Genomic DNA, 108,181 nt, shown 5'->3' on the forward strand with positions numbered 1-108,181 from the left:
GGCGGCGGACTTGCCGCACCATGTGCAGTGGCGGGCCCTGATCGCCGGCACGTATTGGTAGTCGTGCAGACCGAGGAGGTGGCGCAGCCGCCGCGTCCGCGTGTACAGCCAGAACCAGGCCGCATAACTGCGCGGCACCGGATCGTACTCGTCACCGGACCAGGGGCACGGGATCAGCAGCGCTGTCGGTGTGCGAGGCATCGTGACCCCCTTTCAGGCGGCGCGGCGGGCGCGCTGCGGCATCGGCCGGTAGGTGCGGGCCCGGGCCTGTATCTCGGGCAGGGCGTACATGGTCTTGTACTCGTGGCCTTGCCCGGTGAGCCGGCCGTCGCCCTCGAAGCGGCGGATCTTCCCGCGGCGCGCCCACTGCCGGATCACGGGGCCAGGGACGCCGGTCGCCGCGGTCGCCTCGTGCTCGTAGACGAGGTCGTCGGGGTACAGCTCGGTGACGTCCACAGCGGCCTCCCCGGGGCATGCGAAAGGCCCCCGGCAGCAGCTGGGGGCCTTGAGGATTGCGGGCATACGTGTCCTGCCCTGAGGGCACTGTGACATACCGGTGATCGGCAGGTCAAGCAAGACGCTTGCAGGCCTCCGTCACTCGCGCCTCCTACTCCTCGTCGTAGCCGGGGTAGTCGTCGGGGTTGTCGGCAATCCGGCAGTCTTCGCTGCAGTATGGGTAGCCGCCGGGGGCGCCGCAGAGTTGGCACTCGCGGGGCATGGTCAGTCCTGCGGCGCGTAATCGAGGGACCGGCCGAGGATGGCCATGGCCACGCGCTGGCGGTCCGAGCCGGCGCGGTCGCAGAGTTGGTTGGCGAGCGTGTCGTTGCCGGCGGCGAGCGCCTTGGCGGCGACGTCGATCTCTGCACCGGTGGCGATGACGGTCGGGGCGGGCTTGCGGCTGAACAGTCCCATGGTCACACCCCCTTGGCGAGGTGCTTGAACCGCTTCGGCAGCCGCTTGCCGGCGTCGATGACGGCCTGGTTGAGGCGCTGGTATTCGGGCGTCTCGTGGATGACGCCGGCGGCGGCTTCGCGGGCGGTGTGCTCGTACAGGTCGGCCTGTGCTCGCCGGTACGCGGCGATGCGCTCGTTCTCGTCGGCGTACACGTCGAGTTCGTGCTGGCTGGGCTTGGACATGAGGTTCTCCTTAGAGGTTGTGGTTGTGGGCGTGGTCGGCGGCGCGGCTGAGGGCGAGGAGCACGGGCCGCGGGCTGGTCTGTGCGTCGTTCCAGCTTGGAACGGTGTCGCCGCCGAACCCGCGGCGGACGATGTCGAGGAGGAGCGCGGACGCGTCGTCGGCCTGGCCGGGGCTGTCGGCCTCGGCCCGGATGGCGCCGATCGCGCACCGTCGGCCGTCCTCGTCGCGGCAGGCCCCGCGCGCCCACCCGTCGGTCTCGATCCGCACCCGGGCCCGGTGCAGGAGCGCGGCGAGCGGGGTCCGGTACGGGGTGGGGGCCGCGGCCGGCGGCAGCGGGATGGTGATCTGGGGCAGCGGATCGACCGGGATGTGGGCGGTGTTGACGTCGACGGCCAGGGCCGCGGTCGCGAGCCGGTCGTCCATGGCGAGGCTGGCGAGGGCGAGCCGCTCGTCGAGGGTGAGGGCGGGCGGCCGGGTTGCGGGCGCCGCGGTGGTCGTGGTCATGTGGGGCTGCTCTCTGCGCGGTGACGTGTGGATGGGTGGCGGGGCGCCCCTGGGTTGCTGGCAGGCGTCGAGGGGCGCCCCGGCGAAGTCAGTCGGCGATGTTGAACACCAGGCCATTGGGGTCGAGCGTGACGACGGCGCCACAGGCCCCGCACGTGTAGTCGAGGTAGCCCGCGCTGTGGTCCTGGCCGGTCATGTCGCTGTCACAGCAGACCGGGGTGTCGTCGCGGTCGGTGTGGTCTCCGATGGCCAGCGCGTGGCCGTAGCTGGTGGTCGGCATGTCAGTCCTCCAGGTAGGCGGTGAGGCCGCGGCGCTGTTCCCACTCGCGGATGCAGCTCTGCACGATCTGCTTGATGACCGGGTCGGCGCTGTTCTCGTGCTGCTCGATCGCGGTGGCCAGCTCGTCGTCGGTGAAGTCCGCGACCGGCTTGTTCGGCCAGTTCGGCATCGGTGGTCTCCAGTCGGTTCTGGTGGGTGGGACGTGCGGGGCTATCGGCGGTGGCTACGGCAGTGCTGGACGTCCTCGACCTGGAAGTCCTCGACGTACACGTGGCAGCCGCAGCGCTGGCACTCATAGATGCCGCTTTCGACACCCCGCATCGGCTGGCCGCAGCACTTCAGGTCGCCCGCAGGCTGGCCGGGTGCGGCGGTGTAGTAGGCGCTCATCGGTGATCTCCTTCTTGTTGGTGGTGGGTTTCAGCAGGTCCAGCGCCGGTGCTTCGGGTTGGGCAGGTCGGCGAGCTGCTTCTCTAAGCCGCGGAGTTCGGCCTCGTCGAGGAAGCCTTCGTAGTTGTCGCCGAGGGGTGCGCCGACGCTGGCAGCAACGTCGGCGATGTTGCGCATGCGGCGGGGCGGGGTGTCGTGGATGGGGCCGTGCCCGCGGAGGATGGTGGCAGCGTCGGAGCCGTACTCCGTGCAGGGGGTGTTGGTGAACGGCAGTCGGCTCGTGAAGCGGATCTCGGAGTAGAGCTCCGCGTCCTCCCACGGCGCCAGGTTCTGGGCGATCTTGTAGACGATGTAGTACGGCTTGCCGAGCTGGATGTCGCGGACGAAGCGTTTCTCGTCGCCCGGCTGCCAGGTCTTTGCCATGAGTGGTCTCCTTGTGGTCTGAGGTGGTTTGTTCAGTAGGAGCTGGCCATCGGCCACGCGGTGCGGACGGGCTGGCGTCGCTCGAACTTGGCGACCAGTGCGGATCGCAGGGCTTCGAGTCGGTAGCCGTTGCCCCGCGTACCGTCGACTGCCGGGACCTTGGTGACCTTCACGGAGACGCCTTCGGATCGCAGCGCAGCAGCAAGGCGTTTGCCGACGCGCGAGCGGTACTGCTCTTCGCTCTCGTCGCTGCCGCGCGTGAACTCGGGGTCGACCGTGGCGAGGTAGGCGAACGCCTCGGCGTTGGTTACTGCGCCACGTCCGGTTGCGGATGCCGCGTTGATCAGGTGCCCTACCACGTTGGGCGCGTCGGCGGTCAGCGTCGAGTGAACAACTTGCAGACGGCTCTCTGTGGATACGCGCTGGGGATGCGCGGGGCTACCCATGATCACCGCAGCGGTCGCTACGAGGGCAGCAGGGTTCTCATCTCCGAAGTCGAACCACTCCCCGTGGATGCGATACGGGGCGAAGTACTCATGGAGGCCGCTCTCCAGCGCCCTGCCTCCGCGTGTCTTCCAGATCAGGTGAAGCGGGACTGGGGAGCCGACGCGGAGGTCGTCGAGGCGCGCGGCGACGTTCTTCGTGACCCCGATCTTGACAGGCCTGGTGAGTGTTGACCCGATGAGGTACACCCATCGGCTCGCGGTGTCGTCCACTGTGTCCTTCTTCCTGTTCTGCTGGGGCCGCTCGGTCCGCTGCTTGCGCCGGAAGCGCACCTGGCAGGGTGGATATGTTCACTTCTGATACGTCTTGCCGGATGGATAGTCGATCTTCGAGGCTGGCTTCCAGCCGGATTCGATCCACCCGCCATCCGGCCCGCAAGACGCCGCAAATGCACACGTATCCACCCGACAAGACGTGACATAACGGGCGACTACTCGCCGAGCAGCAGGTCCAGCGCGTCCTTGATGTCATCTCGCCGGTAGCCGCGGACTTGGCCCTCACGACCCGGAATCGTGATCTTCACGGTGCCACCCGCGCCCGCCGCGCGCAGCAGCTCCCCGAGCCCGGTCTCGGTCATGCTGCCGCCGATGAGTTCGGCCATCTCCCGCAGCTGCGCCACGTCACGGCCGAGCGACTCCATCGCCTTCAGTGCGCCGCGGCAGGCCTCGATCTGCATGCGCTGCTCCGGCGTGCGGGCGATGACGCTGCGCCCCGGCGCACCGTCCCGCTTCGGGCCGCCGGCCGCCGACGACAACCCGGTGGCGTTGAGGAGGTGCCGCTCGATCGGGTCGTCCCACTGACCGGCCAGCCGCCCCGCCCGCTCGCGGATCTTCGCGGCCTTCTCCAGCAGCATGCTGATCTCACCACGCTCGTCCTCGTCCAGGTCGAAGCTCCGCGCGAGGTCGGTGACGCCGGCGAACGGGTTAACCAGCCAGCCGAACCCGGGGCGCGGCGGGTCGAACTTCGAGGCGTCGCGGCCCGCGCCGGCCTGGCCGGCGCCGAGGATAGCGTTCGACTGGGTGGCGTTCTCCACCCGCATCGCCCACCTGGCGCCGCAGTTCATCGCGAGCGCCTGCGGAATGACGTCGACTTCCGGGTACTGGGTGATGAGCACCATGAGGATGCCCGCGCCCGCGGCCACGGCTGACAGCTCGATCAGCGCCTCAAGGATCTCGTCCCGCAAAGGCTTGCCCGGGCGCGTGTAGGTGGCGACCTCGTCGATGACGAGGAGTTCCATGCCGCCGATCTGCTCGATGACGGCCGGGACCATCTTGCTCTTGCCGAGCTTGCCGAGGTCGCGCTCGCGCCGGTCCTTGTCAGCGAGGAGGGCCTTCAGGAGGGCGAGCAGGCGCTCCGGGCTGGGCTTGAAGTAGGTGCTGGCGGCCCCTGTCTTGGCGTATGGGTCCCACTCGCCGTTGTTCTTGCCGGCCACGATCCGCAGGTTGATGCGGGGGTCGAAGGCGACACCGACGGAGAGGTTGGAGGCGCCGACGCCCTTGCCGGACCGGGTCATCCCGGCGATCACATAGGACTGGTTGTTGATGGCCAGCCGGATGGTGATCCCCCGCTTGTTCCAGGCGACGGGCACCCCATCCTTCCACGCGTCAAGCTGAGTCGGCCGCTTGAGGAGCGGGGAAGGGCGGGTGTCGGCGAAGGCGTCCTTGTCGGCGAGCCACAGCGAGGTGCGGACCTCCGTGCCGGCTTTCTCGATGTCGACCATGGACACGTCGCGGCCGAGCGCGCCGGCCAGCTTGGGCAGCTTCTTCTTCAGCTCGGCGACGGTGGTCCGCGGCGGCAGGTCGAAGACGACCGTGGTGTTGCCGTCCGTATCGCGTTGCGGCACGGCCAGGATCTGGATCTTCTCCTCCCCGCGCACCTCGCCGATGGCGCGCAGCGCGGATTCGAGTTCTCCGACGGTGAGCGCGGGCGGCGGCGGGGCGTCAAACTCCCGCGGCTTCGGGGACGGTTCGGGCTTGGCCAGGTCGACCGTGTTCGTGTCCTGTACGGGGGTGGCCAGCGGCTGCACCGGCATCACTGCCTGCTCCGGCATGGTCGGGGCAGGTGCAGGCTGGCCGGCGACGAAAGGGCGTGACACGAGGTACCAGCCGTAGCCGGCCGCGGTGCCGAGCGCGGCGAGGACGATGGGCTGCCCGTGGGCGGTCATCTCGACCGCGGTCCCGAGCGCGGGCAGGGAGGCGAAGCCGCCGCCGAAGAGCGCCGCCGCCCGGCCGGCCTTCTTGGTCTGCCGCAAGCTGGCGATCTCCCGGTCATTCGGGGGCAGCACCGGCTCGGCCTGGATCGCCTCCAGTCGGGCCTCGGCTTCGGCGACCTGCCCGGCCAAGGCCGGGAGGCCGGCGACCTTGACGCCCTCCTCGCTCTGGGCCTTGGCCATGTGGAGACGCGCGTGCAGCTGGGCGACACGACGCTGCTGCTGGGCGATCCGCTCGGCCTGGCGGCGCTGCTTGCGGTCGGTGGCGGCCTGGATGACGTCGACCTGGTCCAGGTCGACGCCGGCCAGCCAGTCCTTCGTGCGGGCCGCGGCGTTGCGACGCTGCTCGGCGAACGCCGCCTTGATGCGGTCGCCGCGAGTGGGTTCGGCCGCCTCCTCGATGGCCTGCTGCTCTGTCTGCTCGGGCTCGGCTTCGGTTGCCACGGATGCGTTCCTTCCTGCTGTCGGCGCGGGGCCCGGTGTGGGCCCCGCGGGGTGGGATGGCTAGCCGAGACCGCCGAGCATCGTGCCGAGTGAACCGACGAGGCTGTTGGTGAGCTGGGAGCCCATGGCGCCGATGACCGTGCCGGACAGGGCGATCCCGAAGAGGCCCCCGAGGACCGCGTCGGCAACCTTCAACCCGCCGTGCTTGACCTTGTAGAACACGACGATCGCCAGAACGAGGATGGTGACGATGCCGACGCCGATCGCACCGCCCCCCGCGGCCTGCGTGGTGATCTGCTGGTTCACCCCGGCCGGCTGCTGCGGGGTGTTCATCGGGTTCTCCAACCGCGTCACTCCGTTGTCCGGGGTCACGCCGGTGGTGTAGTTCGGGCTGCCGTCCTCCCGGTAGGCGACCGCGGACACCGTGGTGATGTGGCCGGGCGTGGCGTCGTGGCCGTAGCCGCCCATACCGGTGACCCGCAGGGTGCGGCCGTCGGGCAGCCGCACGGGGGCGGTGACGGTGCGCTCGGCGATGTGCTGGGTGACGGCGGACGCGGGCTCCCCGGCGGCCACGGTGATCGCGGCGACGCCTCCGAGGAGGGCCACGGCCGCGCCGCCCGAGACGGCGATCTGACGGAAGCTGATGCTCATGTTCGGACTCCTCTTAGGCGTTGACTTCGGGGGTGTTCTTCACGTGGTTGCGGAGCCGGACGGCGTACTCGTTGGAACCGCCGCCGATCACCTCGCGGACCTTGCGGGCGGAGAGCCGGTCGACGTCTCCGAGGGCTTCGGCGAGCTTCCGGACCTTCTCGATGTGGGCCGGGTCGAGGGGCCGCTCGGGCGTCTTGGCCGAGGTGCGGCCAGAGGGCTGCTTCCCTTTACGCCCAAGGGGTTCCGGCCCCTCCGGAGCCTTCCGGGAGCGGGCCCGTGACCCTCCCCCTGTAGGCCCGTTGGAGCGGCCCTCAGCGGGCGCTCCGGACGATCCGTCGTCGCCTCGGTTCGGGTTGAACGTGTGCGCGAGGAACAGGTCCACGGCGACGCTCTCGGGGCTGCGGCCGGCGTCCGCGAGGAGGGTCTCGACCGCGGTCCGCGCAACCTCCCGGGCGGCCATACTTCCGGCCGTCACCGCGAGGGGAAGGGCATGCATCGTGTCCCACGCCCGCTCCCACGCGGCCTCCCGGCTGATGCCTCCCGTCGGGTACGCGGCCGTGACCCGCTCGAACTCTGCGAACACGTCGGGGAACAGCTTCCGCCGCCGCTCGTCCTCGCTCTTCTCGACCGCCTTGCGCTTCTCCTCGGCCCTCGCCTGCTCGCGGGCGGCACGCCTGTCACGCGCCCGCTGCTTCAGATCCCGGCCGTCCTCCGCGGCCTTCGACTCCAGGTACTGGCGGACCTCCGCCAGTAGCGGGCCGATCACCGAAGTAGCGGCGAGCGCCCACCCGGCGACTGGGCCGTACTCGGTGCGGCCGTGGGCCAGGTTGATGTAGCCGGCGATCGACCCCAGCGCCGCGGTGAGGATCCAGAACGGCCACCGGGGCAGGCCCTTACGGTGCGCCCACCGGGTGCCCATGACGCCGACCCAGGCCAGCAGTTCGAGGAAGAACGGGATCGGGGCGAGTGTCCAGGCCGGACCAGAGGTCGTGTCGCCGTTGCGGTGCAGGCTCAGGAAGTAGCTGATCTGCGCGGGAAGGGCGGCGAGCAGGCCGAGGGCCATCACGGCGTTGACGAGGATCTTGAAGGTGGTGCCGTTCTCGTCGCGCTGCTCGCGCCGACGGTCCCTACGCTCGGCCTGGTCGTCCTTGGCGGACTCGGTCACGGCCTTCAACTGGTTCGCCAGCTTGGCCTGCTTCACCTGCTCCGCGAGCAGTGTGGTCTGCGTCTGCGCGGCCCCGGCGACGGCGGCCTGCTTCACCTGCTCGGCCTCGGCCTTGGTCTTGTCGGCCTTGGCGCTGGTCAGTGCGGCGTCGGCGTCACGCTCCTTCCAGGAACGGTATTCGCTGCTCATAGCTGTCCTTCCAGGACTCGTGGGGGTGGTCACTGCGTGCTGCTGGTCGGATCTCCAGGGCCCGCGCCCAGTGGCGTGGGCCGAGGGCTACCGGCCGGCAGCTATTCGATGGGCGCGCAGTTCGGGCAGCTGGGGTCGTCGCAGAGTTCGATACGGCCGCAGCCGATCGCCTCCGACACCCGGTTCGCGACCCGGCCTCCGCGCTCACCGGCCACGGTGCGGCCGATCTGCTGGAGACGCCGGGCGGTCAGCTCTCGGGTGCTCATGACCTCGGCGGTTCGGTTACGTCGGGACATGACGGTCCTCTCAGGGTTGGCTGTGCAGTCGGTCAGCGTCGGGGGGCGGTTTGCCGGAGGATGGCCTCGGCCTCTCGCCTGTCGGCCGGGCTCAGCCGGGCGAGGTTGTCCTCCGCGGCTTTACGGGCCGCGGCCGAGTCGAGGACACCGGCTGACACCTGGCCGGCGAGCTGCTGGATCTGGTGCGCGACGATCTGTCCGAAGCCCATCAGCTCTCCTGGCCGTAGGTCTCGGACAAGGCGGCCGGCCCGTGGGCGCGGGCGAAGTCGGCGCCGGCCGCCAGCAGGTCCCGGACCTCGCCCCAGGTGCGGCCCCGGCGAACAACCCAGGCAGTGGCGATGGCGGAACTCGTGCCGGTGAGGCCCGCGACGAGCGCGTTCAACACCCGGTCGCCGACAGCGGCGGCACCCCCGGAATCCACCCTGAGCTGGGCGGTGATGAGGGTGAGCGGCCCGCGGTCCGGCCCCAGGGCCTCCCGGACGTACCGCCACGCGCTCACGATCATGGCCTTCAGCGACATGGACTCGTCGATCTCGGGGATCTCCGGGTCGTCCTGCTGGTAGGTGCGGGTCCACCCGTGCTGCTCCAGCAGCCCACGGAGGGCGTCCAGGTAGTCGGCGACCTCGGCGCCGGGGATGGTCTCCCCGGAGTAGCCGACCCAGAAGCGGTCGCGCCTCCGGGCCTCGGCCAGGGCCGCCTCGGTCACGGCGTCGGCGGCGAACGGGCTGGCGAGGGTGGGGGTGTCGATCATGACTGTCCTCTCGGAGTGGGGGGTCAGGCGGCGGCCGGCAGGTGCAGGCCGCGGATCTCGTCCATCAGCGGCGGCTCCCCGGGATTCGCCGCGTCGTACAAGGCGACCTCGTAGGCGATGTGCGCCCGGTCGATCAGGTTGGTGGCGGCCAGGTAGTCGGCGATGAACCCGGCCCGGACATCGGCGTGCGCGGCCTCGGTGAGCTGCTCGAACGGGTCGCCGGCGGAGATCAGGGTGAAGGTGGGCATGACAGTGCTCCTCAGGAAGTGTGGGATGGGACGGGTCAGGCGGTGGGGCGGGGCAGGGCACGGCACTTCTCGGCGTGGGCCTGGGCCCACCTGCGAGCGACGTCGATGTGGCTGGAGCCGTAGCCGTCGGTGTAGGGCGTGCCAGCGCATCCGCCACAGACACCCTTGGTGTCGTAGCCCTCCCCAGTGAGGTCGACGGTGGCGCCGACGACGGTGAGGTAGCGGGCGATGACGCCCTCCGGCCAGACGGTCGCGTGGTCGGTCTGGATGGAAGCGGGCATGACGAATCTCCTCAGCTGGTCAGGCAGGGAATGGGGCGGGGTGGGGGGCCGCGGCCGGCAAGGCGAGGGGATGGGTGCCGGCCGCGGCCGATCAGAGGCCCCTACTGGGGGCGGTTGTTGCTCCACCAGTTCCGGGCGTGGAGCTTCTTCAGCAAGGCGTCGCGCTCGGCGGCGCTCATCACACGGCCTGCGGGTGACCGCCGCGGGGGCGGGTCGGCAAGGCGTCCTTCGTGCGCTCGTGGCCGGCCATCACGCGTCGCCGTCCAGCGGCGGGTAGAGCGTCGCCCGGATCGCACCGAGCACACCGCCCTTCCCCGAGAACTGCGCGTACAGGTGAGTGACGCCGCTCGAGTCGACCCGCTCCGGGCTCACCCGGGCGCCCAGGTGCCGGGCCCACGCCTCGAACACCGCCCGCTGCTCCGACACGGGCGCCGTCATCAGCGAATCCACGGTCCCGACCAGCGCACCCGACACCGACAGCGTCCACGACACCGCCGGCAGATCCGCCGCCAGGAACTCACCCAGCGCCTCGAACGCGGCCCGCTGCCAACGACGCCTGTACTTCTGCGAGTCCACGGTCACCACCCCCGCAGCTGCATCACGCGGCGACGCTCGGCCGGCTCCGTGGGCAGCGGCGGCAGATCCGGTGTCGGCTCCACGGCGCGGACGAAGCTCGCCAGCTCGTGCGCGAGACGGTCGGCCTCGCTGAGGCCCGGCTGCGTCGGCGCCGGACGAGACTCGACGGGGGCAGTCACGCCGCACCCCCACGGGCCCGACGCAGCGCCTCGTCCATGTCCGGGTCGCTGTCGCCGACCGCCCCGTTGTGCGCCCGGGCGGTGGCCGCCAGGTCGCGCAACTGGAGGGCGAAGCGGATGAGGTCGTCGGCGAACCGGTCGGCCATCTCCGGCGTGTGATAATCCGGCAGGCCGTCCGTCTCGATCCCGATGTGCGCCCGGCGCAGCCGCGGGTCCGACGACGTCGGGTCCACCTGCAGCATCGCGTACATCAACAGCGAGCCGTCCTGCTTCAGGAAGGACGAGATGCCGACATTCTCGGACTTCGAGGTGTGGACGATGTCCTCGAACGGCATCGGCTCCTGGTCGTGCCGCTCGACACACCACGACGGGCACTCGATCGCGGTGACGTGCGCGGACTTCCGGGTGCCGATCAGCGCCGGGACCAGGCGGTGACCCGGCGCCGGGGCCGGGAGGGTGGTGGTGCTCTCGTGAGGTACGGTAAGGCTCACGGTTCGGTCTCCTTGCTAGGGAAGGGCGGACCCAGGCCCCGTTTTGGTGTTGGCGCACCTGACGGGGCTGCTTCGTTTTCCGAAGCGGCCTTGTGGCTACAAACATAGCGCCTCGTAGCCACAAAGCAAGCGGTCCGCCGAGATTTTTGTAGCCACGAACGTCTGTCTGGTTCCTTGCTGTTCGTAGCCACGAGCGTCTAACCTCGTGCTATGAGCCCCGATGCCGAGTACGACACCCCCAGACGCTTCCGGGCCTCGGATGACGAATGGAAGTCCTTCGAGGCGGCAGCACGGGCGGTGCACCCCGACGGACGGAGTCCTCGGGGGCAGGTGCTGCGCGAATTCATGCGCTGGTACATGCGACGGCCGGGGTCGAGACTGCCCGAGCGCCCTCCCGCCGGGCCGTGGTCAAGTCCGGCACCGGCGGCTGCGCAACCGCCGGACAAGTGACGGCTCCTAGGAGCCTCCTGTCGCTCTGAGCAGGTCGTCTTCATGTGCTCAAGTCAACGCAGGTTGAGGGCAACTAGCGACGATCCAGCAATGCAGGTGACAGGACAGCCGCAGTGCAAGTGCGCGCGAGAGGCCGGGGGCCGGTATGGACGTGATCGAGACATGGAAAGGCCAGCACGCGGTGGCGCTACAAGCCGCCATGCGGGCCACCAACGAGGAGTTCGCGCGCCAACTCGGTGTGGCTGTCCGAACCGTCGCGGCGTGGCACGCGACGCCAGCCACTGTGCCGCGCCGGGAGATGCAGCGTGCGCTCGACACCCTGCTTGACCGGGCAACTCCCGCTGAGCGCCGCCGGTTCGCCACCCTGCTTCACCCCGACGGCGCGGCTCAGGCGCAGGCTCTGCGCGTGGCCATCGCGGTGGTCGTCCGGGATCGTGAGGTGCTGCTGGTCTGTCGCCGCGGCGAGGACGCCCTGGCGTGGCAGTTTCCGGCTGGCGTGGTGAAGCCGGGCGGCAGCGCCAGTGCAGTTGCAGTGCAGGAGACCCTCGCCGAGACGGCAGTTCACTGCACCGTGCGGGAGCATCTTGGCACCCGGGTCCACCCCGTGACTGGGGTGCTGGCCAGCTACGAATTCTGTGAGTACTTGGCTGGCGAGGCACGGAACGTCGACACCGTCGAGAACCTCGACACAGCGTGGGTGCCGATCACCAGCTTGACCAAGTTCATTCCGACCGAGCGGATCTATCCGCCCGTCCTGAAAGCTCTGGAGGCTCTGGCATGACCGAGACGACGACGAAGCCGGGGATCTCCGCGGCGATCATCACGAGCGGGGACCGCGTGCTCATGGTCCGGCGCCGCGTGAAGGAAGGCGAGCTCAGCTGGCAGTTCCCGGCCGGCGGCATCGAGGAAGGCGAGACGCCCGAGGAGGCCGCAGTCCGCGAGACGCTGGAGGAGACCGGGCTCAAGGTCGAAGCCGTGTCGCTGATCGGCCAGCGCGTGCACCCGAAGACCGGCCGCGAGATGTCGTACACCGCGTGTCGGGTCATCGACGGTGAGGCCCACGTCGCGGACGAGGACGAGCTGGATTCCGTCGCCTGGGTGACGCTCGCCGAGATCCCGGGTCTGGTCCCCTACGGGCTGTACGAGCCCGTCCAGAAGTACCTCGACAGTGAACTCACCCACGCCAAGGAGGCGCATTGACCAAGCATTTGGAAGTCGTGCCCGATTTCCAGGACACCTTTGAGCGTCCAGCCTGGTGGCACAGGCAGCAGTGGCTCTCGTCGCGTCCCGCCGCTTCAGCACCCCGGCTGCCCATGAGCGAGAAGATGCGGCGGCGAGCATACGAGCGAGAAGGCATTCCGTACCCCGGGCCGGAGCGGTCCGGCACCGTGCAGTCGGATCCTCAGCCTGTCCGGTCCGCCACCCCTCCTCATCGATCACCAAAGTGGAAAGCCGCCAACGGCAAACCGCACACGTACTTGGTCACGGCCGAGGGCACGCATCTGGTGAAGATCGGCATCGCGAAGGATCCGAGGCGCAGGCTGAAGGAACTTCAGACGGGCCAGCCCATGGATCTCTTCCTGATGTGGGCCGTCGAGGGCGACTACGAGCAGGCCCTGCACGACCTGTTCGCCGCGTACCGCCACCGCGGCGAGTGGTTCGACCTGCGCGAGCTGGGCGACCCGGTGGCCGTCGTGACCGACGCCATGAACGAGATCAAGGGAAACGAGTAAACCGCCCGCCTCCGCCCCCGGCTTGCCGGGGGCTTTCCCGTGCGCCGCCTGGTGCCACTGTTACTGCCGATTTGTGGCGCGCGCCACAACCGGCGAGTACCGGTTGCTGGCCGACTCCCCGGGGCGCCACGCTGCCGTCAACTGGGCCTAGTACTGCGGAGGTTGCGTTGCTCGTCTGCCCGTCACCGAAGTGTGGTAGCCCGAACGTCGCGGATCTCCCGCACTACTGGGCGTCCTTGCCGGCGGAGTCGCCGTTGAAGGGCCGGTACGCCCCGCCGGCGAAGTTCGAGGCGACGTACTGGGCGGCGCTGGCGGCGGTGGTGTTGGGGATCGCGGTGACGGTGTCGGGCTCGTTGTTCGGGCTGCTCATCGCGGCGGGTGGGCTGGGCTGGGGTGCGGTGGTGCGCTCCCGGCTGGCGGAGGCGGAGGCTCGGTTGGCGGACTGGAATAGCTCGCGGGTGTGTCTGGCCTGCACTGGCACGTTCTGACAGGGCACGCGAGGAGGCCCCGCCCGGGTGCACTGGGCGGGGCCTTTGTCGTCATCGTCGGCCGGCGATGCGGTTGAGGTCGGCGTCGAGGACGGCGAGGTCGGGGTGGTTGCGGAGTTCCTGCTCTTGGGCCCAGGCGGCGAGGTCTTCCCGGTGGGCGGCGAGGACTTCGTCGATGGTGGTGTTGGTGAGGTCGGCGATTTCGGCTGCTTGTAGGTCGTCGAGGCCGTTGTACCGGTTGTCGGGGGCGCAGCTGATGGCGATGTCGTCGGCGTACTTGGCGCCGGCCTCTTTCAGTTTGCGGTAGATCCATAGCCGGAATGGGGTGTCGTTGTGTTTCCAGGCTGGGTCCCAGTTGTCGTATTCGCGGTCGTCGGGGCCTGGTCCGATGATGGGCATGGCGGTCTCGTTTCTGGTGCGGGTGGCATGCGAAAGGCCCCGCCCATCCGGGCGGGGCCTGCTGGTGTTCAGCGTCTGTACTCGATGTCGTAGATGCGTACCGTCTTCGCTTCTCGGTTGACGGTGAGGAGCACGGTGACGAGGGGTTTGACGATCTGCCGGTGGATGCCGTCGTCGATGCCCCAGGGCTCGGCGGCGTCGGGGTCATCGCAGACCTCGGCGAGGGCGAGGGTTAGCTGCTCGCTGGCGTCGTTGGGGAGAGAGTCCCAGACGACCATGAGGGTCGCGTCACAGAGGAGCCGGTACACGGCTCCACTTTGTCAGGTCAGGCGGCGCCTCGTGACCGGATTCGCTCAGCATCTCGGAGAACACGGTCGGTGACGTCGATCCACTGGCCGGGCGGTTCTTCGCCGCGGGCTTCGGCGGCTGCGGCCTCGCGGCCTCGCTGGACGGCGTCGAGGGTGCGTTGTGCGATGCCCTGCCACTTGGCGAAGATGGCGAGCAGTTCGTGTGCCGGCGCGCGGTTGATCTCGCCGAGGAAGCGTTGGGCGAGGGTGGGGTTGCCGAGGGCGTCACGGATGGACTCGATGGTCCATGTCTGTTCGCTCATCGCCGCCTCCGAGGGAGAAAATGTCACCACCGATTGCAGCGTATCGGCTCGGCGGTATCAGGCTGATACCGCCAGCCGAAATTCACCATCTGTGATTGCTCACGCACTCATTGGCATATGCCAGAGGCGACCTTACCGGCGACGGGGCGGCCCGTAGGGGGACTGCCATGCGGGCCTGTCGGTGCGGCGGCCGGGCGGGGTGGACGGACGTTGGACGGCCTGGGTGAGCGTCTCCATCGCGCGGCCCGCTTCTTGGGCGGCGGGGCGCATCGCCTCCATGGCTCGCCCGATCGCTGCCAGCGCCTCCCGGGCACGCCGAACCCGCTCAGCTTCCATGTGGGCGTACCACTGCCGCAGGTTGTCCCAGGTCACTGCGGGTTGGTGCACGATCCCGGCCGGGTCGATAGTGGCCGGGTCGATGGTCACGTCGAGGGCGTCGTTGAGCGCTACCCAGCCGCCAGAGTCGGGATCGTCAACGGTGGACATGATCCAAATCTTGGGTCCGACGTGCTGCTCGCCTTCGGCCGCGGGCCGGCTGCGCATGGCGTCGTCGCTGACGGTGTAGTCGTGGAGGGCGGTGTCGATCTGGTCGAGGATGTCGTCGCTGCGCACGGGCGGGGCTCCTTGGTTGGATCGGCCAACCTCATGGTGGCCCTGGCGGGGGGGTGTGGGTCGTTCAGTGAGTGAGCCACCACAGGAGGTCGGCGAGGAGGACGCCGGCCGCGTAACCGATGGGTGCGGCGACGAGGCAGAGGAAGAGAGTCATGGCGCTCACAGCCACCTCCACTGCTCCGGCTCCAGGCTGTCGTCGTCGTCAGCGTTGTCGAGCCAGGCGTCGAGGCAGTCTTGGCAGAGGAGGGTGGTGTAGCCGTGCCAGTGGGTCCAGCGGGCAACTGCGGGGCGTGTGCGCCGCCTCCCTTTCACGACGATCATCGTGCAGCACTGGCAGGTCATGCGGCGACCCTCCTTGCGGGTGTGAGCTTGAGCATTTCGGCGTGCCCGTATTCGGCTCGGCAGTGGCGGCATTCGATGCCGTCCATGTCGAGGGAGATGCGGAGTATCTGGCCGCAGCGGCAGGCGACGGGGACCTTCACCGGGGGCTTCTCTTCGCCGGCCGCGGTGCGGCAGCGGCGGGTGATGGTCCACAGTTCGTCGGCGAAGTCGGCGAAGGCGGGGTGCTGGCCGGCGGCCCAGGCGAGGTTGAACCGGAGGGTGCCGACGGCGTGGTCGAGGCGCTGTTGGAGGGTGCCGGCTTCGTCGACGGTGGCCCGCCCGTACTGCTCCCAGTCGCGGACCCAGCCTTCGAGGGGGCCGAGGACGGGGCCGCGCTCGGTCATGGCGTTGAGTACCTCCAGGCGGACCGGGAGGGGGGCTGTGCGGCTTCCGGAGACCGCGGGCCCGCCGGTGCGGCTGCCGGGGTGCAGTGAGGCGCTGAGGCGGGCGTACAGCCCTTCGGGTCCGGCGAGCGCGGTGAGGTTGGCGGCGACCCTCTCGGTGCAGGGCCGGCAGGTCTGCTGTTCGGTGTCGTACAGGCCGGTTGAGCAGACGGCGCAGACGGCGGAGTCCATGGCGTGCTCCTTGGTGCGGGCGTGCGGTGGGTCAGGCGGGGAGGTGCTGGCCGAGGTGGTCGAGGTAGGCGGCGAGTGCGCGGCCGATGAGGGTGCCCCAGCCGTCGGGGTCGGCGGGCCGGCCGGCGGTGTCCCATTCCTCGCCGAGGTCTTGGAGGACGTTCCAGTAGGCGCGGCAGGAGTCGCACCTGCTGGTGGACTCCTGCCGCTGCCAGGTCACTTGCCCTCCTTCTCCAGCGGCCAGCGCCGGTCGTTGGCTGCGCATTCGGGGACGGTCGGCCCGGCTGCGGGGTCGTCGGCGAGGGGGCAGTCCGGGTGGTGGCCGCGCTGCCGCATGAAGGAGCGCGGGCAGGTGCAGCTCGTTGCGGCGGGCTGCTCGTTCATGCGGTCCGTCCTTTCGGGAAGTGGTCGTCGAGGGCGTCGAGGGTGGGGCAGGGCCAGGGGGTGACGAGGCCGGTGCAGTGGCGGCCGTTCCAGCCGGAGCATTCGGCGCAGGCGGCGATGGAGCCGCGCTGGACGGGGTAGTGCAGGTCGGCGAGTTTCCGGCGGAGGGCGGCGGCCCGGGCACCCCAGGCGGCTGCGTGGTTGGTGCGACGCTGACTGAGGCGGGTGATGCCTTCGCGGAGGCGGGCGACTTCGACGGGGCGGAGGGGGCCGCGGTCTGCGCGGTCGGCGATGTTGAGGAGTTGGGCGACGGTCGGGCGGGTCACAGGTACCTCCGATCGGGGGTGATGGTCCGGATGCGCTGGAGCTGCACCGCGGTGAGTCCTTGTCCGCGGAGGTCGCGGGGCTGACGTTCGGCCGGCTCATACAACGCGTCGGCGCCGAGGTCGCAGAGTTGGTCGAGGGCGTCGGGGTCGTCGCGCCATGTCGGGCCGGTGGGCTGGTCACGCATCGGGCTGCTCCTGCGGGCCGGCCGGGGTCGCTGTCGCCGGCGCGGGCTGGTTGAGGGCGGCGTGGACCGCGTTGAGTGCGGCGTTCCATCCGGCCTGCATGCCCCGGCTGCGGTCACCGTGGACGGGCTTCTGGTAGGGCGGGACGGCGCGGACGCGTGCGATGGCGGCCTCGTAGTCGGCAAGCCGGTCCAGCTCGGGCTTGAGTGCGGCTAGGACGGCTTGGGCGATGGTTGCGGCTTCCTCGGTGGAGACGGGTTCGATGTAGGCGATGTCGTACTTGATCGGCACGAGGCGGACTGTGTCGGCGATGCGCTGCTGGAGCGGGTGGGTGTCGGTCACTGCTGCTCACCGCCGTGCTCTTCGGCAACGTGCCGGTCGCGGGCGCGCTCCGCGGACTGCTGGCTGCTGTGGTCGAGGGAGAGCCAGCCGTCGCAGGTGTCGGTGCCCCAGCAGCGGAACACCCAGGCGTGGTCGCCTCGGTCGGTGCGGTAGGGCTGGACGACGAGGTCGGTGGTGATGGCAGGGGTCGGGCTGTCGGTCACTGTCACTCCTGATGGAGGCCCGCCCGGGTGTGCCGGGCGGACGGCGGGCGGCGGGCTACGGCTGGGAGTTGAGGGCGCGGGCTACGGCGAGGGCCCACGGGTTGACCACGCCCTCGTCGTCGCCGTCGGCGAGGTCGTCAAGGAGATCGGCGAGGGCGAGACCGACGGTGGGGTCCATGGCGGCGGCGTAGTCGGCGTGCTGGCCGTGCATGTACGACGGCCGCTGGGGTGAGCCTCCACGGTTCAGGAGGGGCCAGGAGATGGTGCGGCCGTCGTCGCGGGTGAGGTGGTCGCCGTAGAGGTACCGGGGGCCGTTGCCGTCGTTGGGCCAGCAGGGCTTGGTGTGCCAGTGCGCGGTGGGGGTTCTGTCGGTGTCGGTGCTGGCGGCTGTGGCGAGGGTGCGGAGCCGCTGGGCGGCGGTGCGGATCTCTTCGGCGGGGGTCACGGGGTCTCCAGGGCGTATCCGGTGCGGCGGGGTTGGCCGTCGCGGGTGAGTGGGCTGGCGTGGAGTTGGGTGGTCTCGATGGCGCGCTGCCGGATGCCGCGTCCGTCGGAGAGGACGGTCTCGACCGTGGTCTTGGACCAGCCCCAAGCGGGGAAGCTGGGGCCGTCTCCGACGACGCGGATGCGGAGGCCGCTGCCGTCGCAGGTGCGGTAGGTCTGGCCGGGCTGGATGCGGTGGGTCATCGGGTCTCACCTCCGCTGATGTACCGGTAGCCGGTGCTGGTGGGGCGGAAGCGGTCGAGGCGGATGCGGGTGCGGCGGCCGGGACTGGCTGATGCGTGGTCGCGGCCGATCACCTGCTCGACGTGAGCGTGCGTCGCGTCGGTGGCGATGATGCGGATCCTGCGGCCGTAGCCGCGGGGGTCGTTGTCCTGCCAGATCTGGCCGGGGGCGGGAGTCGGAGTGTCGGTCACGGGTGTCTCCTCGGGGTGTGAGGCTCTGTGCGCCTGTCTGCGGCGCGTTGACGGTGTCGAGCGAAGCGAGGGGCAGGGCTGGCCTGTTAGTGGCTCACAGGCCCGTCCAGCCCCTCTGTGGGGGCCGCGTAGTCTCACGCGGCCCCAGCAGGCTCAGTCCGTCTCGGGCTGCCCGAACCTCGCCACGGCGGCGGGCTGCTCCAGCACGGTGGTCGCGGCGTCGGGCTCGGGGCACTCGTGATTGCTGCACGTGGGGTAGCCGCCGGTACCGAGGAACAGGCTGGCCCGGCGGCATGCGGGGCAGTTGCCCTTGACGAGTGGCAGCCCGGAGGCGAGCGGCGCGGTCGACGGCGGTACCGCCTCGTCGTCCTGTGTCGGGTCCTGCTGCGCCTCGCGGGCGAGTTCGGCGAGCCGGTCCCGGATGTAGACGGCGGCCTCGGCTGAGGGTGGCGTGGCGAGGACCCGCGCGTACTCGGCGGCCTCCCGCGCCTCGTCGCCCTGCGCCGGGTCGTGCGACGTCCGGTAGTCGTGGTGGGCTTCGTCCTCCGGGCAGAGCGTGCAGGTGCCGGGGGTGACCGGGTCGTCGCCCTCCTCGTGGCCGGCGGCAGGGTGGCCGCACTCCCCACACGGGGGCTGCTGCGCCTCGCGGGCGGGCTGGCCGTCGTCGAAGCATCGGCAGTCGGGTCCGCCCCAGCGGCCGGGGCAGGCGTGGAGGGTGTCGTCGGGCGCCTCGTCCTGCTGCGCCTCGCCAGCCAGACGACGCAGCCCGGTCGCCCGCTCGCCGTCCAACGCCTGAACCGTCGGGCACGGCCACGGGATCCAGCCGCCGCTGATCTGGTTGCAGTGCGCGCAGTAGTCGGTGGTGTCGTCACCGGCGAACCGGTACTGCTGGTGCAGGGCGCGCACCCGCGCGGCGGCGGTCTGCTGGTCGGGCGCGGGCAGCACGGCGGCCAGATGCTCGGCGATGGCCTGCCGGGTACCGGCCGGCAGGTGGTGCGGTCCGCCCTGGAGTCCGGCGAGAGCGTCGTAGATGACGGCCACGCGGGCGGCCCGGTCGGTGGCGGGCGTCGGGCCGGCAGGAGTGGCGGCGAGGACCTCGGCCCGGTCCGGACGGTTGGCCTGCTGCAACTCGGCATCGGCCAGCGCCACGGCGGCCTCCGCAGCTCGTGCGATCAGAGCCTGGAACGCAGGCTCCTGGTCCACGAGGGAGAGGTCGGTCTCCATCGCGTCGTGGATGGCGGTGGCGTACCGGTCGGCCCGGTCTGCGGGCGGTGACACGACGACGGCTTCGGCGGGCTGCTGCCCGGCTGCGCGCACAATCCCGGCCGCCAGCGTAGGCGCGTCACTGGCCCGGACGTGGACCGACTGCGGTTCGTCGCTGCCCTCGATGGTGATGGACAGCGTCTCGGTGACGCCACCGGTGTTGAGGTCGATCAGAAGCCGAGCGGACAGGCAAAAGCCGTCGCCGTCGACGTAGCGGTACAACTCGGGGTCGGGCTGGGTCACGGTCACTCCTGATGGCTGATACGGGCAGTCGGGGTGTGGGAGGCTGGAGCCGGCCCCGCGGTGGTACCGACACCGCGGGGCCGCCTTGCGTGCGGGATGGTCATGCGGCGCCGTCGAAGTCGAGGACACCTTGGGCGAACCGGTCCTTGGCGAGGTCGTGGTAGGCCGGGTTGAGGTCGATGCCGACGTACTTCCGGCCTAGCTGGCGTGCTGCGGCGCCCGTGGTACCCGAGCCGCTGAACGGGTCGAGGACGGTCCCGCCCGGGCGGCATCCGGCGTTGATGCAGCGCAGCGGCAGGTCGATCGGGAACACCGCGAAGTGCGCGGCCGGGTAGGGCCTCGTCGGTATGGCCCAGACGTCGCCGGGATTCCTCCCGAGCGGGTGACCGTCCACTCCGACCTCATTGCGCGTAGCCGTCGACCAGGTCTGCTTGGGCTGCCCCGGCCGGGGGATCTTGTCGACGGGACGCCCGGAGGGCCTGCGCTGGGGTCGCATCGCGTGCGGCTCGCGGATCGGGTCAAGGTCGAACCAGTACCGCTCCGCCTTGGAGAACAGGAACAGGTGCTCGTACCGGTTCGACAGCCGGTCGTTCACGGAGGACGGCATGGCGTTCGTCTTGTGCCACACGATCTTGTTGCGGAGGATCCAGCCGTCGTCCTGGAGCGCCATCGCTACCCGCTCGGGGATCATCAGCAGGTTCTTCGGCGGCAGGCCCGTCACGGCGCGGCGCGCGGCCGCCACCTCGGCGCCGTCACGACGACGGGACGGCCGACCCTTCTCCTGCTTTCGCTGGCCGCTGCTGCCCTCGCCGTGCCACCGCTCATTGAAGTCGGTGTTCAGCGCACCTTGGCCGCTGCTGTAGCTGTCACCGAGGTTCAGCCACAGCGTCCCGTCGTCGGCGAGCACACGCCGCGCCTCGGCGAACAGGGCGCGCATCGTCTCCACGTACTCGGCCGGCGTTGCCTCCAACCCGTACTGACCCTCGGCGCCGTAGTCGCGGAGCCCGTAGTAGGGCGGGCTGGTGACGATGCAGTCCACGGAGCTGTCAGGCAGGGTGCGCAGTTGGTCGAGCGCGTCACCGAGGAGCAGGGTGATCTGCTCGTCGCGGTAATAGGGCTGCCAGTCGTTCACGTGCTGCTCCTGGTGGTTGGTGTGGGTGTGGTCACGGCCGGGCGGCGCGCTGGTGCCCGATCTGGCCGGACGGTTCGAGGTAGGCGAGACCGTCGGTGGCGGTGAAGATCTCGCCGACGGCGCCGCAGTCGTTGCACTGGACGCGGCGGGCGAGTTCGGCACGGAGGCGGCGGATCTCGGCGGCCATGGCGTCGATGTCCTCACGGGCGTGCTTCACGAACTCCCGGTCGGCTTCGGCGTCCTCGCCGTCACCGAAGTTGAGGGTGCCGACACCGCGGAGGTACGGGCCGCCGAGGTAGGCGTAGAAGTGCGGGCCGTACTGCGGGTGCTCCTCCCACGGTCCGGGGGTGGCGGCGTTGGCGCGGGTTTCGATGGCGTCGAGGTCGAGGGGCTGCGGGTCGTGTGGCATCAGGTCTCCAGGGGTGATCGGTGGGCGGTCAGGCATCGTCGCGGGCCGGCTTGGGCCAGCGCTTCCGGCAGGCGGCCTTGTTCGCGCAAACGGTGATGCTGATGCGGTGCTCGGCGTTGGTGAAGGTGGTGAAGCCGCGGACTCCGAGGCGACCGCATTGGGCGCATCGCTGGAGTTCGGGTCCGTTGCCGGTGAAGGTGAGCGGGGGGCCTTCGAGGGCGTTCATATGACCGTTAGTAGTCATGTGGGTCTCCAAGGGTGTGAGGTGGGTGGTCAGGCGGTGGACTACTCGCTCCAGCCGATGAGGCGGAACTGGGTGCCCTCGGCCTCCATCTCCGCCTTCGAGCTGCACTGCTCCGAGGCCCAGACGAGGCGGAGGATGGCGTCGCCGTGGGAGGGCGGGCTGGTCTGGTACTCGCCCCAGAGCTGGCCATAGTTGTCGAGGAGGACGGCGTCGTGGTCGTCGGTGGGGCGTTCGGCGGACGGCGCGATGCCGGCGGCGATGGCGGCACGGAGCCAGGCGGCGGCCTCGCCGAGCATGATGCGCTGCGCTCCCTTGGACAGGCCCGCCCATTGCGGAACGGCACCGTTTGTGTTGCCGTGCGTCACCTGCTGGCGGGCTTCGGCGAGCTGCTGGATGCGCGGGTCGGGCGTGTGGTTCACGGCGTGCTCCTTGGTGGTTGGGGTTGCGGTGTGCGGGGGTTAGGCGGCGGTGCGGAGTGCGGCGAGGAGCCGCTCCCGGTTGGCCTGCTGTTGGGCGGGGCTGATCGGCATCCGCTCGGGCCGGTAGGCCTTGACGCGGCCGGTGGGTAGGGCTTCGGCGTAGAGCCGGCCGAGCTTGTCGGCGGGCGGCAGCCGGAGTGCGTGTCGGGCGCGGGCGACGGTGCTCGGGTCGCAGTGGAGGCGGCGGGCGATGGACGCGTTGGTGTGGCCCTCGCGGATGAGGTGGGCGATGTCGGCGCGGACCTTCATGCGGCGGTGGCCTCGGCTTCCTGGTAGCGGCGGTCGTGGACGGTGTGGCGTGCGCGGCCTTCCTCGTGGCACGGGGTGGTCGGCTCGACCTGGCACTGCGGGCAGCAGGCCACGGTTTGCGCCCAGTTCGACCGGCGCTGCGGGTGCGGGTCGGTGAGGATGCGGCGCTTCGAGGGGGTGGTGCAGGGGCGGTGCGGGAGGGCGCCGCAGTGGGGGCAGTCGACGGCGCGGGCCGGGTCCTTTTTGGCGCGGAGGATGTGGCGGATCGAGTCGGGCATCGGGGCGGCGGGCGGTCGGTTCATCGGGTCTCCTCGGGCGGGCAGTCGCCGCAGTCGCAGGGCTGGTCGGGTCGGTTGATCTCGTTGCTGTGGTGGCGGGTGGCTCGGCGCCAGACGTCGGCGGGGATGTCCCATTCGGGTGGGGGCCCGGGCGGGTGGGTGCCGACCGGCCAGGCGCCGGGCCGGTGGCCGGGGGGCTTGGGCGCGGCCGGCTTGGGCTTGTTGTCGCGCCGCTGTTTGCCGTTGGTGATCTGCTGGCGCATGTAGCGGCGCCAGCCGTCGGGGTCCTGGCTGCGCATCTCGGCGACGTCTTCGGGGTCGAGTTCGGGCCCGTTCACGCGGCACCTTCTTCGTCGACGATCTCGGCGTCGGGGATGTCTTCTGCCTTGGCCTTCAGGCGTGCCAGGTGCTGGGCGGACATCTCCCTGATCCGCCGTTCCTGCGCGGCGCGGTCTTCGGGGGTCTGCTCTGCCTGTCCGTTGGCGGCCCGCAGGCGGGCGCTGTGGGGCTTCTGGCGGGGCTTGCCGAGTGGCTGCTTGTCGGTGCCGCCCGGCGTCTTGCAGGGCTTGCCTATGGCCGCTCCGCAGGCGGGGCAGTCGACGCCGAGCGGCCCGGACCGACGGACGCTGTCGACGACATCGGCCTCGGGCTCGTCGACGGCGCGGTTGCCCTGCCAGCCGCGGGCCTCCAGCTCGGCCATGAACTCGCGGCTCGGGCCGCCCTCAAGCGCCAGCCGGCCGGTGGGGGCAGCGATGCGGCCGGAGGCGATGGCTTGGACTTGGCCGCGGTAGCGGGCGAGGTACTCGGCAGTGGTCTCGTTGGGGAGGGGCTCGTACTGGAAGTTCTCCAGCCGGGCCGACCGGATCTTCGAGCGGAGGGTGCGGACGTGGTGCGGGAGGATCCAGAGTTTCGCGTCGGGGTCCTTCGGCGGGGTCGTGTAGTAGGCGGCGACGGCGGACTTCGTGTCGGCGTCGAGGGGGATGTCGTGGAGTGCGGAGGCCCATGCGACGGCGGCGGCGACGGAGGGTTGGCGGTTGTCGAAGCCGGAGCAGTGGGCGAGGAGTTCGGCGGCTTCTTCGGCGTTCATGCTGAGTCTCCTTCCTGACGGAGTTGGGCGGCGATGGCCATCCAGCCGGCGACCTTGGCGTCGGTGCCGGTGAGAGGCTGACCGGGCAGGGCGATGACGTTGCTGGGGGGCTTGCGAAGTTCGGAGAACGCGAACTGGAGGGTTCCGGCGCTGACGGGCTTCGAGAGGGAGCCGAGGCGCTCAAGGGCGTTCCAGAGCTCGCCGGGTGCGGTGCCGTTGGCGAGAGCGTCAGCGATGACCTTGCGTACCTGTCGCTGGCTGTAGGCGTTGCCGGACCGGTAGCGGTCGAGGAAGGCGGCGGTCATCCGGTCTTCGATGGCCCTCTCGCCCGTCTGCACGACGGTGGGAGAGCTGGTCTCCGACGGGGGTTGGGGGGTTCCCTTCCCTTCCCTGTTCCCTTCCTTTCCCTTCCTTTCCATCAGTGAATGATTCAGTGAAGAAATTTCACTGTGTGTATCTGTCTCAGGCTCGAAGTTCACGTTTGCGTGAGATTCATTCACTGAATCGTTCACTGAACCGCTCCCTGAACGGTTCAGTGCGTCGTTCAGTGAATCCTCAAGTCCGGCGAGGCTGCGGGGCGGAACGAACTCCTCTCCGTCTGGGGTGGCGCGCCGGCTCTGGTTGCACGCCTGGTGCGCAGCCCGGACATTCGACGGGTGGTCGGTGCCACCCGCGGAGACCGGCCGCCTGTGGTCGATGGACAGGTTGTGCGCATCATTGGCCATCGGCAGCCGAGGGATCTCGTTGCCACACAGCTGGCAGATCCATCCGTCCCGGCGGGCGTACATCTCACGGACTTTGTAGTTGCCGAGGGAGGGCGGCGGCAGCTTGCTCTTCTGCGGCCGGTTGATCCGCTGGTGCTTGCGGAAGTTCACGACCACGGCCATCTGCTGCCGCGCCACTCCCCCGATGTAGGGGAAGACAAGGCCCGTGTCGGTGAGGCACTGCATGAGCTTTCCGACGCCAGCGATCGTCAGGTCGTCGTCATACATGAAGGCCTGGGCCTTGATGTAGGCCGGCGTCCACCGCAGCAGCCCCTCGTCGTCCGCCATGTTGAACGTGGCGATGAAGAGCAGCCGGGCGTCGCGCGGCATGACGCCGAGGAGTTCGTCCTCCCAGAACTCCGGTTTCACTGTGCGGATGCGAGGCATACGACGTTCTCATTCCTGGCTGTTGCGGATGGGTGGGGTGTGTGCCGGCTAGGGCCGGTCGCGCGGCCGGCGGCCCGCGGTCACGCGGCGAGCGCCTTCTCGGGCCTGGCATACCGGTCGATTTCCTCGCCGCTGATCGCCTCCACCAGGGCGGCGACGATGACCTCGGCGCAGTTCGGGGTGACGGCGTTGCCGTACTGGCGGACCCGCTCGCGCTTGCTGCCGAGGACGATGTACTGGTCGGCGAAGGACATCGCCCGGCCGATCTCGTGGGGTTCGAGCATCCGGAACCGGACGTCGTCGAGGTCGACCTCGCCCTGGACGAGGGCGTAGCGGTCGCGGGTGGAGAGAGTGCCGACCGGTTCCCGGACGGTGCGGGCGGTGCCGTTGCCGTAGTACGGCACCAGCAGGGACTCCCACGTGACGAGGGACTGATGGCCGGCGGCCGTGAGAGTGCGCGCCGGTTCACCGACCGGCGTGCACATCTGAGCCGGGTTGCCGCGCGCCGTGTTGTTCCGCATCACGAATGCGGGCAGATTCGGGGTGACGAGCCCGTGGTGGTTCCCGGACGCGGTGACCGTGGCGAGTGACTCGGTGGCCGACCGGGCGATACTGCCGCCACCGCGGAGTTCGGCGATGAACGGCAGCCATGCCAGGCCGGTCTCGTTGCGGGCGGTCTGGGTGCGCAGTGGCAGGTTCGCCGAGTTCGGTTCCTTGCCATCGCGGCCCTCGACGGGGATGAGGAGCGGCGGGATGGCGAGGCCGTCGTTCTCCCGTGTCGTCCTGGCCGGCAGCGCCTCGTCGACCGGGACCGCTTCCGTGCGCCAGGTACCGCCCGCGGGGACCATGACGGGCCGGGCGAACTTGTCGAGGCCGGCGCGGATCCGGGCGAGGGTCTTCTCGGCGAGCGGCTTGGTGCGGTCACCGATCCGCTGCCCGGGCAGGCTCCAGTCGATGGCCACGGCCGCGGGCAGGGTCTCCGGCTCGACGACCTGGTTGCGGCACTTCGCGTTCGGGCAGCGGTAGACGTACTGCTGGCGGTAACGGCCCATGTCGCGGCCCGGGTCCTTGAACCGCTGCACGGCCTGCACCCAGGTCTCGCAGCCCGAGCACCAGGCGCGCGGGCGGAGCCACTTGTCCCAGTCCGGCGTCCGGCCCAGGCTCTCGTGCCAGTAGGCGACGTACAGCCGGTCGCGGGACTGCGGGGCCTTGTGCACGGTGCGCGGGTCTGCGTGCATGCTGTTCAGGGCGATGACCCGGGTCTTGTAGCCGAGCTTGCGGATCTCGCCGATCCAGCGGTCCCACTGGTCCCAGGCGCGGACGTCGACGACGTTCTCGATGACGCCCGCCTTGACCAGGCCGCCGCGCTCCTGCACGCCGCGCAGGTACATGGGCACCTCTTCCATCAGCGCCCGTGACCGCTCGACCTCCTCGGACGGGCCGAAGCCGTCGAACAGGTCGCCCTGCATGGAGAGGTCGAAGTCACGCTTCTTCCCGCGGGCGTTCGACCACTGCGGGCACTCGGGGCTGGCCCAGAAGATGTCGGTGACGGGCCACTTTTCGACCGGGGCCTCGCGGATGTCGCCGCGGTAGTGGTCGACCTCGGGGAAGTTCGCGGCGTGGGACTCGATCGCCCGCTCCCAGTGGTTCGCGGCGCGGGCCATGCGGACGCCGGGCAGGGAGTGCATGCCCTGGGAGGATCCGCCGGCCCCGCAGAACCAGTCCATGACGGTCAGCTCGTTGTCGTGGCGGTACATCATGCGGCGATCTCCATCTCTTCGGCGCGGCGGCGGGCGCGGACGATGCTTCGCGGGTGGCAGCCGATCTCGGCGGCGATCTCCTCGGCGCTGCGGCCCTGCGCGGTGCGGGCGGTGACCAGCTCTAGGTCGATGACGGCCTTGTGGCGTCGCTCGCGGTCGACGCTCCCGACGGTCTCCGGCTCGCACGCGGGGTCGTCGATGGCGTCCCAGGCGAGCGGGCCGTGCCAGCCCTTCTTGCGCGCGTCCGTTGCCGCCCTTCGGCTGGGGCCAGGCGCCTGCACCAGCTCCCGGTAAAGCCGGGCGATCTGGCGGGCCTCGCCGGCCCGGACGACATCGACCACGCCGCGGGCGATGCAGCTGATGCGGTCGTCGGTCATGCCGACCCGCCGCCCCTGGTAGGTGAGGCTGTAGCCCATCCAGGCGAGGGCGCGGACCCGGCGGGTCGTTCCGGTGGCGTCGGACACCTTGGCCGGCTCGGCGGGCGCGGGCCCGATGGGGATGGACAGGATGGCGAGGACGTTGCGCTTGCTCGTCGTCTCCTGCCCGTTGACAATGACGGTGACCGTGGACTTGGCGATCCCCGCGGCGGCGGCGATCTGCCGGTGCTTCCAGCCGTGGGCCTTGAGCCGGTGGATGTGGACGCGAGCCTGGGTGGCGTCGGTCCTGCGGCTGTAGCCGTGCGCCTGTTCGTAGGCGAGCTGCTTGGCGTAGCGCCGGCCGGCCGTGAGGCAGCCGGACTCCTTGCAGCCGTGCTTGTAGCAGGAGACGGACGGTTCGTGAGTGGCGGCGGGCACGGCTTCTCCTTCCGGCTGCTGGCGGGTGGGGGTGTGGGGCATCACGCGGCCTGCCCCTGCTGCTTGGCGCGGGCGGCTCGGCGGGCGGCTATGGCCCGCCCCTTGTCGGTGAGGGCCCAGACAGCGATGCGGTGCGCGTGCGTGTTGGCCTGGGTGGACGGCACCATGCGGCCGGTGTGGGCGATGATTCCGCCGGTGCGGAGGGCGTTGATCGCGGCGCCGAGGTATCCGTGCCCCAGCTCGGGCAGCACGTCCCGGAGGTCGTTGCAGGAGAAGTCGTCGTAACGCTGGCCGAAGTGGAGGACGGCCTGCTCGACGAGAAACCGGTCCCACTCGGAGTGTTTGGCGATGTCGGCGAGGAGGGCGTCCTTCTCGATGGACGCAAGGCGCTCGGCGACAGACAGGCGACGGGTCATGGTGGTTTCCTTGGTGGGGTGTGGGGCCACCCGCAGTTGCGGTGCGGGTGGCTGTACACAGGGGTTATGGGGGAATCCGGCCCGGATGTTTGAGTCGCTAGTCGACGAGTTCACCCTCGACGGGCTCGTCGTAGTCGTCGTCGACCGTCCCGGGCGCGGGCGCGGGGACGCTGGCCGGCAGGGGTTCGGGCCGCTGCTCGCTGTCGACGACGGCCTGGGCCCGGAGCTGCTCGCGCATGTACTCGGCGGAGGTCGGGACCCACTTGGCGAGGCGGTGGGCTGCGGTCTTCAGCCACATGGCTTCCTCGTCGGTGTTCCACGGCGACCAGTCCTTGTCGGCGCTGTCCGACTTGGCGCGCGCCTTCGCGATGTGGCCGCGGTTGAGGACGACGACCTTTGAGGTGGCCCCGTCCTTCATGATCGCGTAGGCGTAGACGAGTCGGAGTTCGCCGCGATCGGCGGCGTCCCAGTCGATGTCGTGGACGGGACGCTCGTCGCGGCCGGGCCGGAACTGGAAGACGTCCTTGCTGTAGACGACTTCGACGATTACGGAGGACACGGCGCCAGCGCGGTACATCAGCTCGATCTCTCCCTGGTAGCCGCGGACACCGGTGACCTCGGTGCACTTCTTCTTGTTGTTCCAGCGCGGGACTAGGTAGTACTGCTCGGTGCCGGGCTCCAGGCCGAGGCGGCCGGCGTCCATGAGGACGGCGATGAACTGGCCGATGTCGTTCTGTGCGGCCTTCATCAGCTTCTCGTCGCGGCGCAGCAGGCCCTGCGTATTGCGGATCCAGGCGCCGACGCGCTGTTGAAGGTGGCTGGGCATGACGAGGGCGAGGGATTCGCGGTACTGCTCGACGACGGCGGCCGGCCCCTGGTCGCGCTTCTCGATGGCGTTGCTGATCTGGCTCATGCTGCGTCCTCGCGGATCGGGTACGGGTTGAGGGAGTGGGTGTGGCCGTCGCGGACGGTGCGGTAGGCGATGCGGCGGCCTTCGCAGACCGCGCGGCGGGCGTTGCCGATGAGGTCGAGGACTTCGCCGCGGATCTGGGTGAGGTCGGCGGAGGCGCGGGCGACGTCGGCGTAGGCGGCGTCCCAGCGGGCGACGAGCTCAGCGGGGATCTCGACGTCGCGGTCTTCGAGGCCGTCGGCCTGGACGCGGATGGTCTGGTAGGTGGCGGTGTCACCGTCGATGTCGGGCCGGATGCCGAGGCGGACGTCGTCGAGGAACCGCCAGGCTGCCTCGCGCAGGATCCGGGCCTCGTCCAGGTCGTACTCGACGGTGTACTCGCGGTAGTCGTGGCCCGAGATGAGAACGGCGAAGTGGGTGCGGTGCAGGCCAAGGGTGTCCATCTGCCACATGACCTGGCAGCGGTAGTGGATCGGCACCCCGTCGTCGGCGCCGGACGGACCCCACTCGTCGCCGAACGGGGACGTCTTCACCTCCAGCAGGGCAGTGGCCGTGTCGGGGATCTCGAACTCGTTGGCGGGCTGCGGGTAGATGAGCCGGTCGGGCGTGGCCCGCTGCCAGTGCCGCGTCCGGTGCCGCCACGTGCCGGCTGGGGCGGCGAGCAGGCCGGGGTGGTCGTCCTCCCACTTCTGCGCGACGGCATCTTCGAGCCGGTTGCCCCATTCGACGGCCGGGTTCATTTCGAACGGCGGGGTGGGCAGGCCGGCCTTCTTGTGCCACAGGCTGAACCGGGACTGCCAGGGGCTGAGGCCGACGACTGCGGCGATCTCGGTGGCGGTGATCGTGAGGCCGGTGCGGGCCTCCTCCCAGGCGGCGGTGCCCGGGGTGAGGTGGCCGATCAGGATCCCGTCGGGTGCGGGATACGGGTGGACGGTGTCCATCTGAGGCTCCTGGGGTGTGCTGGGGGTGGCGGCTGGCCCCGTACTGGGGGTGTGGGGCCAGCCGCCTCGGAGGCCGCGGAGCGCGAGGGGAGCGCTCGACACGGCGGGCTGGGGGGGCTGGGGTCAGGCGGTGGTCTCGGCGGGCTGCGGCTTGACGGCCTTCCACTCGTCGGACTCGGCGTCGTAGGTGACGAACGGGTTGTCCTCGACGCGGAAGTCGATCCCGGCGCTCTTTGCGTCGTTCAGGGCGAGCGCCAGCCGGACCGCCCACTTGCGGGGCTCCTCCGCCATCTGCTTTGCGAGACGCTCCTCGTGCTCCTCGTCCCACTTCTTCGGGTTGAACCCGGACTCCTTGGCCATGCCCCACGCCCACTCGCCCAGTTCACCGGAGTCCAGCTCCTCGGCAGTGTCGTTGACGACCTGCTGAGCGACCCGCGGGTCGACCTGGTGCAGGGCGTTGAGGAACCGGTAGGCCATCCAGTCCGAGACACCGGATCGGATGTGCGCGAACCAGGCATCGCGGTCACCGTCGAAGTCGCAGTTGAAGGCGTTCGACGTGGAGTCCAGGACGCCGCGGAGCAGGGTGGCGGCGGTCTCGCGGATGTCCCGGGGGGCTTCGAAGCGGGACGATTCCGGCTGCGGCAGGCTCTCCATGTCGACGTCCGCCGCGCCCGCGGCGAGGGTCCACAGCCACAGGTCGTGTGCCGACTCGAACGTCTGCTCCTTGGCCAGGCCGATGCCGCCACCGTTGGTGGGCATCTGGGCGCCGATGAAGTTTTCGCCGAAGAACAGGACGGCCTTGCGGTCGGCGGTGACGCGGACACGGAGGCTCTGCTGAATGGCAACCCACCGCGGCAGATAGCCGGTGTTGAGGGCCGGGAACGGCTCGCCTTCGACGGTCTGTGCGGCGATGGTGCGAAGCAGGCCCCGCCAGTCGGGGAACTCCAGCGCGGTGTTGGTGACCACGGTGAGGTCGGCGAGCGGTCCGTCGAAGACGAGCCGGTCCTTGGCGGTGCTGACGGTGATGTAGGTGGCGCCCTTCAGCGAGTCGACCCACTGGCGGAGTGAGGGGACGAAGTCGCCGGGGATGGTGCGCGCCCACGGCTCCTGGTTCTGGTCGCCGTCGGCGAGGCGGTAGCGGGCCGCAGCGAGGGTGAACCGGTCGGAGGCGACGGCGTACAGGTACTGGCTGTCGACGTCGAGCCGGATGCCGTGCAGCGCCTCGATGCCCTCGTGGCCCATGTGGTCGGCTGTCTGGTCGAGGAGCAGCTTCAGCTGGTGGGCGTTGATGGTGACGGACAAGGTGATCCCTCCGTGGGATGCTGGTGGTGGGTTCCCGGGCGATGCGAGCGCTCGGGGCTTCTGCTTGGGCGCCGGCCCGGCAGGGGCGGTCACCGCCGGGCCGGCGGGTCAGTGGCCGAACGGTGGTGGTTCGTCGCCGTAGAGGTCGGCGGGGATGTCGATGAGCCCGGCCGCGATGGACTCGATCAGGCTCGGGTCGGTGATCCAGGCGGGGATGCGGGGACGGGTGATGCCGAGGCCGGACAGCAGGCCGGGCAGTATCACCGGGTCGGCGTCGGCCGGCATCGGCGGCAGATCCAGCGGGGCCGTCACCGGGCCGGGTCCTTGGTGCCGAAGACCTCCGGGTGGTCGGCCTTCCATCGCTGCCACCGCGGCTTCGGCTCGTCGCCCCACGAGTGGATGCGGTCCATGACCTGCTCCAACGACAGCGGGCCCTGGCGGTCCGTGAAGCTGGGCGGCTCGGGAACGAACGTCGGTCCGTAGATCCACGAGCAGCGGCGGTAGCCCCAGTCGTTGGCGCCGTACTTGATGAACACGACGGTGTTCCAGCCGGGAGTCGACGTCGAGCGGGCGCTGGTCCATCTTGCGGGCGTAGCCGGTGTTGCCGAACCAGTAGTGCCGGTGCTCCTGCAGGTAGGAGACGAGCATCTGTGCTTCGGCGTCGGTGGGCCGGTCGACGCTGGCGAACGGCCAGGGCGGGTCGAAGGTGTTGCCGGTGTCGGCGCTGGTGCCGAGGTAGGCGGCGACGTAGCACCAGCTCGGGTTGAAGCTGGTCACGACCGGGATGCGCAGCTCGGTCAGCGGGTCGTCCTGGAGCGCCTCGGTGCCGAACGGCCAGCCCTGGGTGTCGGTCACGACGCCTCCCCGCACTGACAGGTCTCGGGGTGGGCGCAGGCCATGGCGTCGAAGACGCGCTCGTACCAGTCGTCGGGCTGCGGGGCCGAGGTGTGGCCGGCAGGCGGGGCGGCGAGCAGCTGCTGCAGCGTGACATCGGCCTCCACCACGGGCAGCGGCACGTCCAGACGGGACAGGTCCGTGGTCATCGGGACTCACCCGCCTTGTTCTCGGCGGGCGTCGGCGTGGCCAGCTTCTGCAGGCCGTACTTGCGGACCCGGTCGTAGCGGGCGATGCCCCACTGGATCGCGTAGCAGGCCCAGATGAACGAGGGCTCGTAGTCGTGGAAGTCCCACTCCCACACGTCCTTGAACTCGTAGCCCTGGTAGGCGAAGTCCTCCAGCACGTTGCGCGCGGTGTGCTCGTCGCTCAGATCTTCGTTCAGGACCCAGGTGCGCAGGTGCTTGCCGGTCCCGGCGGGCACTCCGCCCCACTTGGCGTCGTTTACGAACTGCTCCACGACTCGCTGCCGCAGCAGCTCCTCGGAGTACTCCTTCACGGACTGCCGTCCGCCGCCGAGCTTCTCGGCCCAGTAGTGCGGGTTGATGCCCCACGTGCGGTCGGCGCGGAAGAACTCGAACATGTCGGACATGCGGCTGAAGACGTAGTCGTCGCCGAGGTCACCGCACATGGCGAGCCGTCCGGGCCAGGTGACCAGGTCGAACCAGTACTCGCCATAGCCGCGCGGGTTGCTGGTGAACCGCAGGTGGCGGTACAGGCCGTCGTCGTGCAGGACGGTCATCTGGTGGCGGGCTGTGTTCCGGGCGAAGCGGGCGGCGATCTCGGGGTAGTCGCTCACGACAGCACCTCCGTCGCGGTCACGGGCCGCAGCGCGGTGGCGGCGAGGGTTTTGTCGGCGCGGTGCCACTGGGCGAGGACTGTCTCCCGGTCGCCCCAGTCCTCCACCGACAGCGGGTTCACGGGGCAGCCCAGGTACAGCTCGGCGCGGTCCGCGTTCGCCGCCGCCTCACGCACGTGCGCGGGCAGCTGGCGGGCGGAGAACAGGCGGACGGCGTCAGGGGTCGGGATGCGGGTGCTCATCGGGTCGCCTCCTCGGCGTCGTAGCCGGCGAGGACCCACCGCCGGGCGTCGCGGTCCCAGACCACGGACCAGGCGTTGTGGTCTGTGAGGGTGCCGTCGAGGTCGATGCCGACCGCCATGCCGCGCGCCTGGGCGGCGTTCAACGCGTCGGCGATGCCCTGCCAGATCGAGCGCTCCGTGCGGGGCATCGCCTTCCGCTGCTCGGCGTCCTCGCGGAGGACCTCGTTAGCGAAGGCGTTGATCTTCTGCTCGGCGCCCTCGTCGTCGATGGTCAGGGAGCAGATGATGTTGCGGAGTTCGGCGCGGGCACTGCCCGCCCTGGGGTTGCTGGATGAGACCATGTGGTGGTCCACCTCTCTGTTCAGCGGATGGTGTGGGTGGATCGCAGGGGCCGGTCGCAGGCTTGGGGTTTGCGGGCGGCCTCTTTGCGTGCCGCGTCAGGCGGCGGCGCGGGCCGACCGCTGGCGGCCGGAGCGGCGCGGGATGGTGACGATGCGGGTGGCCTCGTGATAGGCCTGCAGGTCGTCTCGGGAGACGGTGATAGTGCCGCCCTTCTGGGCCTGGCTGCAGGGCAGGAGGCCGGCAGCGATGCGGCGCCGCACGGTGTCGACGCTGACCCCGAGGAGCCACGCGACTTCGGGGATCTTGAAGAACGGGGCGTTGAGGTCCCTGGGCTGGGTGGGAGTCCGCGGGGACTGCTTGGTGGGCACGTCACTTCCTTTCTGGCGGGTTTGAGTTGGAGGCGAGGAGTTCGTCGTCGGTCGCTTGCAGGGCGGCTCTGAGCCGTATGTACGGCTTTGGGCTCATGTGTTTGCGGGCGCCGCGTTCGAGCTTTCGCAGGTAGTTCGGCGTGATGCCGACGAGGTCGGCGAGCTGGTTGACTTCCATCCCCGCTTGCATGCGCTTGGTGCAGATAGCCGTCCCGTCCACCTCGAAGGTGGTTGGGGTTTGTGCCATGCCGAGAACTTACCCATAGATGCCCACGCTGTCTAGGCATCTGTGCGCAACTGTGCGCCCTCAATGGGTAGCTGTTGCCGCTAGATGCCCATCTGCCTGCGTAAACGAGACGTAGAGATTGGGTCTAAATGCCCTCCAGTCCTGGCTGGTCCCCGCCAGTCCTGCCAAGATGAGCCCATGCCACCCACCCACGAACGTGACTACGAGCGCCTCGCGCAGCTCGCCAAACGGCGGCGCGCAGAGCTAGGGCTACCTCTGAACGACAAGAACGCCAGGGCCGGCGGTCTCAGCAACCGGACCTGGCAGCGCGTCGAGAAGGGTCTGGAGATCCGTGACACCAACTACTCGAAGATCGACGGCCTCCTGCAGTGGGCTCCGGGAAGCTGCCTGAGAATCCTCGAAGGAGCCGATCCCATCCCCGTGGCCGAGATGGGCGACACCACAGCAGCAGGCGTTCAGAAGTCGCCGCTCCCGCAGGAGGTCATCGACGAGAAGGTTCGGGACACGGTCCAGCTGGCCCTGATCGCGACCGCCAAAGGGACGACGGCCGAGGAGATCAGGGAGATGAGCGAGTACGTGGTGCGCGCCCTGCGTGACCGCGGCCTGATCTAGGCGAAACTCGGTCCATCGGCGTACAACCATTCGGACTTTGCCATTCCGTTGCCATATCTCCACACACCGGCGGTCCTTTGACGGGTCCGAAGATGCGCAGGTCATGGCAGAGTCGGGACACGTCCTCAGAGGCTTCCCTTCCCGGCGACACTCAGGGGGAGCCATGCAAAACGACGCGCTCATAGTCGACTACGGGCCAAAGTTCGACGGAACCGCAGTTCGTACCGACAACGGGATCGTCTGCGTGGTCCCCGTCCAGGCCCGCACCAGCCCCGAGATTCGGGCCTCGATGCGGGAACTGGTCAGGGACCTCGGTGGTGAATGTGGTCGCTGCGCGACCTGCCCCCTGGGGCAGGCGAGCTGAGATCATGTTGCACGCGGCGCCCGGCGGGACGGGACACCCGCCAGGCCGCCGCGCCACCGTAGTGGAGGGGCAGCATGGCCAGACGCGCGCGCGACGTCTATGTGGAATGGCGGGGCGGCACCTGCCGCGTGAAGTGGTGGTCGGGCGACTATCACGATGACGGCCGCAAGCGGTTCGAGTCCAAGGGTGGGTTCACCGACGAAGACGAGGCATACAACTACGGCCTCGACAAGATGGCGGAGATCCGACAAGGCACGCACGTGCCCAACCGTGACGGCCGCACCCTCATGAGCGACTGGCTCGACGAGTGGCTCTCCGCGTTGGACCACGCGCACCTCACCGAGAAGGGCTACAAGTCCAAGATCGAAGCCCATATTCGCCCGTACTTCAAACGCACAGCGGTCGGCGACATCGACGTCATCGCCTACCGCGCGTTCCGCAAGCACATCTACGGCAAAGTCGGTGAGGGCACAGCCAAGAACACCATGATGGTCCTCGGCATGATCCTCGACGATGCCGTCCCTCGCCTGATCAAGACGTCTCCGGTGGAACGCAAGCGTCGCCGCGGCAAGTACAAAAAGGCCACCCGTGAGCGGAAGCGCGATGTCCTGCCCGAGATCGTCGAGCAGTTGGCCCGGAACGCACAGACCTTGTTCGGCTACTCGGGCTACGTCTACGTGTGGACCATGGCGATGACCGGCATGCGGCCGGCCGAGCTGTACGGGCTGACGCGGGAGTACTGCTACCCGTCGTGGCCCGCGTCGGATCCCCGGACCGACCCGGACGAGGAAGAACGCTACGAAGAGGACGCTGAACGCTACGGCCCCGGCGATGGCAAGATGCCCGCGATCCGGGTGGAGCGGCAGGTGCAGCACAAGGACGGGAAGTTGCAGTTCTTCCCCCCCAAGTACGGCAGTTACCGCACACTCGTGATCCCGCCCTTCCTCGCAGACATGCTGGAGAAGCTGCAGGCATCCCACGACAGCCGTTGGGTTTTCACCGCCATCAAAGGGGGCTGCCTGGGGTCAGTGGCCTTCGACACGGCGTACTGGCGTCTCATTGCGGACGGTGTTGACGAGCGCAGCGGTCCAGGGGCGCGCCGGCCCCGCCCGGCTATCCCGGAGGTGCCGACGTTCAAGGGCAAGCGTCAATACTTGTTGCGGCACGCGCACAAGGCGTGGCTGGACGAGGATGGACATTCTCGGTTCGCTGTCGAGTCCCGGATGGGTCATCAGGTGCCGGGCGTGGAGGGCACGTACTCCAGCGTGACAGCGGCCATGGAGCGGGCCATCATGAAGTCACTGCAGAAGCGGTGGGACGATCTGTGGGAGCCGCGGGAAACGGAGGGGTAGTTCTTTCCCGTTCGTTTCCCAGTGGCTCCCCGCAGGGCGGTCGTCTCCCTGGTCAGCGGTTGGCAGACCTCCAAGTGTCGAAGTTCTTCTGGAACCCCCAGTTCGCGTAGCGGTCCCAGTTCACCGACCAGGTCATCAGGCCGCGCAGGGCGGGCCAGGTCCCGTGGGTGGCGTACGAGCCGCAGTTCGTCTTCTTCGTCAGGCAGTCCAGGGTCTTGGTGACCTCGGCCGGTGAGACATGGCCGTTGCCCGCGTTGGTGGACGCCGGCATGCCGATGGCGACCTGGTCGGGGCGCAGCGGCGGGAAGACGTTGTTCTGGTCGCCGGCGACCGGGAAGCCGGTGAGGAGCATGTCGGTCATGGCGATGTGGAAGTCGGCGCCGCCCATGGAGTGGTACTGGTTGTCCAGGCCCATGATCGGTCCCGAGTTGTAGTCCTGGACGTGCAGCAGGGTCAGGTCGTCGCGCAGGGCGTGGATCACCGGGAGGTAGGCGCCGCAGCGCGGGTCCTGGCCGCCCCACTTGCCGCTGCCGTAGTACTGGTAGCCGTTCTGCACGAAGAAGGTCTCCGGGGCCATGGTGAGGACGAACTTGGCGCCGTACTTCGCCTTCAGGGTCTTCAGCGCCGAGATCAGGTTGACGATCACGGGCGTGGTCGGGTTCTTGAAGTCGGTGTCGCCCGCGTTCAGCGACAGCGAGTGGCCCTCGAAGTCGATGTCGAGGCCGTCCAGGCCGTAGGTGTCGATGATGTGCGAGACCGAGGAGACGAAGGTGTCGCGGGCCGCGGTGGTGGTCAGCTGGACCTGGCCGTTCTGGCCGCCGATGGAGATCAGCACCTTCTTGCCGGCCGCCTGCTTGGCCTTGATCGCCGCCTTGAACTCGGCGTCGCTCTCCACGTTCGGGCACTCGGTGACCGGGCAGCGGTTGAAGCGGATGTCCCCGGAGGTGACCGAGGTGGGCTCGCCGAAGGCCAGGTCGATGACGTCCCAGCTGTCGGGGACGTCGGCGAGCCGGGTGTAGCCGGCGCCGTTGGCGAAGCTGGCGTGCAGATAGCCGACGAGGGCGTGGGCGGGCAGGCCGGACGAGCCGCCGTCCCCGCCACCGCCGCCGGGGCCGGTCGTGGCGGTGACGACGGCGGACTTCGCGGACTCGCCGGCCTCGTTCACGGCGGTGACCTGGAAGCCGTACGCCGTGGCCGCGGTGAGTCCGGAGACGGTCGCCGAGGTGCCGGTCGCCGTCTGGACCCTGACCCCGTCGCGGTAGACGGCGTAGCTCGTCGCGCCGGTCACCGCCGACCAGGACAGGCCGACGGAGGAGGAGGTCACGGTGGTGGTCTTCAGTCCGGCCGGGGCGGCGGGCGGCTGGGTGGTGGTGCCGCCGCCGGGGCCGACGAGGGTGATGTCGTCGGCCTGGTAGGTGCCGGTGCCGTACCAGCCGTGGGTGTAGATGGTGACCTTGGTGGTGGCGGCCCCGGTGCGGAAGGTGGTGCTCAGCTTCTGCCAGTCGGGGGCGGACTGGGTCCAGGTGGAGACGTCGGTGGTGCCGGTGCCGCTCGCGCCGAGGTAGGCGTAGGAGCCGCGGACGTATCCGGACAGGGTGTACTGGGCGCCCGGCTGGACGGTCACCGTCTGCGCGCACTGGGCGTTGTCGCCGCCGGCCGGGGTGGCCTGGAGCGCGGACGTGCCGCTGTGCACGGGTGAGTTCACCGTCGTGCCGGTGGTGCAGGTCCAGCCGGTCAGGCCGGACTCGAAGCCGCCGTTGACGGCGACGTCCGCGTCGGCCGCACGGGCGGCCGACGAGAGCGCGGTGATGCCGGGCACGGCCAGGCTCACGGCCGTGAGCGCGGCGAGGACGGGTCCGGTGCGTCTGGCGCGTTCCACAAGGGCCTCCGGGGTCGGGGGAGTTGGAGGAGCGGGAGCGCACACAATTTGGTCCAGACCAATCCTGCTGTCAAGGTGTCCGGGCGTTACCCGTGCGTGTCACCGCGCCGGGCCCGCTCCGCCGCCGCCTCGTGCATCGCCAGTTCCAGCAGCGCCGGATCGGTCAGCGTGCCGGAGCCGTCCGGCGGCACCAGCCACCGCACGCCCCGGGCCGTCCGGCCCGGATACGGCACGACGATCCAGGTGCCGGCGCCGACGGCGCGGATACCGGTACCGAGCCAGCGGGCGGCGGTGCCCGCGGGCACCAGGAACCCGATCCGGCTGTCGCCGAAGCCGGCAAGCACCGGTCCGGGCCGGTCGAGCATGCGGGTGAGCACGTCCAGGGTCGGGTGACCGAGGCCGCCCGGCAGGATCAGGACGTCCCAGGCCTTGCCCGCGGGCAGCAGGGCGACTCCCAGGGGGTTGCGCTCCCACTCCCGGCGGCAGGCCTCGGGATCCGGTGCGACGGATGCGAGCCATGCGACGGCTGTCTTCGCGCCAGTCATCGAAAAAGCCTCCCTCTCTCTCGTGGACGCGGTTTGCGTCACGAGGCGAGAGGGAGGCCGCCCGCGGAGCATTACGCGGGTTCGCTCAACCCGCGGAAGTGATGTGCGTCACGTCAGCTGTCGAAGCCCAGCCCCAGCCGGTCCATCGTCCGCAGCCACAGGTTCCGCCGGCCGCCGTGCGCGTCCGCGCGGGCCAGCGACCACTTGGTGAGGGCGATCCCGGTCCAGGCGAACGGCTCCGGCGGGAACGGCAGCGGCTTCCTGCGGACCATCTCCAGTCCGGTCCGCTCGGTGCGCTCCCCGTCCAGCAGGTCCAGCATCACGTCCGCGCCGAACCGGGTGGCGCCGACGCCGAGGCCCGTGTAGCCGGCCGCGTAGGCCACCCGGTCATGGTGGGCGGTGCCGAAGAACGCGGAGAACCGGGAGCAGGTGTCGATCGCGCCGCCCCAGGCGTGGGTGAAGCGGACGCCCTCCAGCTGCGGGAAACAGGTGAAGAAGTGGCCGGCCAGCTTGGCGTACGTCTCGGGCCGGTCGTCGTACTCGGCGCGCACCCGGCCGCCGTAGGGGTAGATCGCGTCGTAGCCGCCCCACAGGACGCGGTTGTCGGCGGAGAGCCGGAAGTAGTGGAACTGGTTGGCGCTGTCCCCGAGGCCCTGCCGGTTGTGCCAGCCGACCGAGGCGAGCTGCTCGGCGGTCAGCGGCTCGGTCATCAGGGCGTAGTCGTAGACCGGGACGGTGTACGAGCGCACGCGCCGCACCAGGTTCGGGAAGATGTTGGTGCCGAGCGCGACCTTGCGGGCGCGGACGGCGCCGTACGGAGTGCGTACGGCCATCCCGGCGCCGTAGGTCTTCAGGGTGAGGGCGGGGGTGTGCTCGTACACCCGCACCCCGAGGTCCAGGCAGGCCCGCTTCAGGCCCCAGGCGAGCTTGGCCGGGTGCAGCATGGCCACGCCCCGGCGGTCCCACAGGCCCGCCTGGAAGGTGGGCGAGTCCACCTCGGCGCGCACGGCGTCGGCGTCCAGGAACTCGATGCCGTCGGCGAGGCCCTTGTCCCGGAGTTCCCGGTGCCAGTCCTTCAGTTCCCGGGCCTGGTAGGTCGCGGTGGCCACGTCGATCTCGCCGGTGCGCTCGAAGTCGCAGTCGATGCCGTACCGGGTGATCGCGGCCTCGATCTCGTCGAGGTTGCGCCGGCCCAGCTCCTGGAGCCGGTGGATCTCGTCGGGCCAGCGGGTGAGGCCGTTGGGCAGGCCGTGCGTGAGGGAGGCGGCGCAGAAGCCGCCGTTGCGGCCGGAGGCGGCCCAGCCCACCTCGCGGCCTTCCAGCAGGACGACGTCGCGCCCGGGGTCGCGCTCCTTGGCGTTGAGCGCGGTCCACAGTCCGCTGTAGCCGCCGCCGACCACCAGCAGGTCGCAGGTCTCGGCGGTGGTGAGAGCGGGCTCGGCCGCCGGCTTGCCGGGGTCTTCCAGCCAGTACGGGACCGGCTGGGCTTCGGAGAGAGAGGCGATCCAGTTGTCTTTCCCACGGCTCATGGCGCTTGGGGCCATGATTTCAACTCCCTACAGAGGATTACCGAAGAAGGCCCGTGAAAAGGCCTATGCCTTTTGCTTGTTCCGGCGGTTTCCGACGACCATCGCGACCAGGACGAACAGGACGGCGAGGAGGAACATGGCCGTGCCGATCACGTTGATCTGGACGGGCGTTCCGCGCTGCGCCGAACCCCAGACGAACATCGGGAAGGTGACGGTCGAGCCGGCGTTGAAATTGGTGATGATGAAATCGTCGAAGGAGAGCGCGAACGACAGCAGCGCGCCCGCGGCGATTCCGGGTGCCGCGATGGGCAGGGTGACCCGCACGAAGGTCTGCACGGGGCCGGCGTACAGGTCCCGGGCGGCCTCCTCCAGGCGCGGGTCCATCGACATCACGCGCGCCTTGACCGCGGTGACGACGAAGCTCAGGCAGAACATGATGTGGGCGATCAGGATGGTCCAGAAGCCCAGCTGGGCGCCCATGTTGAGGAACAGGGTGAGCAGCGAGGCGGCCATGACCACCTCGGGCATGGCCATCGGCAGGAAGATCAGCGAGTTCACGGCGCCGCGCGCGCGGAAGCGGTAGCGGACCAGCGCGAAGGAGATCATCGTGCCGAGGACCGTGGCGCCGACCGTCGCCCAGACGGCGATCTGGAGGCTGAGGGACAGCGAGCCGCACATGTCGGCGACCCCGCACGGGTCCTTCCAGGCGTCCGCGGAGAACCGCTGCCATTCGTAATTGAAGCGCCCCTTCGGTTTGTTGAAGGAGAACACCGTGACGACGACGTTCGGCAGCAGCAGATAGGCGAGCGTCAGCAGTCCCGCGATGACGACGAGACGGCGCTTGAGCCAGGTGACGAAGGACATTCAGACCAGATCCTCCGTGCCGGACCGGCGGATGTAGAGGGTGACCATGGCCAGGATGGCGGCCATGAGGATGAAGGAGAGGGCGGCGGCCGTCGGATAGTCCAGAACGCGCAGGAACTGCGTCTGGATGACATTGCCGATCATGCGGGTGTCGGTGGAGCCGAGGAGTTCGGCGTTGACGTAGTCGCCGGCGGCCGGGATGAAGGTCAGCAGCGTTCCGGAGACCACGCCCGGCATGGACAGCGGGAAGGTGACCTTGCGGAAGGTGGTCCAGGGCCGGGCGTACAGGTCGCCGGCCGCCTCGTGCAGCCGCCCGTCGATCCGCTCCAGCGAGGTGTACAGCGGCAGGATCATGAACGGCAGGAAGTTGTACGTCAGCCCGCACACCACGGCCAGCGGGGTGGCCAGCACCCGGTCGCCGGCCGTCCAGCCGAGCCAGTCGGTCAGGTCCAGCACGTGCAGCGTGTTCAGGGCGTGCACGACCGGGCCGCCGTCGGCGAGGATCGTCTTCCAGGCCAGGGTGCGGATCAGGAAGCTGGTGAAGAACGGCGCGATCACCAGGACCATGATCAGGTTGCGCCAGCGGCCGGCGCGGAAGGCGATGAGGTACGCCAGCGGATAGCCGAGCAGCAGGCACAGCACGGTCGCCGCGGCGGCGTAGCAGACCGAGCGCAGGAACTGCGGCCAGTACGCGGACAGCGCGTCCCAGTAGGTCGCGAAGTGCCAGGTGACCTTGTAGCCCTCCTCCAGCGAGCCCTGCTGCACGGAGGTGGAGGCCTGGTAGATCATCGGCAGCGCGAAGAAGACGATCAGCCACAGCATGCCGGGCAGCAGCAGCCAGTACGGGGTGAGGCGGCCGCGGCGGCGCGGGGGCTTCTCCTCGGGCGGGGCGGGGCTGAGCGGCGGGGGCGCCTCGGTGAGCGTGGACATCAGGCGGCGACCTCTTCCCCGGTGCCCGCGTCGATGGCCTGGGCGGCGTCCAGTGCGAAGGTGTGCGCCGGGTTCCAGTGCAGGACGACATCGGCGCCGGGGACCAGCCGGCCGTCGCGCTCGACGTTCTGCACGTACACCGACAGGTCCGGGCAGACCGGGCTGTCGACGACGTACTGCGTGGAGACGCCGATGAAGCTGGCGTCGGCGATCTTTCCGGTGAGGCGGTTGCGGCCGCCCGGGATCTCCCCGGCGTCGTCGGCGTGCGTGAGCGAGATCTTCTCCGGGCGGACGCCGACCAGCACCTTGCCGCCGGCCGTCGCCGGGGCGGTACACCGGGCGCCGGGCAGCACCAGCTTGCCGTCGGCCGCCTTCAGCACGATGTCGTCGCCGCTGCGGGCGTCGACCTCGGCCTCGATCAGGTTGGAGGTGCCGAGGAAGTTCGCGACGAACGTGGTCCGCGGGTTCTCGTACAGGTCGGCCGGCGCGCCGAGCTGCTCGACCCGGCCGCCGTTCATGACGGCGACCGTGTCGGCCATGGTCATGGCCTCCTCCTGGTCGTGCGTGACATGGACGAAGGTGATGCCGACCTCGGTCTGGATGCGCTTGAGCTCCAGCTGCATCTGGCGGCGCAGCTTCAGGTCCAGCGCGCCGAGCGGCTCGTCCAGCAGGAGCACCCGGGGGTGGTTGATCAGGGCGCGGGCCACGGCGACCCGCTGCTGCTGGCCGCCGGAGAGCTGGTGCGGCTTCTTGCGCGCCTGCTCGCCCAGCTGGACCAGCTCCAGCATCTCCTCGACCTGCTTCTTCACGCTCTTGATGCCGCGCCGGCGCAGGCCGAAGGCGACGTTCTCGAAGATGTCGAGGTGCGGGAAGAGGGCGTAGGACTGGAAGACCGTGTTGACCGGCCGCTTGTAGGGCGGCAGATGGGTGACGTCCTGGTCGCCGAGCCGGACCGTGCCCGTGGTGGGCTCCTCCAGGCCGGCGATCATGCGCAGGGTGGTGGTCTTGCCGCAGCCGGAGGCGCCGAGCAGGGCGAAGAAGGAGCCCTCGGGCACGGTCAGGTCCAGCGGGTGTACGGCGGTGAAGGAGCCGTAGGTCTTGGAGATACCGGAGAGGCGGACGTCGCCGCTGTTGTCTGGTGTCGTCTTCATCGTCGTCGTCACGCCCCTGTGAGCTTCGCGAACTTTCCTTCGTAGGCCGTCTCTTCCTTCTGGCTCAGGGAGCGGAAGGCATGGGACTTCGCCTGCATGGCCTGGTCGGGGACGATCAGCGGATTGTCCGCCGCGTCCTGGTCGATCTTCGCAAGGTAGGGCTTCACGCCGTCGACCGGTGTCACGTAGTTGATGTACGCGGCGAGCGCGGCGGCCTGCGGCGGCTCGTAGTAGAAGTCGATCAGCCGCTCGGCGTTCGTCTTGTGGCGCGCCTTGTTGGGAACGCACAGGTTGTCGGTCGACGTCACATAGCCGCTGTCGGGGATGACGAAGTCGATGTGCGGGCTGTCCGCCTTGAGCTGGACGACGTCTCCCGCCCAGGCGATACAGGCGGCGAAGTCGCCCTTGGACAGGTCGGAGGTGTAGTCGTTGCCGGTGAAGCGGCGGATCTGGCCCTTGTCGACGGCCTTCTGGAGGCGGGCGATGGCCGCGTCGTAGTCGTCGTCGGTGAACTTCGCCGGGTCCTTGCCCATGTCCAGCAGGGTCATGCCCACGCTGTCGCGCATCTCCGACAGGAAGCCGACGCGTCCCTTGAGCCTCGGGTTGTCGAGCAGGTCGGAGACGGAGCGCACCTCGATGCCGTCCAGCGCCTTCTTGTTGTAGGCGATGACGGTGGAGATGCCCTGCCAGGGATACGAGTACGCCCGCCCGGGGTCCCAGTCCGGGTCGCGGAACTGGGCCGAGAGGTTGGTGTAGGCGTGCGGCAGGTTGGAGGGGTCCAGTTTCTGGACCCAGCCGAGGCGGATCAGCCGGGCGGCCAGCCAGTCGGTGAGGACGATGATGTCGCGGCCGGTGTCCTGGCCCGCGGCGAGCTGCGGCTTGATCTTGCCGAAGAACTCGTTGTTGTCGTTGATGTCCTCGGTGTAGTCGACCGTGATCCCGGTCCGCTCGCGGAAGGTCTCCAGGGTCGGGTGGTGCTTGCCGCTGTCGTCGACGTCGAGGTACTCGGTCCAGTTGGAGAAGTTGACCACCTTCTCCGTGGCCGAGTGGTCCTGGGCGGAGGTGCCGCCCCGGCTCTTGCCCGCCGCCGGGATGCCGCAGGCGGCGAGCGTTCCGAGGCCGCCGGCCGCGAGCGCGCCGCCCGGGGCGGCCCGCAGCAGCGACCGGCGGGTCAGGGCCGCCCTGCCGCTCCCGAGGCTGCGGCGCAGGGCGGCCGCTTGGGGCGGGGTCAGGCGGTCGGGCTCGTACTGCTCCATGCGCGTGGTGCCCTTTCGACAGGGATCGGCCTGGTCAGTGGCCTGGTCGGTCTCTAGCGGTCCCCGAAGACGGTGCGGTGCCAGTCCTTGGCGGCCACCGCGGTGTTGTCGAACATGACGTGCTTGATCTGCGTGTACTCCTCGAAGGAGTAGGCGGACATGTCCTTGCCGAAGCCCGATGCCTTGTAACCGCCGTGCGGCATCTCGCTGATGATCGGGATGTGGTCGTTGACCCAGACGCAGCCCGCCTTGATCTCGCGGGTGGCCCGGTTCGCGCGGTACACGTCGCTCGTCCACGCGGAGGCGGCGAGGCCGTACGGGGTGTCGTCGGCCAGCCGCAGGCCCTCGTCGTCGCTGTCGAAGGGCAGGACGACCAGGACGGGGCCGAAGATCTCCGCCTGCACGATCTCGCTGTCCTGGGCCGCGCCGGTGATCAGGGTGGGCCGGTAGTAGGCGCCGTCCCTCAGCTCGCCCTGCGGTGCCTCGCCGCCGGTGACCACGCGCGCGTAGGCGCGCGCCCGGTCCACGAAGGCGGCCACCCGGTCGCGATGGGCGTGGGAGATCAGCGGCCCGAGGTCGGTGCCGGGTGCGAACGGGTCGCCGAGCCGGACGGTCTCCATCAGCGCCGCCGTCCGCTCCACGAACGCCTCGTACAGCGGACGCTGCACGTACGCGCGGGTGGCGGCCGTGCAGTCCTGCCCGCTGTTGATGAGCGAGCCCGCGACCGCGCCGTGCACGGCGGCCTCCAGGTCGGCGTCGTCGAAGACCACGAAGGGCGCCTTGCCGCCCAGTTCGAGGTGGAGCCGCTTGACGGTGGCGGTGGCGATCTCGGCGACCCGCCTGCCGACGGCGGTGGACCCGGTGAAGGAGGTCATGGCCACGTCCGGATGCCCGACCAGGTGCTCGCCGGCCTCCTTCCCGGCCCCGGTGACGATGTTGACCACTCCGTCCGGGATGCCCGCGTCCGTGGCCGCCCGCGCGAACATCAGCGAGGTCAGCGGGGTGATCTCGGCGGGCTTGAGCACGACGGTGTTGCCCGCGGCGATCGCCGGGAGGATCTTCCAGGCGGCCATCTGGAGCGGGTAGTTCCAGGGCGCGACGGACCCGACCACGCCGATGGGCTCGCGCCGGACGTACGACGTGTGGTCCGCGGAGTACTCACCGGCGGACTGCCCCTGGAGGTGCCGGGCGGCGCCCGCGAAGAAGGCGGTGTTGTCGACGGTGCCCGGCACGTCGAACTCGCGGGTGAGCTTGAGCGGCTTGCCGCACTGGAGCGACTCGGCGCGGGCGAGGTCCTCGGCGCGCTCGGCGAGGACACCGGCGAACCGGTGCAGGGCGTCCGAGCGCTCGCCCGGGGTGGCGGCGGACCAGCCCGGGAACGCCTCGCGCGCGGCGGCGACGGCCGCGTCGACGTCGTCGGGGCCGGCCAGTTCGTAGCGGTACACCTCCTGGCCGGTGGCGGGGTCGACCACGGCGTGGTGGCGGCCCGAGGTGCCGTGGGCCGGACGGCCGGCGATGAACTGCGCGCCGTCCGTGAACCGGTCCTGTGCGGGGAATCGTTCCGGGGTGGCGGTGCCCGGGTTGTGCATGTCGCTCTCCTCCGCCGTACGCCCCGTCCCGGGGGGTGGGTGGCGTAGCTCCAGCTCGATTTGAGTGCCGATCCTGACAGAGCCATAGGGCACCAACAAGTGATTCCGTTGTTGCCTTTTGGTTACGCGACGGAATCTGTCGACCAGGTGTCGAGTCGGGAGGTGAAAGGACGGACGGAGTGTCAGTGGTGCGTGCCAGACTCGCGTGCATGGGAAGGATCGACGGGGTGGAATCGCTGATCAGGGAGGTCCGCGCGGGCCGCCGGCTGAAGTACCTCTGCTTCTGGGGGCACCGGCCGAGGCCGGACGGGCGGATCGGCGCGAGCTGTCTGAGCCAGTGGTGGCCGTCACCGTTCGTGGTGGACGGGGTGGAGTACGCGACGGCGGAGCACTGGATGATGGCCGGCAAGGCCCGGCTGTTCGGGGACGCGGAGGCGGAGCGCCGGGTGCTGGCCGCGGCACATCCCGCCGCGGCGAAGAAGGCGGGGCGGCTGGTCCGGGGCTTCGACGAGGAGACCTGGGAGCGGGAGCGGTTCCGGATCGTGGTCGAGGGCAGCGTGCACAAGTTCGCGGCCGACGACGGCCTGCGGGACTTCCTGCTGAACACCGGGGACCGCGTGCTGGTGGAGGCGAGCCCCGTGGACCGCGTGTGGGGCACGGGCCTGGCGGCGGACGACGAGGCGGCCACGGACCCGGAGCGGTGGCAGGGGCTGAATCTGCTGGGCTTCGCCCTGATGGAGACGCGGGAGCGGCTGGCGGGAGCGGGCGCCTGAGCGGCTCGGGCTGAGCGGCTCGGCCTGAATGGCGTGGCCTGAGCGGCTCGACCGGCTCGGAGGTTGCCGGTCCGCGCCGTCGGCACCGGCCTCTGGGCCGGGAGGTCACCGCACGTCGCGGCGGCGCACAGGAGCCGGCGGGCCGGCGGTCAGCCGTACGCCGCGATGATCACGGCGAACAGGCCCAGCACCAGCACGATGCCCGTCGCACCGCAGATGAGACCGGCCAGGGCCACCCCGGGGTTCGTTGCCTCTCCCCGCTTCGCCTTCCCCCGGCCGAGCGCGCCGAAGATGATGGCGAGGACGCCCAGCACCAGGGCGAGCGGCCACGCGAGGAAGCCGACCGCCGAGATGATGCCCAGCACCAGCGAGGCCGTCCCCATGCCGTTGCTCGGCGCGGGCTGCGTGCCCCAGCCGTAGCCGCTGCCGACGGGGTAGGGGGCGTCGGCGTACGGGGCGTGCGGCGGGCCCGGGTGGCCGTAGGCCGGCAGGGTGCCCGGGTAGCCGTACGGCACCTGGCCGGGACCGTCCGGGGCGATGGGCGGCGGGGGCACCGGGGCCGGTCCCGCGGGCGGGAGGAAGGCGTGGGCCGGGGGCGCGGGTGCGGGGGGTGCGTACGGGTTCGGGGTCGCGTGGGAGGCGGGGGGCGCGAACGGGTTGGGGGCGGGGCTCGGGTTCGGGGGCGCGAAGGGGTTCGAGGGAGGCGGTGCGGGCGTGGGCGGCGCGAAGGGGTTCGGCTGCGGGGCGGGGGCCTGGGAGGTGAGCTGGGCCGGGTGCGGCGCGGGGGCCGGGGTCGCGGTGCCGCCGGCGGGGGCGGCCCAGGGGGCGGGCGCGGTGCCGGCGGGGTCCGCCGGGGCCGACGGCGGTGAGGTGAGGGTCCGCTGGCCGTGGACGGAGGCGGGGGCCCAGGCGTCCTGGACCGGCGTCCGGTCAGCGCGCGGTGTCACGGGCGCCGGTGCCTGGCCGGCCCGGGGATCCACGGGCGCCGGTGTCCGGCCGGCCCGGGGTTGCGCGGGCTTCGGTATTCGGTCCGCCGTGGAAGGCGCCGTCTCCTTGTCCAGGGACACCCGGGATGTCACGGAGTCCACCGGGCCCACAGGTGTCGCCGGCCCCGGAGCGGCGGCCCGCTCCCCCGGCGTGGTCTGCGGCGCCTCGTCGGACATGGCGAAGGGACCCCTCTCCTGGTCGTCCCGTCATGCTACGGGCCGCGCGGGACACCGCGGCCCGGGGCCTACGATGAACCCGCGCCACCGATCAGCCGATCACCGCGCCCGGGCCGTGCACCGCGGCTCACGGGCGCCGTTCCCGGGGAGGAACCCTTGACCGCCACCTCCGTACCCGCCACCGGCACCGCCGACCGCGATCTGCGCACCTTCATCGCGGGGCTGCCGAAGGCCGAACTGCACGTCCACCACGTCGGCTCCGCCTCCCCCCGCATCGTCTCGGAACTGTCCGCCCGCCACGCCGACTCCAGGGTCCCCGCCGACCCCGAGGCGCTGGCCGAGTACTTCACCTTCACCGACTTCGCGCACTTCATCGAGGTGTACTTGTCGGTCGTGGACCTCATCCGCACCCCGGAGGACGTCCGGCTGCTCACCTACGAGGTGGCCCGCGACCTGGCCCGGCAGCAGGTGCGGTACGCGGAGCTGACCATCACCCCCTTCTCCTCCACCCGGCGCGGCATCGACGAGCGGGCCTTCATGGACGCGATCGAGGACGCCCGCAAGGCCGCCGAGGCGGAGTTCGGGACCGTGCTGCGCTGGTGCTTCGACATCCCCGGCGAGGCCGGTCTGGAGGCCGCCGAGGAGACCACGCGGCTGGCCACCGAGGACCGGGTCCGCCCGGAGGGCCTGGTGTCGTTCGGGCTCGGCGGGCCGGAGATCGGCGTGCCCCGGCCGCAGTTCAAGCCGTACTTCGACCGGGCCATCGCCGCCGGACTGCACTCCGTCCCGCACGCCGGGGAGACGACCGGCCCGGAGACGGTGTGGGACGCGCTGCGCCACCTGCGCGCCGAGCGCATCGGGCACGGCACCAGCTCCGCGCGGGACCCGGAGCTGCTGGCGTACCTCGCCGAGCACCGCATCCCGCTGGAGGTCTGCCCGACCTCCAACATCGCCACCCGCGCGGTGCGCACCCTGGAGGAACACCCGATCAGGGAGTTCACCCGGGCCGGGGTACTGGTGACGATCAACTCCGACGACCCGCCGATGTTCGGCACGGACCTGAACAACGAGTACGCGGTGGCCGCCCGGCTGCTGGAGCTGGACGAGCGGGGCCTGGCCGCGCTCGCGAAGAACGCGGTGGACGTCTCCTTCCTGGACGCGGCGGGCAAGGCCCGGATCGCCCAGGAGATCGACGACTACACCGCCACCTGGCTCGCCGCCCGGCCCACCAAGCCGTAACCCCTGCGGGCCCCGCGCACCACCCGCAGGGCCGAAGCCGCTCACGGCCCGGCCACAATGGGCCCATGCAGACCGTGACCGCCGTGGCTCATCGCGGCGACCCCTACCGCTTCCGTGAGAACACCATCGACTCGCTGCGGTCCGCGCTCGGCCGGGGCGCGGACGCCGTCGAGGTCGACGTACGGCTCACCCGGGACGGCGTTCCCGTGCTGCTGCACGACGAGACGCTGCGGCGGCTGTGGGAGGTCGACCGGCCGCTGGGCGCGCTGTCCGCCGAGGAGCTGCGCGGGCTGACGGCCGGCGGGGTGCCGACGCTGGCGGAGGCGCTGGCCGCGACCGGCGACAGCCGGGTGATGGTGGACCTGTGCGGGCCGGTCGGCCGCCGGACGGTCGCCAGGACGCTGGACGTGGTCCGGCAGAGCGGGGCCCGGGACCGGGTCTACTACAGCGCGGGCGCCGAGGCGATGCTCGCCGTCCGCGCCGCCGACCCGGCCGCCGAGATCGCCCTGACCCGGACGACCCTGGCCCCGCCCCGCCCGGCACTGCTCGCCGCCGTGCGCCCGCGCTGGCTCAACTACCGCTTCTCGCTGGTCGACCGGGACCTGGCCGCCCGCGTGCACCGCGACGGCTGTCTGCTGTCCGTGTGGACCCCGGACACCCGCCGCTCCATGAGCAGGCTGCTGGACCTGGGCGTGGACTCGGTCACGACGAACCGGATCGACGTCCTGCACGCCCTGCGCTCCCGCTGACCCCGCCGGACTCCAGCGGTGCGCGATCGCCCACGCGTCCGCGCCCGCCCACAGCCCGATCAGCGGCGCCGCCGGACGCGTCCGTGGCCCGGACCGAACGCCTTGACCACGCGCGCCGCGGGCGCGGCGACGACGTCCGTGACCGCCGCGTACGGCAGGACGAGCGGCACCGCGTCCGCATCGTGCTTTCCGCCGCCGCGTGTACGGCGGCGCACATCGGCGCACAGGTGACGGCGGCCCGGGAGCGCCGTACCGGCGGGCGGCCGGAGCCGCGCCCGTAGGGGCCGACCCTGACGGCTCCCGGAGCGCGGGCGGTGACGGGTTCGGGGGTGGGCAAGGGTGGTCGCCCTCCTCGATGACGATCCGTTGTGGCGGCCCACCGGCCGAGGATGATCACGCAACCCCACCCGATCTCCTCCAGGAGTCCCCATGCGCCGTACCGGCCGTGTCAGCAGCCCTGCCCGCCGTACCGCCCTCGTGGCCGCCGGTCTCGTCGCCGCGCTGGCCGCCGGCCCGCTGGCCGCCCCGGCGTTCGCCGCACCCGGCTCCTCCGCACCCGCCTCCTCCACGGCCGGCTCGCCCGCGTCCGCCCGGGACACCTCCGGTCCGGACGCCGAGGCGCTGTCCGCCGCGCTCGCCGGGCTGCCCGACCACGACGCCACGGCCGCGCTGGTCCGCGTCGGCGGGAACGGCGGCTGGCGGGGCACGGCCGGTGTGCGGGACGTCCGCACGGGAGCGCCGGCCCTGGAGAACGCGCGGTTCCGGGCCGGTTCGGTGACGAAGGTGGTCACCGCCGCGATCGTGCTGCAACTGGCCGCGGAGGGCCGGATCGACCTCGACGGCACCGTGCAGCGGTATCTGCCGGGCCTGCTCACCGAGGACTTCAAGGAGCCCGTCACCGTACGGCAGTTGCTGGACTACACCAGCGGACTCCAGCCCGGGGCCTCCCTCGGTGACACGGTCGAGGCGGGCTACCCGCACCGCTTCGAGACACTGACGCCCCGTCAGGTCGTCGCCGCGTCCGTCGCCCGGGGCCCCGCGTACACCCCGGGTACGCGGCAGACCTACGGCAACATCCACTACACCGTGCTCGGCCTGCTCGTCGAGAAGGTGACCGGCGACTCGTACGCCCACCAGGCGCAGGTGCGGATCTTCCGGCCGCTGGGCATGCGGCACAGCTCCTTTCCCGCCGCCGGGGACACCAGGATCCACGGGCCGCACAACCGGGGCTACGACTGGATCGACGGCAAGCTGGTCGATGTGACGGAGTGGAACATGACCGACCGTTTCGCGGCCGGCGACCTCGTCTCGACCACCGCCGACCTGGAGCGGCTGCTGGTCGGGCTGTTCCGCGGCCGTGTGGTGCCCGAGCCGCAGCTGCGCGAGATGTTCACCCTGCCCGACGTGCCCGACGCGCACTACGGCGCGGCGCTGGAGCGGATCGAAATCAACGGCAAGGTGGTCTGGGGCAAGGGCGGCTCGCGGCCGGGTTACACCGCGGCGATCGCCGCGACCCGGGACCTGTCCCGGACCCTCGTCTACTCGGTGAACTCCACGGACGCCAAGGGCCCCGGCCAGCAGGCCGCCGCCGAGCGCTTCGCGTTCCCCGCGTTCAACCGCTGACGGACGCCGCGGCCGGGGGCGCGGGCGGCGCGCCGAGCGCCTCCAGCCGCTTGATCTTCTTCCGTACGGCATAGAGCGGGACGACGCCGAAGACGCCGAAGGACATGTCGATCAGGCTCCACCAGAAGGGGATTCCGCGGACGGGTCCGCAGAGGAGGGCGAGCGGGATGATGCCGGCACAGGCGATCATCCCGAACTCGACGACCCAGATGTTGCGGACGGGGTCGCGGTACGGGCCGTAGAACGCGACCGCGATGACGAGGTGGGCGAAGGCCAGCCAGTCGGTGCCGTACAGGACGAAGGGGTATTCGGCGTCGACGGTGTCCAGCCCCTCCCGTACCCGGGAGATCCACGCCGTCAGCCCGGGCATCCGGTCCGGCACGGACAGGGCGCGCAACACGCTCTCCGTCCAGCGCAGTTCGTGGACCAGCGGAAAGGCGGTGGCCCCGCTGAGGACGAGGCACACGACGAAGAGGACCAACCAGGCGCGGATGCCCTTGAGAAGGGCGGCTCTGTCGCTCATGGCAGCAGCGTACGCCCGGAATTGAACATGTTCAAAACTGGTCCCAGTGCAGTACCTGGTCCCGCGGGATGCGGGGAGCCGGCCGGAAGTCGGTGCCGAGGGTATGGGCTACGGGGATGAGCGCCGCCTGCATGACGTCGTCGTACGGGATCCCGAGCACCCGGGCCGACGCCCGCTCGTCGACGAGGTTGCCGGTGGTCCAGCAGGTGCCCAGGCCCCGCGCGCGGGCGGCGAGCATGAAGCTCCACACGGCCGGCAGGATGGAGCCCCAGGTGCCGGCCTGGCGCAGGACCGGCGCGTGGTCGGTACGGCCTTCCACGCACGGCACGACGAGCGCCGGGACCTCGTGCAGGTGGGCGTACAGGTGCGCGGTGCCGGAGTAGACGCGGTCCATCCGGGCCACGGAGGCCCGTCGCACGTCCCGTTCCGGCAGCGGTTCGCCGGCGCCGGGCGCGGCCACTCCGGCACGCCACACGTCGGCCAGGGCGGCCCGTCGCGCGGGGTCGGTGACGATGACGAAGTGCCAGCGCTGCCGGTTGCGTCCGGACGGCGCCTGGACGGCGAGGTCCACGCACTCCTCCAGCAGCCGGCGCGACACCGGGCGGGTGAGGTCGAGGCGGTGGCGGACGGCGCGGGTGGTGGACAGCAGCTCGTCGGAAGAGAGGGCGAGAGTCATGCGTTGACCCTGGCGGGCGGGGCCGGACGGCGGCAACGCCCGGCTTTCACTGAGCGAAAACGCCTGCCGCGTACCCGGAGGAACGGATGGCCGAGAGCGTCGCGGGGCGGGTCCTCTCCGTGCTGGACGCGTTCGTGGACGCGCCGGTCACGCTGCGGCTGACGGAGATCGCCCGCCGTACGGGGCTGCCCGTGCCGACCGCGCTGCGCATGGTGCGGGAACTGGTGGCCTGGGGCGGGCTGGAACGCGCGGCGGACGGTTCCTACCGCCTCGGCACCCGGATCAGGACCCTCGGTGCCGCCGCCCCGTGCCCGCGCGGCCTGCTGGACACCGCGCTGCCGGCGCTGCGCGTCCTGACCGCGCGCACCGGCGGGCACGCCGACGTGGTGATCCCCGCCGGCGGCACGGCCCTGTGCCTGGTCACCGGCGAACGGCTCCCGCCGCACGCCACGGCCGCGGGCAAGGTCCTGCTGGCCCACGGCCTGCTCCCCGTCCCGGCCCGCGCCGCGCGGCACACTCCGCACACCGTCGTCGCCCCGGGCACGCTCACCGCCCAGCTGGCCCGCGTCCGCGCGACCGGCCTGGCCGAGGCCCACGAGGAACACCGCCCGGGCCGGCTCTCCTTCGCCGCGCCGGTGTTCCGGGCCGGCACCCCCGTTGCGGCGGTGGCCCTGACCACTCCGACGGCCACCCGCTCCTCCCGCCTCGCCCCGGCCGTCCGCCTGGCGGCGGCGACGGTGGGCCGCGCGCTGGACGAGCGCCGGTGACTTCGGCGGAGGCGGCCGCGGTGGCTCAGTCCCAGGCGTTGAAGAGCACCCCGCCCAGCGTGGTGAGGTGATAAAGGCGGACCCGGCGCCACTCGTCCCGGGTCAGTGAGGAGGCGTCCACGGCGGACAGCGGTGTGGTGAGCCGCTCGCGGTCGAGCACCGTGAGTCCCGCGTCGGCGAAGGCGTGGGCCCAGGGAGGCGGTACGAGGAACTCCTCGTCGTACCAGTTCCGGCGTTCCGCGGCGAACGCGATCCACGGGTGGTGGGCGTGGCACAGGACGACGGTCTCGCCGGAGCGGTCGAGGACCGACGCGAGATGGAAGGTGCGGGGATAGGCCTGCTTCTCCACCTCGCCCACCGTTCCCCCGGCGATCCGGGCGGCCGCGTACAGGGCGGTGCGGAACGTCCGCGGATCGGTCCGGGGAAGCGGACCGGCGTCCCCGGGGCGGAGGAAACCCGTCGCCCCGCGCGGCAGCCGGAATCCCCCGTCCCCGTCTTTGTTCATGTCCGTGCCCATGTCCATGAGGGTCATCCTGCCCGGCGGTGTCACGGCCCGGCGGCCGGCCGCCGGCTCACAGGCCCACGATGCCGTTCCAGCGCCGGGTGAACTCCGGGCGTTCCCGGGAGGTGATGTCGCGGGCGACGGCCAGGCGCTCGCGCATGACGGAGTCCGGGAAGATCAGGGGGTTGTCGGCGAGGGCCGCGGTGTCCTTGTCCGCGTCGGCGGCCAGCACCTCCCGGGCGGCCGGGACCGGGCAGACGTAGTTGACCCAGGCGGCGAGCTTCGCGGCGACCTCGGGCTGGTAGTAGTAGTCGATCAGCCGCTCGGCGTTGGCCTTGTGCCGGGCCCGGTCGGGGATCATCAGCGAGTCCGACCACAGCTCGGCGCCCTCCTCGGGGACGACGAAGCGGATGTGCGGGTTGTCCGCCTGGAGCTGGATGACATCGCCGGAGTACGCCTGGCAGGCCAGCACATCGCCGCTGACCAGGTCCTTGGTGTAGTCGTTGCCGGTGAAGCGGCGGATCTGGCCCCGGTGCACCTCCCGTTCGACCCGGTCGCACATCCGGTGGAAGTCGTCCGTGGTCCAGCGGGTGATGTCCACGCCGTCGCCCTGCATCAGCAGCGCGAACGCCTCGTCCAGGCCGGACAGCAGGGTCACCCGGCCCTTGAGGTCGGGCGCCCAGAGGTCCTTGACGTGCCGGATGTCCCGGCCGAGTCTGCGGCGGTCGTAGGCGATGCCGGTGATCCCGGACTGCCACGGCACGGTGAACCGGCGGCCCTTGTCGAAGGCGGGCGAGCGCAGCAGCGGGTCCAGGTTGCGCGCCACGTTCGGCTGGTGGGCGCGGTCCATCTCCTGGACCCAGCCCAGCCGGACGTACCGTGCGCACATCCAGTCGCTGATGACGATCAGATCGCGGCCGGTGGACCGGTGGTTCATCAGCGAGGGGCTGATCTTGCCGAAGAACTCGTCGTTGTCGTTGATCTCCTCGACATAGTCGACGGAGATCCCGGTGCGCTTCCCGAACCCCTCCAGGGTGGGCCGCCGGCCCGGGTCGTCGTCGTCGGTGTCGATGTACAGCGGCCAGTTGGCCCAGGTCAGCCTCTTGTCGGACGCGGACTCGTCGGCCGCGGGACGGTCGCCGGGCTTGACGTAGGCGGCGGGCACCCCGCACCCGGCCAGCGCACCGAGCGCGGCGGTGGTGCCGAGGGCGGCGAGCAGGGAGCGGCGGGACGGTACGGACGTACGGGAGGAAGTCTGGGACACCCCGGAAGGATGCCGTTTCGTCGCCCGGAGCGGCAATCGACGCTGCGTCGAGCGCTCCGGTGCCTGTCCGACACCTTGTCGATCAGCGCGCCCGGTGCCGGTCCGGCAGCCGCGAACCGCGCGTGCGGGAGCCGGTGTTCGCCGCCAGTGAACGACACGGCACGGCCCCGGACGGGAAGGTGAGGCCCGTCCGGGGCCGTGCCGCTGTGCGCGGTGCTTACGCGTCCAGGGACGTCATCACGTGCTTGATGCGCGTGTAGTCCTCGAAGCCGTACGCCGACAGGTCCTTGCCGTAACCGGACTTCTTGAAGCCGCCGTGCGGCATCTCGGCGACCAGCGGGATGTGGGTGTTGATCCACACGCAGCCGAAGTCGAGCTTCTTGGACAGGCGCATCGCGCGGGCGTGGTCCTTGGTCCACACCGAGGACGCGAGGGCGTACTCGACGCCGTTGGCGTACTCGACGGCCTGGTCCTCGTCGGTGAAGGACTGCACGGTGATGACCGGGCCGAAGACCTCGTTCTGGACGATCTCGTCGTCCTGCTTGAGGCCGGAGACGACGGTCGGGGCGAAGAAGTAGCCCTTGTCGCCGACCCGGTGGCCGCCCGCCTCGACCTTGGCGTGCGCCGGGAGGCGGTCGATGAAGCCGGCGACCTGCTTCAGCTGGTTGGGGTTGTTCAGCGGGCCGAAGAGGACGTCCTCGTCGTCCGGCTGTCCGGTCCTGGTCTCGGCCGCGGCCTTGGCCAGCGCGGCCACGAACTCGTCGTGGATCGCCTCGTGGACGAGGACGCGGGTGGCGGCCGTACAGTCCTGGCCGGCGTTGAAGAAGCCCGCCATGGAGATGTCCTCGGCGGCCTTGGCGATGTCGGTGTCCTCGAAGACCACGACCGGGGCCTTGCCGCCCAGCTCCAGGTGGACGCGCTTGACGTCCTTGGAGGCGGACTCGGCGACGGACATGCCGGCGCGCACGGAGCCGGTGATCGACGCCATCGCGGGCACGGGGTGCTCGACCATCATCCGGCCGGTGTCGCGGTCGCCGCAGATGACGTTGAAGACGCCCTTGGGCAGGATCGAGCCGATGATGTCGGCGATCAGCACCGTGGAGGCGGGGGTGGTGTCCGACGGCTTCAGCACGACCGTGTTGCCCGCCGCGATGGCCGGGGCGAACTTCCACACGGCCATCATCATCGGGTAGTTCCACGGCGCGACCTGCGCGCAGACGCCGACCGGCTCACGGCGGATGATCGAGGTCATCCCCTCCATGTACTCGCCGGCCGAGCGGCCCTCCAGCATCCGGGCCGCGCCCGCGAAGAAGCGGATCTGGTCGACCATCGGCGGGATCTCCTCGGAGCGGGTCAGCCCGACGGGCTTGCCCGTGTTCTCCACCTCGGCCGCGATCAGGTCCTCGGCGCGCTCCTCGAACGCGTCGGCGATCTTCAGGAGGGCCTTCTGCCGCTCGGCGGGGGTGGTGTCGCGCCAGGCGGGGAAGGCGCGGGCGGCGGCCTCCATGGCGGCGTCGACGTCGGCCTGCCCGGACAGCGGCGCGGTCGCGTACGCCTCGCCCGTCGCGGGGTTGACCACCTCGGTGGTCCGTCCGTCGGCGGCGTCCCGGAACTCACCGTCGATGTAGTTGCGCAGACGACGCAGCTCGGTGCTCACTGCCGGCCTCCTGATCTGGTTCTGACTGTCCACTCGCTGAGACACCCACCCTAATCGCCGTACCCACGTTTTCAACACCCCCACCCACACTCGATCTGCGAAATCCGCAAGGTCGAGTCTCTGAAACAACGGATTTCATCGCTCGGGCCTTGCGAAACTGTCGAGACCTGGTGCACAGTGAGGTTGTGGCCAGTCGAAGCGCAGACCAGAGGGACTCGTCCCGCGAGTCCAGGAACGGCAACAGTCCCCAGCTGGACGCCGTCTCCCTCGCCATCATTCAGCAGCTCCAGGAGGACGGCCGCCGGCCGTACGCCGCGATCGGCAAGGCCGTCGGCCTGTCCGAGGCGGCCGTGCGCCAGCGCGTGCAGAAGCTGCTGGACCAGGGCGTGATGCAGATCGTCGCCGTGACGGACCCGCTGACCGTGGGTTTCCGCCGGCAGGCGATGGTCGGGATCAACGTCGAGGGCGATGTCGAGTCGATCGCGGACGCGCTGACCGGCATGTCGGAAGTCGAGTACGTGGTGATGACCGCGGGCTCGTTCGACATCCTCGCCGAGATCGTCTGCGAGGACGACGACCACCTGCTGGACGTCATCAACAAACGCATCCGGGCCCTGCCCGGCGTGCGCTCCACCGAGAGCTTCGTCTATCTGAAGCTCAAGAAGCAGACCTACATGTGGGGAACCCGATAACCGTGAGGACCCGATAACCGTGAGCACCAAGGACCTCAGCCGCACCGCGTACGACCACCTGTGGATGCACTTCACCCGCATGTCCTCGTACGAGAACTCCCCCGTCCCGACCATCGTCCGGGGTGAGGGCACCTACATCTACGACGACAAGGGCAAGCGCTACCTCGACGGTCTCGCGGGTCTGTTCGTGGTCCAGGCCGGTCACGGCCGTACGGAACTCGCCGAGACCGCCGCCAAGCAGGCGCAGGAGCTGGCCTTCTTCCCGGTGTGGTCCTACGCCCACCCGAAGGCCGTCGAGCTGGCCGAGCGCCTCGCCAACGAAGCCCCCGGCGACCTGAACAAGGTCTTCTTCACCACCGGCGGCGGCGAGGCCGTCGAGACCGCCTGGAAGCTCGCCAAGCAGTACTTCAAGCTGACCGGCAAGCCCACCAAGTACAAGGTCATCTCCCGCGCGGTCGCCTACCACGGCACCCCGCAGGGCGCCCTGTCCATCACCGGCCTGCCGGGCCTGAAGGCCCCCTTCGAGCCGCTGGTGCCGGGCGCGCACAAGGTGCCGAACACCAACATCTACCGCGCGTCGCTCTTCGGTGACGACCCGGTCGCCTTCGGCCGCTGGGCCGCCGACCAGATCGAGCAGCAGATCCTCTTCGAGGGCCCCGACACCGTCGCCGCGGTCTTCCTGGAGCCGGTGCAGAACGCCGGCGGCTGCTTCCCGCCGCCGCCCGGCTACTTCCAGCGCGTGCGCGAGATCTGCGACAAGTACGACGTCCTGCTGGTGTCGGACGAGGTCATCTGCGCCTTCGGCCGCCTCGGCACGACGTTCGCCTGCGACAAGTTCGGCTACGTCCCGGACATGATCACCTGCGCCAAGGGCATGACCTCGGGCTACTCCCCGATCGGCGCCTGCATCATCTCCGACAGGCTCGCCGAGCCGTTCTACAAGGGCGACAACACCTTCCTGCACGGCTACACCTTCGGCGGCCACCCGGTCTCCGCCGCGGTGGGCCTGGCCAACCTCGACCTGTTCGAGCGGGAGGGCCTCAACCAGCACGTGCTGGACAACGAGGGCGCCTTCCTGCAGACCCTGCAGAAGCTGCACGACCTGCCGATCGTCGGCGACGTCCGCGGCAACGGCTTCTTCTACGGCATCGAGCTGGTGAAGGACAAGCACACCAAGGAGTCCTTCAACGAGGAGGAGACCGAGCGCGTCCTCTACGGCTTCCTCTCCAAGGCACTCTTCGACAACGGCCTGTACTGCCGTGCCGACGACCGCGGCGACCCGGTCGTCCAGCTCGCCCCGCCGCTGATCTCCACCCAGGAGACCTTCGACGAGATCGAGCAGATCCTGCGGGCCACCCTCACGGAGGCGTGGACCAAGCTCTGATCATCCGACCGGATGACAGCACACGGCCCCGGCGCCGTCCGTTCGAGTGAGAACGGCGGCCCGGGGCCGTGTGCTGTCCGGGCTCCCGTCCGGGACCTGCCTAGCGTGCCAGTGACCGATCGGCCCAGCCTTCGTTCCGCCGTACGGGGGAACGGGCACGGGGAAACGGATCAGAACCGAGGTGTACGCCATGGAGGCCCGACCGGACAACGACGTGCTCTGGGCACGCTCCCTGCACTTCACGCACCGCGACGGCTCGCCCGGGCTGGCCGGGGTCTCGCTCGGCGTGCGGCAGGGCGAGATCCTCGCCGTCGGCGGACCGCGCGGCAGCGGCAAGACGACCCTGCTGCGCTGTCTGTCCGGCCTGGTGCCGGTGTGCACCGGCGAGGTCTGGTTCAACAGCTCCCCCGTGCACACCCTCGGCCCGATCGCCCGCGAGCGGCTGCGCCGGGAACGCTTCGGCTGGATCGACCCCGAGCCGGTCCTCGTCCCGGAGCTGAACGTCTGGGAGAACGCCGCGCTCCCGCTGATGCTGCGCGGCACCGCCCGCCGCCGGGCCAAGGTGTGCGCGCTGGAGTGGCTGGAGCGCCTCGACGTCGGCGACCGGGCCCGCTGCCGCCCGCGCGCGCTGCGGCACGCCGAGCGCCAGCGCGTCGCCATCGCCCGCGCGCTCGCCGCCGGGCCGCAGGTGCTGTTCGCCGACGAGCCGACGGCACCGCTGCACCGCGCCGACCGCGCCCATGTGCTGCGCACCCTGACCACGGCGGCCCGCTCGCACGAGATCACGGTCGTCCTCGCCACGCACGACCCCGACACCGCCGCCCTCGCCGACCGCACGGTGGCCCTGCTGGACGGGCGCCGGGTGCACACCGTGCACCTGCCGGACACGCCCGACGCGGAAGGCCGGGCCGCGTGCTCGCTCTCCGTCTGACCCGCGCCGCCCGGCCCGCCGTCCAGCTGCGCCGCCTGCTGGTGACCGCGGCATCGGCGGGCACCGGTCTGCTGCTGCTCTCCAGCCTCGGCCACGCCCTGGAGCATCCGGAGGCCGCGGACGCCGCCGCGCTGCGCCTGGCCTGGTGCGCGGTGCCGTTCGCCGCCACGGTGTACCTGGCGCTCGCGGTCGCCCGCACCGATCCCGGTACCCGGCCGCGCCCCGGCCTGTCCGCCCTGGGCCTCGGCCCGGCCCGGCTCATGGCCGTCTCCGCGCTGACGACGGCCCTGTCCTGCGCCCTGGGCTCGCTGCTGGCCCTGCTGTTCTTCCTGCATCTGCGCGGTGGCCTGTCGGGCCTGCCGTTCGACGGCGCGGCGGCCGGTGTCCTGGCCGCCGGCCGGCCCCTTCCGGTCCCGGCGGCCATGACCCTGCTGTCCGTGCTCCCGGTCACCGCGACGGCGGCGGTGGCCGTGGCGCTCCGTCCCCGGGACCCCCGTCCGGCGGCGCGAAAGGCGCGACGGTTCGGCCGGTTCGGGGCCTCTGGCGGCTCGCCGGGGACGGAGACCTTCGGGGCGTACGGACGCTTCAGGGCGCGGGCCGCCGGCGGAGCACGGGCGGCGGCCGGGGCGGGCCCGGGCGAGCCGAGGGAACAAGTGGGCGCGGACGGCGGCGGGCCGGCGGCGGACGCCTCGGCCGGCGCCGAGTTCCCGGCGCTTCTTCCGGACACCGACGACCGGTCCCCCGCCGGTCTCCCCTGGGGCATCGCGCTCGTCACCGCCGGGCTGGCCGCGCAGTCCTACGCCGGCCGCTTCGCCCCCGCTCCCTCCCTCGCCCTCGCCGTCCTCCTCGGCTGGCTCGTCACCGGGGCCGGTCTGGTGCTGGCCGGGCCCGGGCTCGCCCATGTGTGCGGGCGGCTCCTCCAGGCCGGGCGGCCCGGTGCGCTGCGGCTGCTGGCCGGCCGGGGCCTCATGGCGGAGGCCGTCCGGATCGGCCGTCCCCTCGGCGTGGTCTGCGCGGTGGCGTCCGCCGGGTGCGCCCTGCTCGCGCTGTCCGGCGGCCCGGCCCCGTCCTTCGGCCCGCTGTCCGCCCTCGGCGCGCTCGTCGTCGGCGGCTCCGCGCTCGCCACCCTGTTCACCGCGGCCGTCGAGGCCCGCCAGTACCGCGCCGGCACCACCGCCGCGCTGCTCCGCCTGGGCGCCCGGCCCGCCCTGCTGCGAGGAGCCGCCGCGCTGCGCGCCGCCGTCCTGCCGGCCCTGTGCGGGCCCCTCGTCCTGGCGATCGCCGCGCTCTCGGCCCTGCCGCTGAGCCGCTGAACCGGCCTCCACGAATCCCCGTCAAACATCGGGGCGGTTAATAAGCGGGCAAAGCCAACGGCCGTGTGCGGGCTGCGCGTTGACACTTCTCGCGGGACGCTTATAGACCTGTGAGCCACCCGGGACACCGGGGCCGGACACCGCGTTCCGTCGTCCCGACTCCCCCTCCACCCCCCGCACTTGCTCTCTGTAAAGGACAAACGTTGTCCATGACTCGCCGTAGCGTCCGCCGTTCCGCGAGCGTTCTGGGCGTCGCCACCGGATCGGCGGCCCTGATACTCGGCCTGGCCGGCTCCGCTCTCGCGTGCACCATCGCGGACTTCTCCGCCGCGGCCGCCTGCGACGGCGGCAAGGGTGTCATCGTCGTCACCGACACCGACCCCTCCGCCACCGACGCCACCGTCGGCGTCTTCCTCAAGAGCGCCGGCGGCGTCGAGACGAAGGTCGGCGAGCAGCCGGTCAAGGGATCGAAGCAGGGCGTCCGGATCGTCTTCCCGGCAAACTGGAAGCCGGGCACGACATACCGCGTCCATGTCGCGGCCGGCCGGCAGGTCGACCAGGACGTCCAGCCCGACCTCGTGACACCGTCCACCCCCTGCGCCACCGGGAGCGCGACCCCGACGCCGACGGCCAGTACGACGCCGCCCTCCCCGGCCCCGACCCCGACGCCGTCCACCACCGCGTCCGCCCCGGCCGAGCCGGCGCCCCCGGCCCCGTCGGCCTCCCCGTCGAGCCCCGCCCCCGCGGACGCCGCGGGCAACGGGCCCTCCCCTGCGGCCGGCGACTCCGGCCTCGCCGAGACCGGCGCGAACTCCCACACCGCGCTGATCGCCGGCCTCGCGGCGGCCCTGGTGGTGGTCGGCGGGAGCGCGGTCTGGTTCGGCATGCGCCACCGCGGCGCCGGCCGCGACGACTGAGCCGCCGGAGCCCCCGGGCCCCGGCCCGCTCGGCACAGGCACGACCGCGCCCGGGGACGAACGATCAGTCCAGTACGGCGGTCTCGGCCGCGTCGAACTCCACGCCGACGGAGGCACCGGGCTCGGGCGCGTCCCGCAGCGCGCAGGCCGCCTCCAGTCGCGGGCCGTCCGCCGGCTGGAGGTGGACGGCCACGTGCGCGCCCTTGAAGGTGCGGGCGGTCACCGTGCAGGACAGGCCCTGGCCGGCGGGCACCAGCCGGACGCCGGCCGGGCGGACCAGGACCGTACGGCTGCCCTGCGCCGAGCCGTCGGGGACGGGCAGCTTGCCCCACGGGCTGACGGCGACCGTCCCGGCGACGGTCGCCGGGACCACGTTCTCGAAGCCGAGGAAGCGGGCCACGAACGCGTCGGCGGGCCGCTGCCACACCTCCACCGGCGTCCCGGACTGCGCGATCCGCCCGTCCCGCATCACCACCACCCGGTCGGCCAGCGCGAACGCCTCGCCCTGGTCGTGGGTCACGGCGAGCACGGTCGTGCCCAGACGGCCGAACAGCTCCCGCAGCTCCACCACGAGGCGTTCGCGCAGCGAGCGGTCGAGCTGGCCGAGCGGCTCGTCCAGCATGAGCAGCCGGGGCCGGGGCGCGAGCGCCCGGGCGAGGGCCACGCGCTGCTGCTCGCCGCCGGACAGGGCGGCCACGGCCCGCCGCGCGGCCCCCGGCAGGCCGACCAGGTCGAGCAGCCGGCCCACCTCGGCGTCGCGTTCGCGCCGGTCGACGCCGTGCATGCGCAGTCCGAACGCCACATTGGCGCCGACGTCCCGCTGCGGGAACAGCTGGTGGTCCTGGAACATCAGGCCGACATCGCGCTTGTGCGCGGGCACCCCGCTCTGGTCCCGGCCGTCGAGCAGCACCCGCCCGCCGTCCAGGCGTTGCAGCCCGGCGACGGCCCTGAGCAGGGTCGACTTCCCGCTGCCGCTCGGCCCGAGCACGCACACCACCTCGTGCTCGGCGACATCGAGGCCGACCCGGTCGAGGACGGCCCGCCCGCCGAAGCGCACGGTCGCGGCATCCAGGCTGAGCAGCATCTAGAACTCCCCCGTCCGGTCGGTGCGCAGCCGCTCCAGGACGAGCAGCGCGGCGGCGCACACCACCATCAGAATGGTCGAAAGGGCCATCGCCTGGCCGTAGTTGAGATCGCCGGGGCGGCTGAGCAGCCGGGCCACGGCGACCGGGAGCGTCGGGTTGTCGGGCCGGGCGATGAACACGGTCGCCCCGAACTCGCCGAGCGACACGGCGAACGCGAAGCCGGCCGCGATCAGCAGCGCCCGCCGTACCAGCGGCAGATCCACCTCCCGCCACACCCGCCAGGGGGAGGCCCCGAGCACGGCGGCGGCCTCCCTGAGGCGCACGTCCACCGCGCGCAGCACGGGCAGCATGGTCCGTACGACGAAGGGGGCGCCCACCAGCGCCTGCGCGAGCGGCACCAGGATCCAGGACTGGCGCAGGTCCAGCGGCGGCTTGTCGAGCGCGATCAGGAAGCCGAAGCCGACGGTCACGGCGGACACGCCGAGCGGCAGCATCAGCAGCGCGTCGAAGCCCCGTACCAGCCGTCCGGCGTCCCGGCGGGCCAGCGCGGCGGCGGCGAGAGCGCCGATCACGACGGCGATGGCGGTGGCCGCGGCGGCGTACTGGAGCGAGGTCCACACCGCGTGCACGGGCGCCACCAGGAACGTGCCGCCGTCGGGTTCGGTCAGCGCCCGGTAGTAGCCGAGACCGGGCGCGTCGAGGGAGCGGCGGACGAGGACGCCGAGCGGCAGTACCAGGAGCAGGGCGACGGTGGCGAGGACGGCGGCGAGCAGCGCCCACTGTCCGGTCCCGCGCGGCCGGCGCGCGGTCGCGGCGGCGGCGACCAGGCGCAGCGCGGTCTCGCGCCGCCGTACCGTCCAGGCGTGCACGGCGAGGATCGCACCGACGGCGGCGAACTGGACGAGGGTGAGGACGGCGGCCGTGGTCAGGTCGAAGACCTCGGAGGTCTGCCGGTAGATCTCCACCTCGAGGGTGGAGAAGGCGGGGCCGCCGAGGATCTGCACCACGCCGAAGGAGGTGAAGGTGAACAAGAACACCATCAGGGCGGCGGCGGCCACGGCGGGCCCGAGCGCCGGCAGGGTGACCCGGCGCCAGGCCGTCAGCGGCGAGGCGCCCAGCATCCGCGCGGCCTCCTCCTGCCGGGGGTCGAGCTGGGCCCACAGCCCGCCGACGGTGCGGACGACGACCGCGTAGTTGAAGAAGACATGGGCGAGCAGGATCGCCCACACCGTGGTGTCCAGCCGCACCCCCCACAGCTCGTCCAGCAGGCCGCCCCGCCCGACCAGCGCCAGGAAGGCACTGCCGACGACGACGGTCGGCAGCACGAACGGCACCGTGACGACGGCCCGCAGCACCTGTCTGCCGGGGAAGTCGAGGCGGGCGAAGACATACGCGGCGGGCAGGGCGAGCAGCAGGGTGAGCGCGGTGGAGGCGAGCGCCTGCCAGGTGGTGAACCACAGCACGTGCCGGATGTCGGGACGGGCGACGACGTCCGCGATCCGCCCGAGCTGCCAGGTGCCGTCCGTCCTCAGCCCGCGGGTGACGATCGCGGCTACGGGCCAGGCGAAGAACAGCGCGAAGAACGCGACGGGCAGGGCCATCAGCCCGAGCCGCGCCGCGCTCCCGCGCCGGTCGCGCACCTTGGCGGTCACTTCAGTACGAGCGACGTCCACGAGGAGACCCACTGGTCGCGGTTGGCGGCGATTCTGTCGGGGGCCAGGGTCTCGGGGTCCTTGGCGGCCGGACCGTACTTGGTGAAGTCGGCCGGCACGGGGACGCCCTCGACGACCGGGTAGACGAACATGTTCAGCGGCATGTCCTGCTGGAACTCCCGGGTGAGCAGGAAGTCGAGGAACGCCTTGCCGCCCGCGGGGTTCTTCGCGTTGCTCAGCAGCCCGGCGTACTCGGTCTGCCGGAAGCAGGTGCCGTACGCCACCCCGGTCGGGGCGGTCGCGGGCCGCTTCTTGGCGTAGATCACCTCGGCGGGCGGGGAGGAGGCGTACGACACCACCAGCGGCCGGTCACCGCCGGCCTTCCTGCCCTCGGAGGACCCGGAGAACTCCTGGTAGTACGCCTGCTCCCAGCCGTTGACGACCTTCACGCCGTTGGCCCGGAGCTTCTTCCAGTACTCCGGCCAGCCCTTGTCGCCGAACCGCGCGGCGCTGCCGAGCAGGAAGCCGAGGCCCGGCGAGGAGGTGCCCGCGTTCTCGGTGACGAGGAGGTTCTTGTACTCCGGCTCGGCGAGGTCGTCGAAGGACCGCGGCGGGGTCAGCTTGTGCGCGCTGAACCAGGCCTTGTCGTAGTTGACGCAGATGTCGCCGGTGTCGACGGGGGTGACGCGGTGCTTGTCCTGGTCGACGCGGTTCTCCGGCCGGACGGAGCCGGCGCCCTTCGGCTCGTAGGACTGGAACAGCCCGTTGTCCAGGGCCCGGGAGAGCAGGGTGTTGTCGACGCCGAAGAAGACGTCGCCCTGCGGGTTGTCCTTGGTCAGGATCGCCTTGTTGACGGCCTGCCCGGCGTCGCCGTCCTTGAGGACCCTGAGCTTGTACCCGGACCGCTTCTCGAAGTCCTTGACGACGCTCTTGGAGACGCTCCACGAGTCGTGGCTGACGAGGGTGACGGTCTTCGGGTCCGAGGACGGCCCGGAGCCCGACGAACCGCACGCGGACAGCGTGATCAGGCCGAGCCCCGCCGCCACGGCCACGAGGGTCTTGTTGTGCACTGGATGTCCTCCTGGGGGTTGGCCAGGAAGAGACGCGGCCCTGACCGGGCCGCCGCGAGGACGGCCCGGTCAGGGCGCAACAGCTTGAGTGATGACCGAACTTCCTACCCAGAATGACCTGGGCGAGGTTCAGAGGGTCTGCGGCCCGGTTGCCGCACTCTCAGCGCTGTGGCGCTCCCCTGTCGGAATATGAAGATATGTGGACGTGGTCAGATTACCGCTCGGTGGCCGCGAGCTGACCGCAGGCTCCGTCGATCTCCTGCCCGCGGGTGTCCCGGATGGTCACGGCCACCCCGTGCGCGGCGATGGCCTCCACGAACGCCTTCTCGTCCTCCGGCCGCGACGCGGTCCACTTCGACCCCGGCGTGGGGTTGAGCGGGATGAGGTTGACGTGCACGGGCTTGCCCCGGAGCAGCCGGCCGAGCCGGTCGCCGCGCCAGGCCTGGTCGTTGATGTCCCGGATCAGCGCGTACTCGATGGACAGCCGGCGGCCCGACTTCTCGGTGTACTCGAAGCCGGCGTCCAGCACCTCGCGCACCTTCCACCGCGTGTTCACGGGGACGAGGGTGTCGCGCAGCTCGTCGTCGGGGGCGTGCAGGGAGATCGCCAGCCGGCACTTGAAGCCCTCGTCGGCGAACCGGTGGATGGCCGGCACCAGCCCGACGGTGGAGACGGTGATCCCGCGCTGCGAGAGCCCGAGGCCGTCCGGAGCGGGGTCGGTGAGCGCCCGGATGGCCCCGACGACCCGGTTGTAGTTGGCGAGCGGCTCGCCCATCCCCATGAAGACGATGTTCGACAGCCGCGCCGGGCCGCCCGGCACCTCGCCGTCGCGCAGCGCCCGCATACCGTCCACGATCTGGTGGACGATCTCCGCGGTGGACAGGTTGCGGTCCAGTCCCGCCTGCCCGGTCGCGCAGAACGGGCAGTTCATCCCGCATCCGGCCTGTGAGCTGATGCACATGGTCACCCGGTCCGGGTAGCGCATCAGCACGGACTCGACCAGCGTCCCGTCGAACAGCCGCCACAGCGTCTTGCGCGTGGTCCCCTCGTCGGTGGACAGATGCCGGACGACGGTCATCAGCTCCGGGAACAGGGCTTCCTGGAGCCTGGCGCGCGAACCGGCGGGGATGTCGGTCCACTGCTCCGGGTCGTGCGCGTACCGCGCGAAGTAGTGCTGCGAGAGCTGCTTGGCACGGAACGGCTTCTCGCCGATCTCGGCCACCGCGTCCTTGCGCTGGGCGGGCGTGAGGTCGGCGAGATGCCGCGGCGGCTTCTTGGCTCCGCGCGGCGCGACAAAAGTGAGTTCTCCGGGCTTAGGCATGGCTCAACCAGTGTCGCAGATCCAACCGGGTGACCCGGAAAGCGTGCTCTCACCAGGTGACCGGCAGGGTTTTCGGGCCGCGGATCAGGCCCCGGCGCTGGAATGCGACCTCCTCGGCAGGTACGGCCAGCCGGATGGCGGGGAAGCGGGCCAGGACGGAGCCGATCACGACCTCGGCCTCCATGCGGGCCATGGCGGCGGCCAGGCAGTGGTGCGGGCCGTGACCGAAGGCCAGGTGGGCGAGGTGGTTCCGGTCGAAGTCCAGGGTGTCGGGGTCGGGGAACGCGCCGGGATCGCGGTTGGCCGCGAGGTAGGCGTTGTAGACCACGTCACCGGCGCGGATCAGCCGGCCGCCGACCTCGACGTCCTCGGTGGCGATCCGCGGGATGCCGACGCCGTTGCGGTGCGGGACGTAGCGGAACAGTTCCTCCACGGCCCGGGGCAGCAGTTCCGGCTCGCGGCGCAGCCGGTCGAGGTGGCCGGGGTGGGTGAGCAGCGCGTACATCATCGAGCCGCTGTTGCCGCGGACCGCGTGGCCGCCGCTGACCTGGACGGCGATCGCGAGGGAGACCGCCTCGTCCTCGGTGATCTCGCCCTCGGCGGCGGCCCGCGCCAGCACTCCGGCGAGATCGTCGCGGGGTTCCTCGCGGCGGCGCCCGAGCAGTCCCGCGATCCGCTCCCGGGTCGCCCTCGCGGCCTCCCGGGCGCGCTCTGCGGACCCGGCGCCCGCCGACAACAGGGCCTCACCGGCCGCGGTCCAGTCCGGCCGGTCCTCCTCGGCGACGCCGAGGAAGTCGCGGAGCACGGCGAGCGGGAAGGGGCCGTGCAGATGCTCCACGAGGTCGGCCGGGGCGCCGGCGCGCGCCATCGCGTCCAGCAGTTCGGCGGCCCTGCGCTCGGCGAGCGGGCGCAGCCGCCGCATGCTCCGCCCGGTGAACGCCCGGGCGACGACCCGGCGCAGCCGCGTGTGCCGGGGCGGATCGATGTACTGCAGGCCCGCCGTCTGCGAGGCGACCGGCGCCGGGCGCATGGCGGGCACGTCCCGGCCGGCGACCCGTTCCCGGGAGAAGCGCGGGTCGGAGGTGACGAAGCGGACATCGTCGTACCGGGTGACCAGCCAGGCCCAGCCGGCACCGTACGGCAGCCGGATCCGGCTGACCGGCTCCTCGCGCAGCACCTCGTCCAGGAACGGATCGGGGTCGAGCGCGGGCAGATCGTCCACGGGCCAGAACCGCACCGGAGGCGCGGGGACGGGACGCGCGGGCGCTGGGGAGGAAGCGGGACGTGCGGAGGTGGAGGCCGGGCACGCGGAGACACGCGCGGAAGACTCCGAGCCGGAGGACGGACACGCGGAGGCGGTGGCCGGGCAGGTGGAGGCGGTGGCCGGGCAGGTGGACGCGGAGGCGGGGGCGGGGTCGAGGGGCATCGGGCACACTCCCTGCTGCGGCACCGGGCGGCGGCGCGACCGCCGTCTCGTGAGGAGTCTGCCGCGCCCGGCACCGGGCCGCCGATTCCTGCTGCGGCATCCGGGTACGGGCCCGCTCGTGGCTACGACGACGGCCCCCGCCCTGCCGCGACGCAGGAGGAGGGCCGGGAAGCCGTACCGCTCACGCGGAGCCGACGAAGACCACCATCAGCAGCCACACCACCGGAGCCGTGGGCAGCAGCGAGTCCAGGCGGTCCATGATGCCGCCGTGGCCGGGAAGCAAGGTGCCCATGTCCTTGATGCCCAGGTCGCGCTTGATCATGGATTCGCCGAGGTCGCCCAGCGTGGCGCTGGCCGCGACCGCCAGGCCCAGCAGCAGGCCCTGCCACCAGGCTCCGCCGTCGATCAGGAACCGCATGCACAGCGCGCCCGCCACCATCGCGAACAGCACCGCGCCCAGCAGGCCCTCGCGGGTCTTGCCGGGGCTGATGCGCGGGGCGAGCTTGTGCTTGCCGAAGCGCCAGCCGACGGCGTACGCGCCGGTGTCGCTGACGACCGTCAGCAGCAGGAAGGTCAGCACCCGCCAGGGACCGTCGTCGGCGGCGAGCATCAGCGCGACGAAGGTGGCGAGGAAGGGGACGTAGAACGCGGCGAAGACACCGGCCGTGACGTCCTTGAGATAGCCCTCCGGCCGCTCCGTCATGCGCCAGACCAGGGTGGCCAGGGCGGTGAGGGCCATGGCCACCCACGCGCCCTCGGCGCCGCGCGCATAGCCGGCGACGACCATGGCCGCACCGCCCACCGCGAGCGGCACGAGCGGCGCCCGGATCTCCTTGCGCTCCTGGAGCCTGCTGGTCAGCTCCCACAGTCCGACGACGACGGCGACCGCTATCACGCCGACGAACACGGCCTTGACGACGAACAGGGACGCGACGATCACCACGCCGAGCCCGACGCCGACCCCTATGGCGGCGCCCAGGTCGCGGCCCGCGCTCTTCTTCTGCGGCGCCGGCGGCGGCTGCGGGACGTCGGGCATGGGCTCCGGGTTCTGGGTCTCGGCCGGGAGCTCCCGGGCCTGGAACGTCTCGTCTCGGAACAGGGGCCCGCTCAGCCGAGCGGCCCCCCGGTCGTCGTCCTGGTCTCCGCCATACGCGGGGCCGTCGGGCACGATGGGCATGGGGCGAGTGTGCTGCGCCTCAGGCGCATCGTACGCGGGACCCGCCGGGGCAGCCCTCTGGACAGGTCCACCCGCGGTGGACCCCCAGTAACCGGCCTGCCCCGCCGGTGGCGGCGCCCCCCAGGAAGAGTCGCTCATCAGACTTCGAGCAGTTCCGTTTCCTTGTGCTTCAGAAGCTCGTCCACCTGGGCGACGTACTTCGCCGTCAGGTCGTCGAGGTCCTTCTCCGCACGGCGGCCCTCGTCCTCACCGATGTCGCCGTCCTTGATGGCCTTGTCGATGGTGTCCTTGGCCTTGCGGCGCACGGAACGGATCGAGACCTTCGAGTCCTCGGCCTTGCTCTTGGCGACCTTGATGTACTCGCGGCGGCGCTCCTCGGTCAGCTCGGGGAACACCACCCGGATGATGTTTCCGTCGTTGCTGGGGTTGACGCCCAGGTCGGAGTCGCGGATCGCCTGCTCGATGTTGCGCAGCGCGCTCTTGTCGAACGGGGTCACGACCGCCATGCGCGGCTCCGGCACGGAGAACGAGGCCATCTGGTTGATCGGCGTCAGCGCACCGTAGTAGTCGGCCACGATCTTGTTGAACATCGCCGGGTGCGCACGGCCGGTGCGGATCGCGGCGAAGTCCTCCTTGGCGACCACGACGGCCTTCTCCATCTTCTCCTCGGCCTCGAGGAGGGTCTCTTCGATCACCACTTGCTCCTGCGTGTCTTGAGTAAGGCCCGGCTCCGGTTCCTGCGTCGGTCGGCGGCCGGCTGCGTCGCGTCTTCTTCCTGCACGGTTCCCGACCGGCAGGACATTGTCCATCCCCCGGCCGGTGACGGCCCCTTCACGGGGCCGCACGTCACCGGCCGGGTTGATCCGGGTCAGTCCCGGCTGTCCTGGTCACCCACCAGCGTGCCGATCTTCTCACCCTTGACGGCACGGGCGATATTGCCCTCCGCGAGAAGCTCGAAGACGAGGATCGGGAGCCTGTTGTCACGGCACAGCGTGATGGCGGTGGCGTCGGCGACCTTGAGGTCCCGGGTGATGACCTCGCCGTAGCCGAGCGCGTCGAACTTGACGGCGTCGGGGTTGGTCTTGGGGTCGGAGTCGTAGACCCCGTCCACGCCGTTCTTGCCCATGAGCAGCGCCTCGGCGTCGATCTCCAGGGCGCGCTGGGCGGCGGTGGTGTCGGTGGAGAAGTAGGGCATGCCCATGCCGGCGCCGAAGATGACCACGCGGCCCTTCTCCAGGTGGCGCACGGCGCGCAGCGGGATGTACGGCTCGGCGACCTGGCCCATGGTGATGGCGGTCTGCACGCGGGACTGGATGCCCTCCTTCTCCAGGAAGTCCTGGAGGGCGAGGCAGTTCATCACGGTGCCGAGCATGCCCATGTAGTCGGAGCGGGCGCGGTCCATACCGCGCTGCTGGAGTTCGGCGCCGCGGAAGAAGTTGCCGCCGCCGATGACGACCGCGACCTGGGCCCCGTCGCGCACGACGGCCGCGATCTCACGGGCGATCTTGTGCACCACGTCCGGGTCGACGCCCAGGCCCCCGCCGCCGGAGAAGGCCTCTCCGGACAGCTTCAGCAGAAACCGGCCGCGTACTTTGCCGTCGTCGCTCTTCTGGGCCTTGGTGGTCATGGGGGATCCCGCCTCTTTCACGTGTTGCACATACGAAGAAGGCCATTGCCGATGGGGTCGCTTTTCGCTCCCATGCGCGGCAATGGCCTCCTCGTCAGATCTGCTGCCGTCCGCCGCACGCCGGGCTGTGGCGATGGGGACGGACGACTGCGGTCGACCCTATCGGCATTTCCTCGCGGATCCGTCCGGGGGTCGCGCGTCGATCGCGGTACGGACTCAGATGCCGACCTTGATGCGCGAGAAGCGCTTCAGGGTGACACCGGCCTCGTCCAGGACCTTCTGGACCGACTTCTTGTTGTCCAGCGCGTACGGCTGACCGAGCAGCGTGGCGTCCTTGAAGAAGCCGTTCAGGCGACCCTCGACGATCTTGGCGATCGCGGCCTCGGGCTTGCCCTCGGCGCGGGTGGTCTCCTCGGCGATACGGCGCTCGGACTCGACGACGTCCGCCGGCACGTCCTCCTTGGCCAGGTACTTCGGCGCGAAGGCGGCGATGTGCTGGGCGACGCCCTTGGCGACCTCGGCGTTGGGCTTGTCGAGCTCGACCAGGACACCGATCTGCGGGGGCAGGTCGGGCATGGTGCGGTGCATGTAGGCGGTGACGTAGCCGTCGGAGAACTGCGCGAAGCGGTCCAGGACGATCTTCTCGCCGAGGTTGGCGTTGGCCTCGTCCACGTACGCCTGGACGGTCTTGCCGGACTCGATCTCGGAGGCCAGCAGGGCCTCGATGTCGGCCGGGTTCGTCTTGGCGGCGTGCTCGGCGATGGCCTTGGCCACGGCCTGGAACTTCTCGCCCTTGGCGACGAAGTCCGTCTCGCACTTCAGCTCGACCAGGACACCGGAGGAGTTGTCGTCGGCGATGATGGAGACCACGGCGCCGTTCTCGGCGGAGCGGCCCTCGCGCTTGGCGACGCCCTTCTGGCCCTTGATGCGCAGCGCTTCGACAGCCTTCTCGACGTTGCCCTCGGCCTCGTCCAGCGCCTTCTTGCAGTCCATCATGCCGGCGCCGGTCAGCTCACGGAGCTTCTTGACGTCGGCGGCGGTGTAGTTCGCCATGAGTCTGTGAGTCTTTCTCGAAGTCTGGTTTAGATCCGCACGGTCGCGACCCACATGTAGTCGCGGACCGCGTACGCCGTGCCGACCTACGGGTGAACAGCGGGGGCGGATTTCAACGCGCCGGAAGCGCTACCGCCCCCGCTGTCGAACGCTGACGGACCGGCGTCAGGCCTGCTCGCCCTCGGCGGCCGGGGCCTCGGCGGCAGCGGCCTCGGCAGCCGGCGCCTCGGCGGCGGGAGCCTCGGCGGCGGGGGCCTCGGCAGCGGGGGCCTCGACGGCAGCGGCGTCGGCGGCCGGGGCCTCCTCGGCCTTCTTCTCACCCTCCAGCAGGTCGCGCTCCCACTCGGCGAGCGGCTCGCCCGCGGCCTTCTCGCCCTTGTCACCGGTGGCGACGCCGGAGCGGGCGATGAGGCCCTCGGCGACGGCGTCGGCGATCACACGGGTGAGCAGGGTGACGGAGCGGATCGCGTCGTCGTTGCCCGGGATCTTGTAGTCGACCTCGTCGGGGTCGCAGTTGGTGTCGAGGATCGCGACGACCGGAATGTTCAGCTTCCGGGCCTCACCAACGGCGATGTGCTCCTTCTTGGTGTCCACGATCCAGACGGCGCTGGGCACCTTCTGCATCTCGCGGATACCACCGAGGGTCTTCTCCAGCTTGGCCTTCTCGCGGGAGAGGACCAGCAGCTCCTTCTTGGTCAGACCGGAGGCGGCGACGTCCTCGAAGTCGATCTGCTCGAGCTCCTTCAGGCGCTGCAGACGCTTGTAGACGGTCGAGAAGTTGGTGAGCATGCCGCCCAGCCAGCGCTGGTTGACGTAAGGCATGCCGACGCGGGTGGCCTGCTCGGCGATGGCCTCCTGCGCCTGCTTCTTCGTGCCGACGAACATGACCGTGCCGCCGTGGGCCACGGTCTCCTTGACGAACTCGTAGGCGCGGTCGATGTACGACAGCGACTGGAGCAGGTCGATGATGTAGATGCCGTTGCGCTCGGTGAAGATGAAGCGCTTCATCTTCGGGTTCCAGCGACGGGTCTGGTGACCGAAGTGGACGCCGCTCTCCAGCAGCTCCCGCATCGTGACGACGGCCATGGCCGTATCTCCTTGGTGTTCTCGGTTGTGCCGCGTCCGCCGGTCGGCGGTCGCGCCTGACGCCCGCGTTGCGCCGTGCCACGAAGGACCGAGGGGCGCTTGGTAGGAACCGTTGCCGGCCGCCGTACCGGGGCGTGCGAAGTCGACCCGGTGACCCGGATCGCCAGAAGAAGTGTACGGGACCGACGGAGCGGCGGGTGACGGCGCTGTCCACAACCGGCGGGTAGTCCACAGGCCGGGGCCGTGGGGGGCGGGGTGCGGGACGGTGTGCGGCATGCGCTCTGTGACGTTCTGGACGGCTCTGCCGCTGCTGCTGGCGGCGGCCCTGCTCACCCCTCCGGCCCGGGCGGACGCCCCGCCTCCGGCCCCGCCGTCGGCCCCTGGCCCCGAGGTTCCGGCGCTCGCTCGCGCCTGGCCGGTCGGCACCCGCCCGCCGGTCCTGCGGGGCTGGCGGCCACCGCCGACGGTCTACGGCCCCGGGCACCGGGGAGTGGACCTGGCGGCGCCGCCCGGCTCACCCGTACGTGCGGTGGCACCCGGCCGGGTGCTCTTCGCGGGCCGGGTGGCGGGCAGGGGCGTGGTCTCGCTGGAACTGCGGGGAACGGACCTGCGCACGACGTACGAGCCGGTACGGGCCTCGGTGGGGAAGGGCGACGAGGTGGCGGCGGGCGAGGCGGTGGGGGCGCTGGAGGCGGGCCCGCACTGCGGCCCGGCCTCCTGCCTCCACTGGGGCCTGCTGAGGGACGGAACCTACCTGGACCCGCTGTCCCTGCTCCCGCCGTGGCTGCTGCACACCGGCCCGTCGAGACTGCTACCGGTCCGGCCGGCTTAGACGGCCCTGATGGGCTGCCGCCGGTCCGGCCGGCTTGGGCGGCCCTGCTCGGCTGCTGTCGGTCCAGTCGGCTTTAGGCGGCCCTGCTCGGTTGCTGCCGGTCCGGCCGGCTCAGGCGCGCGGCTCTGCTCGACTGCTGTCGGCCCGGCCGGCCTAGGCTCGCGGCTCTGCTCGACTGCTGTCGGCCCGGCCGGCCTAGGCTCGCGGCTCTGCTCGACTGCTGTCGGCCCGGCCGAATCGGCCCGCGCGCCGGCAACCGGCCATCGCGGGACGGCCCGCACAGCCGCCGACCACCCGACTCGGATCGGCTCAGCAGGAATCGGCCGCACAGCCGCCGACCGCACGGCCCGGATCGGCCCGCGCGGCCGCCGCCGCACGGCCTGGATCGACCCGGTCTGGATCGGCCCGCCTGCCGACTACCGGCCCATCCTGGGACGGTCCGCACGGCCGCCGACCGTACGGCCTGGGCCGACGCGCGCCGGCTACCGGCCCACCCCGGGACAGCCCACGCGGCCACTGACCGCACGGCCAGGGTCGGCCCAGCCGCCTGCATTGACCCTCGTAGCCGCTACCGGCCCGACCTGGGACGGCCCGCGCGGCCACCGACCGCACGGCCTGGATCGACCCGGTCTGGATCGGCCCGCCTGACGACTACCGGCCCATCGTGGGATGGCCCGCACGGCCGCCGACCACCCGACCTGGGCCGACCCGCGCGCCGGCTACCGCCCCACCCCGGGACAGCCCACACGGCCACTGACCGCACGGTCAGGGTCGGCCCAGCCGCCTGCATTGACCCTCGTAGCCGCTACCGGCCCGACCTGGGACGGCCCGCGCGGCCACCGACCGCACGGCCTGGATCGACCCGGTCTGGATCGGCCCGCCTGACGACTACCGGCCCATCGTGGGATGGCCCGCACGGCCGCCGACCACCCGACCTGGGCCGACCCGCGCGCCGGCTACCGCCCCGCCCCGGGACAAGCCCACGCGGCCACTGATCGCACGGCCCGGATCGACCCGCGTAGCGGCTACCGGTCCACCCTGGGACGGCTCACACGGCCGCCGCCCGTCCGGCCCCTCTGGCGGGTCCGCGCGGTCGGGGTCAGCCCGTCACGCCTCGCAGGGCCATGGTCACGGCCGCGTCCGTGATCACCGTGGGGTCCTCGGCGGCGCCCAGTTCGATCCGCCGCACCGCCGCGTCCACCACGCCCTGCACCAGCATCGCCGCCAGCCGGGGCTGCTCGTGTCCCAGCTCCCCCAACGCCTCGACGATCATCGCGACGAGTCCCCCGTGCGCCGCCCGGATCTTCTCCCGAGCCCCGGCGTCCAGTTCGCTCGCGGAGATGGCCACCACCGCCCGGTGCCGCCCGTCGCCGACCAGCGCGAGCTGCCGGCGCACGTACGCCTCGACCTTGTCCTCGGCCGAGCCGGCCCGCTCCATCGCCGCCGCGACCTCGGCCGCCCACACCGGGAAGTCGACCTCGCACAGCTCCTCGACCACCGCGGCCCGCGACCGGAAGTACTCGTACACGGACGACCGCGCCAGTCCCGTGCGCTCCGCCAGCGCGGGGAAGGTCAGCGCCTCCGTCCCGCCCTCGGACAGCAGGGACCGAGCCGCGTCCAGCAGGGCGGCTCGCTGCATCGACCGGTGTTCGGCCACGGAGGCCGCTCGAATCCTTGGCACGCCGGACACTTTACGGACACGCCCTGCCGGAAGGGAGGACTCAGCGGCCGAAGCCCGCCAGCTTGGCCCGGAGCTGGAGCACGGACTTGGTGTGGATCTGGCTGACCCGGCTCTCGGTGACGCCGAGCACATTGCCGATCTCGGCGAGGGTCAGGCCCTCGTAGTAGTACAGCGTGACGACGGTCTTCTCCCGCTCGGGCAGGGTGTTGATCGCCCGGGCCAGGAACCGCCGCAGCTCCCGGTCCTCGGCCACCTCCACCGGATTGTCGGCGGCGGTGTCCTCCAGGGTGTCCATCAGGCTGAGCCGGTCCCCGCCCTCGCCGCCGACGTGCAGCAACTCCTCCAGGGCGACCACGTTGGCCAGCGACAGCTGGCTGAACACCGCGTGCAGCTCGTCGACCTCCATGCCCAGCTCGGCGGCGACCTCGCCTTCCGTCGGCGTCCGTCGCAGCCGCGCCTCCAAAGTGGCGTAGGCGCGCTCGACGTTGCGCGCCTTCTGCCGGACCGAGCGGGGGATCCAGTCCAGCGCCCGCAGCTCGTCGATCATGGCGCCGCGGATCCGGGTGATCGCGTACGTCTCGAACTTGATCTCCCGGTCGATGTCGAACTTCTCGATCGCGTCGATCAGCCCGAACACTCCCGAGGACACGAAGTCGGCCTGCTCCACGTTGGGCGGCAGCCCGACACTGACCCGGCCCGCCACGTACTTGACCAGCGGCGAGTAGTGCAGGATCAGCTGCTCCCGCAACCGGTCGTCCCCCGTCGCCTTGTACGACCGCCACAGCTCGTCGAGCGTCGAGGGTGCGGGCGGTCGGGCGCTGCCACCGTCGCGGGCGGCTGGGGGGATCGCCGCCCGGTCGGACCCGGAGGTGTGCTGGGGCATTCGTCGCCTTGTGCCGTTCTGCCGTGAAGTGCCGTGAAGTGCTGGAAGTGGATGGAAGTAGAAGGAGGTGGGGTCGGTACGGAGAAGGGGCCTTACTGGGTGAGGTGTCGGTCTGATGTCGGGTTGACGCGGTCTGCGTCGCACCTTTGTGAGCGTAGCGTGACTGCGGAGTCGCGGTGCGCGAACAAGACGGCTCCACTCCTGCGCGGGGGCGCGCGCCGGGAGGGTGACCGCGCACTACGGCTCGCTCTCCGTGACCGGCCGGGAGCGCCAACTCCGGGAAACCCCAAGGGTGTCGGGGGTTCCCCCGGACGGCCGAACACGGTCGGTCAGCACAGTCGGTCACCGTCGCGGACCGAGGTGACCGCCTGGCGTGTCAACTTCCAGCCATCGCCGTGTCGTTCGACATAGCCAAGTGCTCGGAGTTCGTACAGTCTCGCGATCGCGTCCTCCGGGGTGGTGCGCGCGCCGAGCGCGATCTCCTCGGCGGGGGCCGCGCGGTTGCCGGGCAGCGCGGCGAGCACCCCTCGGGTGTGCGGTTCCAGCAGGTCGCGCGGGAGCACCGGGCCGCGCCGGACGGGGGCGAGATCGCCCATGGCGCCGACGAGTTCGATGATCTCCGTGGCGTCGGTGACCAGGGTGGCCTCGTCGCGCAGCAGGTCGTGCACGCCCGCGGAGAGGGCGCTGGTGACCGGGCCGGGCACGCCCATGGTGAACCGGCCGAGGCGCCGCGCGGCCCGCGCGGTGGCCAGCGAGCCGCTGCGGCGGGCGGCCTCCACGACGACGGTGCCTGTGGTCAGGGCGGCGATGACGCGGTTGCGGAGGATGAACCGGCCGGGGGTCGGATGGTCGCCGGGCGGCAGCTCGCCGACCACCAGTCCCTGGTGGGCGATGCGGGTGAGCAGGGCGGCGTGGCCGCGAGGGTAGGACTGGTCGACGCCGCAGGCGAGGACGGCGACGGTCGCGCCGCGGGCGGCGAGCGCGCCCCGGTGGGCGGCGCCGTCGATGCCGTAGGCGCCGCCCGACACCACCACCCAGCCGCGCTCGGCGAGGCCGGCGGCGAGGGTGGCCGCCGCGTGGGTGCCGTACTCGGTGCAGGCGCGGGCGCCGACCACGGCCACGGACCGCAGGGCCCACATGCGCAGGCTGGGCCGGCCGCGCACCCACAGGCCGAGGGGCCGCGCGTCCCCGAGGTCGTCGAGCTGGCGGGGCCACTCGCCGTCCCCCGGGCACACGAACCGCGCCCCGGCGGCCCGGCCGAGAGCGAGATCCCGCTCCGGCTCGGCCCGCGCGGCCCGCGCGACGAGCCCCGCCCACCGGGTGGCGGTCACTCCCGGCAGGGCTTCGTCCCCGCACCGCAGCCGCCGCACCACCTCCGCCACCCCGAACTCCCGCACCCACCGCCCGCCGGTCTCGTCCCCCGGCTCGATCACCCGCCCGAGGAACACCCGCCCGAGCAGTTCGTCACCGGTTTCCTCCGCGCCGGTCACGTGAGCGCCCCGAGGGCCATCGGCACCCCGCGCGGGACGCCGGTGCGCAGGTGCAGGGCCAGGGCGACGTCGGTGGCGTCCGGGCGGTCGTGTCCGACGAGGTCGGCGACGGTCCAGGCGACGCGCAGCACCCGGTCGATGCCGCGGGCGGTGAGCACGCCGCGCTCCAGGCTGCGTTCGGCCTCGTCCATCGCCCCGGCGGCGGCGTGGTACCGGCTGCGCAGTTCACGGCCGGGCACTTCGCTGTTGGTGCGCCACGGAGTGCCGGCGAGGCGGGCCGCGGTCCGCTCCCGGGCCTGCCGTACCCGTGCGGCCACGGTCTGCGTGGACTCGCCGCGGGCACCGGGCGCGGTGAGCTGGGCCCGGGTGACCGGATCGACCTCCACCCGCAGATCCACCCGGTCCAGCAGTGGTCCGGACAGCCGGGACTGGTAGCGGCGGATCACCGACGGCGGGCACTCGCACAGCGAGTCACGGAGCGAGAACCGGCCGCAGGGACAGGGGTTGGCCGCGAGGACCATCAGGAACCTCGCCGGGAAGCGCACCACGCCGGCGCTGCGCGCGATCACCACGTGTCCCGCCTCCAGCGGCTGGCGCAGGGAGTCCAGGGTCTGGCTGTGGAACTCGGGGGCCTCGTCCAGGAAGAGCACACCGCGATGGGCCAGGGACACCGCTCCGGGTCTGGCGATGCCGGGGCCGCCGCCCACGAGTGACTGCATCGTGGCCGAGTGGTGGGGCGCGCAGTAGGGAGCGACGTCGATCAGCGGCTTGCCGGGAGGCAGCAGCCCGGCGACCGAGTGCACCGCCGTGACCTCCAGCGACTCCTGCCGGGTGAGCCGGGGCAAGACGGCGGGCAGGCGTTCGGCGAGCATGGTCTTGCCCGCGCCGGGCGGTCCCTCCAGGAACAGGTGGTGCCCGCCCGCGGCGGCCACCTCCACGGCCGTACGGGCCGCGGTCTGCCCGACCACGTCCGCCAGGTCGTGGTCCTGGTCGTGCTGCGCGGCGCCGACGCTGTGCATGCCGGTCGCCGCGCCGGTGCCCGGCATCCGCAGCCCGGCCAGCAGAGGATCGGGCCGGCCCGTTTCGTCCGGGGCCTCCTCGGGGACCGGCTCCTCGGCCAGCACGGCGATGAGCTGCCGCAGGCTGCGGACCCCGAGCACGGACACGCCGGGGACCAGTGCGGCCTCGGCGGCGGCGCACTCGGGCACGACCACCTGTTCGTACCCGGCGTCGGCCGCCGCGAGGACGGCCGGCAGGATGCCCCGCACCGGCCGCACGCGGCCGTCCAGTCCCAGTTCTCCGATCATGACGATGTCGGCGAGGACACGCGGATCGATCCGCTCGGCGGCGCCGAGCACCGCGCAGGCGACGGCCAGGTCGAAGCCCGAGCCGGCCTTGGGGACCGAGGCCGGGCTGAGTCCGACGGTGAGCTTCTTCTGCGGCCACTCGCCACCGGAGTTCACCACCGCCGCCCGTACCCGGTCGCGGCTTTCCGTGAGGCTTTTGTCCGGGAGGCCGACCAGGGTGAAGGCCGCCACTCCCGGTTCCAGGTCGGCCTGGACCTCGACGACCACGCCCTCGACGCCGACCAGGGCGACGGAGCATGTGCGGGCGAACGCCACTCAGGCCACCCCCCGCGCGTGCTCGACCGAGGGCGCTCCCCGGCGCGGCAGGAGGACGCCGACGAGGTCGATGCGGACCCCGCCCGGCGGGGCTCCTCCGTGGGCCTGGATCCAGTGCGCGGCGAGAGCCCGCAGCCGGGCCGCCTTCTCCGGGGTCACCGCGGCCATCGGATGCTCGTACGCCCCGCCCCGGCGGGTCTTCACCTCGCAGACGACGAGCGCGTCCCCGTCCCGGGCCACGATGTCGATCTCGCCGGACCGTCCGCTGCGCCAGTTGCGCTCCAGGATCGTCATGCCGGCCTCGGCGAGTCGCCGGGCCGCCAGGTCCTCGCCGTATTTGCCGATCGCTTCTCGTGCGTTCATGTCGGCACCTCCTTCGGCGCCCACCGTCACGCATCCCGGCCCCCGCTGTTGATCTTGGGGGACTACCGACCGGTTGTGGAAAACCTCGCCACCCGAACGGGTGACGTCATGCGAAGCCGCAGGTCATCAGCCGCCCGGCAGCTCCAAATCGCTCTTGTTCAGCTCCTCGATGTTCACGTCCTTGAACGTGAGGACACGGACCTGCTTGACGAAGCGAGCCGGCCGGTACATGTCCCACACCCACGCGTCGGCCATGGTCACCTCGAAGAACACCTCACCTTGGACCGAGTGCACCTGCATCTCGTAGTCGTTGGTGAGATAGAAACGCCGCTCGGTCTCGATCACGTATTTGAACAGACCGACGACATCTCGGTACTCCCGGTAGAGCTTCAGCTCCATCTCGGTCTCGTACTTTTCGAGGTCCTCGGCGCTCATGGCATGTTCCCCTTCAGCCGTGCGATCCCCCCATTGTGCGCCAGCCCGGGGAGCCCTCAGACGATTTCCGTGTCGAGGGTCACGGGCCGGGCCGGGGGACCTTCGACGAGCAGCGTGCGCAGCAGCTCGGCGAGTCTGGTCGGATACACCGTCTCATGTGCCCGGGTCAGTTCCCGGCACGTCCACCAGCGCGCTCCGGCGACGCTGCGCCGCTCCAGTTCCGTCAGCCCCGTCGCCGCGGTGGCCGTCTGGCTCGTCCGGGCCAGGTAGTACCACTCGTCCTGGTCCCAGCGGCGGCCCGCGAACGGGAACGAACATCGCCGCCGCCAGAGCACGGGACCCAGTTCGACGTCGGTGATGCCGGTCTCCTCCGCGAGTTCCCGCAGCGCGGCCTCCTCGCGTGTCTCGGCACCCTCCAGGCCGCCGCCGGGCGTGAACCACCAGTCGTCGGCCGGGTCGTCGGGCTCGTGGCCGTGCAGCAGGAGGATGCGGTCCTCGGGGTCGAGGAGCACCACCCGGGCCACCTTGCGCAACCCGCCCGCACCTTCGTACGGCCCCTCGTCCTCGTACGGCTCCCCCGCCGGCCGTGCCGTCTCAGCGGGCACCGGCGGCCGTCCCCGGGTGGGCCGCGGCCGTGCGGGAGCGGCCGAGGCGGTTCGCGATCGGGCCGTAGGCGCCGCCGCCGAGGACCAGGACCGCGCCGGCCACGATCAGCACCTCCAGCGTGCGCAGCGGGCCCGGCGCGGAGAGGTCGCCCAGCGTCTCGAAGCCGGTGGGCCGCTTGAGCATGCCCTTCCAGGGCCAGACGACGGCGTCCACGCGGGCCGAGACGGCATCGCGGTCGACGGTGCCCCGCGCCGCGTCGGTGAGGTGGGCGGTGGAGTCCAGGGAGCTACGGCGTTCGTCGCCGAGGAGGAAGAGCCGGCCCTCGGGGACGGTGACCGTGCCGAAGCCCTTCAGCTCGGCCAGGCTGCCCGCGGGCAGGTACGACTCCTCGATGGGCTTGCCGTTGACGGTCAGCTTGCCGTCGGTGCAGCAGGAGACCCTGTCACCGCCCACGGCGACCACGCGCTTGACCACCTTGGAGTTGTCGACCCAGCTCTTGTCCTCGAAGACGACCACGTCGCCGCGCCGCACCTCGTCGCCGTCGACCCGCTGGGCCAGCACCCGGTCGCCGGCGGCGATGGTCGGGGACATGGAGCCGGTGGGCACGGTGTACGGCCGGTAGACCACCGCCCCCCACGCGAACCCGCCGAGGAACAGCACCAGCCCCAGCGCCACCGCCAGTCCGGACAGCCGCTGCCCGAGCCGCCCACCGCCGGTCCGTGCCGTACCGGTGCCGCCCGCCGGGGCCGTACGCGTCATGCTCTCGCCACCCATGGACCCGCACCCTACCGGGCGGTACCGAACGGGGGCAGCCCTTCGCTCACGGCCGGGACCGCAGGAGCCGGCCGAGGGCCACCGGGGCGGGCCGGGACCGGCCGGAGGTCACAGGCCGGCGGGAGTGCCGTGTCCGGTCGTCGCCGGGCGCTCCGCGTCGGCCGCACCGCGACCGTTGCGCCGGCGGCGCCACAGCGCCACGGGGAGCACCGCGGCGACGGCCACGCCCTGCGGGGCGACCGTCAGGGACGCGGCGGCGGAGGACTTCTGGTCCAGGCCGGGCTGGTCGAAGGTGTCCGGGACCGGCAGGGTGCCCCAGCGGTTGATGGGCCAGGCCTTGACGATGGCGCGGCCGACGACCTTGTCGACGGGGACCATGCCGTGGTTCTTGTCGGACTGGTTGTAGCGGGAGTCACGGGAGTTCTGGCGGTGGTCGCCCATCACCCAGATGTAGCCCTTGGGCACCTTCACCGTGAACTGGCCGCCCTGGTCGTCCACGCTGCACGGCGTGTTGCCCGGGTAGACGTACGGCTCGTCCAGCGCCTTGCCGTTGACCTTCAGCGGGCCGCTGTTCTTGCACTCGACCGTGTCGCCGCCGACCCCGACCACCCGCTTGATGAGGTCCTTCTCCTCCGCCGAGGGCATCAGGCCGATCCAGCTGAGGACCTTCTGCACCGGGTTCGGGGTCGGCGTCGGCTCACCCGCCAGCCAGTTGTCCGGGTCGTGGAAGACGACGACCTCGCCGCGCTCGGGCTCGGAGCCGAACCACGGCGTGAGCTTGTCGACCAGGACGCGGTCACCCTGCTGGAGCGTGTTCTGCATCGAGTCGGACGGGATCGAGAACGCCTGCACCAGGAACGTCTTGATCAGCAGCGCCAGGACCAGTGCGATGCCGATCAGGATCGGCAGTTCCTTCCAGAAGGAGCGCGGCTTCTTCGGCTGCCGCGCTCCCACGGCCGCGGCCGTGGTCCCGGCACGCGGCTCCCGCTCACCCTCCGGCGTGCCCGCGTCGCCGTCCGCCCGGCCGTTGCCGGAGTTCACGGCGCCGTCCGGTACGGGAACGTCCGGTTCCCCGGGGTGCCCGCGGTTCTCCTCGCCGTCGTGCCCCGAACGTGCGCCAACCGCCACATCCCCCACGCCAACTCCTCACTCTGTGCCGCTGCCTGCCCCACACACTGCGCAGGCCCACCACTCCCATAACGAGCGGGAGTTCCGCAGGGGTCGGGAGCTGTCTCATTCCGTTCCGGTTCTCGTGGGCAACCCTATGCGACGGCCGGGAAACAGCGGCCGTCCCCGGCGCCGAGTCGCTGACGCTTGCGAAGGTTTTAGGTTCCGTCAGGCGCGTCCAGTGGCCGACCGGCCAGCCGATGACCATCGCCCGGCCGACGACCGAGTCCACGGAGACCGTGCCGCCGTAGGGAGTGTCCTGGTGGAAGCGGGAGTCCGCGGAGTTGCCCCGGTGGTCGCCCATGACCCACAGCCGGCCCTTGGGAACGGTGATGTCGAAGGGCGTGGCGGACGGCTGGTCCCCCGGATAGAGGTAGTCGCCCTCGGTGAGGGGGACGCCGTTGACCGTGACGCGGCCTTGCGCGTCACAGCACTCGACGTGGTCGCCGCCGACTCCGATGACCCGTTTGATCAGATCCTTCTCGTTGTCGGACGGCAGCAGGCCGATGAAGCCGAGCCCTTCCTTGAGCTGCTTGAGGACCACCGGGTCGCCTCTCTTGGCGGTCTGCTCGTCCTGGAGCCAGCCGCCCGGGTCGTGGAAGACGACGACGTCCCCGCGCTCCGGTTCGGCGCCGAACCAGGGGGTGAGCTTGTCGACCAGCACCCGGTCGCCGATCCGGATCGTCTGCTCCATGGACCCGGACGGGATCACGAACGCCTGGACGAGGAAGGTCTTCAGGACGAGCGCGATGAGGACGGCGACGCCGACCAGGAGAGGGATCTCCCGCACGGCCGAGCGGCGGCGCTTGCGCTTGACCTTGCGCTGGAGCCTGCGGCGCTCCGCGCGGGTGCGGCCGCCGCCGGGCGCGGAGGCGCGGCGGGCCCCGGTGGGCAGCAGGTTGTCGGCGGGGCCGGCGGGCACCCCGCGTGGTTTGCCGCGGTTACCCATGGCCGCCCTCCGCCGGGGCGGCGGGCACGCCGGCGTAGGCCGGCGGCCGGGTCAGATGCGTCCAGTGGCGGTACGGCCACAGGATCCAGTCGGCCCGGCCGATGACGTCCCCGACCGGGATCATGCCGCCGCCGGGCGAGCCGAGGTGGTCGCGGGAGTCGCTGGAGTCGCTGCGGTGGTCGCCGAGGACGAACAGCCGTCCCGGGGGGACGACGACGTCGAACGGCACGCTGGAGGCGCTGTCGCCCGGATAGAGGAACGCGGTCTCGTCGACCGGCCGGCCGTTCACCTCGAGCCTCCCCTGCTTGTCGCAGCAGACCACATGGTCTCCCCCCACCCCGACGACCCGCTTGACGTAGTCGGCGTCCCCGAAGTACCCGGTGCCGTCGAACACGATGACGTCACCGCGGCTCGGCCCGGCACCGAAACGGTACGCCAGCTTGTTCACGAGGACGCGGTCCCCGATCCTCAGCCCCTGCTCCATGGAACCGCTCGGGATCTGGAACGGCTGCACCACGAAGGCGTTGAGGAGCAGCAGGAACGCCAGGCCGGTCAGGGCGGTGAGGGTGATGCGGCCGCCCGGGAGCCAGTCGGCGAGGCGGGCCGCCAACGCGAAACGCGACCGGCCCTCCGCCCCCGGAGGACCGGGGTGGGAGGAGCGGTCGCGTTGCGTCGGCTGTGCTTCGGTGTCCATCGGAGCCAGATGCTATCCGGCCCCGCCGTGACCCCGTGAGAGCACTCAGCTGTCGCGCTTCTCCTTGATCTTCGCGGCCTTGCCGCGCAGCTCACGGAGGTAGTACAGCTTGGCGCGGCGCACGTCACCACGGGTGACCAGCTCGATCTTCTCGACGATCGGGGTGTGCACCGGGAAGGTGCGCTCGACGCCGACGGAGAACGAGACCTTGCGGACCGTGAAGGTCTCGCGGACACCGGAGCCCTGGCGGCGGATCACAACGCCCTTGAACTGCTGCACACGGGAGCGGTTGCCCTCGATGACGCGGACGTGGACGTTGACGGTGTCACCCGGGCGGAAGGCCGGGATGTCGCTGCGCAGCGACGCGGAGTCGACGGTGTCGAGCAGGTGAGACATTTTGTCTGCTTTCCTCGCTGATGCCACAGGTCATCAACGGAAACTAGGGGTTCCAGGAGGACTGCCGTGCGGATCGGGGCGGGCGTCGTGTCCCCCTGTGGCAGGGGCGCTCGCCTGCGGACGCACAGCAGCGGCCTATTCTTCCATGCCGTCGGCGCGGCGCCAAAATCGGCCGTACCGCTCCCCGTCCGGGTCCGGTGCCCAGCCCAGGATGGAGAGCATCTCGCGGTCCTTCTTGTCGAAGGCCTTCGGGTCGCAGCGCTCGATCAGATCGGGCCGGTTGACGGTCGTACGCCTCAGAGCCTCGTCGCGGCGCCAGCGGGCGATCTTCCCGTGGTGGCCGCTGAGCAGCACCTCGGGGATGTCCCGGCCGCGCCAGACGGGCGGCTTGGTGTAGACGGGGCCTTCGAGGAGATTGGCCATCGCGCCGGGGGCGAAGGAGTCGTCGCGGTGGGACTCGGCGTTGCCGAGGACGCCGGGCAGCAGCCGGGCGACGGCCTCCGTGACCACCAGCACGGCCGCCTCACCGCCGGCCAGGACGTAGTCGCCGATGGACACCTCGTAGACCGGGACGCGGGTGGCGTACTCGTCCACGACGCGCCGGTCGATGCCTTCGTAGCGCGCCGGTGTGAAGATCAGCCAGGGGCGCTCGGACAGTTCGACGGCCAGTTCCTGGGTGAAGGGACGGCCGCTGGGCGTGGGCACGATCAGCGCGGGGGCCTGGGCGCCGGTCTCGTAGCCGTCGGCGAGGACGGTGTCGAGGGCCTCTCCCCAGGGGCCGGTCTTCATGACCATGCCGGGACCGCCGCCGTACGGCGTGTCGTCCACGGTGTTGTGCCGGTCGTACGTCCACTCCCGCAGGTCGTGCACGTGGACGTCCAGCTGCCCTCGCGCGCGCGCCTTGCCGACGAGGGAGACGTTCAGCGGTTCGAGGTACTCGGGGAAGATCGTGACGACATCGAGCCTCATGCGTCCTCGTCCCTGGAGGAGGCGATCTCGGCGCGGTCGTCGATCAGGCCCGGCGGCGGCGTGACGACCGCCCGCTGCTCCGCCAGGTCGATCTCGGTGACGATCTCCTCCACGAAGGGGATCAGCACCTCGCTGCCGTCCGGGCGCTCCACGATGAACAGGTCCTGCGAGGGCAGGTGGGAGATCTCGGTGATCCGGCCGATCTCCGTGCCGTCCTCGGTGACCACGTCCAGGTCGATCAGCTGGTGGTCGTAGAACTCGTCCTCGTCCTCGGGCAGCTCCTCCGGGTCCACCTCGGCGATCAGCAGGGTGTTGCGCAGGGCCTCGGCCGCGTTGCGGTCGGTGACGCCCTCGAAGCGCAGCAGGAGGCGGCCGCTGTGCACCCGCCCCGTGGCGATGGTCAGCGGTCCCGCGGAAGCGGGGTCCGTGGCGAGTACGGCGCCGGGAGCGAGCCTCAGCTCCGGCTCGTCGGTACGTACCTCGACGGTGACCTCGCCCTTGATGCCATGGGCACGGCCGATCCGTGCGACTACCAGCTGCACCTGTCCAAATCTCCTGTCATACGACTGCGGGCCGGGGACGGCCCAGTGGCCCTCCCCGGCCCGAGCCGGTTGCGATGAAGCGTCAGCGGACGTCGTCCACGTCGACCAGGTCGACGCGGACACCGCGACCGCCGATGGCGCCCACGACGGTGCGCAGGGCGCGCGCGGTGCGGCCGTTGCGGCCGATCACCTTGCCGAGGTCGTCCGGGTGGACCCGGACCTCGAGGACGCGCCCGCGACGCAGGTTGCGCGAGGCGACCTGCACATCGTCAGGGTTGTCGACGATGCCCTTCACGAGGTGCTCAAGCGCCTCTTCGAGCATGCTGCTCAGGCCTCGGTCGACTCGGACTCAGCCGCGGCCTCGTCCTTCTTCTCAGCCTTCTTCTTCTGGGTGATCGCCTCACCCTTGCCCTCGTCGTCACCGCCGAGAGCCTCGAACGACGGACGGGCCGGCTTCGGCTCGGCGACGAGCAGCGGCGCGGGAGCCGGCTCGCCCTTGAACTTCTGCCAGTCGCCGGTCTTCTTCAGGATGGCGAGCACGGGCTCGGTCGGCTGCGCGCCGACACCGAGCCAGTACGCCACACGCTCGGCGTCCACCTCGATGACCGACGGGTTGTAGGTCGGGTGGTACTTGCCGATCTCCTCGATGGCCCGGCCGTCACGGCGGGTACGGGAGTCGGCGACGACGATGCGGTAGTGAGGCGAACGGATCTTGCCCAGACGCTTCAGCTTGATCTTGACTGCCACGGGAGTGGGTTCTCCTGGAATTGACGTGGTTGGGCACGGCGAGACGCCGCGTGGGGTTGCGGTACCCGAGTGCCCGATGGACGCGTCAGCCGGAGGAGAGAGGGGTCCTATGCGACTGTCGAGTACAGCTAGCCATTCTGCCACACCCCGAGGACCGCTTCCGGCCGAGGGTGGGTGAGCTGCGGTACGGGCAGGGTTCAGCGGCACCCGGCGTGGAGGTGAGACACGTCGGGTGCGCTGCCCGGTGCGGTGAGGTCGCCGCCCGCGGGCCGGCAGCCACGAGATGCCGGTACGCGCGCGCCGCGCCTACGCCGCTCCCATGACCTCCGGGATCCGGAACGGCTTGCCGCAGCCGCCGCAGACGATGGGGGCCTGGGCCAGGACCGACGGGACGACCCGCACGTTGCGCCCGCAGTCGCACACCGCCTTGACCCGGACGCCGCCGCCGGAGGAGCCGTGCCGGGCGGCCGGACCGCGGAAGCTGCGGGCGGTGTCGGCCGAGGTGGCGGCCATGTGGGCCTTCAGCGCGCGCTGGAGCCGCTCCATGGTCGGGCGGTAGCGCCGCTTCGCCTCGGCGTTGAGCGTGACCAGGGAGAAACCGCTGCTCGGGTGCGGCTCCTCGGGATGGTCCAGGCCCAGCTCCTCGGCGATCGCGAGGAAACGGCGGTTGTGATAGCGGCCGGCCCGGGAGGTGTCGCGGATGCCCCGGGCGGCGGCGATGCCGTGGACTGCCTCATGGAGCAGTCGTTCGAAGGAGAGTTCGTGTCCGCACGCGGACGACGACTCTCCGATCAGGGACTCTGGTGCGGCTAGGTCCGGCAGCTCGGGGTGGTGCCGCTGAATGTCGGCCCACGCCTGCGCCAGCTCTGCGGCGAGAACAGGTGGTGTCTGTGTCGTGCTCACGTAATGACAACGAGCGGGGGTGCCCCCGTGTTCCGATTCCGGGGCATCCCAAATAATTTGCACGTACCCGTCAGTTGCCGCTGATGCGTCCTGACGAGGGCGGGTGCGCTGATCTGCGGAGAAGCGTCACAGCTCCGCACAAGCTGGTGCGTAGGCGGCGCTACGCACCGGCGACGGGCCCCGGGACGACACGGGCCGTCGGCCCGGCGAGGGGCGGATCCGGCCGCTCGCGGCCCGCCGTGCCCTCCCGGCCGGCGTCCGCGCCCGCGTGACGTTACCGGGTGACGCCGCACCGCCCGCCACCGGCCCGCCCCCGCCGGCCGCGCACCGCTCCCCCGCGCGCGGCCACCGTACGGCCCTCCAGGTTGCCGGGATGTGAATTCTCGCCACACCCGCGTCCACGGCCCAAGCCGGACCCCAAGACCCCTGGACGGCACGGCGGGCCGGGAGTTACCTGGCATACGTGGGATGTGCGCGGCACTCCACGGGGGCCACACGACCGGGTACAGCGGCGAACTGTCGGCGGATTGGGGCGCTTCCATGACACCTACGCTCGTGCGGCAGCACGTGGCCCACGCGGACTCGGCATCCCGCGTGGACCTGAGCGCACGCGCGCGTGACTGGTCCGAGATCCAGGAGCGGATGCTCGTACCGCTCTACGCGGCCGTGTACGACCGACTCGGCGTGGGTCCCGCCGGCCGGCTGCTGGGCCTGCGCTGCGGGTCCGGGCTCGCCCTGCTGCTGGCGTCCGCCCGGGGCGCCGCGGTTACCGGCGTCGAGTCCGCCTTCCCGGAACGGCTCGCCCTCGCGCGCGCCCGCCTCCTGCCGGACACCCCGTCCGGCGGCACGCGCCGGACGGCGGCGCCGGAACTCCTCGACGGCCTGCCCGCCGGTCCGGCCGGCGGGCAGCCGTACACCGTGGTGACCGTCTTCGAGCCGGGCGACACCGACGGGCTCGGCGAACTGCTCGCCGCCGCGCTGCCGCTGGCCGCGCGCGGGGCGGCCGTGGTGCTGACCGGCTGGGGACCGCCCGAGCGCTGCGCCACCACCTCGGTGCTGCGCACGGCCGCCGCGCTGGCCGACCCGCTGCCCGGCGCCCGCGGCTGGCGGCCCGCCCGCCGCGACGACCTGGAGGAGGCCGCCGCCCGGGCCGGGCTGCGCCCGGACGGCTCCGGCCGGGTCGCCTGCCCGTTCGGGTACGCCGGCCTCGACAGCGCCGTACGAGGGCTGCTGTCGACCGGGCTGTTCGACGCGGCGATCGCGGCGACCGACGCCCGGCAGGTCGACAAGGAGCTGACGGAGGCCCTGCACCCGTACCGCCGTCCGGACGGCACGGTGTGGATGCCGAACGTCTTCCGCTACCTCGTCGCCCGCGTCCCCTAGGGCCTAGGCTTCGCCGTCCTTGCCCGGGCGGCTGATGCCGGCGATGCGGTAGGCGTCCGCCTCCTCCAGCGTCTCGTTCTCCAGCAGGGCGTGCGCGAGCGCGTCGAGCCGTCCCCGGTGGTCGCGCAGCTTGTGGCACGCCTCCGCGTGGCACTCGTCCACGATCCGCCGCATCTCGGCGTCGATCACATCGAGGGTCGCCGGGGCGGCGGCGAGGCCGTAGGCCTGCTGGGCGTCGTTCGGCAGCGCGGACAGCCGGCCGACCCGCTCGCTCATGCCCCAGCGCGAGACCATGCCCCGGGCGATGGCGGTGACCTGCTCCAGATCGCTCTCGGACCCCGTGGTGATCACGCCGTAGACCACCTGCTCGGCCGCCATCCCGCCCAGCGCGCCGATGATCCGGCCGCGCAGGTACTCCTCGGTGAACGCGTACTTGTCCGATTCCGGCGTCGACAGCGTGACGCCCAGCGCCCGGCCGCGCGGCACGATCGTGATCTTGCGGACCGGGTCGGCGCCCGGCTGGAGCATGCCCAGCAGCGCGTGCCCGCTCTCGTGGTACGCGGTGCGCCGGCGCTCCTCCTCCGGCATCACCAGCGAGCGCTCCGCCCCGAGCTGCACCTTCTCCAGCGCCTCGGACAGGTCGGACCGGGTCACCTGCCGCTGCTTGCGCTTGACCGCGAGCAGCGCGGCCTCGTTGGCCAGGTTGGCCAGCTCCGCGCCGGTCATGCCCGGTGTCGTACGGGCCACCTGCCCGAGGTCGACGTCGTCGGCGAGCGGGATCCCGCGGGTGTGGATCTGGAGGATGGCCTCGCGTCCGCCGCGGTCCGGCGGCGAGACCTGTACCACCCGGTCGAAGCGGCCGGGGCGGGTCAGGGCCGGGTCGAGGATGTCGGCGCGGTTGGTGGCCGCGATCACGATCACGCCCTCCGAGCCGGAGAAGCCGTCCATCTCGGTGAGGATCTGGTTCAGCGTCTGCTCGCGCTCGTCGTGCCCGCCCATCGACGCGCCGCCGCCGCGCGCCCGGCCGATGGTGTCGATCTCGTCGATGAAGATGATCGACGGCGCCACCTTGCGGGCCTCCGCGAACAGCTCCCGCACCCGGGAGGCGCCCACGCCCACGATCATCTCGATGAACTCGGAGGCCGAGGCGGAGAAGAACGGCACGCCCGCCTCACCGGCCACGGCCCGCGCCAGCAGCGTCTTGCCGGTGCCGGGCGGCCCCGCGAGCAGCACGCCCCGGGGCATCTTGGCGCCCATCCGGCGGTAGACGTCGGGGTTCTTCAGGAAGTCGACCACGTCGTTCAGCTCGGCCTCGACCTCGTCGATGCCGGCCACGTCGGCGAACGTGGTGCGCTTCTCCCCCGGCACCAGCTCCACCGGCTTCGGCGGCGCCTTGCGGCCGAGCATCCCGCCCGGACCGCCGAGTCCCGCGCTCATCCGCCGGGCGACGAACACCCAGACGGCGATCAGCAGCAGCATCGGCGCCAGCGAGATCAGCAGGTTGGCGAGAAAGCTGCGGTGCTGGACGACCGGCTCGGCCGTGACGGTGACCTTGTGCCGGGTCAGGCCGGCCCACAGGTCGTCGTGCGCGAACGAGGGCCGCTCGGTGTTGAACTTGGTGTACGCGCCGCCGCCCTCCGGGTTCTTCCGCTCCTTCTTGAGCTGGCCCTGGATGGAGTCGCCCTTGGCGTAGATCCTGGCGACGTTGCCCTCGTCCACCTGCCTGGCGAACTCGGTGTACGAGATCGTCGGCTCGTTCGCCCGGTCGACGTAGGACAGCACCAGGTTCGCGATCAGGTACACGACCAGCGCGGTGAGGATCAGCCGCCACCAGCCGCCCCGCATCCCGCGCCCGCCGGAGGGCTGCTGCGGCTCCTCCGGGGCGCCCTCGGTGCGCCAGGGCTGGTCCGGCGACTTGCGCGGCGGAGCGGAATCGGCCATACCGGGACGGTACGACACCCTTTCCGCACCGGCACGCGCTGAGGGCGCCCTTCCGGTGGAAGGACGCCCTCGGCGGCGTACGGGCCGGGCCGGGCCCGGAAGCCGGGTCAGCCCATGAACTTCTTGAACTCGTCCGGCAGCTCGAAGTCCTGGTCCTGCTGGCCCGGCAGGCCGAACGCGCCGCCGGCCTGCGCCGCGGCCTCGCGGCGCTGGGCCGCCTCCAGCTCCTGCTGCTTGCGCTTCATCGGGTTGCCGGAGCGCTGCTTGCCCTTGGCCTTCTTCTGCTGCTTCTTCTGCCGGCCGGGGCCGCCGCCCATGCCCGGGATCCCCGGCATGCCCGGCATGCCGCCGCCCTGGGCCATGCGGGACATCATCTTGCGGGCCTCGAAGAACCGCTCGACCAGACCCTTGACCGCGCTGACGTCGACACCGGAGCCCTTGGCGATACGGGCGCGGCGGGAGCCGTTGATGATCGTCGGGTCCTGGCGCTCGGCCGGGGTCATCGACTTGATGATCGCGGCGGTGCGGTCGACGTCCCGCTCGTCCAGGTTGGCGATCTGGTCCTTGATCTGGCCCATGCCCGGGAGCATGCCGAGCAGCTTGCTGATGCTGCCCATCTTCCTGACCTGCTCCATCTGGGACAGGAAGTCGTCCAGGGTGAAGTCCTGGCCCTTCTTGGACGCCAGCTTCGAGGCCATCTTGGCGGCCTCTTCCTGGCTGAAGGTCTTCTCCGCCTGCTCGATCAGGGTGAGCAGGTCGCCCATGTCGAGGATGCGGGAGGCCATCCGGTCCGGGTGGAACGCGTCGAAGTCGTCCAGCTTCTCGCCGTTCGACGCGAACATGATCGGCTTGCCGGTGATCTGCCGGATGGACAGGGCGGCACCGCCGCGGGCGTCGCCGTCGAGCTTGGAGAGCACCACGCCGTCGAAGCCGACGCCGTCGCGGAAGGCCTCGGCGGTGTTGACGGCGTCCTGACCGATCATCGCGTCGACGACGAACAGGATCTCGTCCGGGGAGACGGCGTCGCGGATGTCGGCGGCCTGCTGCATCATCTCGGCGTCGATACCGAGGCGGCCGGCGGTGTCCACGATCACGATGTCGTGGACCTTGGACTTCGCGAACTCGATGGAGTCCTTGGCGACCTTCACCGGGTCGCCGACGCCGTTGCCCGGCTCCGGCGCGTACACCGCGACGCCGGCGCGCTCGGCGACGACGCTCAGCTGGTTGACGGCGTTGGGGCGCTGGAGGTCGCAGGCGACCAGCAGCGGGGAGTGGCCCTGCTCCACCAGCCACTTGCCGAGCTTGCCGGCGAGGGTGGTCTTACCGGCACCCTGGAGACCGGCCAGCATGATCACGGTGGGCGGCTGCTTGGCGAAGCGGAGCCGCCGGGTCTCGCCGCCGAGGATCTCCACCAGCTCGTCGTTGACGATCTTGATGAACTGCTGCGCCGGGTTGAGCGCCTTGGAGATCTCGACCCCGAGCGCCCTCTCCTTGACGTTCTTGACGAACGCGCGGACGACGGGGAGGGCCACGTCGGCTTCGAGAAGCGCGATGCGGATTTCCCGGGCCGTGGCGTCGATGTCCGCCTCGCTGAGCCTGCCCTTGCCCCGCAGGGACTTGAAGGTGGCTGTGAGGCGGTCGGAGAGAGTATCGAACACGGCGGCGTAGGTCCTCGCGTCGGCGGCTGTCTGAGTCGTCCTCCAGGGTATCCGGCCGCGCAAGCGATTCGCCCCCGCCCGCTCGGGTGGACGAGCGGAAAGGCCGACCCGCGCCGGCGGGGACGACCGCGCCGACGCTCCGGAAGGCCATTATTCCCGCAGCGTCTCCTCCAGCATCCCGGCCAGCGACGACGCGTCCGCGTCCGGCAGCGGCGCGCCGGCGCCCGTCGTGACGTAGAACGCGTCCACCGCGTTCGCCCCCAGCGTCGACACGTGCATGCTCCGCACCCGTACGCCCGCCTTCTCCAGGGCCGTGCCGATGCGGTGCAGCAGGCCCGGGGCGTCCTGGGCGCGGACCTCGATCACCGTGGCGTGGCGGGAGGCGGCCGGGTCCACCGTGACCCGGGGCGGCGGAGCGGTCCAGCCGCGCCGGCGGGGGTAGGCGGCGTCGCGTTCGGCGAGGCGGCCGGCGATGTCCAGGGAGCCGTCCAGGGCGCGGACGAGGTCGGTGCGCAGCCGGGCCGCCTGGGGCAGGGAGCCGTACTCGGCGGCGACCCGCCAGTCGAGGAGGAGGATCGTGCCGTCCTCGTCCACGCCCTCCGGCAGGCGCAGGGCGCGCAGTTCCGCCGTGCGGACGGTGAGGCGGTGCACGGCGAGGACCCCGGCGACCGCGGGCAGGACGCCGGGCCGGTCGGGGACGGCGATGAGGAGTTCGACGCCCAGGGGTTCCGGTTCGCCGGGCGGCTCGCCGCCGGGCACGGGTTCGGCCTGGGCGCGCAGGGCGAGGACCGGGCCGCCGGTGCGGAAGGCCTCGACGGCGAGCCGCTCCTGCTCGGCGGTGGGCGCGGCCGGCTCGGGTTCGTCGGGCGCGGCGCCGGCGAGGACGCCCCGGACGCGCCGGACCAGGTCGGCGACGAGGGAGCCGCGCCAGGAGGACCAGGCGGCCGGGCCGGTGGCGAGGGCGTCCGCCTCGGTGAGGGCGTGCAGCAGTTCCAGGGTGCTCTGGGAGCCGACCGCGTCGGCCACGGAGCGGACGGTGGCGGGGTCGTCCAGGTCGCGGCGGGTGGCGGTCTCGACGAGCAGCAGGTGGTGGCGGACCAGCGTGGACAGCACGGTGACGTCGGCGCGGTCGAAGCCGATGCGGGCGGCGACGTCCTTGGCGATGATCTCGCCGGCCACCGAGTGGTCGCCGGGCCAGCCCTTGCCGATGTCGTGCAGCAGGGCTGCGACCAGGAGCAGGTCGGGGCGGCCGACCCGGCGGGTGAGTTCCGAGGCGCGTACGGCGGTCTCGATGAGGTGCCGGTCGACCGTCCAGATGTGGACGGCGTTGCGCTGCGGCCGGCAGCGGACCCGTTCCCAGTCCGGGAGCAGGCGGCTGATCAGGCCCTCGGCCTCCAGTGCCTCCCAGACCTCGACGGTCGGGCGGCCGGAGCCGAGGAGGGTGACGAGCTGTTCGCGGGCCTCGGCGGGCCAGGGGGTGGGCAGGGGGCGCGCGGTGGCGGCCATGCGCCGGACGGCGTGCAGGGAGAGCGGGAGGCCGGCCTGCGCGGCGGCGGCTGCGGCGCGCAGCGGGAGGACGGGGTCGCGGTCGGGGCGGGCGGCGCGGGCGAGCACCACTTCGCCGTCCTGTTCCACCACGCCCTCGGCCAGCGGCGAGCGTTCGGTGGCCGGCCGGCCGGCGCCGAGCAGGGCGCGCAGCCGGGGCCGTACGGCGCGGGAGCGCAGGACGCGTCCCACCTCGCGCCAGGTGACATCGCCGGCGTACGCGATGACGCCGGCGGCTTCGTAGACCTGGCGCAGCAGGGTGTCGGCGTCGAGCAGGCCCAGTTCCGCGGCCACCTGGTCCTGTTCCTGGAGGGCGAGCCGGTCGGTGGCGCGGCCGGTGGCCAGGTGGAGGGCGTCGCGGACGTCGAGCAGGCGGCGGCGGGCGTCGGCCAGGCCCTCGCGGGGGGCGTCGGCGAGCCAGGAGGCGGCGACGGCGCGCAGCGCGGTGGCATCGCGCAGGCCGCCGCGGGCCTCCTTGAGGTCGGGTTCGAGCAGGTAGCGCAGTTCGCCTTGGCGGGCGGCGCGCTCGGCGCACAGGTCCCGGAGTTCGGGCAGGCGCTTCGGCGCCTGGTTGCGCCAGTCGGTGAGGACGGCGGTGCGCAGGCCGGCGGTGAGGGTGCTGTCGCCGGCGAGGTGGCGGGCGTCCAGCAGGCCGAGGTGGACCTTCAGGTCCTCGGCGGCGGTGGTGCGGGCCTCGGCGGGAGTGCGGACGGAGTGGTCGAGGGAGAGGCCGAGGTCCCAGACGGGGTACCAGATCCGGTCGGCGAGGGCGGCGACGGCGGCGGGGTCGGAGCCGTCGTGCAGCAGCACGAGGTCGAGGTCGCTGCGCGGGGACAGCTCGGCGCGGCCGTAGCCGCCGACGGCGACGAGGGAGACGCCCCTGGCCGGGCCGGCCGCCGCGGCGAACAGTCCGGCGAGCCAGTCGTCGGTCAGTCCGGCGAGTGCGGAACGGCGCGGCGGCCCGGACCGCGCGTCCTCGGTGAGGAGGCGCAGCCGGGCCGCCGCGTAGCCGCCGGGACCTGGGTCTTCCGTTTCCGTGTACGTGTCCGTGCCCGTCACCCGGCGACTCCTCTTCCTGTCGGTCCTGCTCAGAGCGCGTCCGGTCCGCGCTCACCGGTGCGGACGCGGACGGCGGTCTCCACCGGCAGGGACCACACCTTGCCGTCCCCGATCTTGCCGGTGCGGGCGGCCTTGACGACGACCTCGATCAGCTGCTCGGCGTCGTCGTCCTCGGCCAGCACCTCGATCCGGACCTTGGGGACGAGGTCGACGGTGTACTCGGCGCCGCGGTAGACCTCCGTGTGGCCGCGCTGCCGGCCGTAGCCGCTGGCCTCGGTGACGGTGAGTCCGTGGACGCCGAAGGCCTGGAGGGCTTCCTTGATCTCGTCGAGCCGATGGGGCTTGACGACTGCGGTGATGAGCTTCATGCGTCCACCTTCCGGGTCTGTACGGCGGCCAGGGCGGTGGCGGTTCCGGTGACCCCGCCGCCGGCGCCGCTGAAGTCGTATGCGGTCTCGGCGTGTTCGGCCTGGTCGATGCCGGAGATCTCCTCGTCCTCGGTGACCCGCATGCCGAGGGTCTTGTCGAGGAGGAAGGCAAGGACTGCGGAGGCGATCAGGGAGTAGGCGAGGACCGCGAAGACGCCCGCGCACTGCTTCCACAGCTGGTCGAAGGAGTGGTCGCCGTAGAAGACGCCGGTGGCGGCGGACTGGCCCTTGCCGGTGGCGAAGAAGCCGACGAGCAGCGAGCCGAGGATGCCGCCGACCATGTGGACGCCGACGACGTCGAGGGAGTCGTCGTAGCCGAACCTGAACTTCAGGCCGACGGCCGCGGCGCAGGCGACGCCGGCGATCGCGCCGACGGCGATCGCGCCGAGCGGGGAGACCGCGCCGCCGGAGGGGGTGATGGCGACCAGGCCGGCGACCGCGCCGGAGGCGGCGCCGAGGGTGGTGCAGGCACCGTGCCGGATCTTCTCGTAGGCCAGCCACGCCAGCATCGCGGCGGCGGTGGCGACCTGGGTGTTGACGAACATCAGCGCGCCGACGCCGTCGTCGTTGCCGAGCCAGGAACCGGCGTTGAAGCCGAACCAGCCGAACCAGAGCAGTCCGGCGCCGAGCATGACCAGCGGGAGGCTGTGCGGGCGCATCGGGTCCCGCTTGAAGCCGACGCGCTTGCCGATGACGAGGATGACACCGAGCGCCGCCGCACCGGCGTTGATGTGGACCGCCGTACCGCCCGCGAAGTCGATCACGCCGAGCTTGAAGGCCCAGCCGTCGGAGGCCCAGACCCAGTGGGCGACGGGGACGTAGACGAGGGTGACCCACAGGGCGACGAAGAGGGCCCAGGCGGAGAACTTCACCCGGTCGGCGAGGGCGCCGCTGATCAGGGCGGGGGTGAGGATCGCGAACATCAGCTGGAAGGCCATGAAGACGAAGACCGGGATGGTGTAGCCGTCCCAGAGTTCGGTGAGGCCTATGTCGCTGAGGCCGATCCAGTCGGCGTTCCAGCCGAGGAGGCTGTTGCCGTTGCCGAAGGCGAGGGAGAAGCCGTAGAGCACCCACAGGATGGTGACGATCCCGAGGCTGATGAAGCTCATCATGAGCATGTTCAAAGTGCTCTTGACGCGGACCATGCCTCCGTAGAAGAAGGCCAGGGCCGGGGTCATGAGCATCACCAGGGCGGAGCAGATGAGCATGAAGCCTGTGTTGGCGGACGACAGTCTGGGTGCGTCCGCCGCAAGCATGATGGCTGGTGCCATCGGCGTCTCCTCGTCGATTGGTACGGCCCCGTGCGGGCGGTGCCTGAGCGGTCCGGTCGGGTGAGGGGTGGGCCGGTTGTGCGCCACGAGACTCGCGCAGCGCGGTTTCGGTTCGAGCCCCTCGTTGTTTCGCCGGGGTGACGAAGGCGCCCTGTGTGTTACGCGTCGATGAAGTGGGAGTTGCCGGGCCGCGCCGATCGTTATCGTGGCGCAACCTTCCGCGGGGCGTCCCCGTGGAGGAACGAACCGGCCGCGGCGGTCCTCTCGACGACCTGGCATGGGGGAGCCGAGTCGGGCAGTTCGGGAGGACCGGCCGCGGCCGGGGCAGGGGTGCCGGGATCAGCCGGCCTCGGCGGCCTCCGGCAGGTCGGCGGCGAGCTTCTCGGAGAGGTCGACGACGGCGGCCAGGTCGCCGTAATCGCGTACGGCCGTGCCGACCGTCTTGCGGATCCGGGTGTTCACCCGTTCGGAGCGGACCTTCTTGGCGACGTCCAGGGCCCGCGCCGCGTACTGCGTGCTGCGCTCGGGCTCGCGCTGGAGCAGGTGCACGGAGGCCAGGCCGATGAGGTTCAGTGCGTACGACCGCTGGTGCACGGAGTCGTCGGCGAACAGTTCCACGGCGCGCCGCATGAGCGGTTCGGCGAGGGAGGCGTAGCTGGGGCTGCGGCCGGCGTTGTAGGCGAGGTCGCGGAAGGAGTGGGAGTTCTCGGCGTACAACTCGGCCTCGGAGAAGAAGCCGATCCAGTCGGGGTCCGGCTCGTCCCACTCGCCGGCCTCGGCGAAGGTGTCCTCGGCCATGCGGACGGCGCGTTTGGTCTTCCCGGGCTGGCCCATGTTGGCGTAGGCGCGGGCCTCCATCGCATACAGCATGGCCTGGGTGCGCGGGCTCGCGCAGTCGCGGCTGCCGTACTGGGCGAGGTGGATCAGTTCCAGGGCGTCGTCGGGCCGGCCGAGGTGGATCATCTGGCGGCTCATGCTGGAGAGGACGTAGGAACCGAGCGGCTTGTCGCCGGCCTCCTTGGCGGCGTGCAGGGCGAGCACGAAGTACTTCTGCGCGGTGGGCTGGAGACCGACGTCGTACGACATCCAGCCGGCCAGTTCGGCCAGCTCGGCGGCGATCTGGAAGAGCTTGCGGGTGGTGGCCTCGGGCTGTGGCTCCTGGAGCAGGTCGGTGACCTCGTGCAGCTGGCCGACGACCGCCTTGCGGCGCAGTCCGCCGCCGCACTGGGCGTCCCACTTGCGGAACATGCGGGTGGTGGACTCCAGCAGGTCCAGCTCGGGCCGGGAGAGCCGGCCGGGCCGGTGCGGGTCGAGCGCGGGGGCGGGGCGGGACGGAGCGGGGGAGCCGGGGGCGGGCACGAGCCAGCGCTGCATGGGCTCGATGAGGGAGGGGCCGGCGGACAGGGCGAGGGAGGTGCCGAGGAAGCCGCGCCGGGCGAGCATCAGGTCGCTGCGGGAGAACTCGCCGAGCAGGGCGACCGTCTGCGGGCCGGTCCAGGGCAGGTCGACTCCGGAGGCGGCGGGCGACTGCCGGGCGGCGCGCAGGCCGAGGTCCTCGACGGAGACCACGCAGCCGAAGCGTTCGGAGAACAGCTCGGACAGGATGCGCGGGATCGGTTCGCGCGGATTCTCGCCGTCGAGCCAGCGGCGCACCCGCGAGGTGTCGGTCGAGATGTGGTTGGCGCCTAACTGGCGTGCCCTGCGGTTCACCTGCCGGGCCAGCTCGCCCTTGGACCAGCCGCTGCGCACGAACCACGAGCCGAGCAGTTCGTTGGGGCGCTTTTCAGCGCTCGTACCGCTACCGCCGTTGCCGCCCACTGGGATGCCCCCATTCCTGAGACCACTTGTCACCTAGTGCGCCAAGCCTTATCAGAATGCCGGTAAATAACGCCTCCTGTCCGGGAGTTCTCACCCTTCGAACGAGCTGCCGACTTGCCTCCGGCATACCCACCGGATGCATGCGCCCCCGTGAACTCGCACACTTAGAGTAATCTCGCGATCACCCATCAGTCACCGGCGCCCCGGAAACGCCACCATTCGCCACCCCTTCGAATGGATACACGATTGACTCCGCGCGATTGACTGGCGGGGGCGGGCGGAAACCCGGCGGAGCGGTGCACTCAAGGGCGCACAAATCCTGTTGTGCCACCCGGTTCGCTCCAAGGCGCCGCATTGACCGCGTGAGCGCGCGGGAAGGCGGAGCCGTAGCGTTACGTTCCGCTTCCGCTTCGTTCCGTGTCGTAACCACCGGCGCGCAGGACCCGTTGGAGGGGGCATGGGCTTCACGATCGGCGGCATCCGCGAGATCCGCTCCGGCACGCGTCGGCGCGGGCGCCTGGCGGAGTGCACCGCCGTCGCCGAGTTCACCGGACTGTGGGGCTGGGACGTGGTGCCGGGCGCGCGGGCCGCCGGGGGCGCCTGCTCGTGCGGGCGGTCCGACTGCCCGGCGCCCGGCGCGCACCCGCTGGAGTTCGCGCCGCCGATCCCCGCCGGGGCCACGCTGGACGAGGTCGGCAAGGCCTGGTCCGAGTTCCCGGGGGCCGCCGTGATGCTGCCGGTCGGCCAGGCGTTCGACGTCATCGAGGTGTCGGAGCCGGTCGGCCGCCGTGCACTGGTCCGGCTGGAGCGGATGGGCCTGCCCCTGGGGCCGGTCACCGCCGCCCCCGACGGCCGCGCCCACTTCTTCGTCTCCCCCGGCGCCGCCGCCGACCTGCCCCGGCTGCTGTACCGCATGGGCTGGGACGACCCGGCCGCGCTGGACCTGCGCGGCCTCGGCCCCGGCACCCACATCACCGCCCCGCCCTCCGACCGCGGCGGCCTCGGCCCGGCACGCTGGCTGCGCCCGCCCGCGCTGGACTCGGCGACGCGGCCTCCGGCGGCCCGGCTGCTGCTGGGGACGCTGGCGTACGTGGCGCACCGGTCACCGGGGTGACCGGTGCGCCGGACACGACGAAGCTCCCGTCCCCGACCGCGTGTCGGGAGCGGGAGCTTCTCGCTGTCACACCGGGACGTTCCCAGGTGCTCAGTCGCCGATCAGCGCGTCCACGAACGCCTCCGGCTCGAACGGCGCGAGGTCGTCCGCGCCCTCGCCGAGCCCGATCAGCTTGACCGGCACGCCCAGATCGCGCTGGACCGCGACCACGATGCCGCCCTTCGCCGTGCCGTCCAGCTTGGTCAGCACGATGCCGGTGATGTCCACGACCTCGGCGAACACCCGGGCCTGCACCAGGCCGTTCTGCCCGGTGGTCGCGTCCAGGACGAGCAGCACCTCGTCCAGCGGCGCGTGCTTCTCCACCACGCGCTTGACCTTGCCCAGCTCGTCCATGAGGCCGGTCTTGGTGTGCAGACGTCCCGCGGTGTCGATCAGCACCACGTCGACGCCCATCTCCTTGCCCTCCTTCACCGCGTCGAAGGCGACGGAGGCCGGGTCGCCGGCCTCGGGACCGCGCACGGTGTGGGCGCCGACGCGCTCGCCCCAGGTCTGGAGCTGGTCGGCGGCGGCGGCGCGGAAGGTGTCGGCGGCGCCGAGCACGACGGTGCGGCCGTCGGCGACCAGCACCCGGGCGAGCTTGCCGGTGGTGGTGGTCTTGCCGGTGCCGTTGACGCCGACGACCATGACGATGCCGGGCTTGCGGCCCTCGGGCTCGGTCTTCACGGTGCGGTCGACATCGGTGCCGACCAGCGTGAGGAGTTCCTCGCGGAGCAGGCCGCGCAGTTCCTCGGGGGTGCGGGTGCCGAGCACCCTGACGCGCTCGCGCAGCCGCTCGACCAGTTCCTGGGTGGGCTGCACGCCGACGTCGGCGGTGAGCAGCGTGTCCTCGATCTCCTCCCAGGTGTCCTCGTCCAGGTGCTCGCGGGAGAGCAGGGTGAGCAGGCCCTTGCCCAGGGCGTTCTGCGAGCGGGACAGGCGGGTGCGCAGCCGGACGAGCCGGCCCGCGGTGGGCTCCGGGATCTCGAGTTCGGGAACCTCGACGGCGGGGCCGGCGGGAGGCTCCTCGACGACGACCGGCGCGGGGCCGCCCGGGAGATCCACCTCCTCGATCGTCCGGCGCGGTTCGTCGCGCGGCGTCTCGGCCTCTTCGCCGACATGCGGCTCGGCCGGGGGCGCGGTGATGTCGGGCGCCTTCGGGGGCGGCGGGGGCAGCGGCTTCCGGCGCCGGCTGCCCACGATCAGCCCGCCGAGCGCGCCGAGCACGACCACGGCGATGACTACAGCAAGGATGACGGTTTCCATAACCCGACCAGTATCGGCCATGGGGTCCCCGAGAACCCCGTTTGTGACTTCCTCCGAGAGACAAAGGCCACTTAACACGAGGACTCGGAGCAAAGTACGATGGTGACACCTCTATCCACGCGCGTAGAGTCCCCCACGTCCCCCTTCCCCCCATGTCAGGCACCCCTTTCATGAGCAAATCCGTCGAGACCGAAGGCGCTCTCGAAACCCGCGGCATCGAGCAGGTTCCCGACCGCGAGCGCACCGCGCGGACCCGGGAACTGTTCCCGACATGGGTCGGCGCGAACATCAGCGTGCTGCTGCTGACCATGGGCGCGAGCCTGGTCGTGGCCTACCACCTGAACATCTGGCAGGCCCTGATCGTGGCCGTGGCCGCGCCGGTCGTGTCGTACGGCCTGGTCGGTCTGATCGGCATCGCCGGCAAGCGGGGCGGCGCGCCCGGCATGGCGCTGTCGCGCGCGGTCTTCGGGCAGCGCGGCAATCTGCTGCCCGGTTCGCTGATCTGGGTCGCGCGCTGGGGCTGGGAGACGATCAACGCGGTGACCGGCGCGTACGCGGTGCTCACCATCCTGGACATCCTGTTCGGCATCAAGGCGAACAGCGTCCTGGACATGGTGACGCTGCTGGTGTTCGTCGTGGCGACCTTCGCCATCTCCGGGCTCGGCATCAACGCCGTGCAGAAGTGCAACAAGTACGCGACGTACCTCTTCGGCGCCTTCTCGGTGCTGGTCCTCGGCTATCTGGTGGCGGACACCGACTGGTCGGAGGTGGCGCACCAGGGCGCCGGCTCCACGGCCTCGGTGATCACCGGCGTCGGCATGATCGCGGCGGGCGGTGTCAGCTGGATCCCGTCCGCGCCGGACTTCACCCGCTATCTGCCGCGTACGGCGTCCTCGAAGGCGATCGTGGGCACGGCGGTGGGCGGTGCCGGTGTCGTCGTGCTGCCGATGGTGCTGATGGGCGCGGTAATGGCGGTCTCCACCCCGGACCTGGCCTCGGCGAGCGACCCGGTGTCCTTCCTGGGCGAGATCCTGCCGACGTGGATCGCGGTGCCGTACCTGTTCATCGCGCTGATCGGCATGCTGCTGATCAACTCGATGTCGATGTACTCGGCCGGCTTCACCGCGCAGACCCTCGGCTTCAAGGTGCCGCGGCACTGGGCGGTGTCGGTGAACGCGGTGATCTCGCTGGTGTTCGGCGGGGTGCTGATGCTGGTGGCGACCAGCTTCATGGGTTCCTTCATCGCCTTCCTGTCGCTGCTGGCGGTCGCCTTCTCCGCGTGGGTCGGCGTGTTCGGCGCGGACATGTTCCGCCGCACCGAGTACGACGGCCGGGCCATGGCCGACACCACCCCCGCCAGCGCCTACTGGTACAAGGGCGGCTTCTCCCCCGCGGCCGTGGCCGCCTGGGCGATCGGCCTGGTGTCGGGGCTGATGTTCACCACCTCCGACTGGTTCACCGGTCCGCTGGCGACGAACAACGTGATCGGCGAGTACGGCCTCGGCTGGGTCGCCACGATCGTGATCTCCGGTGTGCTGTACCTGGCGCTGCCGAAGCCGGTCACGGTCGCGCCGGCCGCGGCCGAAGAGATCGCCGGCCGGCCCGCGACCAGCGGCGCCTGATCCCGGTCGGCCTCCTGATCATCTGACGCACCGTCGCTGACGTCCCCCTCCGCCGAGCCGTACCGGAGGGGGACTTCGCATGCCCGCACGGCCCTACGTTTCGATCTCGTCGGCCCCCGGCGTCCCGCCCGCCGTCCTGTCCGCCCGACCGGGCCGCTGCGGAGACGGCCGTCCACGCCGGCGAGTACGGGATCGCCACCTTGCGGACCGAGGAGCACCACGGTGCGGAGGACACCTGGCCGCCGTCGCCGTTCGTCTTCGCGGGCGCGGTGCCCGGGGCCGTCCGCCGGATCGCGGTGACGGTGCCGGCGGAGGTCGGCCACCGCCGACCTCACCGCCGAGCGGATTCCGCCCAACCCTCGGTGCCGTATTCGGTGAGGGAAGAACGGCGGGCCGAACCGGGCAGTCCGGCGGGCGGCGGCCTTCGAGGAAGCGCCGACCAGCGGCAGGGGGCGCGGGCGGGTGTACGGGCAGGGGTGAGCCGTACTCTGCGGGCCCGGTGCCCGGGTCCGCATCAGCTCGTCCCGGCGCCGGACATCGCGTACTCCTCGGGCCGACAGCCGACCCCGGCCACGATCACCAACCGGCCGTCGGTAGGCCCGGCGCGGCGATGTCCTCCGCCGGCCGCAGCGGGTCGTGCGGCGGGCCGAGCCGGGCGCTCCTGCCGTACGACACCGCCGCCCCGGTCCGGGCGGTGGGCCGGGACGGGGGCGGCGGACGGTTCGAGGAGAGGGGCAGCGGGGACTTGGCCCTTCTCCCCGAGTCTCGGGGGCCTCGCAACGAGGCTCAGCCCATCTCCTCCAGGGACTTGCCCTTCGTCTCCTTGACGAACTTCAGGACGAACGGGATGGAGAGCGCGGCGCAGACGGTGTAGATCACGTAGGTGCCGGAGAGGTTCCAGTCGGCCAGCGACGGGAAGCTCGCGGTGATGGCCCAGTTGGCGATCCACTGCGCGGAGGCGGCGACACCGAGGGCGGCGGCGCGGATCTTGTTCGGGAACATCTCGCCGAGGAAGACCCAGACCACCACGCCCCAGGACAGCGCGAAGAAGAGGACGAACAGGTGCGCGGCGATCAGGGCGACCCAGCCCTGGGTGCTCGGCAGCTTGCCGTCGACCAGGTGGTAGCTGAACGCCCACGCCTCCAGCGCCAGGCCGACGACCATGCCGACCGAGCCGATGAGGGCGAGCGGCCTGCGGCCGATGCGGTCCACGAAGATCATCGCGATCACGGTGCCGACGATGTTGATGATCGAGGTGGTGAAGGAGTAGAAGAACGAGTCCGACGGGTCGACGCCGACCGACTGCCACAGCGTCGAGGAGTAGTAGAACGCGACGTTGATGCCGACGAACTGCTGGAAGACCGACAGGCCGATACCGACCCAGACGATCGGCTTGAAGAAGAAGGAGCCGCCGAGCAGGTCCTTGAAGGACGACTTGTGCTCGCTCTTCATCGCGTGCTCGATCTCGGCGACGCGGGCGTCCAGATCGATGTCCTTGCCCTCGACCTCGGCGAGGATCTCACGGGCGCGCTCGCGCTTGCCGGCGGAGATCAGGAAGCGGGGGGACTCGGGGATCGCGAAGGACAGCATGCCGTAGAGGACGGCCGGGACGACCATGACGCCGAGCATGACCTGCCAGGCTTCCAAGCCCATCAGCTTGCCGCGCTGGTCGCCGCCGGCGGCGTTGAGCAGGCCCCAGTTGACCAGCTGGGAGACGGCGATGCCGACGACGATCGCGGCCTGCTGGAAGGAGCCGAGCCGGCCGCGGTAGGCGGGCGGGGCCACCTCGGCGATGTAGGCGGGGCCGATCACGGAGGCCATGCCGATGGCGAAGCCGCCGATGATCCGCCAGAAGGCCAGGTCCCACAGCGCGAACGGCAGCGCGGAGCCGACGGCGCTGATGGTGAAGAGGGCGGCGGCGATCTGCATGCAGCGGATGCGGCCGATGCGGTCGGCTATGCGGCCGGCGGTCGCGGCGCCGATGGCGCAGCCGATCAGCGCGATCGCGATGACCTGGGCGAGGGCGGCGGAGCCGATGTCGTAACGGTCCCGGATGGCCTCGACGGCGCCGTTGATCACGGAGCTGTCGTAGCCGAAGAGGAAGCCGCCCATGGCGGCAGCCGCCGCGATGAAGATGACGTGCCCGAGATGTTCGGGGTGAGCCGTTCTGGCTCCTGACTGAGGTGCCTGCGCTGTGCTGGTCACGGTGTAACTCCTCGGGCCACGGCAACGCTGCCGGGTGGGGGCGAGCCCTTCCAGGTCTCCAGTGGCGCACACGCGGGGGCCACTTACACCTGAAGGTAAAAGCAACGTTGCAGAGACTATGCCTTCAAGTTTCGAAGTCAATACTTCAACGACTGTGAGTTTTCAGATATGCCTGACGATCTTGCGTTCAAGAACTGAACACCAGGCCGGTCGATCTTCCGGCGATCCCGCTAGTGGATCTTGAAAAGGGCTAGCGCAGCCGCTGGGAGATCACCTTGGAGACGCCGTCTCCTTGCATGGACACGCCGTAGAGCGCGTCGGCGACCTCCATCGTGCGCTTCTGGTGCGTGATCACGATCAGCTGCGAACTCTCCTGGAGCTCCCGCATGATCCCGATCAGCCGCTGGAGGTTGGTGTCGTCCAGCGCCGCCTCGACCTCGTCCATGACGTAGAACGGGCTCGGCCGGGCCTTGAAGATCGACACCAGCAGCGCCACCGCGGTCAGCGAGCGCTCGCCGCCCGAGAGCAGGGAGAGCCGCTTGACCTTCTTGCCCGGCGGACGCGCCTCCACGTCCACGCCCGTGGTGAGCATGTTGCCGGGGTCGGTCAGCACCAGACGGCCCTCGCCGCCGGGGAACAGCCGGCCGAAGACGCCCTCGAACTCCCGGGCGGTGTCCCGGTAGGCCTCGGTGAAGACCTGCTCGACGCGCTCGTCGACCTCCTTCACCACCTGGAGCAGGTCGGCGCGGGTCTTCTTCAGGTCCTCCAACTGCTCGCTGAGGAACTGGTGCCGCTCCTCCAGCGCGGCGAACTCCTCCAGCGCCAGCGGGTTGACCTTGCCCAGCTGCTGGTACGCCCGCTCGGCCGCCTTGAGCCGCTTCTCCTGCTCGGCACGGTCGAAGGGACGGGGCCGGTTGCGCGGGTGGCCGGGGTCCTCGGGGAGTCGTTCGCCGTCGGCGGGGGGCGAGGGCGGCACCGGCTGGTGCGGCCCGTACTCGGCCACCAGCCCCTCCGGTTCGACACCCAGTTCCTCCAGCGCCCTGGTCTCCAGCTGCTCGATGCGCAGCCGCTTCTCCGCTCCTAGTACCTCGCCCCGGTGTACTGAATCCGTCAACTTGTCAAGTTCCGCCTTGAGTTCGCGGCCGGCCGTGCGGGCGGCGGCCAGCTCGCCCTCGCCCCGGGTCTTGGCGGCCTCGGCGGCGGCGCGCTCCTGCTCGGCGCGGGCGAGGGACACCTCCACGTGCGCGAGCAGTTGCCGGGCGCCGGAGGCGACGGCGCCGGCCACGGCCGCCTCGTGGCGCAGCCGGTCCCGGCGCCGCTCGGCACGCGCGCGTGCCTCGCGTTCGGCGCGGGCCGCCCGCTCGAGCGCGTCGGCGCGTCCGGCGAGTCCCTTGACCCGCTCCTCGTGCGTACGGACCTGGAGGCGGGCCTCCATCTCGGTCTGCCGGGCGTTGGCGCCGTCGGCGGCGAGCCGGTCCCGGACGGAGGTGTCCGGTTCCTCCTCCACCGGTGCCTCCGCGGCCACGGCGAGCCGCTCGGCCAGTTCCTCGGCCTCCTGTACGGCCTTGTCCAGCGCCTCCTGCGCGCGGGCCGCCGCCGCGGCCGACCGCTCGGCCTCGCCGGCGGCGCCGCGGGCCTGGCCGGCCAGGCGGCCGAGCCGCTGGGCGACGGCCGACTTCTCCCGGTCGGCGGCGCGGCGCCGCTCGCCGAGTTCCTCCACGACGGCCGCGGCCCGCGCACGGTGCTCGGCCGCCGTGCGCTGCGCCTCGGCCAGCTGCCGGCAGCGGACCTCCAGCTCGGCAAGTTCGGCCGCGGCCTCGTCCACGGAGGCCTGGACCTCCAGCAGGCTCGGAGCACCGGCGGAGCCGCCGTGCGCGATGTGCGCGCCGAGGAGGTCGCCTTCGGCGGTGACGGCGGTCAGACCGGGGCGGGCGTGGATCAGGGTTTCGGCGTCGGCCAGGGTGTCCACGACCACGATGTCCCGCAGGAGGCGGCGGACGGCGGGCATGAGGTCGGCGGGGCCGTGGACGAGGGTGGCGGCGAAGAGGGGGGTGGCGGGGGGCCGGCTGTCCGCGGGTGCGGGGTGGCCGGGTGCGCCGGTGCGGGGTGCTTGGCCGGCGTCGTCGGCTGGTGCGTCGTCGTGGTGGCCCGCGCTCCTGTGGGGCGCTTCCTC

Annotated in this window: 129 protein-coding genes, 2 pseudogenes and 1 riboswitch (2 of these 132 running past the window's edge); of the genes and pseudogenes, 20 read left to right on the top strand and 111 right to left on the bottom strand. The window is 71.4% G+C overall.

What is annotated here, in order from left to right; translation table 11 throughout:
- The 21 genes from SCK26_RS10670 to SCK26_RS10770 all read right to left on the bottom strand — a co-directional run.
- A protein-coding gene (locus tag SCK26_RS10670) for a hypothetical protein (RefSeq protein WP_318201051.1) crosses the window boundary here: on the bottom strand, positions 1-201 show its 5' portion. It extends 3 nt beyond the left edge of the window; the window shows 201 of its 204 coding nt (coding positions 1-201); the start codon lies at positions 199-201; its stop codon lies beyond the left edge, outside the window.
- Between the two features lie 12 nt (positions 202-213).
- A complete protein-coding gene (locus SCK26_RS10675; RefSeq protein ID WP_318201052.1) occupies positions 214-456 on the bottom strand; it encodes a hypothetical protein in 243 nt (80 codons plus the stop codon).
- A 264-nt stretch (positions 457-720) separates the two neighbouring features.
- Positions 721-912: a hypothetical protein gene (locus SCK26_RS10680; protein ID WP_318201053.1), complete on the bottom strand. Its 192-nt coding sequence runs from the start codon at positions 910-912 to the stop codon at positions 721-723.
- A gap of 2 nt (positions 913-914) precedes the next feature.
- Positions 915-1,136, bottom strand: coding sequence for a hypothetical protein (locus SCK26_RS10685; RefSeq protein ID WP_318201054.1), 222 nt, complete (start codon positions 1,134-1,136; stop codon positions 915-917).
- 10 nt (positions 1,137-1,146) lie between these two features.
- Positions 1,147-1,641 (bottom strand): hypothetical protein, encoded by a 495-nt coding sequence (locus SCK26_RS10690; RefSeq protein ID WP_318201055.1) that lies wholly within the window; start codon positions 1,639-1,641, stop codon positions 1,147-1,149.
- Between the two features lie 88 nt (positions 1,642-1,729).
- Complete coding sequence (locus SCK26_RS10695) at positions 1,730-1,921, bottom strand: hypothetical protein (RefSeq protein WP_318201056.1); 192 nt, start codon at positions 1,919-1,921, stop codon at positions 1,730-1,732.
- Position 1,922: 1 nt separating this feature from the next.
- Entirely contained in the window at positions 1,923-2,090 is a 168-nt protein-coding gene (locus SCK26_RS10700; RefSeq protein WP_318201057.1) for a hypothetical protein, read from the bottom strand.
- Positions 2,091-2,131: 41 nt separating this feature from the next.
- The gene (locus tag SCK26_RS10705) at positions 2,132-2,308 is read right to left on the bottom strand and encodes a hypothetical protein (RefSeq protein ID WP_318201058.1); all 177 of its coding nucleotides are present in this window, start codon (positions 2,306-2,308) and stop codon (positions 2,132-2,134) included.
- A 30-nt stretch (positions 2,309-2,338) separates the two neighbouring features.
- Entirely contained in the window at positions 2,339-2,731 is a 393-nt protein-coding gene (locus SCK26_RS10710) for a hypothetical protein (protein WP_318201059.1), read from the bottom strand.
- 32 nt (positions 2,732-2,763) lie between these two features.
- A complete protein-coding gene (locus SCK26_RS10715; protein WP_318201060.1) occupies positions 2,764-3,447 on the bottom strand; it encodes a GIY-YIG nuclease family protein in 684 nt (227 codons plus the stop codon).
- Positions 3,448-3,665: 218 nt separating this feature from the next.
- Positions 3,666-5,888 carry a hypothetical protein gene (locus tag SCK26_RS10720; protein WP_318201061.1) on the bottom strand — a complete coding sequence of 741 codons (2,223 nt, stop codon included), beginning with the start codon at positions 5,886-5,888 and terminating at the stop codon, positions 3,666-3,668.
- A 60-nt stretch (positions 5,889-5,948) separates the two neighbouring features.
- Complete coding sequence (locus SCK26_RS10725; protein WP_318201062.1) at positions 5,949-6,539, bottom strand: hypothetical protein; 591 nt, start codon at positions 6,537-6,539, stop codon at positions 5,949-5,951.
- 13 nt (positions 6,540-6,552) lie between these two features.
- Positions 6,553-7,893 (bottom strand): hypothetical protein, encoded by a 1,341-nt coding sequence (locus SCK26_RS10730; protein ID WP_318201063.1) that lies wholly within the window; start codon positions 7,891-7,893, stop codon positions 6,553-6,555.
- A gap of 101 nt (positions 7,894-7,994) precedes the next feature.
- Entirely contained in the window at positions 7,995-8,159 is a 165-nt protein-coding gene (locus tag SCK26_RS10735; protein ID WP_318201064.1) for a hypothetical protein, read from the bottom strand.
- Between the two features lie 62 nt (positions 8,160-8,221).
- Positions 8,222-8,398, bottom strand: a complete 177-nt coding sequence (locus SCK26_RS10740; protein ID WP_318201065.1) for a hypothetical protein — start codon at positions 8,396-8,398, stop codon at positions 8,222-8,224.
- Positions 8,398-8,940 (bottom strand): hypothetical protein, encoded by a 543-nt coding sequence (locus SCK26_RS10745; RefSeq protein ID WP_318201066.1) that lies wholly within the window; start codon positions 8,938-8,940, stop codon positions 8,398-8,400. Before SCK26_RS10745 ends, SCK26_RS10740 begins: the two co-directional genes overlap by 1 nt.
- A gap of 23 nt (positions 8,941-8,963) precedes the next feature.
- The gene (locus SCK26_RS10750; protein ID WP_318201067.1) at positions 8,964-9,188 is read right to left on the bottom strand and encodes a hypothetical protein; all 225 of its coding nucleotides are present in this window, start codon (positions 9,186-9,188) and stop codon (positions 8,964-8,966) included.
- 35 nt (positions 9,189-9,223) lie between these two features.
- Complete coding sequence (locus SCK26_RS10755) at positions 9,224-9,469, bottom strand: hypothetical protein (RefSeq protein WP_318201068.1); 246 nt, start codon at positions 9,467-9,469, stop codon at positions 9,224-9,226.
- 249 nt (positions 9,470-9,718) lie between these two features.
- Positions 9,719-10,045 carry a hypothetical protein gene (locus tag SCK26_RS10760; protein ID WP_318201069.1) on the bottom strand — a complete coding sequence of 109 codons (327 nt, stop codon included), beginning with the start codon at positions 10,043-10,045 and terminating at the stop codon, positions 9,719-9,721.
- Positions 10,046-10,047: 2 nt separating this feature from the next.
- The gene (locus SCK26_RS10765; RefSeq protein WP_318201070.1) at positions 10,048-10,224 is read right to left on the bottom strand and encodes a hypothetical protein; all 177 of its coding nucleotides are present in this window, start codon (positions 10,222-10,224) and stop codon (positions 10,048-10,050) included.
- Entirely contained in the window at positions 10,221-10,715 is a 495-nt protein-coding gene (locus tag SCK26_RS10770; RefSeq protein ID WP_318201071.1) for a DUF6907 domain-containing protein, read from the bottom strand. The genes SCK26_RS10765 and SCK26_RS10770 overlap by 4 nt, the downstream gene beginning before the upstream one ends.
- A 595-nt stretch (positions 10,716-11,310) precedes the next feature.
- Between SCK26_RS10770 and SCK26_RS10775 the strand changes: the two genes are divergently transcribed.
- From SCK26_RS10775 to SCK26_RS10785, 3 genes are read left to right on the top strand one after another with little or no spacing between them, the layout of a single operon-like run.
- Entirely contained in the window at positions 11,311-11,946 is a 636-nt protein-coding gene (locus SCK26_RS10775; RefSeq protein WP_318201072.1) for an NUDIX domain-containing protein, read from the top strand.
- On the top strand, positions 11,943-12,365 hold the full coding sequence (locus SCK26_RS10780; protein ID WP_318201073.1) for an NUDIX hydrolase: 423 nt from the start codon (positions 11,943-11,945) through the stop codon (positions 12,363-12,365). The genes SCK26_RS10775 and SCK26_RS10780 overlap by 4 nt, the downstream gene beginning before the upstream one ends.
- Positions 12,362-12,898, top strand: coding sequence for a GIY-YIG nuclease family protein (locus SCK26_RS10785; RefSeq protein ID WP_318201074.1), 537 nt, complete (start codon positions 12,362-12,364; stop codon positions 12,896-12,898). Before SCK26_RS10780 ends, SCK26_RS10785 begins: the two co-directional genes overlap by 4 nt.
- A gap of 223 nt (positions 12,899-13,121) precedes the next feature.
- On the opposite strand, the gene SCK26_RS10790 is transcribed toward SCK26_RS10785, so the two are convergent.
- The 39 genes from SCK26_RS10790 to SCK26_RS10980 form a co-directional block, all read right to left on the bottom strand.
- Positions 13,122-13,268, bottom strand: coding sequence for a hypothetical protein (locus SCK26_RS10790; RefSeq protein ID WP_318201075.1), 147 nt, complete (start codon positions 13,266-13,268; stop codon positions 13,122-13,124).
- A gap of 169 nt (positions 13,269-13,437) precedes the next feature.
- Positions 13,438-13,785, bottom strand: coding sequence for a hypothetical protein (locus SCK26_RS10795; protein ID WP_318201076.1), 348 nt, complete (start codon positions 13,783-13,785; stop codon positions 13,438-13,440).
- A gap of 68 nt (positions 13,786-13,853) precedes the next feature.
- The gene (locus SCK26_RS10800) at positions 13,854-14,093 is read right to left on the bottom strand and encodes a hypothetical protein (RefSeq protein ID WP_318201077.1); all 240 of its coding nucleotides are present in this window, start codon (positions 14,091-14,093) and stop codon (positions 13,854-13,856) included.
- A gap of 17 nt (positions 14,094-14,110) precedes the next feature.
- A complete protein-coding gene (locus SCK26_RS10805) occupies positions 14,111-14,395 on the bottom strand; it encodes a hypothetical protein (protein ID WP_318201078.1) in 285 nt (94 codons plus the stop codon).
- A gap of 132 nt (positions 14,396-14,527) precedes the next feature.
- Entirely contained in the window at positions 14,528-15,007 is a 480-nt protein-coding gene (locus SCK26_RS10810; RefSeq protein WP_318201079.1) for a hypothetical protein, read from the bottom strand.
- A gap of 159 nt (positions 15,008-15,166) precedes the next feature.
- The gene (locus SCK26_RS10815; RefSeq protein ID WP_318201080.1) at positions 15,167-15,319 is read right to left on the bottom strand and encodes a hypothetical protein; all 153 of its coding nucleotides are present in this window, start codon (positions 15,317-15,319) and stop codon (positions 15,167-15,169) included.
- A 26-nt stretch (positions 15,320-15,345) separates the two neighbouring features.
- Positions 15,346-15,963: a hypothetical protein gene (locus SCK26_RS10820; protein WP_318201081.1), complete on the bottom strand. Its 618-nt coding sequence runs from the start codon at positions 15,961-15,963 to the stop codon at positions 15,346-15,348.
- A 31-nt stretch (positions 15,964-15,994) separates the two neighbouring features.
- A complete protein-coding gene (locus SCK26_RS10825; RefSeq protein WP_318201082.1) occupies positions 15,995-16,183 on the bottom strand; it encodes a hypothetical protein in 189 nt (62 codons plus the stop codon).
- On the bottom strand, positions 16,180-16,347 hold the full coding sequence (locus SCK26_RS10830; protein WP_318201083.1) for a hypothetical protein: 168 nt from the start codon (positions 16,345-16,347) through the stop codon (positions 16,180-16,182). Before SCK26_RS10830 ends, SCK26_RS10825 begins: the two co-directional genes overlap by 4 nt.
- On the bottom strand, positions 16,344-16,673 hold the full coding sequence (locus SCK26_RS10835; protein WP_318201084.1) for a hypothetical protein: 330 nt from the start codon (positions 16,671-16,673) through the stop codon (positions 16,344-16,346). Before SCK26_RS10835 ends, SCK26_RS10830 begins: the two co-directional genes overlap by 4 nt.
- Positions 16,670-16,858, bottom strand: coding sequence for a hypothetical protein (locus SCK26_RS10840; RefSeq protein WP_318201085.1), 189 nt, complete (start codon positions 16,856-16,858; stop codon positions 16,670-16,672). The genes SCK26_RS10835 and SCK26_RS10840 overlap by 4 nt, the downstream gene beginning before the upstream one ends.
- Positions 16,851-17,198, bottom strand: a complete 348-nt coding sequence (locus SCK26_RS10845) for a hypothetical protein (RefSeq protein WP_318201086.1) — start codon at positions 17,196-17,198, stop codon at positions 16,851-16,853. The genes SCK26_RS10840 and SCK26_RS10845 overlap by 8 nt, the downstream gene beginning before the upstream one ends.
- Positions 17,195-17,401, bottom strand: a complete 207-nt coding sequence (locus SCK26_RS10850; protein WP_318201087.1) for a hypothetical protein — start codon at positions 17,399-17,401, stop codon at positions 17,195-17,197. Before SCK26_RS10850 ends, SCK26_RS10845 begins: the two co-directional genes overlap by 4 nt.
- A gap of 55 nt (positions 17,402-17,456) precedes the next feature.
- Positions 17,457-17,846: a hypothetical protein gene (locus SCK26_RS10855; RefSeq protein ID WP_318201088.1), complete on the bottom strand. Its 390-nt coding sequence runs from the start codon at positions 17,844-17,846 to the stop codon at positions 17,457-17,459.
- On the bottom strand, positions 17,843-18,088 hold the full coding sequence (locus SCK26_RS10860) for a hypothetical protein (RefSeq protein WP_318201089.1): 246 nt from the start codon (positions 18,086-18,088) through the stop codon (positions 17,843-17,845). Before SCK26_RS10860 ends, SCK26_RS10855 begins: the two co-directional genes overlap by 4 nt.
- Complete coding sequence (locus SCK26_RS10865; RefSeq protein WP_318201090.1) at positions 18,085-18,318, bottom strand: DUF6354 family protein; 234 nt, start codon at positions 18,316-18,318, stop codon at positions 18,085-18,087. The genes SCK26_RS10860 and SCK26_RS10865 overlap by 4 nt, the downstream gene beginning before the upstream one ends.
- Positions 18,319-18,471: 153 nt before the next feature.
- On the bottom strand, positions 18,472-19,824 hold the full coding sequence (locus tag SCK26_RS10870) for a hypothetical protein (RefSeq protein WP_318201091.1): 1,353 nt from the start codon (positions 19,822-19,824) through the stop codon (positions 18,472-18,474).
- A 100-nt stretch (positions 19,825-19,924) separates the two neighbouring features.
- Entirely contained in the window at positions 19,925-20,956 is a 1,032-nt protein-coding gene (locus tag SCK26_RS10875) for a DNA-methyltransferase (RefSeq protein ID WP_318201092.1), read from the bottom strand.
- A 31-nt stretch (positions 20,957-20,987) separates the two neighbouring features.
- Positions 20,988-21,365 (bottom strand): hypothetical protein, encoded by a 378-nt coding sequence (locus SCK26_RS10880; RefSeq protein ID WP_318201093.1) that lies wholly within the window; start codon positions 21,363-21,365, stop codon positions 20,988-20,990.
- A gap of 28 nt (positions 21,366-21,393) precedes the next feature.
- Positions 21,394-21,591, bottom strand: a complete 198-nt coding sequence (locus SCK26_RS10885; RefSeq protein ID WP_318201094.1) for a hypothetical protein — start codon at positions 21,589-21,591, stop codon at positions 21,394-21,396.
- Positions 21,592-21,650: 59 nt separating this feature from the next.
- A complete protein-coding gene (locus tag SCK26_RS10890; RefSeq protein ID WP_318201095.1) occupies positions 21,651-22,028 on the bottom strand; it encodes a hypothetical protein in 378 nt (125 codons plus the stop codon).
- 39 nt (positions 22,029-22,067) lie between these two features.
- Positions 22,068-22,337: a helix-turn-helix domain-containing protein gene (locus tag SCK26_RS10895; RefSeq protein ID WP_318201096.1), complete on the bottom strand. Its 270-nt coding sequence runs from the start codon at positions 22,335-22,337 to the stop codon at positions 22,068-22,070.
- On the bottom strand, positions 22,334-22,639 hold the full coding sequence (locus SCK26_RS10900; protein ID WP_318201097.1) for a hypothetical protein: 306 nt from the start codon (positions 22,637-22,639) through the stop codon (positions 22,334-22,336). The genes SCK26_RS10895 and SCK26_RS10900 overlap by 4 nt, the downstream gene beginning before the upstream one ends.
- Positions 22,636-22,953 carry a hypothetical protein gene (locus SCK26_RS10905; protein WP_318201098.1) on the bottom strand — a complete coding sequence of 106 codons (318 nt, stop codon included), beginning with the start codon at positions 22,951-22,953 and terminating at the stop codon, positions 22,636-22,638. Before SCK26_RS10905 ends, SCK26_RS10900 begins: the two co-directional genes overlap by 4 nt.
- Positions 22,950-23,702, bottom strand: coding sequence for a hypothetical protein (locus SCK26_RS10910; protein ID WP_318201099.1), 753 nt, complete (start codon positions 23,700-23,702; stop codon positions 22,950-22,952). The genes SCK26_RS10905 and SCK26_RS10910 overlap by 4 nt, the downstream gene beginning before the upstream one ends.
- The gene (locus SCK26_RS10915; protein ID WP_318201100.1) at positions 23,699-24,853 is read right to left on the bottom strand and encodes an HNH endonuclease signature motif containing protein; all 1,155 of its coding nucleotides are present in this window, start codon (positions 24,851-24,853) and stop codon (positions 23,699-23,701) included. The genes SCK26_RS10910 and SCK26_RS10915 overlap by 4 nt, the downstream gene beginning before the upstream one ends.
- 80 nt (positions 24,854-24,933) lie before the next feature.
- On the bottom strand, positions 24,934-26,613 hold the full coding sequence (locus SCK26_RS10920) for a DNA cytosine methyltransferase (protein WP_318201101.1): 1,680 nt from the start codon (positions 26,611-26,613) through the stop codon (positions 24,934-24,936).
- Entirely contained in the window at positions 26,610-27,407 is a 798-nt protein-coding gene (locus SCK26_RS10925; protein WP_318201102.1) for a hypothetical protein, read from the bottom strand. Before SCK26_RS10925 ends, SCK26_RS10920 begins: the two co-directional genes overlap by 4 nt.
- A 41-nt stretch (positions 27,408-27,448) precedes the next feature.
- On the bottom strand, positions 27,449-27,823 hold the full coding sequence (locus SCK26_RS10930) for a hypothetical protein (RefSeq protein ID WP_318201103.1): 375 nt from the start codon (positions 27,821-27,823) through the stop codon (positions 27,449-27,451).
- A 97-nt stretch (positions 27,824-27,920) separates the two neighbouring features.
- Entirely contained in the window at positions 27,921-28,736 is an 816-nt protein-coding gene (locus SCK26_RS10935; protein WP_318201104.1) for a recombinase RecT, read from the bottom strand.
- Complete coding sequence (locus SCK26_RS10940) at positions 28,733-29,674, bottom strand: lambda-exonuclease family protein (protein ID WP_318201105.1); 942 nt, start codon at positions 29,672-29,674, stop codon at positions 28,733-28,735. The genes SCK26_RS10935 and SCK26_RS10940 overlap by 4 nt, the downstream gene beginning before the upstream one ends.
- 123 nt (positions 29,675-29,797) lie before the next feature.
- Positions 29,798-30,976: a hypothetical protein gene (locus tag SCK26_RS10945; protein WP_318201106.1), complete on the bottom strand. Its 1,179-nt coding sequence runs from the start codon at positions 30,974-30,976 to the stop codon at positions 29,798-29,800.
- A 108-nt stretch (positions 30,977-31,084) separates the two neighbouring features.
- Positions 31,085-31,831, bottom strand: a complete 747-nt coding sequence (locus tag SCK26_RS10950) for a hypothetical protein (protein WP_318201107.1) — start codon at positions 31,829-31,831, stop codon at positions 31,085-31,087.
- On the bottom strand, positions 31,828-32,019 hold the full coding sequence (locus SCK26_RS10955; protein WP_318201108.1) for a hypothetical protein: 192 nt from the start codon (positions 32,017-32,019) through the stop codon (positions 31,828-31,830). The genes SCK26_RS10950 and SCK26_RS10955 overlap by 4 nt, the downstream gene beginning before the upstream one ends.
- A complete protein-coding gene (locus SCK26_RS10960; protein WP_318201109.1) occupies positions 32,016-32,669 on the bottom strand; it encodes a hypothetical protein in 654 nt (217 codons plus the stop codon). Before SCK26_RS10960 ends, SCK26_RS10955 begins: the two co-directional genes overlap by 4 nt.
- Entirely contained in the window at positions 32,666-32,911 is a 246-nt protein-coding gene (locus tag SCK26_RS10965; protein WP_318201110.1) for a hypothetical protein, read from the bottom strand. The genes SCK26_RS10960 and SCK26_RS10965 overlap by 4 nt, the downstream gene beginning before the upstream one ends.
- Entirely contained in the window at positions 32,908-33,252 is a 345-nt protein-coding gene (locus SCK26_RS10970) for a hypothetical protein (protein WP_318201111.1), read from the bottom strand. The genes SCK26_RS10965 and SCK26_RS10970 overlap by 4 nt, the downstream gene beginning before the upstream one ends.
- 96 nt (positions 33,253-33,348) lie before the next feature.
- Positions 33,349-33,621, bottom strand: coding sequence for a helix-turn-helix domain-containing protein (locus tag SCK26_RS10975; protein ID WP_318201112.1), 273 nt, complete (start codon positions 33,619-33,621; stop codon positions 33,349-33,351).
- Position 33,622: 1 nt separating this feature from the next.
- Positions 33,623-33,868, bottom strand: coding sequence for a helix-turn-helix transcriptional regulator (locus SCK26_RS10980; RefSeq protein WP_318201113.1), 246 nt, complete (start codon positions 33,866-33,868; stop codon positions 33,623-33,625).
- Between the two features lie 177 nt (positions 33,869-34,045).
- Here SCK26_RS10980 and SCK26_RS10985 point away from each other — a divergent pair, with 177 nt between their 5' ends.
- Complete coding sequence (locus tag SCK26_RS10985) at positions 34,046-34,480, top strand: hypothetical protein (RefSeq protein ID WP_318201114.1); 435 nt, start codon at positions 34,046-34,048, stop codon at positions 34,478-34,480.
- Between the two features lie 438 nt (positions 34,481-34,918).
- Entirely contained in the window at positions 34,919-36,196 is a 1,278-nt protein-coding gene (locus SCK26_RS10990; protein ID WP_318201115.1) for an integrase, read from the top strand.
- Positions 36,197-36,248: 52 nt separating this feature from the next.
- On the opposite strand, the gene SCK26_RS10995 is transcribed toward SCK26_RS10990, so the two are convergent.
- The 8 genes from SCK26_RS10995 to SCK26_RS11030 all read right to left on the bottom strand — a co-directional run bounded on the left by SCK26_RS10995 (position 36,249) and on the right by SCK26_RS11030 (position 45,939).
- A complete protein-coding gene (locus SCK26_RS10995; protein ID WP_318201116.1) occupies positions 36,249-38,075 on the bottom strand; it encodes a glycoside hydrolase family 18 protein in 1,827 nt (608 codons plus the stop codon).
- Positions 38,076-38,161: 86 nt separating this feature from the next.
- Entirely contained in the window at positions 38,162-38,620 is a 459-nt protein-coding gene (locus SCK26_RS11000) for a hypothetical protein (protein WP_318201117.1), read from the bottom strand.
- Positions 38,621-38,733: 113 nt separating this feature from the next.
- Positions 38,734-40,164 carry an FAD-dependent oxidoreductase gene (locus SCK26_RS11005; RefSeq protein WP_318201118.1) on the bottom strand — a complete coding sequence of 477 codons (1,431 nt, stop codon included), beginning with the start codon at positions 40,162-40,164 and terminating at the stop codon, positions 38,734-38,736.
- Between the two features lie 48 nt (positions 40,165-40,212).
- A complete protein-coding gene (locus SCK26_RS11010) occupies positions 40,213-41,013 on the bottom strand; it encodes an ABC transporter permease (protein WP_318201119.1) in 801 nt (266 codons plus the stop codon).
- Entirely contained in the window at positions 41,014-41,943 is a 930-nt protein-coding gene (locus tag SCK26_RS11015) for an ABC transporter permease (RefSeq protein WP_318201120.1), read from the bottom strand.
- The gene (locus tag SCK26_RS11020) at positions 41,943-43,094 is read right to left on the bottom strand and encodes an ABC transporter ATP-binding protein (protein WP_318201121.1); all 1,152 of its coding nucleotides are present in this window, start codon (positions 43,092-43,094) and stop codon (positions 41,943-41,945) included. Before SCK26_RS11020 ends, SCK26_RS11015 begins: the two co-directional genes overlap by 1 nt.
- 8 nt (positions 43,095-43,102) lie before the next feature.
- A complete protein-coding gene (locus tag SCK26_RS11025; RefSeq protein WP_318201122.1) occupies positions 43,103-44,350 on the bottom strand; it encodes a spermidine/putrescine ABC transporter substrate-binding protein in 1,248 nt (415 codons plus the stop codon).
- A 53-nt stretch (positions 44,351-44,403) separates the two neighbouring features.
- Positions 44,404-45,939 (bottom strand): gamma-aminobutyraldehyde dehydrogenase, encoded by a 1,536-nt coding sequence (locus tag SCK26_RS11030; RefSeq protein ID WP_318201123.1) that lies wholly within the window; start codon positions 45,937-45,939, stop codon positions 44,404-44,406.
- A 209-nt stretch (positions 45,940-46,148) separates the two neighbouring features.
- On the opposite strand from SCK26_RS11030, the gene SCK26_RS11035 reads away from it, so the two are divergent.
- Complete coding sequence (locus SCK26_RS11035) at positions 46,149-46,712, top strand: NADAR family protein (protein ID WP_318201124.1); 564 nt, start codon at positions 46,149-46,151, stop codon at positions 46,710-46,712.
- Between the two features lie 149 nt (positions 46,713-46,861).
- On the opposite strand, the gene SCK26_RS11040 is transcribed toward SCK26_RS11035, so the two are convergent.
- A complete protein-coding gene (locus SCK26_RS11040) occupies positions 46,862-47,659 on the bottom strand; it encodes a DUF4190 domain-containing protein (RefSeq protein ID WP_318201125.1) in 798 nt (265 codons plus the stop codon).
- A 234-nt stretch (positions 47,660-47,893) separates the two neighbouring features.
- Here SCK26_RS11040 and SCK26_RS11045 point away from each other — a divergent pair, with 234 nt between their 5' ends.
- The 3 genes from SCK26_RS11045 to SCK26_RS11055 all read left to right on the top strand — a co-directional run bounded on the left by SCK26_RS11045 (position 47,894) and on the right by SCK26_RS11055 (position 51,486).
- Positions 47,894-49,114 carry an adenosine deaminase gene (locus SCK26_RS11045; RefSeq protein WP_318205977.1) on the top strand — a complete coding sequence of 407 codons (1,221 nt, stop codon included), beginning with the start codon at positions 47,894-47,896 and terminating at the stop codon, positions 49,112-49,114.
- Between the two features lie 65 nt (positions 49,115-49,179).
- On the top strand, positions 49,180-49,863 hold the full coding sequence (locus SCK26_RS11050; RefSeq protein ID WP_318201126.1) for a glycerophosphodiester phosphodiesterase: 684 nt from the start codon (positions 49,180-49,182) through the stop codon (positions 49,861-49,863).
- 429 nt (positions 49,864-50,292) lie between these two features.
- Positions 50,293-51,486, top strand: a complete 1,194-nt coding sequence (locus SCK26_RS11055) for a serine hydrolase domain-containing protein (RefSeq protein WP_318201127.1) — start codon at positions 50,293-50,295, stop codon at positions 51,484-51,486.
- Here the strand turns inward: SCK26_RS11055 and SCK26_RS11060 are convergent.
- The gene (locus SCK26_RS11060) at positions 51,476-52,009 is read right to left on the bottom strand and encodes a hypothetical protein (RefSeq protein WP_318201128.1); all 534 of its coding nucleotides are present in this window, start codon (positions 52,007-52,009) and stop codon (positions 51,476-51,478) included. The two genes, SCK26_RS11055 and SCK26_RS11060, sit on opposite strands and share 11 nt — an antisense overlap.
- A gap of 31 nt (positions 52,010-52,040) precedes the next feature.
- The gene (locus SCK26_RS11065) at positions 52,041-52,685 is read right to left on the bottom strand and encodes a nitroreductase family protein (protein WP_318201129.1); all 645 of its coding nucleotides are present in this window, start codon (positions 52,683-52,685) and stop codon (positions 52,041-52,043) included.
- An 86-nt stretch (positions 52,686-52,771) separates the two neighbouring features.
- Between SCK26_RS11065 and SCK26_RS11070 the strand changes: the two genes are divergently transcribed.
- A complete protein-coding gene (locus SCK26_RS11070) occupies positions 52,772-53,452 on the top strand; it encodes an IclR family transcriptional regulator (RefSeq protein ID WP_318201130.1) in 681 nt (226 codons plus the stop codon).
- 25 nt (positions 53,453-53,477) lie between these two features.
- Here SCK26_RS11070 and SCK26_RS11075 read toward each other — a convergent pair whose 3' ends face one another.
- From SCK26_RS11075 to SCK26_RS11085, 3 genes are all read right to left on the bottom strand, one after another.
- Entirely contained in the window at positions 53,478-53,975 is a 498-nt protein-coding gene (locus SCK26_RS11075; RefSeq protein ID WP_318201131.1) for a hypothetical protein, read from the bottom strand.
- 49 nt (positions 53,976-54,024) lie between these two features.
- Positions 54,025-55,218, bottom strand: a complete 1,194-nt coding sequence (locus SCK26_RS11080) for a spermidine/putrescine ABC transporter substrate-binding protein (RefSeq protein WP_318201132.1) — start codon at positions 55,216-55,218, stop codon at positions 54,025-54,027.
- A gap of 217 nt (positions 55,219-55,435) precedes the next feature.
- Complete coding sequence (locus SCK26_RS11085) at positions 55,436-56,875, bottom strand: gamma-aminobutyraldehyde dehydrogenase (protein ID WP_318201133.1); 1,440 nt, start codon at positions 56,873-56,875, stop codon at positions 55,436-55,438.
- A 170-nt stretch (positions 56,876-57,045) separates the two neighbouring features.
- On the opposite strand from SCK26_RS11085, the gene SCK26_RS11090 reads away from it, so the two are divergent.
- From SCK26_RS11090 to SCK26_RS11110, 5 genes are all read left to right on the top strand, one after another.
- Positions 57,046-57,567, top strand: a complete 522-nt coding sequence (locus tag SCK26_RS11090; RefSeq protein ID WP_185149123.1) for an Lrp/AsnC family transcriptional regulator — start codon at positions 57,046-57,048, stop codon at positions 57,565-57,567.
- Positions 57,568-57,586: 19 nt separating this feature from the next.
- Positions 57,587-58,951, top strand: a complete 1,365-nt coding sequence (locus SCK26_RS11095; RefSeq protein WP_318201134.1) for an aspartate aminotransferase family protein — start codon at positions 57,587-57,589, stop codon at positions 58,949-58,951.
- Positions 58,952-59,141: 190 nt separating this feature from the next.
- Positions 59,142-59,882, top strand: a complete 741-nt coding sequence (locus tag SCK26_RS11100; RefSeq protein ID WP_318201135.1) for an ABC transporter ATP-binding protein — start codon at positions 59,142-59,144, stop codon at positions 59,880-59,882.
- Positions 59,864-61,195 carry a hypothetical protein gene (locus SCK26_RS11105; protein WP_318201136.1) on the top strand — a complete coding sequence of 444 codons (1,332 nt, stop codon included), beginning with the start codon at positions 59,864-59,866 and terminating at the stop codon, positions 61,193-61,195. The genes SCK26_RS11100 and SCK26_RS11105 overlap by 19 nt, the downstream gene beginning before the upstream one ends.
- A 209-nt stretch (positions 61,196-61,404) precedes the next feature.
- The gene (locus SCK26_RS11110) at positions 61,405-62,112 is read left to right on the top strand and encodes an LAETG motif-containing sortase-dependent surface protein (RefSeq protein ID WP_318201137.1); all 708 of its coding nucleotides are present in this window, start codon (positions 61,405-61,407) and stop codon (positions 62,110-62,112) included.
- 64 nt (positions 62,113-62,176) lie between these two features.
- Here the strand turns inward: SCK26_RS11110 and SCK26_RS11115 are convergent, their stop codons facing one another.
- The 10 genes from SCK26_RS11115 to rpsB all read right to left on the bottom strand — a co-directional run bounded on the left by SCK26_RS11115 (position 62,177) and on the right by rpsB (position 73,609).
- The gene (locus SCK26_RS11115; protein ID WP_318201138.1) at positions 62,177-63,196 is read right to left on the bottom strand and encodes an ABC transporter ATP-binding protein; all 1,020 of its coding nucleotides are present in this window, start codon (positions 63,194-63,196) and stop codon (positions 62,177-62,179) included.
- Complete coding sequence (locus SCK26_RS11120) at positions 63,197-64,798, bottom strand: iron ABC transporter permease (protein WP_318205978.1); 1,602 nt, start codon at positions 64,796-64,798, stop codon at positions 63,197-63,199.
- 47 nt (positions 64,799-64,845) lie between these two features.
- Positions 64,846-65,919: a thiamine ABC transporter substrate-binding protein gene (locus tag SCK26_RS11125; protein ID WP_318201139.1), complete on the bottom strand. Its 1,074-nt coding sequence runs from the start codon at positions 65,917-65,919 to the stop codon at positions 64,846-64,848.
- Between the two features lie 83 nt (positions 65,920-66,002).
- Positions 66,003-66,110: riboswitch (TPP riboswitch) on the bottom strand.
- A 23-nt stretch (positions 66,111-66,133) separates the two neighbouring features.
- Positions 66,134-67,240 carry a 23S rRNA (adenine(2503)-C(2))-methyltransferase RlmN gene (rlmN, locus tag SCK26_RS11130; RefSeq protein WP_318201140.1) on the bottom strand — a complete coding sequence of 369 codons (1,107 nt, stop codon included), beginning with the start codon at positions 67,238-67,240 and terminating at the stop codon, positions 66,134-66,136.
- Positions 67,241-67,289: 49 nt separating this feature from the next.
- Positions 67,290-68,462 carry a cytochrome P450 gene (locus tag SCK26_RS11135; protein WP_318201141.1) on the bottom strand — a complete coding sequence of 391 codons (1,173 nt, stop codon included), beginning with the start codon at positions 68,460-68,462 and terminating at the stop codon, positions 67,290-67,292.
- A 385-nt stretch (positions 68,463-68,847) separates the two neighbouring features.
- Positions 68,848-69,981: a phosphatidate cytidylyltransferase gene (locus SCK26_RS11140; protein ID WP_318201142.1), complete on the bottom strand. Its 1,134-nt coding sequence runs from the start codon at positions 69,979-69,981 to the stop codon at positions 68,848-68,850.
- Positions 69,981-70,538, bottom strand: a complete 558-nt coding sequence (frr, locus tag SCK26_RS11145; protein WP_318201143.1) for a ribosome recycling factor — start codon at positions 70,536-70,538, stop codon at positions 69,981-69,983. The genes SCK26_RS11140 and frr overlap by 1 nt, the downstream gene beginning before the upstream one ends.
- 173 nt (positions 70,539-70,711) lie before the next feature.
- Positions 70,712-71,470 carry a UMP kinase gene (gene pyrH, locus SCK26_RS11150; protein WP_318201144.1) on the bottom strand — a complete coding sequence of 253 codons (759 nt, stop codon included), beginning with the start codon at positions 71,468-71,470 and terminating at the stop codon, positions 70,712-70,714.
- 216 nt (positions 71,471-71,686) lie between these two features.
- Complete coding sequence (gene tsf / locus SCK26_RS11155; protein WP_318201145.1) at positions 71,687-72,523, bottom strand: translation elongation factor Ts; 837 nt, start codon at positions 72,521-72,523, stop codon at positions 71,687-71,689.
- 165 nt (positions 72,524-72,688) lie between these two features.
- Positions 72,689-73,609 carry a 30S ribosomal protein S2 gene (gene rpsB / locus SCK26_RS11160; RefSeq protein ID WP_318201146.1) on the bottom strand — a complete coding sequence of 307 codons (921 nt, stop codon included), beginning with the start codon at positions 73,607-73,609 and terminating at the stop codon, positions 72,689-72,691.
- A gap of 274 nt (positions 73,610-73,883) precedes the next feature.
- Here rpsB and SCK26_RS11165 point away from each other — a divergent pair, with 274 nt between their 5' ends.
- Complete coding sequence (locus SCK26_RS11165; RefSeq protein WP_318201147.1) at positions 73,884-74,441, top strand: M23 family metallopeptidase; 558 nt, start codon at positions 73,884-73,886, stop codon at positions 74,439-74,441.
- A 1,099-nt stretch (positions 74,442-75,540) separates the two neighbouring features.
- On the opposite strand, the gene SCK26_RS11170 is transcribed toward SCK26_RS11165, so the two are convergent.
- The 17 genes from SCK26_RS11170 to SCK26_RS11250 all read right to left on the bottom strand — a co-directional run bounded on the left by SCK26_RS11170 (position 75,541) and on the right by SCK26_RS11250 (position 88,662).
- Entirely contained in the window at positions 75,541-76,098 is a 558-nt protein-coding gene (locus SCK26_RS11170; protein WP_318205979.1) for a helix-turn-helix domain-containing protein, read from the bottom strand.
- A gap of 64 nt (positions 76,099-76,162) precedes the next feature.
- Complete coding sequence (gene whiG, locus SCK26_RS11175; RefSeq protein ID WP_318201148.1) at positions 76,163-77,005, bottom strand: RNA polymerase sigma factor WhiG; 843 nt, start codon at positions 77,003-77,005, stop codon at positions 76,163-76,165.
- A gap of 329 nt (positions 77,006-77,334) precedes the next feature.
- On the bottom strand, positions 77,335-78,495 hold the full coding sequence (dprA, locus tag SCK26_RS11180; protein ID WP_318201149.1) for a DNA-processing protein DprA: 1,161 nt from the start codon (positions 78,493-78,495) through the stop codon (positions 77,335-77,337).
- Entirely contained in the window at positions 78,492-80,117 is a 1,626-nt protein-coding gene (locus SCK26_RS11185) for a YifB family Mg chelatase-like AAA ATPase (RefSeq protein WP_318201150.1), read from the bottom strand. The genes dprA and SCK26_RS11185 overlap by 4 nt, the downstream gene beginning before the upstream one ends.
- A complete protein-coding gene (locus SCK26_RS11190) occupies positions 80,118-80,480 on the bottom strand; it encodes a YraN family protein (RefSeq protein ID WP_318201151.1) in 363 nt (120 codons plus the stop codon).
- A 126-nt stretch (positions 80,481-80,606) separates the two neighbouring features.
- Positions 80,607-80,915 (bottom strand): DUF2469 domain-containing protein, encoded by a 309-nt coding sequence (locus tag SCK26_RS11195; protein WP_014675276.1) that lies wholly within the window; start codon positions 80,913-80,915, stop codon positions 80,607-80,609.
- Positions 80,916-80,971: 56 nt separating this feature from the next.
- Positions 80,972-81,520, bottom strand: a complete 549-nt coding sequence (locus SCK26_RS11200) for an NUDIX hydrolase (RefSeq protein WP_412080732.1) — start codon at positions 81,518-81,520, stop codon at positions 80,972-80,974.
- Positions 81,510-82,295: a signal peptidase I gene (lepB, locus tag SCK26_RS11205; RefSeq protein ID WP_318201152.1), complete on the bottom strand. Its 786-nt coding sequence runs from the start codon at positions 82,293-82,295 to the stop codon at positions 81,510-81,512. The genes SCK26_RS11200 and lepB (SCK26_RS11205) overlap by 11 nt, the downstream gene beginning before the upstream one ends.
- Before the next feature lie 108 nt (positions 82,296-82,403).
- On the bottom strand, positions 82,404-83,336 hold the full coding sequence (gene lepB, locus SCK26_RS11210; RefSeq protein WP_318201153.1) for a signal peptidase I: 933 nt from the start codon (positions 83,334-83,336) through the stop codon (positions 82,404-82,406).
- Positions 83,284-84,411, bottom strand: a complete 1,128-nt coding sequence (gene lepB, locus SCK26_RS11215; RefSeq protein WP_318201154.1) for a signal peptidase I — start codon at positions 84,409-84,411, stop codon at positions 83,284-83,286. Before lepB (SCK26_RS11215) ends, lepB (SCK26_RS11210) begins: the two co-directional genes overlap by 53 nt.
- Entirely contained in the window at positions 84,404-85,105 is a 702-nt protein-coding gene (gene lepB / locus SCK26_RS11220) for a signal peptidase I (protein ID WP_318201155.1), read from the bottom strand. The genes lepB (SCK26_RS11215) and lepB (SCK26_RS11220) overlap by 8 nt, the downstream gene beginning before the upstream one ends.
- Before the next feature lie 45 nt (positions 85,106-85,150).
- Positions 85,151-85,501 carry a 50S ribosomal protein L19 gene (rplS, locus tag SCK26_RS11225; protein ID WP_318201156.1) on the bottom strand — a complete coding sequence of 117 codons (351 nt, stop codon included), beginning with the start codon at positions 85,499-85,501 and terminating at the stop codon, positions 85,151-85,153.
- Between the two features lie 135 nt (positions 85,502-85,636).
- Positions 85,637-86,470 (bottom strand): tRNA (guanosine(37)-N1)-methyltransferase TrmD, encoded by an 834-nt coding sequence (gene trmD, locus SCK26_RS11230; protein WP_318201157.1) that lies wholly within the window; start codon positions 86,468-86,470, stop codon positions 85,637-85,639.
- The gene (gene rimM, locus SCK26_RS11235) at positions 86,467-87,012 is read right to left on the bottom strand and encodes a ribosome maturation factor RimM (RefSeq protein WP_318201158.1); all 546 of its coding nucleotides are present in this window, start codon (positions 87,010-87,012) and stop codon (positions 86,467-86,469) included. The genes trmD and rimM overlap by 4 nt, the downstream gene beginning before the upstream one ends.
- 82 nt (positions 87,013-87,094) lie before the next feature.
- Positions 87,095-87,334: an RNA-binding protein gene (locus SCK26_RS11240; RefSeq protein WP_030612780.1), complete on the bottom strand. Its 240-nt coding sequence runs from the start codon at positions 87,332-87,334 to the stop codon at positions 87,095-87,097.
- 5 nt (positions 87,335-87,339) lie between these two features.
- Complete coding sequence (rpsP, locus tag SCK26_RS11245) at positions 87,340-87,759, bottom strand: 30S ribosomal protein S16 (RefSeq protein ID WP_030785131.1); 420 nt, start codon at positions 87,757-87,759, stop codon at positions 87,340-87,342.
- Positions 87,760-88,065: 306 nt separating this feature from the next.
- Positions 88,066-88,662 carry a hypothetical protein gene (locus SCK26_RS11250; protein ID WP_318201159.1) on the bottom strand — a complete coding sequence of 199 codons (597 nt, stop codon included), beginning with the start codon at positions 88,660-88,662 and terminating at the stop codon, positions 88,066-88,068.
- Between the two features lie 540 nt (positions 88,663-89,202).
- Here SCK26_RS11250 and SCK26_RS11255 point away from each other — a divergent pair.
- Entirely contained in the window at positions 89,203-90,045 is an 843-nt protein-coding gene (locus SCK26_RS11255; protein ID WP_318201160.1) for an SAM-dependent methyltransferase, read from the top strand.
- 3 nt (positions 90,046-90,048) lie between these two features.
- Here the strand turns inward: SCK26_RS11255 and ftsH are convergent, their stop codons facing one another.
- From ftsH to SCK26_RS11285, 6 genes are all read right to left on the bottom strand, one after another.
- Positions 90,049-91,986: an ATP-dependent zinc metalloprotease FtsH gene (gene ftsH / locus SCK26_RS11260; RefSeq protein ID WP_318201161.1), complete on the bottom strand. Its 1,938-nt coding sequence runs from the start codon at positions 91,984-91,986 to the stop codon at positions 90,049-90,051.
- A 107-nt stretch (positions 91,987-92,093) separates the two neighbouring features.
- Positions 92,094-93,644 (bottom strand): signal recognition particle protein, encoded by a 1,551-nt coding sequence (gene ffh, locus SCK26_RS11265; RefSeq protein ID WP_318201162.1) that lies wholly within the window; start codon positions 93,642-93,644, stop codon positions 92,094-92,096.
- Positions 93,645-93,794: 150 nt separating this feature from the next.
- Positions 93,795-96,248, bottom strand: a complete 2,454-nt coding sequence (locus SCK26_RS11270) for a [protein-PII] uridylyltransferase (RefSeq protein ID WP_318201163.1) — start codon at positions 96,246-96,248, stop codon at positions 93,795-93,797.
- Between the two features lie 29 nt (positions 96,249-96,277).
- Positions 96,278-96,616 carry a P-II family nitrogen regulator gene (locus tag SCK26_RS11275; protein ID WP_318201164.1) on the bottom strand — a complete coding sequence of 113 codons (339 nt, stop codon included), beginning with the start codon at positions 96,614-96,616 and terminating at the stop codon, positions 96,278-96,280.
- Positions 96,613-97,947: an ammonium transporter gene (locus SCK26_RS11280; protein WP_318201165.1), complete on the bottom strand. Its 1,335-nt coding sequence runs from the start codon at positions 97,945-97,947 to the stop codon at positions 96,613-96,615. The genes SCK26_RS11275 and SCK26_RS11280 overlap by 4 nt, the downstream gene beginning before the upstream one ends.
- A 339-nt stretch (positions 97,948-98,286) precedes the next feature.
- A complete protein-coding gene (locus SCK26_RS11285) occupies positions 98,287-99,765 on the bottom strand; it encodes a hypothetical protein (protein ID WP_318201166.1) in 1,479 nt (492 codons plus the stop codon).
- A 457-nt stretch (positions 99,766-100,222) separates the two neighbouring features.
- Here SCK26_RS11285 and SCK26_RS11290 point away from each other — a divergent pair, with 457 nt between their 5' ends.
- Positions 100,223-100,879, top strand: a complete 657-nt coding sequence (locus SCK26_RS11290) for a bifunctional DNA primase/polymerase (RefSeq protein WP_318201167.1) — start codon at positions 100,223-100,225, stop codon at positions 100,877-100,879.
- Positions 100,880-100,969: 90 nt separating this feature from the next.
- Here the strand turns inward: SCK26_RS11290 and ftsY are convergent, their stop codons facing one another.
- Positions 100,970-102,181 (bottom strand): signal recognition particle-docking protein FtsY, encoded by a 1,212-nt coding sequence (gene ftsY / locus SCK26_RS11295; protein WP_318201168.1) that lies wholly within the window; start codon positions 102,179-102,181, stop codon positions 100,970-100,972.
- A gap of 170 nt (positions 102,182-102,351) precedes the next feature.
- Here ftsY and SCK26_RS11300 point away from each other — a divergent pair, with 170 nt between their 5' ends.
- A complete protein-coding gene (locus SCK26_RS11300) occupies positions 102,352-103,803 on the top strand; it encodes a cytosine permease (RefSeq protein WP_318201169.1) in 1,452 nt (483 codons plus the stop codon).
- 36 nt (positions 103,804-103,839) lie between these two features.
- Positions 103,840-104,123, top strand: a pseudogene (locus SCK26_RS37965) (hypothetical protein); the annotation flags it as partial.
- 57 nt (positions 104,124-104,180) lie between these two features.
- Here SCK26_RS37965 and SCK26_RS37970 read toward each other — a convergent pair.
- From SCK26_RS37970 to SCK26_RS11310, 3 genes and pseudogenes are all read right to left on the bottom strand, one after another.
- Positions 104,181-104,463 (bottom strand): annotated as a pseudogene (locus SCK26_RS37970) (LLM class flavin-dependent oxidoreductase); the annotation flags it as partial.
- A 126-nt stretch (positions 104,464-104,589) separates the two neighbouring features.
- Positions 104,590-106,008, bottom strand: a complete 1,419-nt coding sequence (locus SCK26_RS11305) for a sugar porter family MFS transporter (RefSeq protein ID WP_318201170.1) — start codon at positions 106,006-106,008, stop codon at positions 104,590-104,592.
- A gap of 250 nt (positions 106,009-106,258) precedes the next feature.
- Positions 106,259-108,181 carry the 3' portion of a chromosome segregation SMC family protein gene (locus SCK26_RS11310; protein WP_318201171.1) on the bottom strand. It continues 1,722 nt past the right edge of the window, so 1,923 of the gene's 3,645 nt are visible here — the last part of the coding sequence; its start codon lies off the right edge, out of view; it ends in the stop codon at positions 106,259-106,261.

It is taken from the genome of Streptomyces sp. SCL15-4 (assembly GCF_033366695.1).
GTDB lineage: Bacteria > Actinomycetota > Actinomycetes > Streptomycetales > Streptomycetaceae > Streptomyces.

What these genes read in the sequence shown, in the direction of transcription:
- SCK26_RS10830 (WP_318201083.1), bottom strand. Translation starts at nt 16,347, where the DNA reads ATGAACGAGCAGCCCGCCGCAACGAGCTGCACCTGCCCGCGCTCCTTC.
- SCK26_RS11025 (WP_318201122.1), bottom strand. Translation starts at nt 44,350, where the DNA reads ATGGAGCAGTACGAGCCCGACCGCCTGACCCCGCCCCAAGCGGCCGCC.
- SCK26_RS11195 (WP_014675276.1), bottom strand. Translation starts at nt 80,915, where the DNA reads ATGAGCGCCGAGGACCTCGAAAAGTACGAGACCGAGATGGAGCTGAAG.
- SCK26_RS11015 (WP_318201120.1), bottom strand. Translation starts at nt 41,943, where the DNA reads ATGTCCACGCTCACCGAGGCGCCCCCGCCGCTCAGCCCCGCCCCGCCC.
- SCK26_RS10750 (WP_318201067.1), bottom strand. Translation starts at nt 9,188, where the DNA reads ATGCCCACCTTCACCCTGATCTCCGCCGGCGACCCGTTCGAGCAGCTC.
- SCK26_RS10725 (WP_318201062.1), bottom strand. Translation starts at nt 6,539, where the DNA reads ATGAGCATCAGCTTCCGTCAGATCGCCGTCTCGGGCGGCGCGGCCGTG.
- pyrH (WP_318201144.1), bottom strand. Translation starts at nt 71,470, where the DNA reads ATGACCACCAAGGCCCAGAAGAGCGACGACGGCAAAGTACGCGGCCGG.
- SCK26_RS10820 (WP_318201081.1), bottom strand. Translation starts at nt 15,963, where the DNA reads ATGGACTCCGCCGTCTGCGCCGTCTGCTCAACCGGCCTGTACGACACC.
- SCK26_RS11275 (WP_318201164.1), bottom strand. Translation starts at nt 96,616, where the DNA reads ATGAAGCTCATCACCGCAGTCGTCAAGCCCCATCGGCTCGACGAGATC.
- whiG (WP_318201148.1), bottom strand. Translation starts at nt 77,005, where the DNA reads ATGCCCCAGCACACCTCCGGGTCCGACCGGGCGGCGATCCCCCCAGCC.
- SCK26_RS10940 (WP_318201105.1), bottom strand. Translation starts at nt 29,674, where the DNA reads ATGGACACCGTCCACCCGTATCCCGCACCCGACGGGATCCTGATCGGC.
- SCK26_RS11240 (WP_030612780.1), bottom strand. Translation starts at nt 87,334, where the DNA reads ATGCTCGAAGAGGCGCTTGAGCACCTCGTGAAGGGCATCGTCGACAAC.
- SCK26_RS10690 (WP_318201055.1), bottom strand. Translation starts at nt 1,641, where the DNA reads ATGACCACGACCACCGCGGCGCCCGCAACCCGGCCGCCCGCCCTCACC.
- SCK26_RS10990 (WP_318201115.1), top strand. Translation starts at nt 34,919, where the DNA reads ATGGCCAGACGCGCGCGCGACGTCTATGTGGAATGGCGGGGCGGCACC.
- SCK26_RS10980 (WP_318201113.1), bottom strand. Translation starts at nt 33,868, where the DNA reads ATGGCACAAACCCCAACCACCTTCGAGGTGGACGGGACGGCTATCTGC.
- SCK26_RS11115 (WP_318201138.1), bottom strand. Translation starts at nt 63,196, where the DNA reads ATGCTGCTCAGCCTGGATGCCGCGACCGTGCGCTTCGGCGGGCGGGCC.
- SCK26_RS10965 (WP_318201110.1), bottom strand. Translation starts at nt 32,911, where the DNA reads ATGAGCACCCGCATCCCGACCCCTGACGCCGTCCGCCTGTTCTCCGCC.
- SCK26_RS10880 (WP_318201093.1), bottom strand. Translation starts at nt 21,365, where the DNA reads ATGCCACACGACCCGCAGCCCCTCGACCTCGACGCCATCGAAACCCGC.
- SCK26_RS10755 (WP_318201068.1), bottom strand. Translation starts at nt 9,469, where the DNA reads ATGCCCGCTTCCATCCAGACCGACCACGCGACCGTCTGGCCGGAGGGC.
- SCK26_RS11290 (WP_318201167.1), top strand. Translation starts at nt 100,223, where the DNA reads ATGGGCTTCACGATCGGCGGCATCCGCGAGATCCGCTCCGGCACGCGT.
- SCK26_RS11190 (WP_318201151.1), bottom strand. Translation starts at nt 80,480, where the DNA reads ATGAACGCACGAGAAGCGATCGGCAAATACGGCGAGGACCTGGCGGCC.
- SCK26_RS10695 (WP_318201056.1), bottom strand. Translation starts at nt 1,921, where the DNA reads ATGCCGACCACCAGCTACGGCCACGCGCTGGCCATCGGAGACCACACC.
- SCK26_RS10930 (WP_318201103.1), bottom strand. Translation starts at nt 27,823, where the DNA reads ATGACCCGTCGCCTGTCTGTCGCCGAGCGCCTTGCGTCCATCGAGAAG.
- SCK26_RS11100 (WP_318201135.1), top strand. Translation starts at nt 59,142, where the DNA reads ATGGAGGCCCGACCGGACAACGACGTGCTCTGGGCACGCTCCCTGCAC.
- SCK26_RS10970 (WP_318201111.1), bottom strand. Translation starts at nt 33,252, where the DNA reads ATGGTCTCATCCAGCAACCCCAGGGCGGGCAGTGCCCGCGCCGAACTC.
- SCK26_RS11035 (WP_318201124.1), top strand. Translation starts at nt 46,149, where the DNA reads ATGGGAAGGATCGACGGGGTGGAATCGCTGATCAGGGAGGTCCGCGCG.
- SCK26_RS10935 (WP_318201104.1), bottom strand. Translation starts at nt 28,736, where the DNA reads ATGAGCCAGATCAGCAACGCCATCGAGAAGCGCGACCAGGGGCCGGCC.
- SCK26_RS11055 (WP_318201127.1), top strand. Translation starts at nt 50,293, where the DNA reads ATGCGCCGTACCGGCCGTGTCAGCAGCCCTGCCCGCCGTACCGCCCTC.
- SCK26_RS11005 (WP_318201118.1), bottom strand. Translation starts at nt 40,164, where the DNA reads ATGGCCCCAAGCGCCATGAGCCGTGGGAAAGACAACTGGATCGCCTCT.
- rpsB (WP_318201146.1), bottom strand. Translation starts at nt 73,609, where the DNA reads ATGGCCGTCGTCACGATGCGGGAGCTGCTGGAGAGCGGCGTCCACTTC.
- SCK26_RS10775 (WP_318201072.1), top strand. Translation starts at nt 11,311, where the DNA reads ATGGACGTGATCGAGACATGGAAAGGCCAGCACGCGGTGGCGCTACAA.
- SCK26_RS11030 (WP_318201123.1), bottom strand. Translation starts at nt 45,939, where the DNA reads ATGCACAACCCGGGCACCGCCACCCCGGAACGATTCCCCGCACAGGAC.
- SCK26_RS10700 (WP_318201057.1), bottom strand. Translation starts at nt 2,090, where the DNA reads ATGCCGAACTGGCCGAACAAGCCGGTCGCGGACTTCACCGACGACGAG.
- tsf (WP_318201145.1), bottom strand. Translation starts at nt 72,523, where the DNA reads ATGGCGAACTACACCGCCGCCGACGTCAAGAAGCTCCGTGAGCTGACC.
- SCK26_RS11110 (WP_318201137.1), top strand. Translation starts at nt 61,405, where the DNA reads ATGACTCGCCGTAGCGTCCGCCGTTCCGCGAGCGTTCTGGGCGTCGCC.
- SCK26_RS11000 (WP_318201117.1), bottom strand. Translation starts at nt 38,620, where the DNA reads ATGACTGGCGCGAAGACAGCCGTCGCATGGCTCGCATCCGTCGCACCG.
- SCK26_RS10920 (WP_318201101.1), bottom strand. Translation starts at nt 26,613, where the DNA reads ATGATGTACCGCCACGACAACGAGCTGACCGTCATGGACTGGTTCTGC.
- SCK26_RS11020 (WP_318201121.1), bottom strand. Translation starts at nt 43,094, where the DNA reads ATGAAGACGACACCAGACAACAGCGGCGACGTCCGCCTCTCCGGTATC.
- trmD (WP_318201157.1), bottom strand. Translation starts at nt 86,470, where the DNA reads ATGAGGCTCGATGTCGTCACGATCTTCCCCGAGTACCTCGAACCGCTG.
- SCK26_RS10985 (WP_318201114.1), top strand. Translation starts at nt 34,046, where the DNA reads ATGCCACCCACCCACGAACGTGACTACGAGCGCCTCGCGCAGCTCGCC.
- lepB (WP_318201152.1), bottom strand. Translation starts at nt 82,295, where the DNA reads ATGGGTGGCGAGAGCATGACGCGTACGGCCCCGGCGGGCGGCACCGGT.
- SCK26_RS11140 (WP_318201142.1), bottom strand. Translation starts at nt 69,981, where the DNA reads ATGAGCGACTCTTCCTGGGGGGCGCCGCCACCGGCGGGGCAGGCCGGT.
- SCK26_RS10730 (WP_318201063.1), bottom strand. Translation starts at nt 7,893, where the DNA reads ATGAGCAGCGAATACCGTTCCTGGAAGGAGCGTGACGCCGACGCCGCA.
- SCK26_RS10900 (WP_318201097.1), bottom strand. Translation starts at nt 22,639, where the DNA reads ATGAACCGACCGCCCGCCGCCCCGATGCCCGACTCGATCCGCCACATC.
- SCK26_RS10860 (WP_318201089.1), bottom strand. Translation starts at nt 18,088, where the DNA reads ATGACCCACCGCATCCAGCCCGGCCAGACCTACCGCACCTGCGACGGC.
- SCK26_RS10955 (WP_318201108.1), bottom strand. Translation starts at nt 32,019, where the DNA reads ATGACCACGGACCTGTCCCGTCTGGACGTGCCGCTGCCCGTGGTGGAG.
- SCK26_RS11010 (WP_318201119.1), bottom strand. Translation starts at nt 41,013, where the DNA reads ATGTCCTTCGTCACCTGGCTCAAGCGCCGTCTCGTCGTCATCGCGGGA.
- SCK26_RS10795 (WP_318201076.1), bottom strand. Translation starts at nt 13,785, where the DNA reads ATGCCCATCATCGGACCAGGCCCCGACGACCGCGAATACGACAACTGG.
- SCK26_RS10735 (WP_318201064.1), bottom strand. Translation starts at nt 8,159, where the DNA reads ATGAGCACCCGAGAGCTGACCGCCCGGCGTCTCCAGCAGATCGGCCGC.
- SCK26_RS10780 (WP_318201073.1), top strand. Translation starts at nt 11,943, where the DNA reads ATGACCGAGACGACGACGAAGCCGGGGATCTCCGCGGCGATCATCACG.
- SCK26_RS10680 (WP_318201053.1), bottom strand. Translation starts at nt 912, where the DNA reads ATGGGACTGTTCAGCCGCAAGCCCGCCCCGACCGTCATCGCCACCGGT.
- SCK26_RS10740 (WP_318201065.1), bottom strand. Translation starts at nt 8,398, where the DNA reads ATGGGCTTCGGACAGATCGTCGCGCACCAGATCCAGCAGCTCGCCGGC.
- SCK26_RS10910 (WP_318201099.1), bottom strand. Translation starts at nt 23,702, where the DNA reads ATGAACGCCGAAGAAGCCGCCGAACTCCTCGCCCACTGCTCCGGCTTC.
- SCK26_RS11120 (WP_318205978.1), bottom strand. Translation starts at nt 64,798, where the DNA reads ATGGCCCTGCCCGTCGCGTTCTTCGCGCTGTTCTTCGCCTGGCCCGTA.
- SCK26_RS11300 (WP_318201169.1), top strand. Translation starts at nt 102,352, where the DNA reads ATGAGCAAATCCGTCGAGACCGAAGGCGCTCTCGAAACCCGCGGCATC.
- lepB (WP_318201155.1), bottom strand. Translation starts at nt 85,105, where the DNA reads ATGGACACCGAAGCACAGCCGACGCAACGCGACCGCTCCTCCCACCCC.
- SCK26_RS11165 (WP_318201147.1), top strand. Translation starts at nt 73,884, where the DNA reads ATGCGCTCTGTGACGTTCTGGACGGCTCTGCCGCTGCTGCTGGCGGCG.
- SCK26_RS10885 (WP_318201094.1), bottom strand. Translation starts at nt 21,591, where the DNA reads ATGAACGCCCTCGAAGGCCCCCCGCTCACCTTCACCGGCAACGGACCC.
- SCK26_RS11255 (WP_318201160.1), top strand. Translation starts at nt 89,203, where the DNA reads ATGACACCTACGCTCGTGCGGCAGCACGTGGCCCACGCGGACTCGGCA.
- SCK26_RS11065 (WP_318201129.1), bottom strand. Translation starts at nt 52,685, where the DNA reads ATGACTCTCGCCCTCTCTTCCGACGAGCTGCTGTCCACCACCCGCGCC.
- ftsY (WP_318201168.1), bottom strand. Translation starts at nt 102,181, where the DNA reads ATGGAAACCGTCATCCTTGCTGTAGTCATCGCCGTGGTCGTGCTCGGC.
- SCK26_RS10840 (WP_318201085.1), bottom strand. Translation starts at nt 16,858, where the DNA reads ATGCGTGACCAGCCCACCGGCCCGACATGGCGCGACGACCCCGACGCC.
- SCK26_RS11280 (WP_318201165.1), bottom strand. Translation starts at nt 97,947, where the DNA reads ATGGCACCAGCCATCATGCTTGCGGCGGACGCACCCAGACTGTCGTCC.
- ftsH (WP_318201161.1), bottom strand. Translation starts at nt 91,986, where the DNA reads ATGGCCGATTCCGCTCCGCCGCGCAAGTCGCCGGACCAGCCCTGGCGC.
- rplS (WP_318201156.1), bottom strand. Translation starts at nt 85,501, where the DNA reads ATGTCTCACCTGCTCGACACCGTCGACTCCGCGTCGCTGCGCAGCGAC.
- SCK26_RS11070 (WP_318201130.1), top strand. Translation starts at nt 52,772, where the DNA reads ATGGCCGAGAGCGTCGCGGGGCGGGTCCTCTCCGTGCTGGACGCGTTC.
- SCK26_RS10805 (WP_318201078.1), bottom strand. Translation starts at nt 14,395, where the DNA reads ATGAGCGAACAGACATGGACCATCGAGTCCATCCGTGACGCCCTCGGC.
- SCK26_RS10895 (WP_318201096.1), bottom strand. Translation starts at nt 22,337, where the DNA reads ATGAAGGTCCGCGCCGACATCGCCCACCTCATCCGCGAGGGCCACACC.
- SCK26_RS11050 (WP_318201126.1), top strand. Translation starts at nt 49,180, where the DNA reads ATGCAGACCGTGACCGCCGTGGCTCATCGCGGCGACCCCTACCGCTTC.
- lepB (WP_318201154.1), bottom strand. Translation starts at nt 84,411, where the DNA reads ATGGGTAACCGCGGCAAACCACGCGGGGTGCCCGCCGGCCCCGCCGAC.
- SCK26_RS11060 (WP_318201128.1), bottom strand. Translation starts at nt 52,009, where the DNA reads ATGAGCGACAGAGCCGCCCTTCTCAAGGGCATCCGCGCCTGGTTGGTC.
- SCK26_RS11075 (WP_318201131.1), bottom strand. Translation starts at nt 53,975, where the DNA reads ATGGACATGGGCACGGACATGAACAAAGACGGGGACGGGGGATTCCGG.
- SCK26_RS10790 (WP_318201075.1), bottom strand. Translation starts at nt 13,268, where the DNA reads ATGAGCAGCCCGAACAACGAGCCCGACACCGTCACCGCGATCCCCAAC.
- SCK26_RS10710 (WP_318201059.1), bottom strand. Translation starts at nt 2,731, where the DNA reads ATGGCAAAGACCTGGCAGCCGGGCGACGAGAAACGCTTCGTCCGCGAC.
- SCK26_RS10745 (WP_318201066.1), bottom strand. Translation starts at nt 8,940, where the DNA reads ATGATCGACACCCCCACCCTCGCCAGCCCGTTCGCCGCCGACGCCGTG.
- SCK26_RS10915 (WP_318201100.1), bottom strand. Translation starts at nt 24,853, where the DNA reads ATGCCTCGCATCCGCACAGTGAAACCGGAGTTCTGGGAGGACGAACTC.
- SCK26_RS10685 (WP_318201054.1), bottom strand. Translation starts at nt 1,136, where the DNA reads ATGTCCAAGCCCAGCCAGCACGAACTCGACGTGTACGCCGACGAGAAC.
- rlmN (WP_318201140.1), bottom strand. Translation starts at nt 67,240, where the DNA reads ATGCCTAAGCCCGGAGAACTCACTTTTGTCGCGCCGCGCGGAGCCAAG.
- SCK26_RS10705 (WP_318201058.1), bottom strand. Translation starts at nt 2,308, where the DNA reads ATGAGCGCCTACTACACCGCCGCACCCGGCCAGCCTGCGGGCGACCTG.